Source organism: Pseudotabrizicola sp. L79, from assembly GCF_036553525.1.
In the GTDB taxonomy this organism is placed as follows: domain Bacteria; phylum Pseudomonadota; class Alphaproteobacteria; order Rhodobacterales; family Rhodobacteraceae; genus Pseudotabrizicola.
The window spans coordinates 1-115343 of record NZ_JAZHDA010000044.1 but is presented as its reverse complement, the minus strand read 5'-3'; the positions used below and the strand labels follow the sequence as shown (position 1 = coordinate 115343).

The following is a 115343-nucleotide window of genomic DNA, read 5'->3' as shown; positions in this document are numbered from 1 at the left end:
TGCCCCGGTGCCACCGGCCCGTCAAAGGGGCAATCGGTGACCACCGAGACATAGCCGCGCAAGGCCAGACCATCCTTCAGCGCAGCCTCAGCCACCGGGCGCAGGCGATCAAGGCTTTCGGCAATGCTGGCGTTCAGATTGGCGCGGGAAAAGCCCTCGCTGGCCGCCGCAAAGATCGCCACTTCATCGGCCCCTGCGTCCCGCGCGGCCTGATAGCCCTTGAGGTTCGGCACCAGCACCGCATAGCGCAGGCCCGGTCTGCGCGGCACGCCCGCCATCACCTGCGCCGCATCGGCCATCTGCGGCACCCATTTCGGGCTGACGAAACTGGTGGCCTCGATCCGGGCAAAGCCGCAATCGGCCAACATGTCGATCAGCCGCAGCTTATCGGCCACCGGGATCAGCCGCGCCTCATTCTGCAACCCGTCGCGGGGGCCAACCTCATAAATCTCGACCCGCTCAGTCATCGGGGGCCTCATAGAAATCGCGGGTATAGATCTGCGGCACGCCATCTTGGGCCAAGGCCGCCTGAAAGGCCGGGCGCGCGGTCAGGGCGGCCAGCCATTCCGTCAGTGCGGGGTCGGTATAGCGCAAGAACTTTTGCCCGATCACAAGGCCATAGCCAAGCGCCACATCCGCCGCCGAAAAGGCACCGCAGACGCCCTGGCCCCGCCGCGCCCGCGCCGCGGCCAGCAAGGATTTCTCCAGCCGCTTTGCCTCTAGCCGCATCACGGTGGGGCTGCGCATGTGGTCTTCGCGCAAGACGATGTGGTGCTTCGTCAGGATCGCCAGAGACACGGCTATGGTTTCGGCGAAATGCAGCCATTCCAGATAGGCGATGCGATCGGCCGTTCCCGGCGCGCGGTGGAACTGCGGCGCATGGGTTTCGGCCAGATAGTCAAGGATCGCCCCGCTTTCGAACATCACCTGCCCATCCACCTGCACCGCAGGCACCCGCCCCGCAGGCGACAAGGCCAGAAAATCCGGGCTGCGCAGGGATTTGTCGAAAAAGCTGTGGTGGATCACCTGACACGGCAGGCCTGCTTCGTGGCAGAACCACAGTACCCGAAAGCTGCGCGACTGGGCGACGTGATGCAAGGTGATCATGCCTCGGCCTCCAGCCGGATCAACGCGGCCCCGGCCTCGATCTGCTGACCGTTCTGCACCAGAACCTCGGCCACCACACCGTCACGCGCGGCACGCAAGGCATGTTCCATCTTCATTGCCTCAAGGATGCACAGGGCATCGCCCTGCGCCACCGCCTGCCCGGCAACCACCGCCACCGCCTTGACCAACCCCGGCATCGGCGCCAGCGTCACATCGCTGCCCGCGCCCGCCGCCGCATCGCGCGCCAGGGGATCATGGCGCTGCACCGTCAGGCTGCGGCCGGGGGCAAAAACGTGAATGCCGCCCGCCAGAACCACCGTAAACGGCGGCTGGCCCGCAACCGACCATCCGGCAGGGCCACGATGGGCCTGCACCGATGTGCCGCCAAGCGTCACCGTCGCCCGGTCGGCGGCGGTCAGCGTGATCTGCGCCGCGATCACGCCCTCAGGGCCTGTCACGGCAACGGTATGCGCCAAGCCCCCCCACAGCGCAAAGCCCGCAAGCGGCCCCTGCGGCAGATCAGCCGCCGCCAGCACCGCGGTCGCCTGCAAGGCCAGATCCATGTCCCCGGCCACGGGCACCGCCGTCAGCGCGGCCAGATCGCGCCCGATCAAGCCAGTATCCACCTGCCCCGCCGCAAAACCGGGGTGGCGCGCCAAAGCCGACAGAAACCCAAGATTGGTCACCGTGCCCGCCACATGGGTTTCGTCCAGCGCGCGTGCCAGTTGCGACAGCGCGATGGCCCGCGTTGGCCCATGGGTGATCACCTTGGCGATCATCGGATCATACCAGGGGCTGATCACATCGCCCGAGCGCACCCCGGTATCGGCCCGGCAGCCCGGTGGAAAGGCCAGATGCGCCAGGGTGCCCGTGGCGGGCAAAAACCCCGCCGCCACGTCTTCGGCGTAAAGCCGCGCCTCAAAGGCGTGGCCGGTCAGGGAAATCTGATCCTGTCGCAGCGGCAAAGGCTCGCCCGCCGCCACGCGCAACTGCCATTCGACCAGATCAAGGCCGGTGATCGCCTCGGTCACGGGATGTTCGACCTGCAGGCGGGTGTTCATCTCCATGAACCAGAACCGGTCTTCGCGCAGCCCGTCCGAGCCATCGACGATGAATTCGATCGTGCCCGCCCCGGCATAGCCAATCGCCTTGGCCGCACGCACCGCCGCCGCCCCCATGGCCGCCCGCATGCCATCGGTCATGCCGGGTGCCGGGGCCTCTTCGATCACCTTTTGGTGGCGCCGTTGCAGCGAACAGTCGCGTTCGAACAGATGCACGGCATCACGGCCATCGCCAAAGACCTGCATTTCGATATGGCGGGGCGACAGGATGTATTTCTCGATCAGGACCGCCTCATTGCCAAAGGCATTGGCGGCCTCGGCCCGCGCCGATGCCAGCGCCGTGGCGAAATCGGCTGGGGCATCGACCCGCCGCATCCCCTTGCCGCCGCCCCCCGCCACCGCCTTGATCAGCACCGGATAGCCAATCGCCTCGGCCGCGCCGGCCAGATGTTCGGGATCCTGGTTGGTGCCGTGATAGCCCGGCACCACCGGCACCCCGGCCTGTTCCATCAGCGCCTTGGCGGCATCCTTCAACCCCATGGCCCGGATCGCCTGCGCCGAAGGGCCGATGAACACCAGCCCCGCCGCCGTGACCTGATCGACGAAATCCGGGTTTTCCGACAAAAAGCCATAGCCGGGGTGGATGGCCTGCGCCCCGGTGGCCAAGGCTGCGGCAATGATCGCCTCGCCGCGCAGATAGCTGTCGCGGGGGGCTGGCCCGCCGATCGGCACCGCCTGATCGGCCATCTGCACATGGCGCGCCCGGGCATCGGCATCGGAATAGACGGCAACCGTTGCCACCCCCAGTTTGCGGGCGGTGTCGATGATGCGGCAGGCGATTTCGCCGCGATTGGCGATCAGGATCTTGTCAAACATCAGACGCTCTCCGGGCCGTGCCCGCGCACCGGGGGCTGCCTGCCCCCGGACCCCCGGGGATATTTAGGAACAGATGAAGATAGACAGAGGTCATGGCATCACATCCGGAACAGGCCAAAGCGCGTCTCCTCGATGGGGGCGTTCAGGCTGGCCATCAGCGACAGGGCCAGAACCTGCCGGGTGTGGCGCGGATCGATGACACCATCATCCCACAGCCGGGCACTGGCGTAGAGGGGGTGGCTTTGGGTTTCAAACATCTCGATTGTCGGGCGTTTGAAGGCGGCCTCGTCCTCAGCCGACCAGGTGCCGCCCTTGCGCTCGATCCCGTCGCGGCGAACCGTGGCCAGAACGCCTGCGGCCTGTTCCCCCCCCATCACAGAGATGCGCGAATTGGGCCAGGACCACAAAAAGCGCGGCGAAAAGGCCCGCCCTGCCATGCCGTAATTGCCCGCCCCAAAGCTGCCGCCCACCAGCAGGGTGATTTTCGGCACTTTGGTGGTGGCAACGGCGGTGACCATCTTGGCCCCATGGCGGGCGATGCCTTCGTTTTCGTATTTGCGGCCCACCATGAAGCCGGTGATGTTTTGCAAGAACACCAGCGGGATGCCACGCTGGCTGCACAATTCCACGAAATGCGCCCCTTTTTGCGCGCTTTCGCTGAACAGCACCCCATTATTGGCCACGATCCCCACCGGGCAGCCCATGACATGGGCAAAGCCGGTGACCAGTGTTTCGCCAAAACGGGCCTTGAATTCATCAAAGCGGCTGCCATCGACCACGCGGGCAATCACCTCGCGGATGTCATAGGGGGTGCGCAGATCGGCGGGCACCACGTCCAGCAACTCATCGGGATCATAGGCCGGGTCTTCGGGCGTTTGCCATTGCACCGTGCCGGGCCTGCCCCGGTTTAGATGCGACACCGCGCGGCGGGCCAATGCCAGGGCATGGGCATCATCTTCGGCCAGATAATCGGCCACACCCGACAGGCGGGTATGCACATCGCCGCCGCCCAGATCCTCGGCGCTGACCACCTCTCCGGTTGCGGCGCGCACCAAGGGCGGGCCCGCCAGAAAGATCGTGCCCTGATCGCGCACGATGATCGAGACATCGGACATGGCCGGAACGTAAGCCCCGCCCGCAGTGCAGGACCCCATGACCACAGCGATCTGGGGAATGCCCTTGGCGCTCATGGTGGCCTGATTGAAAAAGATGCGGCCAAAATGGTCGCGGTCGGGAAAGACCTCATCCTGATTGGGCAGGTTGGCACCGCCGCTGTCGACCAGATAGACGCAGGGCAAATGGCAGGCCTCGGCGATCTCTTGGGCGCGCAGGTGCTTTTTCACCGTCATCGGGTAATAGGTGCCGCCCTTGACGGTGGCATCATTGGCCACCACCATCACGTCCTGCCCATGCACACGGCCCACCCCGGCGATCACGCCTGCGCAAGGGGCATCGCCGTCATACATCCCATGCGCCGCCGTTGCGCCGATTTCCAGAAAGGGCGCGCCCGGATCAAGCAGGTTGGCCACCCGGTCGCGGGGGGGCAACTTGCCGCGGCCAACATGGCGGGCCAGCGCCCCCTCGCCGCCACCCGCCGCCGCAGTGCGGGCAGCAGTGGCCACCTGATCCAGCATCTTCAGATGCGCGGCCCTGTTCGCGCGCGCGGTTTCGGAATTGGGCAACAAGGCCGAGCGAAGTTTCATGCGTGGCTTCCCCCAAGACATTCCATCATCGCCCCGGCACAGCGCGCCCGTGCTGCCGCCACCCCGGAAATGCGATATTCTGGATTTAACTTTTCATTACAAATCAGCATGTTATGCGCCAGATTGCCACAGGGCGGCATCGCCCGGATTTGATTCAGGTCAAGGTGATTGGCCCGCATGTCAGCCCAAGGTCTGGCCGAAACCAACCTGAGAGAAGCGCCATGAAAACGATTGCCCTCGCCCTTGCTGCCACCGCTTGCCTTGCCACGCCATCCCTGGCCCAATCTGCGGGTGACATGACCATGGGTTTCGGGATCGGCTATGTCAGCCCGAAATCCAACAACGGTATTCTGGCCGGGGCCCAGACCGAAATCGACGGGAATGCCCGCCCGACCTTTACCTTTGAATATTTTGTCCGCGACAATATCGGGATCGAGGTTCTGGCCGCCCTGCCGTTCAAGCATGATATCAATCTGGGCGGCGCCAATATCGGCAGCACCAAACACCTGCCGCCGACCGTTTCCGTGAACTACCATTTTCCCACCGGGGGCAAGGTGACGCCGTTTGTCGGGGTTGGGGTCAACTATACCACATTCTTTGAAGATCGCTCGTCCCTTGGCGATCTGAAAATCGAAAACAGCTGGGGCCTTGCCGCCCATGTCGGCGCTGATTTCGCCATCACCGAAACGGCGGCCCTGCGCATGGATCTGCGCTATATCGACATCGCCTCGGACGTCTATCTGAACGGGGCCAATATCGGACGGGTCAAGGTCAACCCGGTGGTCGTTGGCGCGTCTTACATCGTCAAATTCTAAGGCCCCGCCAGATCGACCGGGGGACACGGGGTGTGGGCCTTGCCCACACCCTTTGGTCTGGGGGCCTGTCATCCTTGTGCCAGCACTTCGCGCCCGATCAGCATCCGGCGAATTTCACTGGTGCCTGCGCCGATCTCCATCAGCTTGGCGTCGCGGAACAGGCGGCTGACCACACTGTCGTTCAAGAACCCCGCTCCGCCCAGCGCCTGCACCGCCTGATGCGCCTGCACCATGGCCTGTTCACTGGCGTAAAGCACCGCCCCCGCCGCATCCTGTCGTGTCACCTCGCCCCGGTCGCAGGCCTTGGCCACCTCATAGACATAGGCCCGTGCGGTGTTCAGCGCGACATACATATCGGCCACCTTGCCCTGCATCAGCTGGAAGTTCCCGATCGGCTGACCAAATTGTTCGCGACTTTGCAGATAGGGGATCACCTCGTCCAGACAGGCCGCCATGATGCCAAGGCCGATGCCCGACAGCACCACGCGCTCATAATCCAGCCCCGACATCAGAACGCGTACGCCGCGCCCCTCTTGGCCCAGCACGTTTTCAAACGGCACTTCGACATCGTCAAAGATCAATTCCGCCGTGTTCGACCCGCGCATCCCCAGCTTGTCGAAATGCGGGCTGGTGGAAAAACCCTTCATCGTCTTTTCGACCAGAAAGGCGGTGATCCCCTTGCTGCCGGCCGTGGGGTCTGTTTTGGCATAGACCACCAGCGTATCGGCATCGGGGCCGTTGGTGATCCAGTATTTGTTGCCCTTCAGCACATAATAGCCGTTGCGCTTTTCGGCCCGCAGCTTCATCGACACCACATCCGACCCGGCACCCGGTTCTGACATGGCCAGCGCACCGACCTTGGTGCCGGCAATCAGGCCCGGCAGATATTTGCGTTTCTGGTCGTCAGTCCCATTCAGCTTGATCTGATTGACGCACAGGTTGGAATGCGCGCCATAAGACAGCGACACACTGGCCGAGGCGCGGGCGATTTCCTCGGTTGCCACGGTATGGGCCAGATAACCCATGCCCGCGCCGCCGAACGCCTCGGCCACGGTGATGCCCAGCAGGCCAAGACTGCCCATTTCCGCCCACAATTCATTGGGAAAGGCATTGCCCTGATCCACCGCCGCCGCCATCGGCTTGACGCGGGCCTGCGCCCAAGCGTGCACCATGTCGCGCAGCGCCGCGACATCCTCGCCCAAGTCGAATTTCATCGTTGCGTGAAACATGGCTGACCTCACTTTGGGGCCATGCGAAGGGCGCCATCCAGCCGGATGACCTCGCCGTTCAGCATGGGGTTTTCGATGATATGGCGCACCAGCGCCGCATATTCGGCAGGCTGACCCAGCCGCGGGGGAAAGGGCACCGTGCCGCCAAGGCTGTCTTGCACCTCTTGCGGCAGGCCCGCCATCATCGGCGTCTGGAACAGGCCGGGGGCAATGGTCATCACCCGGATGCCCAGCCGCGACAGATCGCGCGCCATGGGCAGCGTCATGCCCGCCACCCCGGCCTTGCTGGCGGCATAGGCCACCTGGCCCACCTGCCCGTCAAAGGCAGCAATGCTGGCGGTGTTGATGATCACGCCGCGCTCGCCCCCGGCATTGGGCGCCTGCGCGGCCATGGCCGCAGCGGCAAGGCGGGCCATGTTGAAACTGCCGATCAGGTTCACACGGATCGCGCGGGAAAAACTGTCCAGCCCATGCGGGCCATCGCGGCCCACCGTCTTTTCCCCCGGCGCGATCCCTGCGCAGTTGACCAGCCCGTGCAAACCGGCAAAGGCCGATTGCGCCAAACCAACCGCCGCCTGTGCAGCGCCCTCATCGGCCACATCGGTCTGGGCAAAGCGCGCCTGCGCGCCCAACGCCTTGGCCCGCGCCTCTCCCTCGCTTGCGCTGATATCGGCCAGCACCACCTGCGCGCCGCCCGCCACCAGCATCTCGGCCGTCGCCGCCCCAAGGCCCGAGGCCCCGCCGGTGACGATAAAGACCGCTCCTTTCAACTCCATCTTCCCCCCCTGACGGCCGCTTGGCCGCTGCGTTACGCCTTGCCTTCGGCCAACCGCTCGAACATGGCAGAAAAGTCGCGCCCCCCCTCTCCGGCCTGATCCATCGCGGCATAAAGCGCGGTGGCCGCCGCCCCCAGGGGCGTCTGCGCGCCAGCGCCATTGGCCGCATCCTGCGACAGCCGCAGGTCTTTCAGCATCAGCGCCGCCGCAAAGCCCGGCTTGTAGCCGTTATTGGCCGGCGAGGTCGGCACCGGCCCCGGCACCGGGCAATAGGTCGTCAGGCTCCAGCACTGGCCCGAGGATTTTGAGGCCACATCAAACAGCGCCTGCCGCGACAGGCCCAGCTTGTCGGCCAAGGCAAAGGCCTCGCCTACCGCGATCATGGAAATGCCAAGGATCATGTTATTGCAGATCTTGGCCGCCTGCCCGGCGCCCGCGTCGCCGCAATGCGTCAGGCTTTTGCCCATGGCGCTCAACAGGGGCGTGGCACGGTCAAAGGCCGCTTGCGAACCGCCTGCCATAAAGGTCAGCGTGGCGGCCACCGCACCGCCCACCCCGCCCGAAACCGGCGCATCCAGTGCCGCAAGGCCCCGCGCGGCCGCCAGATCATGCGCCTTGCGGCACGAGTCGATGTCGACAGTCGAGCAATCCATGATCAAGGCGCCATCCTTGATCGCCGGGATCACCTGTTGCCAGACGGTCAGCATGATCGGCCCCGACGGCAGCATGGTGATCACCGCATCGGCGCCCTGCACCGCCTGGGCCGCGGTGGCGGCCAGCACCACCCCACCGGCCTGCGCTGCTTCTTGTGCGGCTTTGACCGTGTCAAAACCCTGCACCCGATAACCGGCCTTGACCAGATTCAGCGCCATAGGCCCGCCCATATTGCCAAGGCCGATAAAGCCCACCGTCATGCTCATCTTGCTCTCTCCCTCAGACAGCCGGAAACACCCGGTCTGCTGTCACTTGCAATGCGTTTTCCACCCAGTCATCCGGCACATCCTCGGGCCTTGCGGGCATCCATTTCGGGGCGCGGTCCTTATCGATGATCGCGGCCCTGATCCCTTCATAGAAATCCGGCCCCACCACCAAGGCCCGACAGGCGGCATATTCCAGTTCCAACGCCGCCTCTAACGACGCCACCAAGCGCCCCTTGCGCGCCAGCCGCAACGCCAGTTTCAACGCCGTGGGTGATTTCGCGCGCAGATCAGCCAAGGTGCGGGCGGCAAATTCGCCCGGCTCATCCGCCAGCGCGGCAAGGATGTCTTCCAGCCGATCCGCGGCAAACACCCGGTCGATCATCGCGCGATGATCGGCCAAGGGCGCGGGGCCGGGATCGGTGGCATGCGCCGCCAGACAGGCCCGCACCCCGGCCAGCCCCGCATCTGGTGGCAAGGCGGCAAGGGCGGGCACCAAGGCGTCAAGTCCTGCCGCTGGCACATGCAGATCGGCAAAGCCCAGCAAAATGGCATCTGCCGCCCCAAGGCTGCGGCCTGTCATCCCCATCCACAGGCCCAACTGGCCCGGTGCGCGCGGCAACAGCCACGTCGCCCCGACATCGGGCACAAAGCCGATGGCACATTCGGGCAGCGCGATCTTAGACCGATCAGTGGCCACCCGCAGGGCCGCATGGGCCGAAATGCCAATGCCACCGCCCATCACAAAACCATCCATCAGCGCGACACAGGGCTTGGCCAGCCGGGCGATGCGGGCATTCAGCCGGTATTCATCGCGCCAAAAGATCATCGACGGGCCGTCGGCGATGCGCGGTGCCTCGTAAAGGCTGCGGATATCGCCGCCCGCGCACAGGCCCCGCGTGCCTTCGCCACTGATCACAATGGCCGCAACGCCCGGATCGTCCTGAAACCGGTCAAGCGCCGCGGTCATGTCATGCACCATGGCATGGGTCAGCGCATTCAGCGCCTCGGGCCGGTTCAGGCGCAAGCGGGCCAAGGCCCCGACCTGTTCAACGATCAGATCCGCCATCACGCCGCCCCAGAAATGACAGAGCGCGCGATGATCAGACGCATGATTTCATTCGTGCCTTCCAGAATCTGATGCACACGCAGGTCGCGCACGATCTTTTCCACCCCGTAGTCGGCCAGATAGCCATAACCGCCATGCAGTTGCAGGGCGCGGTTCGCAACCTCAAAGCCTGCGTCGGTCACATGCTTTTTCGCCATGGCACACAGCCGCGTGGCCTCGGGCAGTTTGGCATCCAGCGCCGCTGCCGCACGCCACAAAAAGGTGCGGCTGACCTCGATCTCGGTCGCCATTTCGGCCAAAGCGAATTGCAGCGCCTGAAATTCGGTCAGCTTTTGGCCAAAAGCCTTGCGGTCAGCCATATAGGCCAGGGCCTTGTCAAAGGCCGCCTGTGCGCCGCCCAGTGAACAGGCCGCAATCGAGGTGCGCCCGCCATCCAGCGCGGCCATCGCATAGCGAAAACCCGCGCCCTCATCGCCCAGCAGTGCCGTGTCGGGCAGTTCGACCCCATCAAAGGCCACCGTCCGCGTGGGCTGCGCATGCCAGCCCATCTTGCGCTCATTCGCGCCAAAGCTCAGGCCCTTGGTGCCCTTTTCAACCACAAAGGCCGACACGCCCTTGGGCCCCGGCCCACCGGTGCGCGCCATCACCACATAAAGATCAGTCTCACCCGCGCCCGAGATGAACATCTTTTGCCCATTCAGCACAAAGCCATTGGCCGTGCGCTCGGCCCGCGTGGTCAGCGCCGCCGCATCCGACCCCGATCCCGGCTCGGTCAGGCAATAGCTGGCCAGAATGTCGCCCCGGCACAGGCGCGGCAGATAGGCGGCCTTCATCGGCTGGGCCCCATAGCGGTCGATCATCTGGGCGACCATGTTGTGAATCGACAGATAGGCCGAAATCGCCGGACAGGCGCGGGCCAAGGCCTCATAGATCAGCACCGCATCGACCCGGCCAAGGTTTGATCCGCCATGGGCGTCAGACACCATGATGCCACCCAAGCCCAAGGCGCAGGCCTGCCGGATCACCTCCACCGGGAAATGGCGGTCGCGATCCCATTCCAGCGCATGGGGGGCGATTTCGGCGGCGGCAAAGCCTGCCGCCATGTCGCGGATGGCCATCTGGTCGTCAGAAAGCTGAAAGTCCATATCCTACCCCATCAGTTCCACGGCAACAGCCGTGCCTTCGCCGCCGCCGATGCACAGGCTGGCCACCCCACGCCGCGCCCCATTGGCCCGCAAAGCGGCCTGCAGTGTCACCAGAATGCGCGCGCCACTGGCCCCGATCGGATGGCCCAAGGCGCAGGCCCCACCATTCACATTCACCCGCTCGGCCCCCAGATCCAGATCGCGCATCGCGGCCATCGCCACCACGGCGAAGGCCTCGTTGATCTCAAACAGATCGACATCGCGCGCGGTCCAGCCCGTCTTGTCGAACAACCGCTTCATCGCGCCGATGGGGGCGGTGGGAAACAGGCGCGGCTCATCGGCAAAGCCCGCATGGCCCACGATCCGCGCCAGCGGCGTGGCGCCCAGAACTTCGGCCTCGGCCTCGGTCATCAGGATCAGCGCCGCCGCCCCATCCGAGATCGACGACGCATTGGCCGCCGTAACCGTGCCCCCTTGGCGAAACGCAGGTTTCAGATGCGGGATCTTGTCGGGCCGGGCCAATCCGGGCTGTTCATCCTGCGCCACAAGCGCTTCACCGGTCTTGGCCGCGACCGAAACCGGCACCACCTCGGCGGCAAAGCGGCCCTCGGCAATCGCGGCCTGCGCACGGGCCAGCGAGCGCAGAGCATATTCATCCTGCGCGTCACGGGTAAACTGATAGGCCTCGGCGCAGTCTTCGGCAAAGGTGCCCATCAGGCGGCCCCGGTCATAGGCATCTTCCAGACCATCGAGAAACATGTGGTCGATCACCCGCCCATGCCCCATGCGATAGCCGCCGCGCGCGCGGTCCAGCAGATAGGGGGCGTTCGACATGCTTTCCATCCCGCCCGCCACCATGATCCGGGCAGAACCGGCGCGAATGGCATCATGCGCCATCATCACCGTTTTCATGCCCGATCCGCACATCTTGTTCACCGTGCTGGCCGGAACCGAAACCGGCAGCCCCGCCCCCAGCGCCGCCTGCCGTGCCGGGGCCTGCCCCTGCCCTGCGGGCAGAACGCACCCCATCAGCACCTCATCCACCTCGGCCCCCTGCACGCCCGCACGCGTCAGCGCCGCCTGAATGGCAACCGCCCCAAGCTTGGCCGCCGTCTGGCCCGCAAGCGCCCCCTGAAAGCCGCCCATAGGCGTGCGCGCAGCCCCGACGATCACAATGCTGTCGCTCATCTGGTCCTCCGACAGGGGCAGTGCCCCCCGCTGTTCCTGGCGGCATGTTAGGTCAAAAATACTGACCTACAAGCCCCTGTTTCACCCTGCCCCCGCATCGCCCCCATAGCCGCCTTCGGCGCAACCTTGGGTCACAGGCAAAGATCACTCATAGCTGCGACGATCTTCGATCACCTTGCCATCATTGGGCAAGGCCCCCGGCGGCATCAACTCGACATGACCGCGCATCTTCAATGTGGCCACGATGCTGTCTTCATACAGCGCAGGGTTGGTCGCACGGGTTTCGATCTGCACCGTCATCACATCCATCTCGCCCTCGCGGCTGGCCACGACCCGCGCGCGGGCAATCTCGCCATGCCGCGCGACCAGTTGTTCCACCTGTTCGGGGCGCACGAACATGCCCTTGATCTTGGTGGTCTGATCGGCCCGCCCCATCCAGCCCTTGATGCGGCGATTGGTGCGGCCACAGGGGCTGACACCCGGCATCACCGCCGACAGATCGCCCGTGGCAAAGCGCATCAGCGGGTAATCGGGGTTCAGGCTGGTCACCACCACCTCACCCACCTCACCGTCAGGCACAGGCCGGTCAGAGCCGGGGCGCACGATCTCGACGATCACCCCTTCATCCAGGATCATCCCCTGCATCGCCGGGGATTCATAGGCGATATTGCCCAGATCCGCCGTGGCATAGGCCTGCAGGCAGGCAATGCCACGGTCGGCATAATACTGACGCAGGCTGGGAAACAGCGCCCCGCCCGAAACCGCAGCGCGGCTGATCTTCAACCGCTCGCCCATGGCATCGGCCTTTTCAAGGATCACCTTCAGGTAATCAGGCGTGCCCGCATAGGCGGTGGTGCCAATGTCGGCCGCGGCCCGCACCTGCAACTCGGTCTGGCCCGTGCCCGCAGGCAATACCGCAGCCCCCACGGCCCGCGCGCCATTTTCAAAGATCATGCCCGCAGGCGTCAGATGATAGCCAAAACAGTTGTGAACAATATCCCCCGCCCCCACGCCCAAAGCATGCAAGAACCGCCCCATGCGCCACCAGTCATGGCTGATGCCGCCCGGTTCATAAATCGGGCCGGGCGATTGAAAATAATGGACGATCTGCCCCACCGGCAACCCGCCAAACGGGGGCTTGGCCTTTTGCAGATCAGACAGCGCCGCCTTGCGCAACACCGGCAGGCCCGCCAAAGCCGCCAGATCAGGCAAAGCCGCACCGCCCTGCCGCGCCAAGATACCGTTCAAAGCGGCCAGTTGCGCCGCCTCGCGCGCATCCTGACTGCGGGTTTCCAACGCATCGAAATGGCCCATTGCCGCCCCCTTTGCCCCATCCGCCATCACGACAACCACCGCTTGCGGCGACGATAACTGCGCACATCGCGAAAGCTGTTGCGCCCTTCATCCGACATGCCCAGATAGAACTCTTTCACATCCGGGTTTTCCCGCAAATCGGCGGCCGGGCCATCCATCACCACGCGGCCCCCTTCCAGAATATAGCCGTAATGGGCATAGCGCAGCGCCACGTTGGTGTTCTGCTCGGCCAGCAGAAAGGTCACGCCCTCGGCCTCATTCACCGCTTTCACGATTTCGAAAATCTGTTCCACCAGTTGCGGCGCAAGCCCCATGCTCGGCTCATCCAGCAGCACCGTCTCGGGCCGGCTCATCAGCGCGCGGCCAATCGCCACCATCTGCTGCTCACCCCCCGAGGTATAGCCCGCCTGACTTTTGCGCCGCTCTTTCAGGCGTGGGAAATAGGTATAGACCATCTCAAGGTCGCGGGCGATGTCGGCCCGGCTGCCCCGCCGCGTATAAGCACCGGTCAGCAGATTGTCTTCTACCGTCAGATGCTCAAAGCAGTGACGCCCCTCCATCACCTGGATCACGCCCTTGCGCACCAGATCGGCGGGCGACAGATGCTGCACGCGCTCTCCTCGGTAGTGGATGCTGCCCTTGGTCACCTCGCCGCGCTCCGATTTCAGCAATTGCGAAATCGCTTTCAGCGTGGTGGTCTTGCCCGCCCCGTTGCCGCCCAACAGCGCAGTGATGCCCCCCTTGGGCACCGACAGGCTGACCCCTTTCAGCACCAGGATCACATGGTTGTAGATCACCTCGATATTGTTGACCTCAAGCAGCGCCTGATCCGTCTTGGTCGCGTCCAGCATGGCCTTGTCCTGACCTGAAATGGTGGGGGCCCCAACCCGCGCCGGGGCCCCCTTTTGGCTTAGTTGCAGCGCTCGGCGATGTTGTTCTCGGCGGCAAAGGCGGCCGAGTCTTCTTGCACCAGCGGCTCCAGCACCTCATCATCAGGGGCGATGAAATCGGTCACCAGCGACCACTTCTTGGCCGTGGCATCCCATTGCTGGATCAGCGCCGCCCCCGGCCCGCCATGATCTTCGCAGCTGGCCTTGAAGGGCTGACCAAAGTCAGGCAAGCCCAGTTCGGCCATCCGGGCCTCGGTGATTTCCAGTTGCTCAAACCCGTCGCGCAACTGGGCAGCCGTGATCGCCGCCGTGCCATGTATCTCCTGCGCCTTGCGGATCGCCTCGGCAATCACCATCGCCGCATACATGCCGCGCGAATACAGCACGCTGCCAACCTGATCACCGGCGCCAGCGGCCTTGCCCGCATCCTGCACATATTGCTTGAGATCGGCATAAACCGGATAGTCGCTGCCCGTGCCATGCATGGCCAGGCTCTTGTAGCCATTGGCCCCGTCGCCGGCGGGCAGCACGTCATTTTCCGACCCCGACCACCAGATGCCGATGAACTGATCCATCGGGTAGTTGATGTTCACCGCCTCTTGAATGGCCACGGCATTCATCACACCCCAGCCATACATGACCACATAATCCGGCTTGTCGCGGCGGATCTGCAACCATTGCGACTTCTGCTCTTGCCCCGGATGGTCCACCGGCACTTCGACCAGCGTAAAGCCATGCTTTTTAGACAATTCGGTCAGCGTGCGGATCGGTTCCTTGCCATAGGCCGAATTGTGATAGACCAGTGCAATCTTCTTGCCCTCAAGGCTGCCGCCATTCTGATCCAGCAGGTATTTCACCGCCACACTGGCCGCATCCCAATAGTTGGCCGGATAGTTGAACACCCATTCAAACACCTTGCCATTGGCCGCCGAGGTGCGGCCATAGCCGGGCGTGTACAGCGGAATGCCATCGGCGGTGACCTTGGGGATCAGCTGATAGGTGATGCCCGTGGACAGCGGGTTGTAAACCAGCGCCCCCTGGCCCTTGGTCGCCTCATAGCATTCCACACCTTTTTCGGTGTTATAGGCCGTCTCGCATTCGACGACATTCACCCGCTCGCCGCCGATGCCGCCATCGCGTTCGTTCAGCAAGGTGAAGTAATCGGCAAACCCGTCGGCATAGGGAATACCCCCCGGCGCATAGGGGCCGGTGCGGTAAGACAGGCTTGGCACCATCAGCTCGGCCATGGCCGGTGCGGCACTAGCGGCAATCGCGGCTGCCACCACGGCAGCAAGGGTCTTTCTCATCTTGGTCTCCTCCCAGATGTTGATGAAATGCCGGATCACCCGGTTCTTCTTGTCAGGCCCGCCCGCGCTAATGCGGAAAGGGCCAAAGGCGCAGCTTCTCTTTCGCCACCCGCCACAGCTGGTTCAGGCCATGCGGCTCGGCGATCAGAAAGACGATGATCAGCCCCCCCACGATCATCAACTCGATATGGGCGGCAAGATCGGTCGGCCAGCCCAGCTGACCCACCAGAATGTTCTTCAACAACACCGGCAACAGCACCAGAAAGGCCGCGCCCGCAAAACTGCCAAAGATCGACCCAAGGCCCCCGATGATGATCATGAACAGCACCAGAAAGGACTTCTGGATGCCAAAGGCCTCGCCCACTTCGACCGCCCCCAGATAGACGCTGAAGAACAAGGCCCCCGCCACCCCGATGAAAAACGATGAAACGGCAAAGGCAGACAGCTTGGCCGTCAGCGGGTTCACCCCGATTATCTCGGCGGCGATGTCCATATCGCGAATGGCCATCCACCTGCGCCCCACGGCACCCCGCGTCAGATTGCGCGCCACCCAGGCCAACAGCGTCAGAACCACCAGACAAAACAGATACTTGGCCCAGGCCGGCGTATTCGCCCCCGTCACCGCAATGCCCAGGATCGTGCGCTCGGGCGCGGTGATCTGGCCTGATGCCGAATAGTTGTAAAACCACGGCACCTTGTTGAACAGCCAAACCAGAAAGAACTGCGCCGCCAGCGTCGCCACCGCCAGATAAAACCCCTTGATCCGCAAGGACGGCAGGCCAAACAGCACCCCCACCAGCGCCGTCACCCCCCCGGCCAGCAGCACATGAAGAAAGATCGACACGTCGGGAAAAGCAGTCATCAGCTTGTAACAGGCATAGGCCCCCACCGCCATGAACCCGCCCGTGCCCAGGCTGACCTGCCCGCAATAGCCGGTCAGAATGTTCAGCCCGATGGCGGCAATGGCATAGATCAGAAAGGGCACCATCACCGCATTGGCCCAGTAATCATTGATCAAAAACGGCACCACGCCGAAGGCCACCGCCAACACCGCCCAATAGCGCAGCCGATCAAACCGGATCGGAAAGGTCTGCCCATCCGCCGCATAGCTTGTCTTGAAATCTCCCGCCTCACGATACAGCATCGGCCCGCCCTTCTCTCACATCCTGTCCCTGCCGCTTCATCTTGGCCCAAATACTCCCGCCGGAGGCACCCGCCCTGTCATCCCAAGCCATCGTCAGACCCTCTCGATGATGCGCTCGCCAAACAGGCCCTGCGGACGGAACACCAGGAACACCAGCGCCAGCACATAGGCGAACCAGTTTTCGGTGGCCCCGCCCACCATCGGCCCGATGAAGAACTCGAACAGCTTTTCGCCCATGCCGATGATCAACCCGCCCACGATGGCGCCGGGGATAGAGGTAAAGCCCCCCAGCATCAGCACCGGCAAGGCCTTCAGCGCGATCAGCGACAGGCTGAACTGCACCCCGGATTTCGATCCCCACATGATGCCCGCAACCAGGGCCACGATCCCGGCAATCGACCAGACCAGCACCCAGATAAAGCGCAGGGAAATGCCCACCGACAGCGCGGCCTGATGGTCATCGGCCACGGCGCGCAGCGCGCGGCCCTGTTTGGAATACTGGCTGAACAGGGTCAGCGACAAAACCAGCGCCGCCGCCACCACGGCAGCAACAATGTCCAGCGTGTCGATGAACAGCCCATAGCCAAACAGCTCATAGGTCGTGCTTTCGATCGCGTCGTTGATGCCCTGCGGCAGCCCGACATCCAGTTTCTTGATATCGGCCCCCCACATCACATCGCCCAGACCTTCCAGGAAATAGGCAAGACCGATGGTCGCCATGAACAGGATGATCGGTTCCTGATTGACCAGATGTTTCAGGATCAGTCGCTCGATCAGCACCGCCAGCAAGGTCATCACCCCCGCCGTCAGCAAAATCGCCACCAGCGCCGGCACCTTGAAGCCGAAGTGATGCACCGACGTGCCGAAGATCGCGTTGATCATATGGGCAAAGGGCACCTGCCCCTCCATGATCCCGACCAGCGTCAGGGCCGCAAACAGCGCCAGCACCCCTTGGGCATAGTTGAAAATGCCGCTGGCCTTGAAGATCAGCACAAAGCCCAGCGCCACCAGCGCATACATCACCCCGGCCATCAGGCCGTTCAGCGTGACTTCAAGCGCATACCAGAATGTCTCAGGCATGATCCACGTCCCCCTTGGTGAAACCCGCGTCAGTCATGGCTGACCCCCAGATAGGCGTCGATCACCGCCTGATTGCTGCGCACCTCATTGGGGGTGCCGTCGCCAATCTTCTTGCCGTAATCCATCACCACCACCCGGTCTGACAGATCCATGACCACGCCCATGTCATGCTCAATCAGCACGATGGTGGTGCCGAATTCGTCGTTCACATCCAGAACAAAGCGGCACATGTCCTCTTTTTCCTCGACATTCATGCCCGCCATCGGTTCGTCCAGCAGCAGGATCTTGGGTTCCGCCGCCAGCGCCCGCGCCAGTTCAACCCGCTTTTTCAACCCATAGGGCAGCCGCCCCACCGGGGTTTTGCGAATGGCCTGAATCTCCAGAAAATCGATGATCTTTTCCACTTTCTCGCGGTGCGCGGTTTCCTCTCGCTGCGCGGCCCCCCACCACAGGGCCTGCCGGAACAGCCCCGATTTCATCAGCGTCAGCCGCCCGGTCATGATGTTGTCCAGCACACTCATGCCATCGAACAGCGCAATGTTCTGAAAGGTGCGCGCAATGCCCATCTGCGCCACCTGATAGGGCTTCATCGGCGGGCGCTTTTGCCCGCGAAACCAGACCTCGCCTTCCTGCGGGGTGTAAAAGCCGGAAATCACGTTCAGCATCGACGATTTACCCGCGCCATTGGGCCCGATGATCGACCGAATTTCCCCCTCTCGCACATCAAAGCTGATGTCGGTGATCGCCTTGACGCCGCCAAAGCGCAGGGTGATGTTCTTCATCTCCATCACCACACCGCCAATCGGGCGCCCATCCGGGGTCGTCTCGGCAGCCGTAAGGCCGGGTGCCGCCGCCGTTGCGTTCAATGGCTGGCCTTTCATGCCGCGACCCTCCCTTCGGGCGGCAGATCAACCGCCGCATCGGCCAGCACTAGGGTGGCGCGGATATGCCCCTTGCGCCCATCCTCATAGGTGACTTCGGTTTCAGTCGAGACGGTCTTTGACCCGTCATACAAAGCGGCGATCAGATCGGCATATTTCTCCGAAATGATGTTGCGCCGCACCTTGCGGGTGCGTGTCAGCTCTCCGTCATCGGCATCCAGTTCCTTGTGCAGGATCAGGAACCGATGCACCTGACAGCCCGCCAGCATCGGATCGGCAGCCACTGACCGGTTGACCTCTTCGATATGCCCGCGGATCATCTCATAGACGCGCGGATGGCCTGCCAGTTCCTGATAGCTGGAATAGGCGATGTTGTTGCGCTCGGCCCAGTTGCCCACGGCATTCAGGTCAATGTTGACAAAGGCCGTGCAGCGGTCGCGCCCGGCGCCGAACACCACTGCCTCAAGGATGTTGGGATAGAATTTCAGCTTGTTTTCCACATATTTGGGCGCAAACAGACGGCCATCGGCCATTTTGCCCACATCCTTGGCCCGGTCGATGATGCGCAGATGGCCTGTGCCTTCCTCAAAGAATCCGGCATCGCCCGTGGCCACCCAGCCCTCGGCATCCTTGGTCTTGGCGGTGCTTTCGGGGTTCTTGTAATATTCCACAAAGGTGCCGGGGCTGCGGTAGAACACCTCGCCCGTCTCGGCGATCTTTACCTCAACCCCCGGCGAGGGCACGCCCACGGTATCCGACCGCACCTCGCCATCAGGCTGCTGGGTGATAAAGACCGAAGCCTCGGTCTGGCCGTAAAGCTGTTTCAGGTTGATCCCAAGGCTGCGGTAAAAGTCGAAAATCTCGGGCCCGATCGCCTCGCCCGCGGTGTAGCCGACGCGGATCCGCGAAAACCCAAGGGTGTTTTTCAGCGGACCATAGATCAGCAGATCACCCAGCCAGTATTTGAGCCGGTCAAAGGCGCTGACGGGCTTGCCGTCCAGAATATCCGGCCCAACCCGCCGCGCCACGGCCATACAGGTGTGGAACAGCCATTTCTTGAACCGCCCCGCATCTTCCATGCGGATCATGACACTGGTCAACTGGCCCTCAAACACCCGTGGAGGGGCGAAGAAATAGGTTGGCCCGATCTCGCGCAGATCGGTCATCATCGTTTCGGGGCTTTCGGGACAATTGACGCAAAAGCCCGCCCACATTGCCTGCCCCACCGAAAAGATGAAATCCCCCACCCAGGCCATCGGCAGATAGGCCAGTATTTCCTCTTGCGCGGTCAGATCGTCGAAAGCACAGGTGTTGCGACTGGTTTCCAGAATATTGCGGTTCGACAACAGCACGCCCTTGGGCTTGCCGGTCGTGCCGCTGGTATACAGCATCACACAAGGATCATCCGGCCCCAGTGCATCGATCCGGCCTTGCATCTCGGCCTCGAACCGGTGATGCCCGGCCCGCCCTTCGGCCACGACATCGGCCATGGCGTTCATGCGGCTGTGGTCATATTTGCGCATGCCGCGCTTGTCGACATAGATCACCTGCGCGATATGGGGCACGCGCTCTTGCAGGTCGATCACCTTGTCCACCTGCTCTTGATCGCCGCAGATCACGAACCGTGCGCCGCAATGATCCAGCACATAGGCCATCTCTTCGGCCACCGCGTCCTGATACAGCGGCACCGGCACCGCGCCACACATCTGCGCCGCCACCATCGCCCAATACAGCGACGGGCGGTTGCGGCCGACGATGGCGACGAAATCACCGCGCGCCAGCCCCAACGCCAGAAAACCCATGGCCATGGCACGGGTTTCGTCATGCGCCTCGGCCCATGTCCAGCTTTGCCAGATGCCGAATTCCTTTTCACGAAACGCCGGACGCGCGCCCAACTGTTGCGCATTGCGCGCCATCAGCGCGGGAACCGAGGCCAAAGCCCCCCTGTCGGCCAAGCCAGACTGGCGATCTGCCATCAAACTCCTCCCTTGCCCCTGTCGGGGCCGTGCCACCCGGTCTTGGTGCCGGTTGCCGTTGGGGGCAGACTTGCGGCAAACTATGTCGTCACTTTTGCGCAAACCTTTCGAATTGTTACACGCCCCGGTTGCCCCTTTCCCGCCCCGTCCCGCCAGTGATAGCGATAGGGTCAGGGGGGAATGATGCCGATCACCGACGAGGATATCACCAGCCTGACCCGCACGGGGCTGAACCTGATCTCACAGGCGCTTTCGATCTTTGACAGCGACCTGCGTCTGGCCGTCTGCAACCGCCGCTATCAAGAGATGTTCGACTTTCCCGCCGAATACATCACCCCCGGCGTCAGCTTTGAAGACACCATCCGACTTTTGGTCATGCGCGGCGAATACGGCCCGCAAGACGACCCGGACGAAGCCGTGCGCAGCCGCGTGCAAGCCGCCCTTGCCTTTGTGCCCCATTACCTTGAACGCATGCGCCCCAATGGCCGCTGGGTCAGCGTCGAGGGCTTTCCCCTGCCCCAAGGCGGCTGGGTCACGGTTTACACCGACATTACCGAAGTGCGGTATCAGCAGCAGATGCTGCGCGCGCGGTCGGCGGAATTGTCGGATCAGTTGTTGTCGAATGCCGAACGCCTGTCTGAAACCAACCGCGCCCTGTCGGCGGCCAATACCGCGCTTTCGGCGGCCAAGGCGCAACTGACGGAAATCGAGGCCCGAACCCGCCTGACCACCGAGATGATGCCGGCCCATATCGCCCATGTGGACCGCAATCTGCGCTATACCTATACCAACCGCCGCCTGTCGTCGGTTCTGCCGGGGCGGCCCCAGCAGATCATCGGCCTGACCGGGCGCGAGGCCCTGGGCCCGGAGAATTTCGTGCATATCGAGCCTTATCTGCACCGGGCCCTGGCGGGCGAGGCGTCGGTGTTCGAATTTACCGACCATGGGTCGGGCCGCCGCATCCGTGCGGCCTTTACCCCCGACCAGAACGATGATGGCCCGGTGAATGGCGTCTATATCCTGTCGATGGACATCACCGAGGAAAGTCAGGCCCGCGCTGCCGTGATGCAAACCCGCAAGCGGGAACTGGCGGCACAACTGACCTCGGGGCTTGCCCATGATTTCGCCAATCTGCTGACCGTGATCCTTGGCCTGCAATCGCGGCTTGACCGGTTGGACCTGCCCGCCGGGGCGCAATCGCTTGTCGGCGCCACCTTGGCCGCCGCCCGCCGCGGGGGCGCGTTGCTGGACCGCATCGCCTCGATCTCGGGTCGGCGCGAGATGCGGCCCGTGGCGCTGGACCTGCCCGGCTTTCTGGACGATCTGGCGCAACTGGCTGGCCCCACCTTGCCAGATGGCGTGAAGCTGACCCTGCACAGCCAAGGGCTGACCGGGCCGGTGATGCTGGATGCGGGCTTGCTGCAAGATTCGTTGTTGAACCTGATCTTGAACGCCAAGGATGCCATTGGCAGCCCTCCGGGCGACATCACCCTGTCGGTCCGGCCCGTGCATCACACCTGGATCGACTTTACGGTTTCAGACACCGGCCCCGGCTTTTCGGATCAGGCGCTGGACCATGCGCTAGAGCCGTTTTTTACCACCAAGGGGGCCGAAGGGTCGGGGCTGGGGCTGGCCATGGTCTATGACCAGACCACGCTGGCGGGGGGCATGGTGCGGCTGGAAAACCGCGCCACCGGCGGGGCCTGTGTGACCCTGCGCCTGCCCTATCGCCCTGCGCCGCAGGTTGTGGCCCCCGACGCGCCCCCCGGCATGGTGCTTTTGGTCGAGGACAATGACGACATCCGCGAAAGCCTGCGCGAAATGCTGCGCGGCCTTGGCCATGCGGTGATCGAGGCCACCACAGCGGATGAGGCCGAGGCTTTGGCCGATCTGCCGGGGATCGCACTTGTTCTAAGCGATCTGCATCTGCGCGGCAGCCGCAGCGGGCTTGATCTGGCCCGGTCACTGGCCCACAAAGGGCTGGGGCGCCTTGCCTTGATGACGTCGGCCCCCCCGTCCGATCCGTTGCGCGCCGCGGCTCAGGCCAGTTTTGCGCTGCTGCCCAAGCCCTTTGACGCCGCCACGCTTGCCCGCTTTTTGTCCACGGTGACCCGATGACCCAAGCCCTTGTCGCAATTCTGGATGACGAGGCCGAAATCCGCCGCCTGCTGTCGGATGCGCTGACCGAAGCCGGGTTTCGCACCATCAGCTTTGGCCGCGCCACCGAATTCGAGGCCGCGCTAAAGCGCCAGTCGCCCGATGTCTGCCTGGTCGATCTGGGCCTGCCGGACCGCGACGGGCTGGTTCTGGTGCATCGTCTGGCGCTGGAATCGGGGGCCGCGATCATCATCATCTCGGGCCGCAGCCAGGTGCAGGATCGGGTGATGGGGCTGGAATTGGGGGCCGATGACTACATCATCAAACCCTTTGATCCCGCTGAAATCGTTGCCCGTGTCCGGGCCCGCCTGCGCAAGACCCGCGCCCCCAGTGACCGCAGCAGCCAGATTGCGCGGTTCAACGGCTGGACGGCGCTGTTCGACAGCTACACCCTTGTATCCGCCACGGGCGAACAGATCCCGTTTTCCAATGCCGAGGGTCAGGTCTTGCGCCTGTTTCTGGAAAGCCCGCGCCGGCTGATCAGCCGGGCACAGATGCAAGAAAGCCTTGGCGGGGCCGCGGGCGAAAGTTTTGACCGCGCCATGGATGTGCGCATTTCACGCCTGCGCACCAAACTGGGCGAAGATCCGAAAAATCCCAGCCTGATCAAGACGATCTACGGCGCGGGCTATATCTTTCTGGGCGATGTCAGCTGGGAATGACGCAGCCGCGCGTCACCCCTGCCTTGCCAACGCGGCCTTGCGCATTTCGGTCAGGCTTTGGCGCGGGGTCAGCGCCTCGGGCGAGATGTTCAGATCCAGCACCGCCCCGGTCGGGCTGGCCAGGGCACGGTCAAAGGCGGCCGGAAAATCGGCCGTCGTTTCAACCCGTTCGCCATGAAAGCCATAGGCCTTTGCGATCATCGTGAAATCGGGGCTGACCATATCGGTGCCCGACACCCGCGCCGGGTAGTGGCGTTCCTGATGGGCGCGGATCGTGCCGTAAATCCCGTTGTTCAGGATCAGGATGATCGGCGCCGCGTTATATTGAGAAGCGGTTGCAAGCTCTTGAAAATTCATCTGAAAATCGCCATCGCCGGCAAAGCACACCACCCGGCGGCCCGGATGGGCCACCTTGGCCGCGATTGCCGCCGGCACGCCATAGCCCATGGCCCCCGACTGCGGTGCAAGCAAACGCGCATTCTTGCCGTATTTCATGGCCTTGTTCGGCCAATAGGCAAAATTCCCGGCACCATTCGTGACGATCACATCGTCGGGCAAGATCGCCCGCAAATGCGCCGTCACCACCCCCATATCCACCGGTGACGGCTGCGGCGGCAGATCAAAGGTCGCCTCATAGCCCGCCCGCGCCGCCCGCACCCATTCCCCCCAGGCCCCGGACACAGGATGAAGAACGCCCGCCAAGGCATTGGGGCCACACACGATTCCGATCTCTGGCCGATAGATTTTGCCGATCTCGAGTGCGCTGGGGTGGCAATGGATCAGCCGCTGTTGCGGATCAGGCACCGACAACAGGGTATACCCGTCGGTCGTCATCTCGCCAAAGCGGACATTCACCGCCAGAATGCAATCTGCCTGCGTAATCAAGGATTTGACATGTGCAGGCATGCCGACACCGGCCTCGCCCGAATAGACAGGCGAATGATTGTCGAACATATCCTGATAGCGAAAGGCCGCGACCACGGGGATATTGGACGCCTCGGCAAAGCCTTGCATCGCCGCTTTGCCCGCCGCGGTCCAGTTACATCCACCCAACAAAATCAATGGCTTGCTGGACAAAGCCAAGATCCCCATCGCCTCTGCCAGCGCCGCCGCATCCGGGGCGGGTTCGGCCATCCGAACAGGCCCGGCCAGCGATGGCGCCTCACAGGCGGCAGACAGCATATCTTCGGGCAAGGCCACCACAACAGGCCCAGGCCGCCCTGACAAGGACATCGTCCAAGCCCTTGACAGAATTTCAGGAATCCGCTCGACACGGTCAATCTCGACCGCCCATTTCGCCATCGTGCCAAAGACCGCGCGATAGTCGATTTCCTGAAACGCCTCGCGCCCCTTCATATCGGTCCCCACCTGCCCGACAAAGCAGATCATCGGCGCGCTGTCCTGCATCGCGGTGTGAATGCCGATCGACGCATTGGTCACCCCCGGCCCCCGCGTCACCATGCAGATGCCGGGGCTGCCCGTCAGCTTGCCCCAGGCCGCCGCCATAAAGGCAGCGCCACCCTCATTGCGGCAATTGACGAAATCAAACGCGCCTTGCGTGTCATGCAGCGCATCCAGAACCGCAAGATAGCTTTCCCCCGGAACCCCAAAGGCGCGCGTGGCGCCCAAGGCCACCAGACTCTCTACCAGAACACGGCCGCCGTGACGCATCGCAAGATCCTTTCCTGTCGTCCCCCAGCGATACCCAAGGACGACCGAAACGCAAAGCCCCGAGCGGCATTTTGCAGCAAAATGACGCTGCAATCAGGCGAAACCGGGAATTGCCCGCTTGACCACGCGCGGCGGCAATGCAACTTGGCCCAAAGCTGTTGCCCAATGCTGTTGCCCGGAGGAAACCATGCCCGTTTATCGTTCCCGCACGACCACCCATGGCCGCAACATGGCCGGCGCCCGTGGCCTTTGGCGCGCCACCGGCATGAAAGATGGTGATTTCGGCAAACCGATCATCGCCATTGTGAACAGCTTTACCCAGTTCGTGCCGGGCCATGTGCATCTGAAAGACCTTGGCCAGCTTGTCGCGCGTGAGGTTGAGGCCGCAGGTGGCGTCGCCAAGGAATTCAACACCATCGCCGTTGATGACGGGATCGCCATGGGCCATGACGGCATGCTGTATTCGCTGCCCAGCCGTGAGATCATCGCCGACAGCGTGGAATACATGGTCAACGCCCATTGCGCCGATGCCATGGTCTGCATCTCGAACTGCGACAAGATCACCCCCGGCATGCTGATGGCGGCGATGCGGCTGAACATCCCGGCCGTTTTCGTCTCGGGCGGGCCGATGGAGGCCGGGAAGGCCGTGATCAAGGGCCGCGAGCTGGCGCTGGATCTGGTTGACGCCATGGTTGTGGCCGCCGATGACAGCTATACCGACGAAGAGGTCGATGAGATCGAAAAGGCCGCCTGCCCCACCTGCGGGTCGTGCAGCGGCATGTTCACCGCCAATTCGATGAACTGCCTGACCGAGGCCTTGGGCCTGTCGCTGCCCGGCAATGGCAGCACCCTGGCCACCCATGCCGACCGCAAGCGCCTGTTTGTCGAGGCCGGGCATCTGATCGTCGATATCACCAAACGCTATTATGAACAGGATGATGCCAGCGTTCTGCCGCGCAATGTGGCGAACAAGCAGGCGTTTGAAAACGCCATGGCGCTGGACATTGCCATGGGCGGTTCCACCAACACCATCCTGCACATTCTGGCCGCCGCGCATGAAGGCGGGATCGACTTTGATCAGGACGATATCGACCAGTTGTCACGCAAGGTGCCCTGCCTGTGCAAGGTGGCCCCGGCCAAGCAAGACGTGCATATGGAAGACGTCCACCGCGCCGGGGGGATCATGGCGATCCTCGGGCAGTTGGATAATGCAGGCCTGTTGCACCGCGATTGCGTGACCGTGCATTCGCCCACCATGGGCGCGGCACTGGATCATTGGGACATCAGCCGCACCAACCATGACTCGGTGCGCGATTTCTTCAAGGCTGCCCCCGGCAACGTGCGGTCGGCCACGGCGTTCAGCCAGTCGAAACGCTATGCCGAACTGGATCTTGACCGCGAAACCGGCGTGATCCGCTCGGCCGAACATGCCTTTACCAAAGAGGGCGGTCTGGCCGTGCTGAAGGGCAATATCGCGCTGGATGGCTGTATCGTCAAAACCGCAGGCGTGGACGAGTCGATCTTTGTCTTCTCGGGCCCTGCCAAAGTGTATGAAAGCCAGAATGACGCGGTGGCCGGCATTCTGAACAACGAGGTGAAGGCGGGCGACGTGGTCGTCATCCGCTATGAAGGGCCAAAGGGTGGGCCGGGGATGCAGGAAATGCTGTATCCGACCAGCTATCTGAAGTCGAAGGGCCTGGGCAAGGTCTGCGCCTTGCTGACCGACGGGCGCTTTTCGGGCGGCACTTCGGGCCTGTCGATCGGCCATGCCTCCCCCGAGGCGGCCTCGGGCGGGGCGATTGGTCTGGTGCGCGATGGCGACATGATCGACATCAACATTCCCGCGCGCAGCATCAACCTGCGGATTGCCGAAGAGGAACTGGCCAAGCGCCGCGCCGAGCAGGATGCCAAAGGCTGGAAACCCGCCAAGCAGCGTCCGCGCAAGGTGACGCCTGCACTCAAGGCCTATGCCATGCTGGCGGCTTCGGCCGACAAAGGCGCGGTGCGGGTGCTGCCCGAGACTGAATGATCGGCCAGACACAGTGGCTGAAACACCAAAAAAGGCACCCCTCGGGGTGCCTTTTTCCGGTCTGGCGACGGATCAGACGTTCTTGATCCAGTCATCCACATCCTTTTCGGCCTCTTCCTTGGCCTTGCCATAGCGTTCCTGCACAAGGCCCACGATCTCATCCCGGCGACCTTCGATCTTGTCCCAGTCATCGCCGGTAATGTCGCCCCATTTCTGCTTGGCCGACCCCTTGACTTGCTTCCACTTTCCTTCGATCTGATCCCAGTTCATCTGACAATCCTTTCTTTCAACGCGGCATCTGCCGCTGTTACACATAAGAAACGCCCCAGCGGCCAACAGGTTCCCTGCCAAGGGCAAAGTATTGATTTTTCAAATAAAAAGGCCGGGCACCCAAAGGGCAGCCCGGCCAGACAGGCCGCAACCAAACGGGGGAGTGCGTCGCGACCCAAAGGGCGCCAGTCAGGGAACAAACGGCGCGTCTTGCCCGGTCAACACGCCAGACCGCACTTGGTTCCCTTCCTGCGGACCATATTTTCGCACCAAGGCCGAAGTTTGCCGATGACGTAAGGTCTGCCGTGGCGGGGGGCGAAAATGAATTTGCATGTTGATGAAGGTCACGGCAAAGTTGCAGCCTGCATATTGGATAAGCCAATGTTGAAAAGGTATTCACTTGCAACGATTGCGCAGCCTTGCCACCGCGCGCCGCAGCGCAACCTATGAATGGGGCTTTACCGCCATTGCCTTTCTGGCCGCCTTTGGCAGCCGCTATTGGCTGGAAGGCGCCCTGCCCCCCGGCTTTCCTTATCTGACGTTTTTTCCCGCCGTCATCCTGACCGGCTTTTTTGCAGGCACGCGCGCGGGAACTGTGGTCGCGGTGCTATGCGGTCTGTCTGCCTGGTATTTTTTCCTTGCGCCGCAGGGGTCTTGGGGGCTGACCGGGTCCAGCGTGCTGGCGCTGGTGTTTTATGTCTTTATCGTCGCCACCGATCTGGTCTTGCTGCATCTGATGCGGCTGGCGCTGGTCAAGCTGGATGACGAACGCAAGACCTCGGACCGGCTGGCCGCGCAGAACAAGACGATGTTTCACGAATTGCAGCACCGGGTGTCGAACAACCTGCAGGTCATTGCCTCGCTGTTGAAAATGCAACAGCGCAATCTGGCCGATGGCGCGGCGCGACAAGCACTGGAAACGGCCTCGGCACGGCTGAAGGTGGTGGCGTCGATCCAGCGCCAGTTGCACAACCCCAAACGCCAGAACATCGACATCGCCCAATTGCTGAAAGCGGTTCTGCCCGAGGTTCTGGCCTCGGCCGATGTGGGTGACAGGGTGGTTCTTGATTTCCAGATGCAGCCCTTGATCGCCACCGGCGATCAGGCCACACCCGTGGCGCTGGTCGCCGTGGAACTGACATCCAATGCCCTGGAACATGCGCTGTCCGAAGACCGGGTGACGCGGATCACGATTTCCACCGGCACGGAAAACGGCGAAGGCTTTGTGCGGATTGCCGATGATGGCAAGGGCCTGCCAGAGGATTTTCAGCCTGAAAAATCACGCAGCCTTGGCCTGCGCGTGGCCTTTCAATTCGCCGATCAGCTTGACGGCAAGCTGGGCTTTCAATCCGGCCCCGGCACCGTGGCAACACTGACCTTCCCCGCAACGGCCATCGAACCTGCCGAGGCGTGACAAGCAAAAGGGCCACCCAAGCGGGCGGCCCTTTGCCATATCCTCGTCAGGGGCGGTCAGACCGGCGGGCGGCCTTTGATCGCGCGGGCGATCATCGCCACGACGAACAGGATGATGAAGATAAAGAACAGCACCTGTGCGATCGAGGCCGAGGCCCCCGCGATACCCCCAAACCCAAGCGCCGCCGCAATCAGCGCCACCACCAGAAATGTAAGTGCCCAACCAAGCATGGTCTTTCTCCTTTGTTCATATTGCGCTGCTGCGCTGATATGAACCAAACGCGGGGCACGGCATCGGGTTCCCTTTGCCAAGAAAAACCCCGCATCAAAGGGGGTCAGACGCGCGCTGCCTCTGTTCGGCCTGTTGCAGCGGGCTGGGCTGAAAGACCACTGTCAGATGATACTCGTCACCCTGCCGACCACGGTCGATCTTGCCGTCCAGTTGCGACGAAAACGCCTCAAGCAGCTTGCTGCCAAAGCCATCCGACACCGGCTCCAGCGCCTCCAGCCCTGCGGCATCGCCGGGGTCGCGCGGCATCAGCGAATTGATGATCCGCAATTCCGCCGTGCCATCGGGCTGGCGCAACAGGCCGACATGCACCTTGGCAGGCCCCTTTTGCCCGCGCCAGGTGTGGTTCAGCACATTGGTCATGCCTTCGGTCAGGAACAGGCCCAAGGGCACCGCCTGATCGGGCGTCAGGCGAATATCGTCAATGCGGATATCCAGATCAAAGGGCCGCTCGGGCGCGGCACCGATCTTCATGATATGATGCACGATCCGCGGCAGCAATTCATCCGCACGAATATCGGTCAGGCCCGAGGTCTGATACAGCTCGCGGTGAATCGTCGCCAGACTGACCACCCGTTCCTGCACCGATTTCATCGCCATCCGCGCCTCGGCCGTGCGGGTGGTGCGCAACTGCATGTTCAGGATCGAGGCGATCAGTTGCAGGTTGTTCTTTACCCGGTGATGCACTTCGCGCAGCAACACTTCCTTTTGGTGGATCGTGTTTTCCAGCTGCGCCTCGTCTTGCAAGATCGCTTCGGTCATCCGCTCATAGGCATCGCCCACCTCGCGCAACTCCAGCGCTGCATGGTCATTGCGCAGGGGTTTGACCTTGCGATCCCCCCCCGCAAAGGCGGTGATGCTGGCCCGCAAGCTGCGCACATGGCGCAAAACCTGGCTTTCCGCCGCCAGCCACGCCACCATCAGGCTGGCCGCCCACATCAGCAAGGGAAAGGTCACCGTCGGCAGATCACTTGCAAATCCGCCTGCATCCAGCCGGTCCGCAGGCCAGGACCCCAACAGATAAAGATTGCCCTTCGACAACGGCACAACGGCAAAGGCGCGGCGTTGCCCTGTGGGTGTCACATCCAGAAAGCTGGTGCCGGGCTGGCCCACGAAATCGGCCAGCCGATATGACGTTGGCAAAAACTGCGCGACACCATCCATCCCCCCAGATGAGGTCAGGACCTCGCCTTCCTGATCAAAGGTCATCATCGACAGCGGCTGGTCCTCATCGCCCGGCGGCTGGCCCGTGCCCTGCGCTTCGATCGCGGAATGCGTCATCGACACCGACGCAAAGCCCAGCAAGCGTTGATCTGGCCCATAGACAGGGGTTGACAGGTTCAGGATCGAGGTGCCCGAAATCGGGGCGCGGCGATTGACCGTCAGGCGCGTCTGCGGATTGGCCAGCATTTCGGCCAGCCACGGGCTTTGCGACGTGTCAAAGGGCTGATCCGCCGAGGTGCAGGTGATCATCCCGGACGGCGGGATGAAACCAACAAAGGAATAGCGGCCCTCAGAGTGGGTGGCGATGCGGCGCACGAACCTTTTGCAGGCCTCGGAGTCGCCCACCAGTTGCGGCAAGGTGGCGGCAAGGGTTGCCGCAGTGCCCTGCGCGCGCATCAGAATATCCACCTGCGGCCCCGCCGCCAGCAGGGTATCGCCCAGAATGGCGGCCCTTGCCCGACTGTCTGAAACGGCTTCGGTCTCCAGCGTCTGCACATAGCTAAGCATGGCAAGGGGCAGCAAAGCCGCCCCCATCAAGGTCATCAGCCGCAGCCCCAGACCGCCTATCCGAAATCGTCGCAGCCCAGCCTTGATCATGCCGCCTGTGGCCCCGAACGCCCCAGAACAGCCAGGGTGGCCCCGGTTTCCTCGCCCAGGATATCTTCGCCCTCTTCCATGCCCAACAGATCGCACAGCCGCGCCCGCGCCCGATTGGCCCGGCTTTTGGCAGTGCCCACCGCAACGCCCATCATGCCTGCCGCTTCCTCATAGGAATAGCCATTGGCGCCCACAAGGATCAGCACTTCACGGTGCTCGGCGCTTAGCTGGTCAAAGGCGCGCTGAAAATCGGCAAAGGCCAGACGGCCATCATGGGCGGGCTTTTCCGACAGACTGCCCGCGTGAATGCCCTCGGGGTCGGCCACCTCGCGCTTCGTCTTGCGTTTGGATGAAAAGAAAGTGTTGCGCAGAATGGTGAACAGCCAGGCGCGCAGATCGGTGCCCACCGTGAACTTTTCGATATTGGACCACGCCTTCAGAATCGTCTCTTGCACCAGATCATCGGCCTCGGACACATTGCGCGTCAGCGAAATGGCAAAGGCCCGCAAGGCCGGAATATGGCCGGCAAGTTCGTCACGCGGATCGGCCAAGGTGGTCATTTGCGTGCCTCCTTGGCCTTCAACTGTTCCAGCAATTGTTTGAAACGATCGGGCACTTCGGTGTCCAAGGCGTCCTCAAACACCCGCTTCAGGTTTTCGTCGATATCGCGCCGCAACCGCGGCTTGGGCTTTTCCTCGGCCATTTCTTCCTTCATGCTCATCCTGCCATGTCCCGCAATTATTCACGGAACCAAACGCAAGGCTACAGCGTTTGGTTCCCAGAAAACTTCGACTGGGAGAAAATAATGACGACCTCAGAGACCATCGACCTGTCACAGGCCGTTGCGCGCGAGCTGCCCTACCTGCGCCGCTATGCGCGGGCGCTGACAGGCAGTCAAAGCAGTGGTGACCGTTATGCCGCCGCCACGCTGGAAAGCCTGCTTGTCGATCCGTCGGTCATTTCTGCGGCGGCTTCGGCAAAGGTGGGGCTGTTTCACACCTTTCACCTGGTCTGGGCCAGCGCCGGTGCCCCCACGGCCGAGGCCGAAGACCGGATGACCGCCGGGGCCATGGCCCATATGGCGGCGCTGACCCCGAATTCGCGCGAGGCCCTGTTGCTGCATGCGATCGAAGGGTTCGACCATGACGAAATCGCCGCCATCATGCAGACCGATCCCGAAGACGTGGCGCAGCTGATTGCCACCGCAAACCGCGAGATGGAGGCATCGGTGACCGGCAAGGTGATGGTGATCGAGGATGAGGCGATCATCGCGATGGATATCGTCGATATCGTCACCAGCATCGGCCATTCGGTCACGGGCGTGGCCCGCACCCGCGACGGTGCCTTGGCCTTGGCCGACAAGACCCTGCCCGATCTGATCCTGTCTGACATCCAGTTGGCCGACAATTCCTCGGGCGTCGATGCGGTGAATGACATTCTGGCCCGTCATGGCGATATTCCGGTGATTTTCATCACCGCCTTCCCCGAACGGCTGCTGACGGGCGACAAGCCCGAACCCGCCTTCCTGATCACCAAACCCTTCACCGAAGAGCAAGTGCGCTCGGCGGTCAGTCAGGCCATGTTCTTTGCCTCGACCGAGACGCTGCACGGCTGAAGCCGCCCACCGGATACACCGGTCAAACCCGCCGCATCCCGGCGGGTTTTTCTTTGGAACCATTTGTTTTCTTGGGGGTTTTCCTTTCACAATCGGCGCAGACCGCGCCCCTTTTCAGGAAAGGACGACCCCATGTTGCGCAACGCTTTGCTGGCCGGAACGGCCCTGGTGTTCACCTCGGCAGCCTATGCCCAGACCATGGTCAAAGACATCGAAGTGACCACCGATCTGACCGCCATCGAAAACACCAAAGCCGCGGCCTATTGGGCCAATGTCTCGGATGATCTGGAAGCTGCCATTGCGGCCCGTCTGGTTGACCGGCTGGCCGATGACGGCGCCGACATCAAGGTTGATGTGAATGAGCTTTCGCTGTCGAATTCGTTTCAATCGGCCTTGGGGCTGGAAGATGCGGTTCTGGTGGGTCAGGTGAACATCACCCATGACAGCGACAATGCCAAATTCGACGCCTATGAGCTGACGATCAGCGCCAAAGCCGCCCAGGCCTATGGCGAAAACGGGATGGTGCTGGAAGGTGCCTTTACCGACACGCCCGAATATTACGCAGCCCTTGTGCAGGCCTTTGCCGATGGCGTCGTCACCCGGTTGAAGTAAAACCGCTAACATCACCACCAAAAGCCCCGGGAAACGCCCGGGGCTTTTTTTGCATTCCGCGCACCGCAGCGCCCATAAAAAAGGGCCCCCGAAGGGGCCCTGGCGTTTATCGGAGCGCAGAAGATCACTTGGCGGTCGCGCGCAGCATCCACGCCGCCTTTTCGTGAAAGGCACAACGCGCGGTCAGCAGATCCGCCGTCACCGGATCGCCCCCGTCTTCGGCCGCCTCGATCGCCTTGTGCATGCGCTTGGCCACGGCCTCATGGTCACTGGCCAGATCTTCCACCATCTGTTGCGCAGATGGCAATTTGGCCTTGTCCTTGACACACGACCCGGCCGTGATCTCTGCCAGTTGCGACGGCGCAAGCTGGCCCAAAGCGCGAATACGTTCGGCCAGTTCATCGGCTGCGGCGAACAGATTGGTGTAGTGGCTTTCGGTCAGCACATGGATGGAATGGAACAGGGGTCCTTCGACATTCCAGTGATAGGCATGGCTTTTGAACACCAGACAATAGGTATCGGCAAGCGCCGCATTCAGGCCCTTGACGATCGCCGAGACCTTTTCAACCCCGGTATCAATGCTGTCGGCCTTTGGCACGGCTTTCAATGCGTCTGACATGGCTTTTCCTTTCGGTTGGCAATTCGGTTTCGGCCCATGGGGCCGCTGCCAAGACAACGCCAGACCGGGCCATTGGTTCCCGTGAACACAGCCTTGAGCCAAAGCCGGGCTTCAGCCAAAGCCGGGCTTGCCAGACGGGCCAAAGCATCGCTAAGGTTTGATCAAAAGTCGCCCAGCGGAGAATGCCCATGCTGACCGCCTACGACTGCGTCGATGCCACCGCCCTTGCGGCACGCGTTGCCGCGCGCCAGGTTTCGCCGACCGAGTTGCTGGACCATGCCTTGGGCAAGGTCGCGGCGTTGAACCCCAGACTGAACGCCGTTGTTCTGATGCAAGAACAGGTCGCCCGTCAGGCCATCGCCACGGGCCTGCCGCGCGGGCCGTTTCAGGGTGTGCCCTTCTTGCTTAAGGATCTGGGCTGCGAGGCGGTGGATTTTCCGTCCCACAACGGCTCGCGGCTGCTGGCCAATACGCGCTATGGCAAGGATTCCGCGATCTTTGCCCGTATCCGCCAGACTGGCGTCGTTACCTTTGGCCGCACCACCAGCCCCGAGGGCGGTATCGGGGCGGCCACCGAGGCCGCGGTTTACGGCGGCCCCACGCGCAACCCGTGGAACCTTGATCATACCCCCGGCGGATCGTCCGGCGGGGCGGGGGCTGCGGTGGCGGCGGGGATCGTGCCCTTTGCCCATGGCTCTGACGGTGGCGGTTCGGTGCGCATTCCGGCCTCTGGCTGCGGATTGTTCGGCATGAAACCCACCCGCGCCCGCCTGCCCGATGGCCCCTATGCGGGCGAAGGCTGGGCGGGCATGGCGATTGACGGGTTTCTGACATGGTCGGTGCGCGATACCGCCGCCCTGCTGGATGCCTGCCAAGGCGCCGATCCGGGCGCGCCCTATCACGCGCCGCCCTTGCAGGCCGGGCATATGCAGGCCATCAGCCGCCCCCCGCGGCGCCTGCGGGTGATGCTGTGCGACACCAGCTTTACCGGCCAGCCGATCCACCCCGATTGCGCCGCTGCGGTGCATCAGACGGCACAGCTGCTGGCAAGCCTGGGCCATCATGTCGAACCCGGTCTGCCACAGGCTGACATCCCCATGATGATGCGGGCCTGGACCAATATCGTCGCCTGTGGCACCGCACTTGGCATCCGCAAGGCCCTTGCCGCCAAGGGGCGGGCGCTGCAGCCCGATGATATCGAAGGTGTCAGCCGCGGGGCCATGGCCTTGGCCGCCACCTTGTCGGGGGCCGATTATCTTGATGCCGTTGGGCAAATTCATGCCTTTGGCCGGCAGATGGCCGCGGTGTTCGACCCAGAAACAGGCCCGAAACCGGGCCCCGACATCATCTTGTCCGCCACCTTGGCCGAGCCCCCGGCGCGGATTGGCCGCTTTGCCCATAGCACCGATGATTACCTGCATTACCGCATCGGACCCGGGATGATCTTTGACTATTCGCCCTTTTGCGCCGTGTTCAATGCCAGTGGCCAACCCGCCGCCTCGCTGCCCTTGGGGCAGTCCGCTGATGGCCTGCCCATCGGGATCCATCTGGCCGCACGTTTCGGAAATGATGAAGAATTAATCGCCCTGTGCGCAGAGCTTGAGCGCGCGCAGCCATGGGCGTCGAAACGGCCTGAATTGGGCTGAAAGGTCAGGTTAGGGTTGCTATCCGGGCCTCGCCCCGTAGAATATGATCAAAATAATGCCCAACAGGGGGGCGAATTATCGTGAGCGATCGAGACGCAGTTACCGCGCAGAATGTGGTCAAGGCCTTTGGTCAGGGCAAAGCCTCGGTCCGGGCGCTGGACGATGTGTCCCTGACCATCCGCAAGGGCGAATTCTTCACGCTTCTCGGCCCGTCGGGCTGTGGCAAGACCACGCTTTTGCGGCTGATCGCAGGGTTTGAAATGCCCACATCGGGCACGATCTTGCTGGATGGTCAGGATGTAACCGACCTGCCGCCAAACCGCCGCCCGGTGAACACGGTGTTTCAATCCTATGCCCTGTTTCCGCATCTGACCGTGCGCGAAAACGTGGGTTTCGCGTTGAAAATGCAGGGCCGCAAGGCCGCCGAGATTGACGACCGCACCAATCAGATGCTGGCGCTGGTCAAGCTGGAGACTTTGGCCGAGCGCAAGACGGCACAGCTTTCGGGGGGGCAGCAACAGCGCGTTGCCCTGGCCCGCGCGCTGGCCCCGCAGCCCAAGGTGTTGCTGCTGGACGAACCGCTGTCGGCGCTGGATCTGAAGTTGCGCAAGGAAATGCAGACCGAACTGAAGCGGCTGCAAAAGGAAACCGGCATCACCTTTGTCTTCGTCACCCATGATCAGGAAGAGGCGCTGACCATGTCAGACCGCGTCGCGGTGATGAGTGCGGGCAAACTGCAACAAGTGGCCCCACCGCGCGACATCTATACCGCCCCGGTCAACCGCTTTGTGGCCGATTTCATTGGCGAGACGAATTTTCTGGCGGCAAGCCCGGTGCCGGGCGGTATGCGCCTTGGCTGCGGGGCGATCATTGCGGCCACGGGCGATGGCCCGGTGCTGACCATTCGGCCCGAACAGGTGCAGATCGTGCCCGCCGAAACGCCGGGCGCGATCCCCGCCACGGTGGATGGGCTGGTCTATCTGGGCACCGACATGCATGCCCATCTGCGCCTGAGCGACGGCGAGGCGCTGACCGCCCGCCTGCCCCTGCCCCCCGGCGGCGATGCAGGGCTGGCCGTTGGCGACCGCGCAGCCGTGACCTTTGCCCCCGGCGCCGCGCGCCTGATCCGGGATTGATGCCATGAGCCGCGCCGAAGACAAACAAGCCCGCGACTCGGCCCGCAACGGATGGCTGCTGTCCGCCCCGGCCCTGACCTTGCTGACCTTTGCCGCCGCAGGGCCCTTGCTGATCGTGCTGGTCTATTCGTTCCTGCAAAAGGGCGATTATGGCAATGTGATCTGGGAGTTCAGCCTTGATGGCTGGGTCGGCATCCTGTTTTCCCGCGATATTTTCGACGGCACCCTTGGCCTTGCCGATGCGCATCTGACCATCTTCTGGCGCAGTGTAAAGCTTTCGCTGCTGACCACGCTGATCACCTTTGCGCTTGGCTTTCCCACCGCATGGTTCATCGCCACCCGCCCCCCGACCGAACGGGCGGGATGGCTGTTTCTGATCACCATTCCCTTCTGGACCAACCTGCTGATCCGCACCTTTGCGATTGGCGAAATCCTGCGCTCAGAGGGTTTGGTCAACAGCGCGCTGATGGCCCTTGGCGTGATCGAAACGCCCATTCAGATGCTTTACACCGATGGTGCGGTGCTGGTGGGCATGGCGTATGTCTATCTGCCACTGATGGTGCTGCCGCTTTATGCCGCGATCGAGCGGTTTGACATGCGCCTGCTGGAAGCGGGCTATGATCTTTATGCCAGCCGCACGCAGGTGCTGCGCAATGTCATCTTGCCCATCGTGCGGCCGGGCATCGTGGCCGGGTCGATCCTTGTCTTCGTGCCCTCACTGGGGGCCTATGTCACGCCGCGGGTTCTGGGCGGTGGCAAGAACATGATGATCGGCAATTTCATCGAGTTGCAATTCGGTCAGGGCCGCAACTGGCCGCTGGGGGCGGCGCTGTCGATGACGCTTTTGGTGATCGTGACGGTGGCGCTGCTGTTTTATGTGCGCGCCGTCAACCGGGGTGCATCAGGGGGTGGCCATGGCTAACCACAGCTTTTCCGTCGCGCGCCTGCCGGGCTTTGCCACTGTGGCTTTGGCGGTGTTTGCCTGCCTTTACCTGCCGATCATCACGCTGGTGATCTATTCCTTTAACGACGGGCCTTCGATTGCCATCTGGCAGGGCTTTTCCCTGCGCTGGTATCAGGTGGCGTGGAACAACGATGCCGTGCAAGGGGCCACCATCCGGTCGCTGATCATTGCGGCCTCGGCCAGTGCAATTGCGACCACACTGGCCACCATGGCCGCGCTTGGCACCACCCGCCGCCGCGCGTTCAAGGGCCAGACCTTTATCTATGTCATGATCAACCAACCGCTGATGGTGCCCGAAATCGTCACCGCCGTGGCCCTGCTGATCTTTTTTGCCGCCATCAAGGTGGCCACCGGCTATCAGGGCCTTGGCTATCTGATCGCCGCCCATGCCGCCTTTTGCATTCCCTTTGCCTATCTGCCGATCCGTGCGCGGCTGGAAGGCATGGATATGGCGCTGGAAACCGCGGCATCCGATCTTTACGCCAGCCCCTGGCAAACCTTTCGCCATGTCACCCTGCCCCTGCTGGCACCCGGCATTGCGGCGGGGGCGATGCTGGCCTTTGTCATCAGCCTTGATGATGTGGTGATCACCGAATTTGTAAAATCAGGCGGGCAGGATACACTGCCCACCTATATGCTGGGCCAGTTACGCCGCGCCGTAACGCCCGAGGTCAACGCCATCTCAACCGTGCTGCTGGCGCTGACGGTGCTGCTGCTGACCGCCTTTTTCCTACTGACGCGCAAAAAAAACTAACCAACCGGGAGACTGCAATGAAAAAGACAATTGCCACATTGGCCGCCCTTCTGGCGACCACCAGCCTTGCCCATGCCGAGGGCACGCTGAACCTGTTCAACTGGGGCAACTATACCAGCCCCGAGCTTTTGACCAAATTTGAGGCTGAAACCGGCATCAAGGTCACGGTCACCGATTACGACAGCAACGACGCCGCCCTGGCCAAGGTCGAGGCCGGTGGCCATGGTTTTGATCTGGTGGTGCCATCGGCAAACTATGTGCCGATCTGGCGCGAAAAGGGGCTGATTGCGCCCCTGGATATGACAAAGCTGGCCAATCACGGCAACATCGCCCCCGAATGGAAAGACGTGCCGTGGGATCCGGGCCGCGCCTATTCGGTGCCGTGGCAGTGGGGGTCAACCGGGGTTGCGGTCAACACCTCGGTTTATTCGGGCGATATCAACACTTCGGCCATCTTCCTTGATGTGCCAGAGGAGTTGAAGGGCAAGATCAACGTCGTGCCCGAGATGAATGATGTGGTCAACCTTGCCATCTTTTACGTCGGCGGCGAGGCCTGCACCGAAGACACCGAAGTGCTGAAAAAGGCCCGCGACGTGCTGATCGCCGCCAAGCCTGACTGGATTTCGATGGATTACGGCGCCACCGAAAAGCTGTCGAACAACGATTGGGCCGCTTCGGTGAACTGGAACGGGTCCACCATGCGCGCGCGTCTGGCCAACCCCTCGGTCGCCTATGGCTATCCGAAGGAAGGCTATCCGCTGTTCATGGATTCGGTCGCGCTGTTGGCAGATGCCCAGAATGTCGACAATGCCTATAAGTTCCTTGATTTCATCATGGTGCCGGAAAATGCCGCGATGATCTCGGCCTTTGCCCGCTATGCCAATGGCATCGCCGGGTCGGATGAATTCATGCCCGAGGATATGAAAAACGCACCCGAAGTGGTGACCCCCGAAGAGTTCAAGGCTGCGGGCCGGTTCCTGCCCACCTGCTCGCCCAAGGCGTCAGAATATCTGGCCGCAATCTGGACCGAGTTGCAGAAATAAGCCCCTTGGGGCGGCCGTCACAGGCCGCCCCATCCTATGCCCGAGGCCGAAATGACCCCCGACATCATTGTGACCAATGCCCGCGTCCTGACGATGGATGCGACCGTCCCGCGTGCCCAGGCTGTTGCCCTGACCGGCGACCGGATCACCGCCGTCGGCGACCGTGCCACGGTCGAAGCCCTGGTAGGCCCCGCCACGCAGATCATTGATGCGCGGGGGCGCACAGTGCTGCCCGGATTTGTCGAAAGCCATCTGCACCTTGTTTTGGGCGGGGCGGAACTGGCGCATTTGCAAGTGGGGGGCCTGCATGGCCTTGATGCCCTGCAAAACGCCTTTCGCCGCTTTGCCGCCCGCCATCCCGACCGCCCGCTGCTGATGGCCCAAGGTGCCGATTACGGCATGCTGGATCATCCGATGACGCGCGCCGATCTGGATGCCATCCTCCCCGACCGCCCGATTGCCATCACCGCCGCCGACCATCACACCGTCTGGGCAAACACCGCGGCGCTGCGGGCTGCGGGCCTTTTGCACGGCCTTGCCACCCCGCATGGGCACGAGGTGGTGATGGGCGCCGATGGTACGGCCACGGGTGAGTTGCGCGAATTTGAGGCCTTTGCCCCCGTTATCGCCCTTGGCGGCGAGGCGCGGCTGAACCTTGGCATTGCCACCGGCGAAGAGCCCTCTCCCTGGCCCGATGCCGCCGAACGGGCCATCGACGGCGCCAAGGTGCTGGACGGCTTTCGCCATTGTGCCGCCCATGGCATCACCAGCATGGTGAACATGGATGGCAACCGCTATACGCTTGAATTGCTGCGCGAGATGCAGGCCGAGGGCACCTTGCTGGCCCGCGTCAAGGTGCCCTTTCATTTCAAGCCGCATATGGATCTGCCTGATCTGGACCGGGCCGAGGCGATGACCCGTGACTTTGCCGATGACTGGCTGTGCTGCGGCTTTGTCAAGATGTTCATGGACGGGGTGATGGACAGCGGCACCGCCTTTATGCTGCACGATTATCCCGACACGCCGGGGCATCGGTCAGAACCCCTGTTCCCCGCCGACCGGTTCAACCAGATCGCCACCGAGATCGACCGTCGCGGCCTGCAGATTGCGGTTCACGCGATTGGCGATGGCGCGGTGCGGCAAACGATTGACGGCTATGAGGCGGCCCAAAAGGCCAATGGCCGCCGCGACAGCCGCCACCGGATTGAACATATCGAACTGATCGACCCGGCCGATATTCCCCGCCTTGGCGCGCTTGGCATCACCGCCAGCCTGCAACCGCCGCACCCGCCGGGGGCGATGGATTTTCCGGTGCTGCCCACGATGACCAAGATTGCCCGCCATCGTTGGCGCGATGCCTATCTGTGGAAAACACTGGCCGATGCGGGCGCGCCAATTGCCTATGCCAGCGATTGGCCGGTAACGGATGTGTCGGTGATGCGGGGGATCAAGGCTGCGCTGACCCGCGCGCCCTATGACGGCGCGGCCGATGAACGGCTGGCGCTGATGGACACGCTGCGCGCCTATACCGCCGGGGGCGCATGGGCCGCGCATATGGACCATCTGACCGGCACCCTGCGGGTCGGCATGGCCGCCGATCTGGTGATGCTGGGCTGCGATGTCGAAACCACCGCGCCTCAGGATCTGGACCGCCACCCTGTCGCCCTGACCATCGCGGGCGGGCGCATCACCCATCAGGCCCAGCCCCTTTAGGCCCCCTTGGCGCGCAGCCAGTCGTCAATGATCTGGCGGTGCCGTTCCCCCGAATAGCTGGGGAAATGCCCCGCATGCACCATGCGCACCGGCAGGTCACGCAACCGCCGCATCGAGGCGACATACTGGCGCTGCTCCAAATCGCTGGTGCCTTCGATCAGCTCGCCATCATAGACGATATCGCCCGCGATCAGAATGCCGGTTGCCGACTCCCACAGGGCGATGCCGCCGGGCGAATGGCCGGGGGTGTGGATCACCTCGAACCGTCGGTCGCCCAGGTCGATCCGATCGCCATCCCACAACAGCCGCGTGGCCGGGGCCGCAGGCACGGTATAGCTGTCCGACCGATAGGGCGCAGGCGGCAGAGTGGTGAAGATGTCATCGGTCACATATTTGTCGGCGAAAGTATTTTCGCGCGTCGGCGCACGCATCAGATGCGCCTCGGCCCCATGGCACAGGCGGCAGGGAAATTCGTCATGGCACCCGATATGGTCGAAATGCGTGTGGCTGGCCACGGCCTGCAACGGGCGTTCTGTCACCAGGGGCACCCATTGGCGCAGGCTGACAACGCCCATGCCGCTGTCCACCAGCATGTCGCCATCGCTGCCCCGCACATGCCAGACATTGCAGCGGTAAAACGGCTGGATATGCGGCTCGTCGATCAGGGTGACTCCGTCCGACAGCGGGGTGATCCGCCACCAGTCCTGGGGTTTTGCGCGGTTGGTCATAGCAGCACCGGATTATTGGCAAAAAGATTGGTCATCATGCCGGGGCGGGCCTCGGCCCCTTGCGGCAGATGCACCATCAACGGCAAGTCAGGTGCCGCCTGCGGCGCAAATCGCGCCCGGATATGGGTGCCGAAGAACGCCACCTCCTCTAACCGCGCAGGCCCCAGCGGCAACTCGCCCTGATCGCCGATCGCCTCGGGGCGCAGGCACAGGGTGCCGGTGCCGGGCATCAGCGGGCCCAAGGGCGATTGGCCATTGGTTACAGGGATCTTGTTGACTTCCCCCATGAACCCCGCCGAAAACAGGCTGCGCGGCCGCAGATAGACACGCGACGGCGGGCCGTCATCCTCGATCCGGCCTGCGTTCATCACCACGATGCGGTCGGCAATCGCCATCGCCTCTTCCTGATCATGGGTCACATGCACAAAGGTGGTGCCCACCCGGCGCTGGATCGCCTTTAACTCGTCCTGCATCTGGCGGCGCAATTTCAGATCCAGCGCCCCCAGCGGTTCATCCAGCAGCAGCACATCGGGTTCCACCGCCAAGGCCCGCGCCAGGGCCACCCGCTGGCGCTGCCCGCCCGACAACTCATGCGGGCGCACGCCAGACCGGCCCTCCAGCCCCACCAGCGCCAGCATCTCGGCGGCCCGCGCCTGCCGCGCTGCCCGCGCGACGCCGCGCATCTTCAGCCCAAAGCCCACATTCTGGCCCAAGGTCATATGCGGAAACAGCGCGTAATCCTGAAACACCGTTGTCGTGGGCCGCGCCCTTGGCCCGATCCCGGCCATATCGCGCCCGCCGATCAGTACCCGGCCCGAACTGGGTTCGGCAAAGCCGCCGATCAGGTTCAGCAACGTCGTCTTGCCACAGCCCGATGGCCCCAACAGCACCACGAATTCCCCCGCCGCAATCGACAGCGACACATCCTCCAACGCCTTGGCCCTGCCGTAATGCTGGCTGACCCGCTCGATTTCCACCCCTGCTGTCATCCGCGCCTCCGCACCACCAGAATTTCGGCCAGCACCACCGCGATGACCGAGATCAGAAACACCAAAGACCCCACCGCATTGGTGGCCGGCGACAGGCCCGATTTCAGCATCGACCAGATTTCCACCGGCAAGGTCACATCAAACCGCGTCAAGAGGAAAGCGATGATGAACTCATCCCAACTGAAGGTGACCGACAGAAAGAACGCCGCCGCCAGCGCCGGGGCCAGCATCGGGGCCGACACCTGCACCAGCACCTGCCATTCCGCCGCCCCCAGATCGCGCGCCGCCCGTTCCGCCGATTTCTGCTGATCGCCCATCGCGGCAAAGCAGATGGCAAAGCACAAAGGCAGGTTGATGACGACATGGCCGATCCCGGCGGTGACCAGCGACGGGCGCACACCCACCTGGTTGAACACCTGCAACAACCCCAGCGCGATGATCAGATAGCTGACCGTCATCGGCGCGATCAGCACCAGCCGCATCAGCCCCGACCCCGGCAGCCGCACCCGCGCAAGGCCATGGGCCGCCAGAAACCCTAACACCAGTGCCAGAGCCGAGGTGAGAACCGCCAGCAGAATGGAATTCCCCATCGCCGCCACCAGATCACGGTCGGACAGGATCTTGCCATACCATTCCAGCGTCACCCCCTTGAATGGCGGCACCGGCAGGCGGCCATCCTGAAAGGAATAGACCACCAGAACCACGACAGGCAAAAAGATGAAGGCATAGGCCAGCGCCAGATACAGCCAGCCAAGGGGGCGCAGCGCCTTCATATCCGGTCCAGCCTGACCCAGCGCGCCATCACCAGATAGGCCAGCGTGACAATCGCCATCAAGACCACAGACAGCGCCGAGGCAAAGGGAAAATTCCCGCTGCGCCCCAGTTGCAGCATGATCAGCTGCGGCAGCGTCAGTTCCGCATTGCCCCCCAGAATTTGCGGCGTGATGTAATCGCCAATGCACAGAACAAAGGTCAGAAAGGCACCCGTCATCACACCGGGCAATGTCAGCGGCAGGATGACATGGGCAAAGGTGGCCCAAGGCCCCGCCCCCAGATCCGCCGCCGCACGGGCATAATTCTGCGGCAGTTGGATCAGGTTGGCATAGATCGTCAGGGTCAGCAGCATGATGAAGAAATGCACAAAGCCGATCACCGTGGCCGCGCGGGTGGCCGCAATCTCAAGCGGCGCGAAACCGACACCAGCCAGCATCTGGTTCAGCACCCCGTTCTGCCCCAACACCAACAGCCAAGCATAAGATCGCACGACATACGACGTCCAGAATGGCAGTATGGCCAGCAGCAGGGCCAGCCGTTGCCATTTCGGCGGCACGCGAAAGGCGATCATCGCGGCCAGCGGATAGGCCAGCACCACCGAAATCACCGTCACCAGCGCCGTGATTTCAAGGCTGTTGGTCAGCGCCCGCAGCATCGCGGGTTCGGTGAACAGTTTGACGTAATTGCCGGGGTCAAAGGCGGGCACGATGGCCCGCCCCTCCATCCGGGCGAAAGACATGGCCACCATCGCGGCAAAGGGCAACAGGAAAAAGCCTGCCGTCCACAGCAAGGCCGGGGCGACAAGGCCCCAGCCCAACCGGATGTCGCTTTGGCGGATGGTCATGGCCGCAGGGTCATTGGTTCAGCATTTGCGTCCACAGATCCTGCATCGCCATGTCAAGATCGGCGTCAGGAATGGGGTAAAGCTGCGCCCGCGCCAGAAAATCAGCCTGCTGATCCCAGCGCAGAACCGCCTTTTGATCCGCCGTCAGCGCATCGCCCGCCTTGGCATTGGCAGGCATCCCCCAATAGCAGGATGAGGTCGCCAGACGGGCCTGCCCCTCGGGCGAGGTGATGTATTTCACGAATTCCAGCGCCAGATCAGGCTGTTCGCTGCCCGCAACCACACCAATCGACTGCGCCCAGCGCAGGCCGCCCTGCGTTGGGATCGTCCAATCCAGATTGGCGTTTTCTGCCGTCAGCACAGCCGTCAGCCATTCACCGCCGCCCACGACAATATCGACATCCCCCGTCGCCAGCGCCGTTTGCGCCGAGACGACATCCGACACCTGCTTTGACGCCTTGCGCAGCGCCAGAAGCGGGTCTTTCAAACCGGCCAAGGCCTCGGCGGTAATGTCCGCCGTGGCGACCCCCTGCCCCAGCGCGACAAGGCCGATAACCGGCAGGTAATAGTCATAGATCGCAATCCGGCCATCGTATTTGCCGCTGGTCAGGCTGGCCATATCCTCCATATCGGCCGGATCGACCTTGGATTTGTCAAACGCCACGGTGTTGTAGCCAAACTTTTCCGTCACCGCATAGGTCTTGCCGCCGATCACATTGTTTTCGGCCATCACCACTTCGGGAAAGAAATCACCCGTTGGCAGTTGGTCGGCGGGCAGTTCGGCCAGAAAGCCGCCCTCAACCGCGCGGCCCACATCCACCGCATCAATCACCAGCACATCCCAGTCACCGGGGCGCGATTGCTCTAGCAAGGTCAGACCGGCTGCCGTGCCTTCGTATTCCTTGACGTTCACCTTGACGCCATATTGTTCCTCGAACGGTTGCAGCAGGGCAGGATCGGTGTGGTCGCACCACACCAATGCGTTCAATTCCTGTGCAGATGCCGGCATCGCAAGCGCCAGCAACGCCCCCGCCGACAAGGGTAGAACAAACCTCCGGTCCTTGGTCATTGCATCTCTCCTGTTGGGTCGGGCACTCTTTTCGGCACCCCATGAAGAAAAGGATTGAGGAGGAACAATTTCCAAGTCAATGTAATTTTGTAGTCCACTTCAAATTTTCAGACTCAGATCGCCCATGTCAGGATTGCGTGCCCAAAACAAAGCCGATCGCAGCCGCCGCATTCTGGAAAGTGCGTCGCGCCTGTTTCAGCAGGCGGGCTATGACGCCGTGCGCATCGAAGATATCGCAGCCGAGGCGCAGATGTCGCCGGGCACCGTTTACAACTACTTTACCACCAAGGGCGATGTTCTGCTGGCCATCGTCGCGATGGAGGTGGAGGAGGTTCTGGTGGCCGGCGAAGGGCTGGTCGATGCGCCCAAGGGCGATTTTGCCGCCACCATGACGGCCCTGATCGGCGGCTATTACGACCATTCGCTGATGTATCTGTCAAAGGCGATGTGGCGCACGGCCATGGCGCAATCCATCGCAGCCCCCGAGGCCGCCTTTTCGCGCCATTACACCAGCCTTGATGCCCGCCTGACCGACCAGATCTGCGCCGCGATTGCCCGGTTGCAGGCCATGGGCAAGCTGCGGGCCGATCTTGACCCAAAGGTTCTGGGCGCGATCATCTTTAACGATATCAACATGATGTTTGTCGATTTCGTCAAAAACGAAAAGGCCACCCTGCCCCAGTTGCAAAAGGCGCTGAAGGCGCATCTGCATCTGCTGGCGGGCCTGCTGTGCCCCCCGCCCCCGAATTCGGCCCCCAAGGAGATGACGCCGTGACCAGCCCCTATAACCAACCTCTTGGCGGCAATACGATGCCGCGCTTTGGCGGCCCGGCCACGATGATGCGCCTGCCCGCACAAGACACGGCAGCGGGGCTTGATGCCTGTTTCATCGGCATTCCGATGGATATCGGCACCTCGAACCGCCCCGGCACCCGGCTTGGGCCGCGCCAGATCCGTGATGAAAGCCGGATGATGCGGCCCTATAACATGGCCACTGGTGCCCGGCCCTTTGACGAGATGCAGGTGGCCGATATCGGCGATGTGCCGATCAACACCTTTGATCTGAAGAAATCCTGCGCCATCATCACCGACCATTACCGTCAGGTGCTGTCGCATGGCGTGATCCCGCTGACGCTTGGCGGCGACCACACGCTGACCTGGCCGGTGCTGCGCGCCATCAAGGAACGGCATGGGCCGGTGGCACTGATCCATGTCGATGCCCATTCCGACACCAATGAACACATGTTTGGCGAGCGTGAGGCCCATGGCTGCCCGTTTCGCCGCGCCTGGGAAGATGGCTGCCTGATCAATGACAAGGTGTTCCAGATCGGGTTGCGTGGCACCGGCTATTCCCCCGAGGATTTCGACTGGGGCCGCAAGCAGGGCTGGACAGTCACCCCGGCCGAGGCCTGCTGGCATAAATCGCTGACCCCGCTGATGGCCGAGATCCGCGCCAAGATCGGGGATGCGCCGGTTTACCTGAGTTATGACATCGACAGCCTTGATCCGGCCTTTGCGCCCGGCACCGGCACGGTCGAGGTGGGGGGCCTGACCACCATTCAAGGGCTTGAGATCATTCGCGGTTGCGCGGGCCTGAACCTTGTCGGCTGCGATCTGGTCGAGGTGTCGCCGCCCTATGACATGTCGGGCAATACCGCCATGATCGCCGCGAACTACCTGTATGAAATGCTGTGCGTGCTGCCCCGCCCCCGGCGATAGCGGTCAGCGCAAGCTGTCGTCTGACCGGTCGATCTTGTCTCGCAGGCGGATCATCGCGGCCCAGAACAGCCTGAACTGACGCCAGATCAGAAAACCGTAAAAGGCCGCGATCCCCAAAATGATCGCGGCCAGCGCCCCAAGGGTGATCAGATCGTCAAGCGAGGTCATGGCGCGGTCCGGGGTGGCGGATATGTTGATGCCGATTCAGCCTAAATCACCGAACTGCACCTGCAAAGCCCCTGCTTTCTGCCCGTTTTTCAGGCAGGTCTGCAAAGTCTGCGCCAAAATGCAACACAACAGACCCAAGGCCCGCGAATTGTCACGCCAACACGCCAAGGCTTTCTTTCCATCCCAAGGGCGCGTTACTGTAGCGCAAACATGAAAGCGGGGCGAACCATGGCGATTTATGCCAGCATCCACCATCTGACGCATTATCGCTATGACCGGCCCGTGACCCTTGGCCCCCAGATCATCCGCCTGCGCCCGGCCCCACAATCGCGCACCAAGGTCATCTCGCACAGCCTGCGCGTCTCGCCGGGCGGGCATTTCGTGAACCACCAGCAAGACCCCTATGGCAACTGGCTGGCGCGCTTTGTCTTTCCCGAACCGGTGATGGAATTCAAGATCGAGGTCGATCTGGTGGCCGACATGTCGGTCTATAACCCGTTCGATTTCTTTATCGAAGACAGTGCCGAGCATTGGCCCTTTGATTACCCGCGCGATCTGGCCGACGATCTGGTGATCTACCGCGCGCCCGAACCGGCAGGGCCGCTGCTGCAAGCCTTTCTGGATGCCACCCCCAAAGACCGGGTTCGCACCATCGACTTTCTGGTGGCAATGAATGCTCGGGTGCAGCAGGCGGTCAACTATACGATCCGAATGGAGCCGGGCGTTCAACAGCCCGAAGAGACACTGCATCTGAAATCGGGGTCATGCCGCGATTCCAGTTGGCTTTTGGTGCAGGCGTTGCGCCATTTCGGTTTTGCCGCGCGCTTTGTCTCGGGCTATCTGATCCAGCTTGCCCCCGATGTGAAATCTCTGGATGGCCCGTCGGGCACCGAGGTCGATTTCACCGATCTGCACGCTTGGGTCGAGGCCTATCTGCCCGGCGCGGGCTGGATCGGGCTTGATCCGACCAGCGGCCTTTTGACGGGCGAAAGCCATATTCCGCTGGCCGCCACACCGCATTATCGCAACGCAGCCCCGATTTCGGGCGGCTATACGGCGGCGGGCACACCGCAGACAGAATTTGCCTTTGACATGCAGGTGCGCCGGGTATCGGAACATCCGCGCATCACCAAGCCCTTCAGCGACGATGCCTGGCAGGCGCTGAACAGCATGGGCCGCAAGGTTGACAGCGTGCTGCAAGAGCAGGATCTGCGGCTGACCATGGGCGGCGAGCCGACCTTTGTGTCAATCGACGATTTTGAAGGCGAAGAGTGGAACACCGCCGCCGTTGGCCCGGCCAAGCGCGACCTGGCCGACCAGTTGATCCGCCGCTTGCAGGCCCGGTTCGCGCCGGGTGGGTTTTTGCACTATGGACAGGGCAAATGGTATCCCGGCGAAAGCCTGCCGCGCTGGACCTTTTCGCTGTTCTGGCGGCGCGATGGGCAGCCGGTCTGGAAGAACCCCGATCTGATCGCCAAAGAGGCGCAGGATTACAAGGTGGGCACCGATCAGGCACGGGTGTTCATGGAAGGCTTTGCCGAACGGCTTGGCATCACCGCCAACCATGCGCAGCCCGCCTTTGAAGACCCGGCGGAATGGATTTTGAAAGAGGCCAATCTGCCACCCAACGTATCGCCGCAGAATTCCAAACTGAAAGACCCCGAGGAACGGTCGCGCTTTGCCCGCGTGTTTGACCGCGGCCTGACCGAACCGTCGGGCTATATTCTGCCGATCCAGCGCTGGCAATCCAAGGCCAGCAGCATGCCTCGCTGGCGGTCGGAATTGTGGAAACCCCGGCGCGGGCATCTGTTTCTGGTGCCCGGCGACAGCCCCGTGGGCTTTCGTTTGCCGCTGGCGGGGCTGCCTTATGTCTCGCCCGCGCAATACCCCTATACCTATCCAACCGATCCTGCCGCCCCCCGTGCGCCCTTGCCCGATTTTCACGCAGGCATCGACAGCCGCCGCGCCGCCCTGCGCGATGCGGTGCAGGCCGAGCTTGACCGCCTGGCCGAGGAAGAAGCCCAGATTGCGGCGATGACGCCGGAAACCAGTGCCGAGCGCACGCAGGCGGGCGAAACCAAAGCGGCCAAGGGCAGCCAGCAAAAGGTTGTGGGCCAGGAAGCATCTGATGCCGGCGACGGCGTCGTGCGCACGGCCATTGCGATAGAACCGCGCGACGGGCGGCTGTGCCTGTTCATGCCCCCGGTCGAGGCACTGGAAGATTACCTTGACCTGATCGCCACCGCCGAGGCGACAGCAGCCGAACTGGGCCTTCCGATCCATATCGAGGGCTATGCCCCGCCCAATGATCCGCGCCTGAATGTCATCCGCGTGGCCCCCGACCCCGGCGTGATCGAGGTGAACATTCACCCTGCCCACAGCTGGGACGATTGCGTGGCCACCACCGAAGCGATCTATGACGAGGCGCGCCAATGCCGCCTTGGTGCCGACAAGTTCATGATCGACGGCCGCCACACCGGCACCGGCGGCGGCAACCATGTGGTTGTCGGCGGGGCCACGATGGATGACAGCCCGTTTCTGCGCCGCCCTGATCTGCTGAAATCGCTGATCCTGATGTGGCAGCGCCACCCGTCGCTGTCCTATCTGTTCTCGGGCCTGTTCATCGGCCCCACCTCGCAGGCCCCCCGGATCGACGAGGCCCGCCATGACAGCCTGTATGAGCTGGAAATCGCCCTGTCGCAGATTGGTGATCCGGTCGATGGCGGCCCGCTGCCCCCGCCTTGGCTGGTGGACCGGTTACTGCGCAATATCCTGATCGATGTCACCGGCAACACCCACCGGGCCGAGATCTGCATCGACAAGCTGTATTCCCCCGACGGCCCCACCGGGCGGCTGGGGTTGGTCGAGTTCCGCGGCTTTGAAATGCCCCCGCATCCGCGGATGAATCTGGCCCAGCAACTGCTGATCCGCGCCATCATCGCGCGCTGCGCCAAGTCGCCGCTGAAGTCGCGCCCCGTGCGGTGGGGCACGGTGCTGCACGACCGGCTGATGCTGCCGCATTTCATCTGGTCCGATTTCTTGTCATTGCTGGACGATCTGGGCCAGCACGGCTTTAAGCTGGACCCGGTCTGGTATCGCGCCCAAGAGGAATTCCGCTTCCCCTTCTGCGGTCAGATCGCGGTGGAAACCGAATTCGGCGGCGTGCATCTGGAATTGAAACAGGCGCTGGAGCCTTGGCATGTGCTGGGCGAAACCGGGGCCATCGGCGGCACGGTGCGCTATACCGACAGCTCGGTCGAACGCCTGCAGGTCAAGATGACCACGCAGACCCAAGACCGCTATCGCATCATGTGCAACCGCCGCCCCGTGCCTTTGGTGGCAACCGGCACCAGCGGGGTCAGTGTTGGCGGCGTGCGCTACAAGGCCTGGCAACCGGCGGCGGCCCTGCATCCGGTTCTGCCGGTGAATGCGCCGCTGACCTTTGACATCTTTGACGACTGGTCAGGCCGCGCGATCGGTGGCTGCGTTTACCATGTGGCCCATCCGGGCGGGCGCAATTACGACACCTTCCCCGTCAACGGCTATGAGGCCGAGGCCCGCCGTCTGGCGCGGTTCGAGGCGCATGGCCATCAGCCGGGCAGCTATACCCCCGCCACCGAAGTGCCGCACCCCGAGTTTCCGACAACGCTTGATCTGCGGCGGGCCCCGTGGATCTGACACGCTGATGACCCTGAGTGTGGCTGCCCTTGATCTTCCCGGCATTCTTGCCGGCTACACCCCGCTTCCCGGTGTTGCGGATGAATTGTTCCAAAGCAACGGCCAGATGCGGCCGGTCTGGGCCAGTTTCATTCAGGCACTGGCCGCCTTGCCGCCCGAGGATCTGGCCGCCCGCTTTGCCCGGGGCGAGCAATATCTGCGCGATGCGGGGGTGTATTTCCGGCTGTATTCGGGCGGGCCGGTGCAAGATCGCGAATGGCCGCTTAGCCATGTGCCGGTGCTGATGTCGGAAACCGATTGGGCCACCATCTGCGATGGGCTGACGCAACGGGCAGATCTGCTGGAACAGGTGATGGCCGATCTCTATGGCCCGGCCACCCTGGTGCGTGACGGCCATCTGCCAGCCGAACTGGTGGCGCAAAACCCGCAATGGCTGCGCCCGATGGTTGGGGTCAAGCCGCGCTCGGGCCATTATCTGCACCATCTGGCCTTTGAAATCGGGCGCTCTCCTGATGGGTCATTTCTGGTGCTGGCGGACCGCACGCAGGCACCATCCGGGTCAGGCTTTGCGCTGGAAAACCGCATGGCCACCAGCCGCATCTTTTCAGATCCGTTCCCGCGCAGCCATGTGCGCCGTCTGGCCGGTTTTTTCCGCACCTTCCGCGACACGATGGAGGGTTTGTCGGGCGAAGGGCGGCGGATGGCGATCCTGACGCCGGGGCCGAACAATGACGCCTATTACGAGCACACCTATATCGCGCGCTATCTGGGCCTGACCTTGCTGGAGGGCGAAGATCTGATCGTCGAAAACGGTCAGACCATGGTGCGCACGGTGCAGGGGTTGGAACCCGTGGGCCTGTTGTGGCGGCGCATCGACAGCGATTTCGCCGACCCGCTTGAGTTGAACGAGGTGTCGCAGATCGGCACGCCCGGCCTGATGGGCGCCCTGCGCGACGGCAATCTGTCGCTGATCAACGCCCTGGGCGCAGGGGTGCTGGAGGCGCGGGCCTTCATGGCCTTTTTGCCGCGCCTGTGCCGCGTCTTGACCGGCGGCCCGGTCAAACTGCCCAATATCGCCACATGGTGGTGCGGACAGCCCGCCGAACGCGCGCATGTGCAGCAGAATGCCGCCCGGATGATGATTGCCGGGGCGATGGATACCACGCTGCCCTTTGCTGCCGGGTCTGATCCGGTGGGCGGGGCGCAGAACGACCTGGGGCTGACACTGGCCGACTGGCTGGCGCGCGATGGCGCGATGCTGGTGGGGCAAGAGGCTGTCACCCTCTCGACCACCCCGGTCTTCAGCGAGGGCCGCATGGTGCCCCGCCCGATGACGATCCGCGTCTTTGCCACGCGCACCGAAACCGGCTGGGCCTTCATGCCCGGCGGCTATGCCCGTATCGGCAAGGCCGAGGCCGCCACGGCCCTTGCCATGCAGGCCGGTGGGTCGGTCGCGGATGTCTGGGTGATGGCCGACAGGCCGGTGCCGCCTGAAACGCTGGTGTCGCGCGCGGCCTTTGAACGCTCGCCCCCCGGCATTTTGCCGTCACGCGCGGCGGACAATCTGTATTGGCTGGGTCGCTATGTCGAACGCACCGAAGGCGCCATTCGCCTGCTGCGCGCCTATCACCTGCGGCTGGCCGAAACGGGCGATCCGTCAGACAGCCTGCTGCAGGAACTGGCGCTGTTTCTGAAAAAGCTGGGCCTTGGGCCGGATGTGCCGATCCCCGATACGCTGAACGATCTGGTCAGCGCCGCCCGCAATGCCGCCGCCAAGGTGCGCGACCGCTTTTCCCCCGATGGCTGGCATGCGCTGAATGATCTGGCCAAGACCGCCCGGATGTTGGCCGAAAAGGTCACCGCTGGCGATGATGCGGCCATGGCGATGTCGGTGCTGTTGCGCAAGATCTCGGCCTTTTCGGGCCTTGTGCATGAAAACATGTACCATTTCGCGGGCTGGCGCTTCCTGTCGCTGGGGCGGGCGCAAGAACGGGCCGACGGGATGCTGACCATGGTGCAGGCCTTTGCCGACCCCGAAGCTTCGGCGGGGGCCTATGAAATCGCCATCGAGGTTGGCGACAGCGTGATGACCCACCAGCGCCGCTATCGCTTTGGCCCCTCACGCGAGACGGTAATGGACCTGCTGGTGCAAGATGCGCAGAACCCGCGTTCGGTTCTGTATCAGATCAGCCAGATGCGCGACCTGGTGGCCGCACTGCCCCGCAGCGGGCCTTCGGGGCAACTGGGCGCGCTGGAACGGGCGCTGCTGACACTGGACACCGATCTGCGGGTGGCCGAGGCCGCAGATCTGACCGCGCCTCGCGTCACTGATCTGCGCAATCGTCTGGCGCAGGTCTTTGACTTGCTCTCTCGCCAATATTTCCGGTGACCCATGCGCTATGATATCCGGCTGACCATTGATTACGACTATGCCGCGCCGTCTGATCATGCGCGAAACATCTTGCGGCTGCTGCCCTCGGACGGGCCGCGCCAAAGGGTGGTCAGCCGGATGCTGACGATCAGCCCGCTGCCCGATGACCGCCGCGATGGGGTTGATTTCTTTGGCAATGCCACCAGCAGCGTGGGCTGGCACCAGCCGATCAAACGCGCAAGGTTTCAGGTGCAGGCAAGGGCCGAGCGTCTGGCCGAGGCCGAGCTTGACCTGTCGCCCCCCTTGGCCGATCTGGGGGCGGCGCTCGCGGCAACCGGGCTTGGGCCGACCTCGCCCCAGCATTTTCGCGCGCCCTCGCCGCGTATTCCCGGCATCGAGGCCATCACGGCCTTTGCCCGCGCCGCCCTGCCCCCGGCCCCCACGGCCCGGCAGGCCGTTCAGGCGGTGGGGCAGGCCCTGCATGGCGCGATGACCTTTGATGCCACCGCCACCGATGTGGCCACCCCCCCCGATCAGGCCTTTGCGGCCCGCCGGGGTGTCTGTCAGGATTTCGCCCAGATCATGATCGCAGGCCTGCGCGCGATCGGCCTGCCTGCGGGCTATGTTTCAGGCTTTTTGCGCACCAACCCGCCCCCCGGCCAACCCCGGCTGGAAGGGGTGGATGCGATGCATGCTTGGGTCAGCGCCTGGTGCGGGCCGGATCAGGGCTGGGTGGAATATGACCCAACCAATGCGCAATGGGCGGGCCAGGATTACATCACCGTGGCCATGGGCCGCGATTATGGCGATGTGGCCCCGGTGCGCGGCGCGATCCGCACGGCAGGCGGGCATGACAGCCGCCATTCGGTTGATGTGCTGCCCATTGGCGATGCGCCCTGACCTGTGCCGCCTTGCGCCCAAAGGGGGTGGACAAATCCGCCCGCCTTGCCTTTGACTGCCCATTAGCGGCAAAGGTGCAGCCGAAGACGAGGGAACCATGCACAGCATTGATCTGAATTCTGATCTGGGCGAAGCCTTTGGCCCCTGGACGATGGGCGAGGATGCGCAGATGCTGTCGGTCGTCACCAGCGCCAATATTGCCTGTGGGGGCCATGCAGGCGACCCCGAGACGATGTTTGCCACCCTGTCTGACGCCGCCGCCCGGGGCGTCATCGTCGGTGCCCATCCCGGCTATGAGGATCGCTTGGGCTTTGGCCGCCGGGTCATTCCCATGCGCCCGGATGAAATCGCCCGCATGGTGGCGGCCCAGATCGGCGCGCTGGCCGGTGTGGCGGCGCTGGCGGGGGCACGGCTGCGCTATGTCAAGCCGCATGGCGCCCTGGCCAATCTGGCTGCCGATGATGCCGGTGTGGCCAAGGCCATTCTGGCCGCGATCATGGCCCAGCCCGGCCGCTTGGCGGTGCTGGCAATCTCGGGCACGGCGCTGGAACAGGCCGCCGTGGCCGCAGACTATCCGGTGTTTTCCGAGATCTTTGCCGACCGCGCCTATCTGCCGAACGGGCGGCTGGTGCCACGCAGCCAGCCGGGTGCCGTGCTGCATGATCCGCAACAGGCCGCAGAGCGGCTGCTGGGCTTTCTGGACACTGGCCTGATGCCAGTGGTCGGCGGCCCCCCCATCCGGTTGGCGGCACAGTCGATCTGCGTGCATGGCGACAGCCCCGGCGCGCTGGGCATGGCACAGGGCCTGCGCCGCGCCCTGCAAGCGGCGGGCGTGACCATTGCCCCCTTTGTGCCCGCATGACGCTGCCCCCCCCGCCCAAGCCCGACCAGCCGCGCTTTGTGCCGATTGCCGACCATGCCGTTCTGGTCGAATTCGGTGAAACGATCAGCGACGCCGCCCATGCCGCCGTGCTGGCGCTGGATCAGGCCATTGCCGCGGCCCCGCCCGTGGGGCTGCGCGAAACCGTGCCGGCCTATGTCAATCTGCTGGTCGATTTCGACCCGTGCCAGACCGACCATGCCGAAATCATCGCGGCCCTGCGCCGTCAGATCGGCCCCGCCACCGCCCGGCGGCAAAGCCGTCAGCAGCATAAGGTTGCCGTCTGCTATGACCCGCCCTTTGCCCCCGATCTGGCGCAGGTGGCCCAGCACACCGGCCTGTCGCCCGAGGCGGTGATCGCCGCCCATCTGTCGGGCCGCTATCATGTGGTGATGTATGGCTTTGCCCCCGGCTATGCCTATCTGGCGGGCCTGCCCCCTGCCCTGCGGCTGGATCGCAAGCCAACCCCTGTGCCCAATGTGCCTGCCGGATCGGTGATCATCGCCGGGGCACAGGCGCTGGTCACCACGCTGACCATGCCCACCGGATGGTGGATCATCGGGCGCAGCGCCACGCCGATCCTGACCGGCGATCCCGACAGGCCGTTTTTGTTCGATGTGGGCGACAGCGTCGGGTTTTGCCGTATTGGGGCGGGTGACATGCCGGGGGCGGCGCAGAATGGCTGAGGCGCGGCTGAGCGTGGCCTTTGCCGGGCCGCATGTAACGGTGCAAGATCAGGGCCGGCCCGGCCAGATGCGCTTTGGCGTGCCCTGCTCGGGCCCGATGGACCGCGCCTCGGCCGCCATCGCGCAGGCCGCCCTTGGCACCCCCGCCACGGCCCCGCTGATCGAGGTGTCGATGGGTGGGCTGACGCTGCGGTGCGACGCCGGGCCGATCAGCCTTGCCATTGCGGGGGCCGGGTTCATTGTCGAAGCGCGGGAAAAGCTGGGGTCATGGGTGGTGCTGACCCTGCACGCCGGTGATCGGCTGGTCATTCGCCCCGGCCCTTGGGGACGCTGGACCTATGTCGCCTTTGCGGGTGACTTGCAGGTGCCGCATTGGCTGAACAGTGCCGCAACCCATGCCATTTCGGGCTTTGGCGGCGGGCGGATCAGCACGGGCCAAAGCCTGACACTGACCGCGCCGCGCGTGGTCACGCACATGCCGCGCCCCATTCCCTGCCCGGTCTGGGCCCGGCCAAGGGGCCGCGCCCCCGTGGTGATCGGCCCGCAAGACCGCCATTTCACCGATCAGGCGCTGGCCGATTTTGTCTCGGGCCCGTTTCGGATGACGAACGCTTTTGACCGGATGGGCCTGCGTCTGGCCGGGCCGCGCCTTGCGCTGAAGGGGGCGCTGTCGATCCCGTCCGAGCCGATCTTGCGCGGGTCGGTTCAGGTGTCGGGCGACGGGGTGGCGACGGTTCTGATGGCCGATCACCAGACCACCGGCGGCTATCCCAAGATTGCCACCGTGCTGGACTGTGACACCGACGCCCTCAGCCAGTTGCGCCCGCAAGACCCGTTTCACTTTGTGCCCGTCAGCCCCGACACGGCAGTCGCCCGGGCCCGCATGGCCCACCGCGCAAGGGCCGCGTTTCTGGCCCGTCTGCGGCACCAAACCGGGGCCAGCCCGACACCGGGCTGACCCAAGGTCAGGTCAGACACCATCATCAAACGGCGCAAAACTGGCCGAGGACGAGCGCCGCCAGCGTTTCAGATAGCCATAGCGATCGTCATCTTCGCGCAGCAAAAAGCCAACGGGCATATAGGGATAGACATCCTCACCCGTCACCATGTCACGGTCGTTTTCGCGCATCATCAGGTGATGGGGCAAAAACTTGATCGGATGATCAAGCCCCGCCGCCCCCGACATATCGCCCAGGGCTTTCAGCGTGTTACGGTGGAAATTGGCCACCCGTTGCGCCTTGTCAGGCACATTGATCGCGCGTTGCCGCAGCGGGTCTTGGGTGGCCACCCCCGTGGGGCAATGGTTGGTGTGGCAGGCCTGGGCCTGGATGCAGCCAACCGCGAACATGAAGCCACGGGCCGAATTGGCCCAATCGGCCCCCAGCGCCAGCGCCTTGGCGATGTCAAAGGCATGGATCAGCTTGCCCGAGGCCCCGATGCGAATGCGATCACGCAGCCCCGCGCCACGCAGGGTGTTATGGGCAAAGGTCAGCCCTTCGACCAGTGGCATGCCCATGTGATTGGCAAATTCCAGCGGGGCCGCGCCGGTGCCGCCCTCTTTGCCATCGATCACGATGAAATCCGGCGTGATCCCGGTTTCCAGCATGGCGCGCACGATGCACATGAATTCGCGCCGATGGCCGATGCACAGTTTGAACCCAATCGGCTTGCCCGCCGACAGGTCGCGCAACTGGGCGATGAATTCCATCATCTGGATCGGGGTTTGAAAGGCCGAATGGCTGGCGGGCGACACACAATCGACCCCCATGGGCACGCCACGCGCCTCGGCAATCTCGGGCGTGATCTTGGCGGCGGGCAGAACGCCGCCCTGCCCCGGCTTGGCCCCCTGGCTCAGCTTGATCTCGATCATCTTGATCTGCGGATCGGCGGCCACTTCGCGGAACTTGTCGGGGTCAAAGCCACCTTCGGCGGTGCGACAGCCAAAGTAGCCGGTGCCGATTTCCCAGATCAGATCGCCGCCGCCGTCGCGGTGATAGCGGCTGATCCCGCCTTCGCCCGTGTCATGGGCAAACCCACCCATCTTGGCGCCCCGGTTCAGGGCCGAAATCGCATTGGCCGACAAGGCCCCAAAGCTCATGGCCGAGATGTTGTAGATGGACGCCTCGTAGGGTTGCTTGCACTCGGGCCCGCCGATGGTGATGCGAAAATTGGTATCGGCGATCTTCTTGGGCTGGATCGAGTGGGTCAGCCACTGATAGCCGCCGGAATAAACCTTCATCTTGGTGCCAAAGGGGCGCTTGTCTTCGACGTTTTTGGCGCGCTGATAGACGATGGCGCGCGCTTCGCGTGAAAACGGCACCTCTTCATCATCGGATTCAATCAGATACTGCCGGATTTCGGGGCGGATCATTTCAAAGAAATAGCGCACATGGCCCAGCACCGGATAATTGCGCAAAACCGCGTGTTTGGTCTGCGACATGTCACGCAAACCAACCAGCACAAGCCCGCCAAAAACCGCAATCAAGAACCAGTGCCAGCCGCCCGGCATTGGGGCGATCACAGCAATCAGCAAACCCAGAACAGCGGCCGCAAACGGCAAATAGCGCAGCAGGGGAAAAGACATCATCAACAGGCACCCTTGGGTTAAGTCGTCAGATTTGCCCATGTTTACACGAAAAAACCCCAAAGAGCAGCCTTGGGGGGCCGATATCGCACAAAGATGATGCAAAGACCTTACGAAAGGCTTGCCAGTTTCTGAAAACGCCCGCTCAGGCCCGGCCAGATGACCCAAGGCCCGCCAGCACAGACCGCGCACAGGCCACCAGCGGATCATGGGTCGCGCGCAGAATGGCGATGCGGTCAAATTCCTGCGGATGGGTGGCAAGTGTCTGGCGCAGGGCCGCGCCAAAGGCCTGACGCAATTCGGTGCCGATGTTGAATTTGCAGATCGGGCTTTGGCGTGCCAGTCGCAAACGCTGATCCATGGGCACGCCAGAACCGCCGTGAATGACCAGCGGCACCCGCCCGCCCGTGGCCGCCGCAATCGCCGCCACCGCCGACTCGTCCAGCCCCGCGCTGGCCTGCTGTTGCAAATGCACATTGCCAACAGCCACCGCCATGGCATCAACCCCAGTTTCGGCGGCAAAGCGCGCGGCATCCTGGGGATCGGTCAGGTCAGAGACCGCACCGCCGTCATAGCCAACGAACCCGATCTCGCCCTCACAAGACACCCCCGCCGCATGGGCAAGCCGCACAATCCGGGCGGTCTGGGCAATGTTGTCTTGCAGCGGCAGCGCCGACCCGTCGAACATGACCGAGGTGAACCCCTCGGCAATGGCGGCCTCGGCCTCGGCGACCGTGCGGCCATGATCCAGATGCAGCACCACCGGCACCTGTGCGGCATCGGCAAGATAGCGAAACATCGCCCCCAGAACAGGCAGCGGCGTATGCGCCCGGCAGCCCGGCCCGGCCTGCAAGATCACCGGGGCCCGCTCGGCCTCGGCCGCGGCCACAAAGGCGCGCGCATCTTCCCAGCCAAGGCAGACCAGCCCCGCCACCGCATAGCCATCGCGCAGGGCGGGGCCCAGAACCTCGGTCAAACTGGCACGGGTCATTTGAACTTGGCCACCATATCCATGATGCCGGGAATGGTGTGCAGCTGATCGGCATGGGTGGGTTGGAAATACTGCTTCAGACTGCGCTGCGACAACCCGCCAAGGATGGTGAAGTAATACATCTCATAGCCCGGCAAGACGCAGCAGGGGTGATAGCCCTTGTCGATCAGCACCGTGGAATTGTTCATGATGTGATAGGCATCACCGGGTTCATTGTCTTCGCGTTGCAGCATCTGCAGGCCCGACCCGTGGTCAGGGCGGAAGCGGAAGTTATAGGTTTCGTCATGGCGCGACTCGATCATCGCCCCCGTGGCATCATGGCGATCGGTGTCATGCTTGTGGCTGGGAAAGCCCGACCAGCCCCCGGCCCCCACGGTGTAAAGCTCGCTTACCAGCAGGCGGCCGACACGGTCGTGGTATTTGGTGCCAAGGATATGCTTGATCTTGCGATGGGTCTTGGTGTCATCCGAGCCATATTGCACCACATCCAGATCGGCAGCGCGCACGGCAAAGGGTTCAAGCACCTTGTCGAATTTTGCCCCGGCAATGAACACCTCGGCGCTGTCTGACTGGCAGGTGATGCGCGCAGGCATGCCGGTCGGCACATAAACGCCCTCAGGCTCGCCATCCCAGACATCCACGCCGCGCCCGCCCAGATCGTCATGGGTTTGCCCGCCAACCTGCACCTGAACGGTGCCCGTGGCCGGAACGATGCAGGTTTCATATCCCGGCACGGCATGGTCAAAGACCTGCCCTTTGGTCAGCCGGACGATGTTGAAATAATTCAGCGGCACCAAGGGGTGATCGGCCCCGACGATGGGCTGATTCTGGTTGTCATGGGGGGCGATATGCATGGTGACCTCTCTCAGATCGGTTCGGGACGGGCCGCCAGAAAGGCGTCCAATTCGGGAATGGTGGGGCATGCCGGGGCGCAGCCCACGCGGGAAACGACAAGTGCCGCCGCTGCTGATCCGCGCAAAACCGCCGCGCGCAAGGCATCGCCCCGCGCCAGTGACGCAAGAAACCCACCCATGAACGCATCACCCGCACCCGTCGGCTTCAGCGCCTGTGTGCGATAGATGCCGGTGGTGAATTCCTGCGATTTGGAAACGGTTACGGCCCCTTTCTCACCCATTTTGTAAACTGCGATACTGGCTGATCGCGCCACCAGATCGCGCGCCACACCAAGGCCCTTGGCCATATCCCCCGCAAGCAGGCCGAATTCGACATCATTGCCCACAACAATGTCACACGCCTGCGCTGCGGCCAGATTGGCGGCCTGTGCCTCGGTGCTGCTGGCCCAGGAATAGGGGCGATAATCCACATCCATCACACAGACGGCACCCGCCGCCCGCGCCTCGGCAAGCGCCGCCATCGTGGCCTGGCGCGACCCGGCATCGGCCAAGGCGGTTCCGGTGATGACCAGTGCCGCGCAGCCTGCGAAATCGACAGCGGCCACATCGTCACAGGTCAGCGCAAAGTCGGCGGCCCCGTTGCGATAGATCACCGACTGGCAATCTTCGGCCCGCGTTTCAACCACGGCAAGCGAGGTGCGCAGGCCCTGCCCGATGGTGCCAACATGGCGCCCGTCAATGCCATAGCGCCCCAATTCGGCCAGAACAAAGCGCCCCACCGCATCATCCGACACCCGCGTCAGCAACGCCGCCTGCATCCCCTGCCGGGTCAGCGCGGCCGCAATATTGCCAGCCGAACCACCCAGATGCGCCTCAAACCGTCGCGCATCCTCCATCCGGGTGCCGGGCGGGTCGGCGTAAAGATCCATCCCCGCGCGCCCCAGCACCACAAACGGCCCGGCCGCCAGCCTTGGCCCCAGCCCCATTTCCCCCTGATCCGCGCCTTGGGTCATTCTGCCCTGCCCTGATGAATTTCGATTGCAGCCGATTTGGAAAGATTATATGTCTTTTGCAACCGGTTGCAACAGTCGATTGCAACAGGCCTGTGTGTCACTTGGGAGGGGGCAGCAATGACCGAGATCGGGATCGGGCTGGTGGGCGGCGGATATATGGGCAAGGCCCATGCCGTGGCCTTTTCCGCGGTGGGCGCCATCTTCAACACCGCCTTGCGCCCCCGGCTTGAAATGGTGGCGGCGGGCAGCCTTGCCTCGGCTCAGGCCTATGCCGCCAGCTATGGCGTGGCCCGCGCCGCGCGCGATTGGCAAGAGTTGGTGGCCGACCCCAAGGTGCAGGCCGTGGTCATCGCCAGCCCGCAATCCACCCACCGCGCCATTGCCGAAGCCGCCTTTGCCCTTGGCAAACCGGTGTTCTGCGAAAAGCCACTGGGGGCGTCGCTGGAAGATGCCAGGGCCATGGTGGCCGCTGCCGAAGCCTCGGGTCTGCCAAATATGGTGGGGTTCAACTATGTGCGTACCCCGGCCACGCAATTTGCCCGCCAATTGATTGCCGACGGCGCGATTGGCGACGTGACCTGGTTTCGTGGCGAACATACCGAGGATTTTCTGGCCGATCCGTCCCTGCCCGCAACCTGGCGCACCCAGGGGGTGGCCAATGGCACGATGGGCGACCTGTCCCCCCATATGATCAACTGCGCGCTGGCCCTGCTGGGGCCGATCACCCAACTGTCGGCGATGGTTGAAACCGTGCATGCCACCCGCCCCGGCCCCCAGGGCCCCGAGGCGGTGACGAATGATGACCATGCCCAGATCATGTGCCGCTTTGCGCGCGGGGCCATGGGGCATCTGTATTTCAGCCGCACCGCGACAGGCCGCAAGATGGGCTATGCCTATGAGGTGCATGGCAGCAAGGGCGCGATCCGCTTTGATCAGGAAGATCAGAATGCCATCTGGCTGTATCGTGCCGAAGGGCCCGAGGCGACACGCGGGTTCACCAAGATCCTGACAGGCCCGGCCCATCCCGATTATCTGCCCTTTTGCCAGGGCCCCGGCCATGGCACCGGCTATCAAGACCAGATCATCATCGAAGCGCGCGACTTCTTGCAGGCCATCCACACCGGCCAGCCGGTCTGGCCCACCTTTGCCGATGGCCTTGCCGTCTGGCAGGTGGTTGATGCCGCCCTGCAATCGGCCCCCCAAGGCCGCTGGATTGACATCCCATCACAAGTCTGAGGACCACACAAATGCCCATCCGCATCGGAAATGCCCCCTGTTCCTGGGGGGTCGAGTTCGCCCAAGATCCGCGCAACCCGGCATGGGAAACCGTGCTGCAAGAATGCGCAGGCGCGGGCTACAAGGGGATCGAGCTTGGCCCCATCGGCTTTATGCCCGAAGATCCGAACCAACTGGCCGATGCGCTGGCCAAACATGACCTGACGCTGATTGGTGGCGTGGTTTTTCGCCCCTTTCACGACCCCGACGCCTGGGCCGAGGTGATGGATGCCGCGATGCGCACCTGCAAATCGCTGGTGTCGCATCAGGCCAAGCATCTGGTGCTGATCGATTCCATCTCGCCGCGCCGTGCGCCAACCGCAGGCCGCGTGGCCGAGGCCGAGCAGATGGACCCCGCCGAGTGGGACGCGTTTCGCAACCGCATCGCCACCGTCGCCAAGATGGGCACCGAGGTTTATGGCCTGACCGTCAGCATCCACGCCCATGCCGCGGGCTTTATCGACTTTGAGCCCGAGCTGGAGCGCCTGCTGGACGAGGTTGATCCGCAGATCCTGAAGATCTGTTTCGACACGGGCCATCATTCCTACGCCGGGTTCGACCCGGTGGCCTTCATGCGCCGCCATATCGACCGCATCGCCTATATGCATTTCAAGGACATCGACCCCGCCGTCAAGGCCAGCGCCATTGCCAACCGCACCGGGTTCTATGATGCCTGCGGTCAGGGCATCTTCTGCAATCTGGGCAAGGGCGATGTCGATTTCCCGGCGGTGCGCCAAGTGCTGCTGGATGCGGGCTTTGACGGCTGGTGCACGGTCGAGCAGGATTGCGACCCGACTTTGGATGTGCGCCCGGCCGATGATGCCCGCGCCAATCGTGAATATCTGGAATCCATCGGTTTCAAATAAGGAACAGACCATGGCAAAACTGAATTGGGGCATGATCGGGGGCGGCGACGGCAGCCAGATTGGCCCGGCGCATCGCTTGGGCGCCCTGGCCGACGGCCATTTCAACCTTGTGGCCGGCGCCTTTGACCACCGCCCCGCCGAGGGCCGCGCCTTTGCCCAGCGTCTGGGTGTGGCCGATGATCGCGCCTATGGCGATTGGAGAGAAATGCTGGCGGGCGAAAAGAACCGCGCCGATCGGGTCGATCTGGTGACGGTGGCCACGCCCAACAGCACGCATTACGAAATTTCCAAGGCCTTTCTTGAGGCTGGCTTTAACGTCTTGTGCGAAAAGCCGATGACCGTCACGGTTGAGGAAGGCGAAGAGTTGGTGCGCATCGCAGCCAAGATGGGCAAGGTCTGCGCGGTGAATTACTGCTATTCCGCCTATCCGATGATCCGGCAGGCCCGCGCCATGGTGCGCGCCGGCGACATCGGCCGCGTGCGGCTGGTGGTGACCAACTTCAGCCACGGCCATCACGGCGACGCCACCGATGCCGAAAACCCGCGTGTGCGCTGGCGCTATGATCCGGCGATGGCCGGGGTTTCGGGTCAGTTTGCCGATTGCGGCATCCATGCCCTGCACATGGCCAGCTTTGTCTGTGATGATGAGGTCGAAAAGCTGTCGGCCGATTTCGCCTCGACCATTTCCAGCCGGGTGCTGGAAGATGATGCGATGGTCAATTTCCGCATGACGGGCGGCACCGTCGGGCGGCTGTGGACATCATCTGTCGCCATCGGGCGCCAGCATGGCTTTGACATCCAGATCTTTGGAGAAACCGGCGGGCTGCGGTGGGCCTCGGAACAGCCCAACCAGTTGATCTACACCCCCGTGGGCGGGCGGACGCAGATCATGGAAAAGGGCGAATTCGGGCTTTATGACGATGCCAAACGGCTAAGCCGGGTGGCCATCGCCCATCCCGAAGGCTTCCCCCTTGCCGTCGCCAATATCTATTGCGATCTGGCCGATACCATCCGCGGAACCGCGCGTGATGGCCTGCCGCTGGCATCGGCTGGGGTGCGGTCCATCGCGGCGGTGCATGCGGCGGTGGCCTCGGCCAAGGCGGGCGGCACCTGGGTCGAGGCCCGGCCGCCCATGTTCCGCTAAACCTTGGGCGCGGGGCGTAAAGTCCCGCGCTCGACCACCCGGCAGTCAAACAACTGCGCGGTCTTGGGCTGGTCAGGCTCGGCCAGCAATGCCTCGATCTGGTCGATACTGGCCGCGATGATCTGATCGACCGGTTGGTGAATGGTGGTCAGGTTGATATTGGCCCAGCCCGCCATTTCCATATCGTTGAACCCCAGAATCCCCACATCGCCCGGCACCGTCAGGCCCGCATCGTGCAAGGCGCTGATCGCCCCGATCGACAGCACGTCATCGCCGACGAAATAGGCCTGTGCCAAGGGCCCCGCCGCGATCAGCCTTTGCATTTCCTGGCGTCCCGCCTCAAAGGAATAGCCCGCGGCAAAGCTGCGCGACAGCGTCACGCCCGACTGGCCCGCCAGACCTTCGGCCAGACCAGCCAGACGATCCTCGGTCGAGGTGGCGGTTTCCGGCCCGCCCAGGAACCCGATGCGCTGATAGCCGCGCGACAGCAGCGTCTCGGCCGCCATCCGCCCACAGGCGCGGTTATCAACCCCCACCAGATGCACCTGCGGCTGTGGCTGATACCGCCCAAAGCAATGCACCACCGGCAGGCCCGCCGCCTTGAACGCCAACGGAAAATCGGCGGGCAGCGTGGAACTTGCCAGAATGACACCATCCACCGAATATTGGCGCAGCAGCGAAACCGCGCTCTCCAGCGTCATGTCGCCCGACAGGTTGACCAGCAAGGGCCGCAGCGCGCGGTCTTGCAGGCCACGGGTAAAACGGTCAAAAACCTCAAGGAAAACGGGGTTGTGAAAATTGGCCGAAACCAGACCAATCAGCTTGGTGCGCCCGGTGGACAAAGCCGAGGCCAGCACCGAGGGCCGGTAGCCCAATTCCCCCGCCGCCTGTTCCACCCGCGCGCGTGTCTTGGCTGAAACCGAGGCCCCCGGCGTAAAGGCCCGCGACACCGCCGAAGGCGACACCCCCGCCCGCAAGGCCACCTCGCGCAGTGTCACGGCCATCGTATCATCGTCCTGTCGTTGCCCATCTGCTTGGATTAGGCACGAAGCGCGCAGGCGTAAATGAAAAACTGCACACCGCCCCACCGTAAGGCCGCAACTGATGCAGGCTGGCCCGCAAGGTTCGCCCAAAGGGGGGAGTTGACAATGGCCGGGCGCGGCGTAACGGATTGCGTGCAGGCAGGAAAAGGGGCGGCAGGCCATGAAGGCGTCTTATGATGTGGTGATCGTGGGCGGGGCCGTGATCGGCTCTGCGGTGGCCTATTTTCTGATGTCCAACCCCGATTTCACCGGGTCGGTTCTGGTGGTCGAACGCGACCCCAGTTTCGCGCAATCCTCAACGGCGCTGTCGGCGGCCTCGATCCGCACCCAGTTTTCCAACCCGATCAATGTAAAGATCAGCCAGTTCGGGCTAGAGGTGATCCGCGACTTTGGCACCTTGATGCAAGTCGATGGCCAGCCAAAGCCCGATCTGAATTTTCACGAGGCAGGCTATCTGTTTCTGGCCAACACCCCGTCGCAGGTGCAGATCTTGCGCGAAAACCATGCGGTGCAGCGGGCCTGCGGGGCCGATGTGGTGCTGTGGGACCGGGATGAATTGGCCCATGCATTTCCGCATTTGCGTGTCGATGATGTGCTGTTGGCCAGCTATGGCCAAAGCAATGAGGGCTGGTTCAACAACACAGGGCTGATGAATGGCTTTCGCGCCAAGGCCCGGTCGCTGGGCGCCGAGGTGGTGACGGATGAGGTGGTGGCGATCGACCGGCACGGGGGCCGGGTGACAGGCATCACGCTGAAATCGGGCGCCAAGGTGCAGGCGGGCACCGTGGTCAATGCCAGCGGCCCGCGCGCGGCCCAGACGGCACGGATGGCGGGTCTGGATGTGCCGGTCGAGCCGCGCAAGCGCACCCTGTTCGTGCTTGATTGCGCCACATCGCCCGAAGGTACGGCGCGGGTAGCGGGGGGGCGCTTGCCGTTGATGGTGGATACGACGGGGCTGTTCATCCGGCCCGAAGGCCGGTTTTTCCTGACCGGCTGCCCACCGGTAGAGGACCCCGGCGTGGATTGGGATGACTTCAACCCGCGTCATGAAGAATTCGAAGACATCATCTGGCCCGCCCTTGCCGAACGCTCGGCCGCCTTTGAGGCGGTCAAGGTGGTGAACATGTGGGCCGGCCACTATGACTTTAACACGCTGGATCATAACCTGATCGTCGGGCGCCATCCCGAGGTGACAAATTTCATTTTTGCCAACGGGTTTTCCGGCCACGGGCTGCAACAGGGCCCCGCCGCCGGGCGGGCCGTGGCCGAGTTGATCATTTATGGCGTCTATCGCAGCCTTGACATGTCGCAGGTCGGCTATGAACGGATCATCGAGGGCCGCCCGTTTTTGGAAAAAGCGGTGATCTGACGCGGGCCGATCAGGCCAGCACGGGCATTTCAGCGGGCGCGCGGCGCGACAGCAGTTCGGGGCCATCGGCGCGCAGGACGATGTTTTCCTCATGCACCAGAATGCGGCCCGGGGCGACGATGGCGCCGGGTTCCAGCGTCAGCACCATGCCCTCGACCAGTTCGGTTTGATCCAGCGGGGTGAAACTTGGCCATTCGGTCAGCGTCACGCCCAACCCATGGCCAAGGCGCCCCCCGGCCTGTTCAACGCCGTGGCGGGCAAGGGTGCTGACCAGAATCCGATGCGCATCGCAGGCCCGCAATCCGGGCCGCAACTGATGCAGCGCGGCATCTGTGGCGGCATGCAGGGCGGCATGAACGCGGGCTGTGGCCGGGGCCACCGGGCCAACGGCATAGTTGCGGTCGAAATCGCAGAAATACCCGTCCCGCACGGCCCCTGTATCCAGCATCAGCACATCCCCCCGCATCAGCGGCTGCGGCCCGGCCGGAGAGATCACATCGCCATACCCACCCTGCCCGGCCCCACCCGCAACATAGCTGACCCAATCGGCCCCCTCTTGCAAAAGGGCGATCTGGAAATCGCGAAAGATCTGGTCCAGCGGGCGGCCTTGGGCTGCAAATTCCGGCACCCGATCAAAGGCGCGGTCGGCAATGGCACAACTGGCGCGGATGCGGGCGATCTCGGCCTCGGATTTCACCTCGCGCACGCGGTGGATCGTGGCGGTGCCATCGACCATATCCCGGGGGGCCAGACGGCGGGCCAGGTTGGCATAATCAGCCAGCGGCATCCGCAGATGCGTTTCCAGCCCCATCGGCAGGGCAATACAGCCCTGGGCAGGCACCAGGCCGGCCAGCGTGTCGGCCAGCAGGCTGATGCCATCATCGCGCGGGTCAGGGGCGGGCCAGGTGCGGATATCCTTGATCCAGCAGCGGCCCATCAGTTCGGCCCCGATGGCCGGGATCACCGCCACGGGCGCGCCCTGAACGGGCACCACGATGAACCATGGCCGGGCCGGGCTTTCCCAGAACCGGGTCAGAAAGCCACTGACATAAAAGATATCGGCAGGCGCCGTCAGCAACAGCGCATCTTGCCCGCGTGCCGCCATTTGCGCCTGCAACCGCGCAACCCGCCCCTGAAACTCGGCTGCTGGAAAGATCAGACTGTTGTCAGCCACGCTCTGGCCCCTCGCTGACATAGGCCAGCACCCGCGCATCAGGGCCAAGGCCAAGGCCCGTCACCACCGCCGCCACGCCTGCCGCCCCCGATGGCGTTGTCGCCATACCGTGTTCGGCCAACAGCGCAACCGCGCGCGCCGCTTCGGATTCGGTGATGGTGACAAACAGATCGGCATCCCGCGCAAGGCCGTTCAGCGCAATCATCGAGGGCGTCTTGCAATCCAGCCGCCCCATGGCCGAAACCGGCCCTTCCGCCGTGACCAGATGGCCTGCGCGGATGCTCTCGAACAAGGCCGGGGCCGCAGCGGGTTCGACCACGATGATCTGCGGCGCATCGCCCCAATGGGCACGGGCCTGCGCAGCAACTGCCGCCGCAAGGCCGCCAACACCGGCCTGAAGCAGGATATGGCTGGGCGGGGCGTCGCATTTCTGGCCCCATTGGGCCGCAGCCTCGGCGGCCAGTTGCAGATAGCCCTCCATCACCCGCAACGGCAGGTCGATATAGCCGGGCCAGGAACTGTCTGACAGCAGCGTCCAGCCATTGTCGCGCGCGGCGGCCTCGGCGGCCTCCATGCTGGCCTCATAGGTGGCCCCCGCCCGCACCACCCGCGCGCCCTTGGCCCGCAGCCGTTCGGCAAAGGCTTCGGGCACGGTCTGTGCCAGATAGATCACCGCTTCGGCCCCGAACAGCCTTGCCCCAGCCGCCACCGACAGGCCATGATTGCCCGCGCTGGCCGTCACATAAACCCGGCCCCGCAAGGCATGGGTCCAGTCATCGCCTTGCCGGGCGGCCGAGGCCTCACGCGCGATGGCATGGGCCGCGCCAAGCGCCTTGAAGCTGCCAAGCCCCATGCGCGCGCGCTCATCCTTGATCAACAGCCGCGCCACCCCGGCATGCGCGGCAAGCTGTGGCATATCGGTCAGCGGTGTTTCGGCATGGGCCGGGCAATGCTGCAACAGGCCCGCCACGCTATCGGCCTGGTCAATCGGCATCGGCGCGTCAAGCCCCAGCCCCTGCCCGCGAAACGGATTGCCAAGTGAAATGGGCATACTTCCCCCCCGATCCTTATGGTCTGGGGCCAGACTAGCCCCCTTGTCGGCGGCGCATACCCCAATTCCGACCAAAGGTGACGTTTATGCCCTTCTTTTGGGCCAGCGCAGCAAAAAGCCCGCCCGCCGCCGCACCCTTTGGGAAAAACGGCTGCGCAAAATAGGGCTGAAATCACCGCTTCAAGGCATCTGCGGCATATCGCCTGTGCAATATCTGTCGGAATGCACAAAAACAGGGTGGAAAACAAAGTGGCTGCGTTGCAGAAAGGCGCGAACTGGCCACATCATAACAGGACGGATACCCGACATGACCGAGCGTACCATTCCCGACATCATCTACACCACCGTAGATGAGGCCCCCCAACTTGCCGCAGGGTCGCTTTTGCCGATCGTCCGCGCCTTTGCCGCCCCCGCAGGTATCAGCATTGGCACCCGCGACATCTCGCTGGCCGGCCGCATCATCGCCGCCTTCCCCGAGCACCTGACCGAAGCCCAGCGCCAGCCCGATGATCTGGCCGAACTGGGCGAACTGGTGAAAACCCCCACCGCCAACGTGGTCAAGCTGCCCAATATCTCGGCTTCGGTGCCGCAACTGGTGGCCGCGATCAAGGAATTGCAAGGCCAGGGCTATGCGCTGCCCGACTATCCCGAAGACCCGCAAACAGATACCGAAAAAGAGGCACGCCGCCGCTATGACGCCATCAAGGGTTCGGCCGTGAACCCGGTGCTGCGCGAAGGCAACTCTGACCGCCGCGCCGCTGTGGCCGTCAAGAAATACGCCCAATCCAACCCGCATCGCATGGGCGACTGGTCAGCCGACAGCAAGACCCGCGTCGCCTCGATGCCGGGCAATGATTTCTTCTCGAACGAGAAATCGGCTGTTGTGCCCAATGCCAGCACCGCCAAGATCGTGCTGGAAACCGCCAAGGGCGAGGTGGTGCTGAAAGAGGGCGTGAAATACCCCGCTGGCACCGTGGTCGATGCCACCTTCCTGTCGGCTGCCGCGCTCAGCAGCTTTATCGCGGAAGAAATCGCCCGCACCAAAGCCGAAGGCACGCTGTTTTCGCTGCACCTGAAAGCCACGATGATGAAGGTTTCGGACCCGATCATCTTTGGCCATGCCGTCCGCGCCTGGCTGGCCCCGGTGTTTGAAAAATTTGGCGACCGTTTGGCCGCGCTGGATGTGAACCCGAATTCGGGCCTGGGCGACCTACTGGCCCGCGTCAAGGATGATGCCGAGATCATGGCCGCGATCGACGCTGTCACCGCCGAACGCCCCCCGCTATATATGGTGAATTCCGACAAGGGCATCACCAACCTGCATGTCCCGTCGGATGTGATCATCGACGCCTCGATGCCCGCCCTGATCCGCGCGGGCGGCAAGGGTTGGGGGCCGGATGGGGCCGAGCATGACTGCGCCTGCGTGATCCCCGATAATTCCTATGCGCCGGTCTATGATGAGGCGATCAATTTCTTCAAGGCCAACGGCAAGCTGAACCCCGCCACCGCAGGCACGGTGCAGAACATCGGTCTGATGGCGCAAAAAGCCGAAGAATACGGCAGCCACCCCACCACCTTTGAACTGCCTGAGGCCGGTGTGGTGAAACTGGTGCTGGATGATGGCACCGTGCTGCACCAGCACAAGGCCGACAAGGGCGACATCTGGCGCTCGGCCAGCACCCGCAAGGCCCCGATCGAAGACTGGGTGAACCTGGCCATCGAGCGGCAAAAACTGACAGGCTATCGGTCGATCTTCTGGCTGGATGAAAACCGCGCCCATGACGCACAGCTGATCGCGATGGTCAAACCGATCCTTGCGGCCAAAGGCGTGGCAGACAAGTTCGAGATCATGGCCCCGCGCGACGCCACCCGCGCCAGCCTTGAGACGATCACCAAGGGCGAAAACTGCATCGCCATCAGCGGCAACGTGCTGCGCGACTATCTGACCGACCTGTTCCCCATTCTGGAACTGGCGACCTCGGCCAAGATGCTGTCGATCGTCAAACTGATGCAGGGCGGTGGGCTGTTCGAAACCGGCGCCGGCGGCTCGGCCCCCAAACATGTGCAGCAGCTGGTCGAAGAAAACCACCTGCGGTGGGACAGCTTGGGCGAATTCTGCGCCTTGGGCGAAAGCTTCATGTTCCAGTCGCAGATTTCGGGCAATGCCAAGGCCGCCGTTCTGGGCCGGGCCGTCAATGCCGCCACGCAAGCGATCCTCGACAACGACCGCTCGCCGCGCCCCAAGGCCGGTCAGGCCGACAACCGCGACAGCCATTACTACTTTGCGCTGTATTGGGCCCAGGCCTTGGCCAGCCAGACCGAGGATGCAGGCCTTGCCGCCACATTTGCCCCCGTCGCCAAGGCGCTGGAGGCCGAGCAAGCCACGATCCTGGCCGAACTGGCCGCCGTGCAGGGCAAACCCGCTGATCTGGGGGGCTATTACCACACCGATGCGGCCAAGACCGCAGCGGTGATGCGCCCCTCGGCCACGCTGAACCGCATCATCGACGCTCTGGCCGCCGCCTGATTGGTCGACCCGTCACGGCAAAGGGCCGGTGCAGATGCACCGGCCCTTTGTTTTGTCCATCGGTGCTGCCGAGAGGCAATTTTCTTCGAAGAAAATTGTCAAAATCCTTCAAAGGATTTTGCCCCTCGCCGCGGCCTCAGGCCGTCGCTTCCGCTGTCACGCGGACCGCTGCAAATTTGAACTCGGGGATCTTGCCGAACGGATCAAGCGCCGGGTTGGTCAGGATATTCGCCGCCGCCTCGACATAGGCAAAGGGCACGAAGACCATGTTTTCCGCCACTGCCCGATCTGCCCGCGCCAGCAACGTCACCGCACCACGGCGCGATTCCAGCGTAACCCGGCCACCGGGTTCAACCCCCAGCCGCCGCAGGGTGGCAGGGTGAAGCGAGCAGTTGGCCTCGGGCTCTACCGCATCCAGCACGTGGCTGCGCCGCGTCATCGAGCCGGTGTGCCAATGTTCCAACTGCCGTCCGGTCGTCATGACGAACGGGTAATCGGCATCGGGCAATTCGGCGGGCTGAATCACGCTGGCCGGGGTGAATTTGGCCCGACCATTCGCCCGCGGGAAACCATCGCCAAAGACGATCGGCTGGCCTGGGTCTTGCGGCGACAGGCTGGGATAGGTCACGGCCCCTTCGCTCTCCAACCTCTCCCAGGTGATGTTTTTCAGCGACTTCATCCCCAAAGCCATCTCGGCGAACACCTGAGACGGGTGGGTATAGTCCCAGCCCAAGCCCAGCCGTTTGGCCAATTCGACTGTAATCGCCCAATCCTCGCGCGCCTCACCCGGGGGCAGCACCGCCGGACGGCCGATCTGCACCTGACGGTTGGTGTTGGTCACGGTGCCCGCCTTTTCATAGAAGGCCGCCGCCGGCAGAATGACATCGGCATAGTTCGCGGTTTCGGTCAGGAAGATATCCTGCACCACCAGATGTTCGAGATGGGCCAGCGCATCACGGGCATGGGTCACATCCGGGTCAGACATCGCCGGGTTTTCGCCCAGGATATACATGCCCTTGATCTTGCCCTCATGCACCGCATCCAAAATTTCGGTGACCGTCAGCCCCTTTTGGTTCGAGAAATCGCCCGAACCCCAGATCTCGGCAAAGGCCGACCGCACGCCATCGTCTGTCACGCTTTGATAATCGGGCAGGAACATCGGGATCAGGCCCGCATCCGACGCGCCCTGCACGTTGTTCTGCCCCCGCAACGGGTGCAGGCCCGCGCCCGGTTTGCCGACATTGCCGGTCATCAAGGCCAGCGAAATCAGGCAGCGCGAATTGTCGGTGCCGTGGATGTGTTGCGACACACCCATGCCCCAGAAGATCATCCCCGCCTTGGCCCCGGCAAAGTCACGCGCCACAGCGCGCAGGGTTTCGGCCGGAATGCCGCAAATCGGGGCCATCGCCTCGGGGCTGAAGGCCCTAAGGTGTTCCTTCTCGGCCTCCCAGTTCTCGGTGAATTTTTCGATATAGGCCGGGTCATACAGGCCCTCTTCCACGATCACATGCATGATCGCATTCAGCATCGACACATCGGCGCCGGGCTTGAATTGCAGCATATGGGCCGCGTGGCGCTTCATCGCCGTGCCGCGCGGGTCCATGATGATCAGCTTGCCGCCGCGCTTGGCGAACTGCTTGAAATAGGTGGCGGCGACGGGGTGGTTTTCGGTTGGGTTGGCCCCGATCACAATCGCCACATCGGCATGTTCGATCTGGTTGAACGTGGCTGTCACCGCGCCCGACCCCACGTTTTCCATCAGTGCAGCCACCGAGGACGCATGGCACAGGCGGGTGCAGTGATCGACGTTGTTATGGCCAAAGCCCTGACGGATCAGCTTTTGGAACAGATAGGCTTCTTCATTCGTGCATTTGGCCGAACCGAAACCGGCAACCGATGGCCCCCCATGCGCGGCCTTCAGGTCCAGCATCCCTTTGGCGGCAAAATCCAGCGCCTCATCCCATGTTGCCTCGCGGAAATGGGTAAAGGGGTTGGCCGGATCGACATTCAGCCCCTTGGGCGCACCGGGTTTGCGGATCAGCGGCTTGGTCAGGCGGTGGGGGTGGTGGATATAGTCAAAGCCAAAGCGGCCCTTGACGCACAGACGCCCCTCATTGGCAGGGCCGTTGATGCCCTCGACATATTTCACGCGGCCATCCTTGACCTTGAGACTGACCTGACAGCCCACGCCGCAGAACGGGCAGATGCTGGTCGTTTCGCTGTCAAAATCGGCGCGGTCGCCGCGCTGATCGGCATCCAGCACCGTGGCGGGCATCAGCGCCCCCGTCGGGCAGGCCTGCACACATTCACCACAGGCCACACAGGTGCTGTCGCCCATCGGATCGCCGAAATCAAAGGTCGGATAGGTGCCATGGCCCCGGCCCGACATGCCGATCACGTCATTGACCTGCACTTCGCGGCAGGCACGCACGCACAGCCCGCATTGAATGCAGGCATCAAGGTTCACGCGCATTGCCACATGGCTGTCATCCAGCAGGGGGATGTGCTCTTTCTCCAGCGCCGGAAAGCGACTGTCAGACACGCCATTGGCGGCCGCCATATCCCACAGCGGCGCACTGGCATCATGGGCCTGCGCCTGATCGGGCTGGTCGGCCAGCAGCAATTCCATCACCATGGCGCGGGCCTTGGTCGCGCGTTCGCTGGCGGTTTTCACCACCATCCCCTTGGAGGGGTTGCGGCAGCAGGATGCGGCCAGCGTGCGCTCGCCATCCACCTCGACCACGCAGGCACGGCAATTGCCATCGGGGCGATAGCCGGTCTGATCCTTGTGGCACAGATGCGGAATCTCGGTGCCATGGCGCTTTGCCACCTCCCAGATCGTTTCGCCGGCCTGTGCCTGAACGTCGCGGCCGTCAAGAGAGAACGTGATCGTATTGGTCATGGCTCAGACCTCATCCGCAAAATGTTTCATGACCAGCTTGATCGGGTTCGGGGCGGCCTGCCCCAGACCGCAGATCGAGGCATCGGCCATCACGCCGCACAGATCGTTCAGCAGATCCTTGTCCCATTTCGGGGCCTGCATCAGCTTGACGGCCTTTTCGCAGCCCACCCGGCAGGGGGTGCATTGGCCGCAGCTTTCGGATTCAAAGAAACGCAGCATGTTCAGCGCCGCGCCCCGTGCGCTGTCCTTGTCCGACAAAACCACAACGGCGGCCGATCCGATAAAGGTGCCATGCGGTTGCAGCGTGTCGAAATCCAGCGGGATGTCATGCATGGATGCAGGCAGCAGGCCAGAGGATGGCCCCCCCGGCTGATAGGCCTTGAACGAATGGCCCTCGGCCATGCCACCACAGGCGGCGATCACATCGGTGATGGTGGACCCGGCGGGCAGCAGATAGACTCCCGGCCGCGCCACCCGGCCCGACACCGAATAAGACCGCAACCCCTTGCGCCCATTATGTTCGGTATCACTCAGAACCGAGGCCCCCTCGCGGCAGATACGGGCCACCCATTTCAGGGTTTCGACATTATGCACCAGCGTCGGGCGATCAAAGACGCCGACCTGGGCCACGAAGGGCGGGCGCAGGCGGGGGATGCCGCGCTTGCCTTCGATCGACTCGATCATCGCGCTTTCTTCGCCGCAGATATAGGCCCCCGCCCCACGGCGCAGATCAATATATCCGGGCGCCACAAGGCCCGCGCGCTCCAACTCGGCGATTTCCTCTTTCAGCAGCTTCAGCACCGCCGGGTATTCATCGCGCATGTAGATAAAGCATTTCTCCGCCTCGACCGCCCAGGCGGCGATCAGCATGCCTTCCAGAAACAGATGCGGGGTGCGTTCCAGATAGTGACGATCCTTGAACGTGCCGGGCTCGCCCTCATCCCCGTTCACCGCCAGATAGCGCGGGCCGGGATTGGCGCGCACAAAGCCCCATTTCTTGCCCGAAGGAAACCCGGCCCCGCCCAGCCCGCGCAGGCCCGACGACAGAACTTCGTCCTGCACCTTTTCCCAATCGCCATGCGCGCGCAGATCCAGCAGCTTGTCGTAGCCCCCCGTGGCGCGATATTCGGCAAAGGCCTGATAATCCGGCACTTCGGGGTGAAAATCGCCCGAGGCCACGATGGCATTCACCAGATCAGGCGTGGCAGCATCAATATGGCGGTGCCCCACCTCGGCCACAGGTGCAGTGTCGCAACGCCCCATGCAGGGCGCCCGCAGCACCCGCACGGCGGCGGGGTCGTGCCCGGCCAGCAACGCATCATACAGCGCCTCGGACCCGGCCAGTTCGCAAGACAGCGAGTCGCAGACGCGAATGGTGATGGCGGGTGGCGGGGCCTCACCTTCCCGGCGGGGGTCGAAATGGGCGTAGAACGTCGCCACTTCCCAAACCTCGGCCATCGACAGCCGCATCTCCTCGGCCAAGGCGCGCAGATGGCGGGCCGCCAGATGGCCGTATTCATCCTGAATCAGATGCAAGAATTCGATCAGCAGATCGCGCCTGCGCGGGGCATCGCCCAAAAGCGCCTGCACCTCGGCCAAGGCGGCATCGTCATATTGCCGGCCCTTGGGCGTGCGCCGCCCCTTGCCACGGCCCGATTTCCAGATGCCGTTCTGATCTGCTGTCATCGTCTCATCCCTGCCCTTCAGCCCCCGCGCGCCCGGCATATACGCCGGGCTTGCGGACCGATCCTGTCATGCCCGCCACTTCGGTGGTGGACAGTTCGCGACCTAACACTTACATCTTGCGCCATGAATGACACCATACCCTGGGATATCGAAATCGACGCGCGCGGGCTGCTTTGCCCGCTGCCTGTGTTGAAGGCGAGGAAACGTTTGTCCACTATGGGAAACGGCGCCGTGCTGCGGCTGGTGGCCACAGACCCCGCAGCCGTGATCGACGTGCCGCATTACTGCCGCGAATCCGGCAATGAGTTGATCGGGTCGGTGCCCCTTGGGTCTGCGCCCGATGGCACCGCGACCGCCTATCTGATCCGCCGGATCAAGACCTAAAAGCCAAAGGGCAAAAAGCGCACCGCACTGCCGGGGGTAATCTCGGCGGCCCCGTCGGGCAATTCCACCAGCCCTTCGGCCCAGGACAGCCCCGAAATCCGGCCCGAACCTTCCGAGGCAAAGACCTCGGCCTGCCCCATGGTATTGATCCGGGCGCGCAGATATTCGCGCCGCCCAGCCTTTTTGCGCTTGGCAAAGGCGGCAGGCACCGTAAAGGCCGCGGGCTGCGGCCAATCGGCCCCGGCCATCAGCGCCAAGGCCGGGCGGCCAAAAATCAGCGCACAGACCAGTGCCGCCACCGGATTGCCCGGCAACCCCAGAACCGGCACCCCCCGCCACAGCGCCAGGGCCAGTGGGCGGCCCGGCTTCATCGCGATGCGCCAACTCGACAGGCTGCCTCTGGTGCGCAAAAGATGGCTGACGTGATCCTCATCCCCAGCCGATGCCCCGCCCGAGGTCAGCATCACATCGGCCAGCCGCGCGCCTTTGTCCAGCCGTGCGGCGATCTTGCGCGGATCATCGGCCACATGGCCCAGATCCACCGGGTCAAAGCCCCAACGCCGGATCAACTCCAGCAGCATCGGGCGGTTGGCATCATGAATCTGATGCGGCAGCGCCGGGTCGCCGGGGGTGGCGATGATCTCATCCCCGGTCGAAAGCACCCCCACCCGCAACGGCGCATGCACCTGCACCTGCGCCAGCCCCAGCGCTGAAAGCAGCGCAAGATCGGGCGGCGTCAGCACCCGCCCCTTGCGCAGGGCCACCTGCCCCTCGGCCACGTCTTCGCCAGCGCGACGGGTGTTGATACCGGGCTTGACCGGGCCGTCAAAGGCAACTCGGGCAGCATCGGTGGCGCAGTCTTCCTCCAGCACCACAGTATCCACGCCCTGCGGCAGGATGGCCCCCGTCAGAATGCGGATCGCCTGGCCCGCGGGCACGGCCCCGTCAAACGGTTGCCCCGCCGCCGCCCGCCCCGGCACCAATGGCAGGGTCCACGGCCCCTCGCCCGTCAGCGCATGCCGGGCAAAGCCATAGCCATCCACCGCCGCATTGGCGCGCGGCGGGTTTGACCGCAGCGCCACGGCATCCGCCGCCAGCACCCGCCCGCCCGCCTGTGCCACGGGCAGCGTTTCCGTGCGCGCAAGCGGCACCAAGACACTGCGCAGCCGGGCCAAGGCCTCATCCACCGGCACCCAATCCACGCCCTGCGGCATGGCAAAGCAATCGTTGCGCAGACGCGGCGGTGTCAGCGCGGGCAGATCGCCCGCCAGCCCGGCCCGCAAAGCATCAGCCTTGCCTGCGCCCAGGATCCAGCCTTCCTCGGCCAGCACCCCCGCTGCGGCATCGGGGGCCATCAGCCCCGCCAGATCACCCGGCGCCATCCCGGCCAATGCCTTGGCCAGCAGATCAACCTGCGCCGCATCCTTGCACGGATACAGCCCCTCGGCCGCCGCCACCTGTTCTGCCAGCAGCGAGGGCCAGACCTCGGCCAGAACCACCCCCGCCGCGCCACTCGGCTCAAAGGGCCAAACCGCGCAATCGGCCCCCAGATCGGCCCGCAGCCGCGCCAGATGCGCAATCCCAAGCAGCGCCTGCGATCCGACCGATCCTGTGGTGAACAGCTTCCACACCGGCTGCGCCTTTGGCTCTTGCGCCTCAACCACCCGGCGCTCGGCAAAGGGCATGTCTGCGCGCAAACTGCCCTTTTCGGGCAGATCAGGCAGATCAAGCCCGGAAGGCCGCCCCCAAAACGGCCCGACCCCCGGCAGCTGCGCATTGATGCGGGCGGCCAGATCAAAGCGGTTGTTGGCATTGTCCGGCGCATCCTGCACCTGCCCCATCAGCCAGCCCCACAGCGCCAAAGCCCTGTCCTGCCCGGTCAGCGCTGCGGCAAAGCCCTGCGGATAGCCAAAGGGGAAATCCGCCCCCACCAGCACCCGCAACCCCTTGGCGCGGGCGGCAGCGATGCGCCCCCGCAACAGCGCCATGGCCTCGGCCCGCGTGGCGGGGTTCACCGGTGCCGCAGCCCCGGCCCCGGCCTGCCCGATCCAGATCGAATCCTTGCCCCGCGTCGGTTTGGCCGCAGCCGACCAGTCAAGGATGATGACGCTGTCAAAGTTCACGGGCAAACCTCACGGGAAAGCTCACAGGCCCACCTCGGCCAGAATGAACCCGGCGATGGCGGCCGTGTCATCCAGATCAAACAGCGGCAGCGCCAGCCCCGGATGGGCGCTGTCGCTGGCCACCGCGCGGATGCTGGCATTTTCCGGCGCCAACAGCCCCCGCCCCGCCGCCGCGCGATGGCATTCGATCTTGGGGTGTGGCGCGGATTTATAGCCCTCGATCAGCACCAGATCGACCGGCGACAGCCGCGCCAGCAGCGCCGTTAGCCCCGGTTCTTCGGCCCCGCGCAGTTCATGCATCACCGCCCAGCGCAGCGGCGAGGCCACGATCACCTCGGTCGCGCCCGCCTGCCGGTGGCGAAAGCTGTCGCGGCCCGGATGGTCGATGTCTGTCGCGTGATGGGCATGCTTGACGGTCGAGACGCGCAGGCCGCGCCCGGTGATCTCGGTCACCAGACGCTCCATCAACCCGGTTTTGCCGGTGTTCTTCCAGCCGGTCACCCCGTAAATCTTCATGCCAGCCTCTCTGCAATCTCGGTGGCCCGCGCCAGATCTTCGGGGGTGTTGACGTTGAAAAACGGGTCCGCCGCCCCGGCAAAGACCGCCTGCCCCGCACCATGGCTGTCGGTCCACAGCACCACCTTGCGCAACCCGCCTGTCAGCGCGCGGCGCAGATCATGGCGCAGCGCCACGGGCCACAGGCCAAAGGTGGGCTGGCGCTGAATGCGGCCCGTGTCATCCGGGCTGGCCGCCAGACACAGCCCCGCAGGCCCGGCCGAGGCTTGCAATCCGCGCACAAGATCGCGCGGGAAAAACGGGGTATCGGCGGCCACGGAAACAACGGCCGCAAAGCCGTTTTCCGCCGCCCAATCCATACCCGCCAGAACCCCCGCCAAGGGGCCGGGATATTCGGGCAGGCTGTCGGCCAGCACCGGCAGGCCAAATTCGGCCCAGCGTGCCGGATCGCCATTGGCATTGATCGCCATGGCCTGCACCTGCGGCGACAGCCGGTCGATCACATGGTCGATCAGACGCCGCCCCGCAACCGCCTTCAGCCCCTTGTCGCTGCCGCCCATCCGCGTGGCACGGCCCCCGGCCAGGATCACCCCGGCAATCTGGCCCTGTTCAGTCATCCTGCGCCCCTTTGCGGCGATGGCGCTTGTCTTCATCCTCGCCCGACAGCGCGGCATCGCGGATCAGGCGCTGTTCGCCCGCAAGACAGACAAACCGCTGCCCCCGCATCCGGCCAATCAGCGTCAGATCCACCTGATTAGCGATTTCCACCCCCCAAGCGGTAAAGCCCGACCGGCTGGCCAGCATCGGAATGCCCATCAGCGCCGCCTTGATCACCATCTCTGATGTCAGCCGCCCGGTGGTATAAAGCAGCTTGTCTTCCCCGCTGACACCATGGCGGAACATCCAGCCCGCAATCTTGTCAACGGCGTTGTGGCGGCCTACATCCTCCATATAGACCAGCACGCGCCCGCCTTGGCACAGAACCGAGCCATGGATGGCCCCTGCCTCCAGATACAGCGAGGGCAGCGTGTTGATCTCTTTGGCCAGCGCGTAAAGATCGCTGGTGCGCAGGGTCGCTTGCGGCAGGGTCAGGCCCTCCAGCCCCTCCATCATATCGCCAAAGACCGTGCCCACCGCACAGCCCGAGGTGCGGGTCTTTTTCTTGACCTTCTCTTCATAGCTGGTCTGGCGCGTGGTGCGCACCACAACCACTTGCAGATCATCATCGTAATCGACCTGCGTGATCACATCATCCGGGCGCAACATGCCCTGATTGCGCAGAAATCCGATCGCCAGATATTCGGGGTAATCGCCAATCGTCATCGCCGTGACGATTTCCTGCGCATTCAGATAGATGGTCAGGGGCCGCTCTTCCACCACCGAGATTTCGACCATGGCCCCGGTCTGGTCACGCCCGGCAATGGGGCGGGTCAGGCCGGGGGCCTTCGGGTTGGGCAACAGCGGCAGGTTGGGGGCCTTAGGGGCGCCAGTCATGCGTGATCTTTCATCATTTTCCCTATTGTGGGATAAGCCCGCAGGGCAGACAAGGGGGCGCGGGCGGCAAAGCGCAGGCCCGCTGCCCGAAACGGAAAAAGGCCATGGGTTCATGCTGGGCTATCTGATTGTCGAGGGCCGCGGCGCGGCAGATCGCTTGCTGTTTTCGGTGGCCGAGCAGTTGCAGGCCAAGGGCTGGGCCTTGGCAGGCGCCGTGCAGGTGAATGATGAACGTGACCCACAGGCGCGCTGCGACATGGATCTGCATGTGCTGGCCCGCGACCGCGTGGTGCGCATCAGCCAGAATCTGGGCGCCCTGTCACGCGGCTGCCGGCTTGACCCGGCCGCACTGGCCAGCGCGGTCGGTCTGGCCGAGGCCGCACTGGCCAGCAGCCCGCGCCTGTGCATCGTCAACAAATTCGGCAAGGCCGAGGTCGATGGCGCGGGCTTTCGTCCGCTGATCGGGGCGGCAATGGCACAGGGCATTCCAGTGCTGACCTCCGTCAGCCGGAGCAATCTAGAGGCGTTTCTGCGCTTTGCCGAAGGTCTGGGCGAAGAAATCGACCCCAACCCGACCGCCGTTCTGGACTGGTGCCACCGCCACTGCGGATAAGGCTTGGACAAAATGTCCATCACCTGTCGGCACCAACCCCCAGAATGTCCGTTTTCGTGCGGGCTGACCGATGTTAGGGCAGCTATCAACAACAAGGCCAGCGCAAGGGTCGGCACAACGGACGGGTCACGATGAACACCTTATGGGAGGGACTGGAGCAAGCGGCCATGCTGCTGTGGGCGCTGGACCCTGATCTGCTTGAAATCACCCTGCTTTCCCTGCGCGTCACCGTCACCGCCACGCTGATTGCCGCCGCCATCGGCCTGCCCCTGGGGGCCTGGCTTGCGGTCAACCGCTTTCGCCTGCGCCGTCATGTGATCGCGCTGCTGAATGCGCTGATGGGCCTGCCGCCTGTGGTGGTGGGGCTGTTCGTCTATGTGATGCTGTCGCGGTCGGGGCCTTTGGGGGTGCTGGGCCTGCTGTTCACCCCCACGGCCATGGTGATCGCCCAAGTCATCATCATCACACCGATCATCGTCTCGATCTCGCATCAGGCGATCCGAGAGCTTTGGGCCGATTACCACGATCTGCTGATCTCGCTGAACGCAACCCGCCGCCAGCGCATCGCCACCCTGTTGTTCGATGGCCGCCGCGCGCTGCTGACGGCGGCGCTGGCGGGCTTTGGCCGCGCCATTGGCGAAGTTGGCGCGATCATGATTGTCGGCGGCAATATCGACCATGCGACGCGGGTGCTGACCACCGCGATTGCCCTTGAAACCGGCAAGGGTGATTTCGGCATGGCGCTGGCCTTGGGGTTCATCCTGATCGGCCTTGCCATCGCGGTGAACTTTACCGTGCACGCCCTGTCGCGCACCGAAAGGGGCAGCCGATGGTAAACCGCCTGCTGCCCCTGTCGATCGAGGCGCTGACCATCCGCCGCGGCGGGCGGGTCATCCTTGGCCCGCTCTCCACCCGGCTAGAGGGCGACGGGATCACCGTGCTGATGGGGCCGAACGGCTCGGGCAAGACCACCCTGCTTAAGGCCATGCACGGGCTGGAATGGCCCAGTTCCGGCCAGATCCGCTGGGCCTTACCGGGCGATGCCGCGCGTCTGGCACAGGCCTTCGTGTTCCAATCCCCCACCATTTTGCGCCGCAGCGTGCTGGGCAACATCGCCTATCCCTTGCTGCTGCGGGGCCAGTCCAGGGCACAGGCCCATGACACCGCCAGCCAAATGGCCGCACAGGTTGGGCTGGCAAACGTGCTGGATCAGCCCGGCATGGTGCTGTCCGGGGGCGAAAAGCAAAAGCTGGCGCTGGCCCGCGCGCTGATCCTGTCGCCCGAAGTGCTGTTTCTGGATGAACCTTGCGCCAATCTTGACGGCCGCGCCACCCGCGACATCGAAGCCATCCTGACCGAGGCCCGAGCCCGTGGCACCCGCATCGTGATGTCGACCCATGATCTGGGGCAGGCCCGGCGTCTGGCCGATGACATCTGGTTCCTGACCGCCGGGCACCTGACCGAAACCACCGAAAAAACCGCCTTTTTCACCGCGCCCCGATCCCCGGAAGCGCAGGCATATCTAAGAGGAGATCTGCTCACATGACATTCAAGACCCTGCTTTTGTCCGCGGCCCTGATCGGTGCAACCGCCATGGCCCATGCCGAAGAGCTCAAGCTTTCGGTCACCACCTCTTTCGCCAATTCCGGGCTGGCCGAAATCCTGCTGCCCGAGATCGAGAAAGACACCGGCATCACTGTCCAACTCTTGATCGTTGGCACCGGTCAGGCGCTGGCCTTGGGCGCTGCGGGCGATGTGGATGCGGTTCTGGTGCATTCGCGCCCGGCCGAAGACAAATGGCTGGCCGAAGGCAATGGCACCCACCGCCGCGAGATCATGTATAACGATTTCGTCGTGGTCGGCCCCGCCGCAGATCCGGCTGGCACCAAAGACAGCGGCTCGGCCGTTGCGGCGTTCAAGGCGATTGAAACCGCACAAAGCACCTTTGTCAGCCGTGGCGATGACAGTGGCACGCACAAGATGGAACTGGCGCTGTGGGATCAGGCCGGCGTGACAGCCGGCGGCGACTGGTACAAGGCCGTGGGTCAGGGCATGGGGGCCGCGCTGAACACGGCGGCGGGCATGAATGCCTATATTCTGGCAGATCGTGCCAGCTGGCTGAACTTTGCCAACAAGGCCGATCTGGCCATCACCTACGAAGGCGACCCGGCCCTGTTCAACCAATATGCCTATTTGCCGGTGAACCCGGCCAAGCACCCCCATGTCAAAGCCGAAGCTGCCGCGCAGTTGGAAGACTGGCTGACCTCGGACCGCGCCAAGGCGCTGATCGAAGGCTATCAGATCGCCGGGCAGCAATTGTTCGTCTTCAACGCGCAACCCAAGTAAGTCTGCGCCACGAAAGCCGGGGGGCGCCTTGCGCCCCCCGGTCCATAACGGCCCAAGGGGGCGACCTTTGCCCCCGTCTTCCCGCCCCGGCTACTCTTCTGGAATGGCGTGGATGGCAAATTGCTCAAGCCCGGCATCCGAGGGCTGGATAAAGCGGTATTGCTCTCGCACTCCGGCCTCGGTCAAGTCGCGCAGCACGGTCAGCACGGTGTTGGGCGCGTGATCGGCGCAAAGCTCGGCCATCTGGGCCAGTTCCTCCAGCGCCACGGGGCGTGCCGCCTGCACCGAGGGCGCGCCATAGACGGCCACGAAATGCTGGGCCAGATGATCGGCCAAGGCCTCGTATTCCGCGGGTTCAATCCGGGTGACGGCCACAAAGGTGACGCGGCCAAAGGTTTCCACCCCCAGCCAGCCATTGGCAAAGGCCTGACGCGCCTTGCCCACCAGATCGCCCTCGCCCCAGTTTGAAAACTCAAACCCCCCGGAAATCGCCCATTCCCCAGTGCGGGCCGGGTTGTGAAACACATTCATGTCGCTTTCATCAAAATGAATGGCACGGGCCAAAAGCATGTCAGTCCCTTTCCAGCAAAGCCGTCAGCGGCAACAGGCGCGGTCCCATCGCGGTTTTCAGGATCATGCCAAAGTTCTCATCCACCCCCAGAAAGGTGCCTGTCAGGCTTTCGCCCTGCAACGGCAAAGAGATCTCTTTGCCAAGGTTCCAGACCAGCCCCTTCCATTCGCGATACAGCGACTGACGGCCCTGCGGCTCGTCCAGACCATTCAGCCACAACAGCGAATGCCGTGCCCAGGCCTCCAGCAAGGTGATGGACTCGATCTCGCCGCAGCCTTCTTGATCCAGCGCGGTCCAGTTCGGGGTCTGGCCCGGCTCTAGCCGATCCGGCAGGCGCAGCGTCAGATCCACCGCCACCACCATCCAGTCTGGAATCCAATCGGCCATCTGGCCCGCCGGAACCCTTGGGCAGATCGCGCGCAGGCCGCCCACATGCGCCCCGTTCAGCCGCAGATCGCCCGTCCAGTCGATATGCACCGCCGTTTCCGGGGGGGCCAGCGCCCCCAGCGCGTTCTGCATGCCCACGGCACAGGCGATCAGCCCGGCCATGGCCGGCTCCAGCGGCGTATCGGGCGCCAGCACCAGCGCCGCGCGCAGCCGTTCCTCGGTCTGCGACCAGACCAGCAGACCGGCATCCACCCCGCGCTCGGCCTGCGCAATGGCAATCGGCACCGGGTTGGCAGGCCCGGCCGCCATGCCTTTCAACAGCGGCGGAAAGACCGGCGCCAGCGTCATGCCGCCCCCGAGGCGATCAACTGCCGGGCCAGATCCCGAAACGCCTGCGCCTGCGGGCTGGCAGGTTTTGACACCGTCACCGGCGCGCCGCCATCGGCCGCGGTGCGGATATCCAGATGCAGCGGAATTTCGGCCAAAAGCGGCACACCCAGCTTTTCCGCCTCTCGCGCGACGCCGCCATGGCCAAAGATATGCTCTTCATGCCCGCAGTTGGAACAGACATGGGTGGACATGTTTTCAATCAGCCCCAGGATCGGCGTGCCCAGTTTCTGGAACATATCAATGCCCTTGCGCGCATCCAGCAGGGCAATGTCCTGCGGGGTCGAGACAACAATGGCGCCATCTACCGCAGCCTTTTGGCACAGGGTCATCTGCACATCACCCGTGCCCGGCGGCAGATCGACGATCAACACATCCAGCGCGCCCCATTGCACCTGAAACAGCATCTGTTGCAGCGCCCCCATCAGCATCGGGCCACGCCAGACCACGGCCTCGTCTTCCTGCGTCATCAGACCCAGCGACATCAGGGTGACGCCGTGGTTGCGCAGCGGCAGAATGGTCTTGCCATCGGGGCTGGCAGGCCGACCCGACACCCCCAGCATGCGCGGCTGCGACGGGCCATAGACATCGGCATCCAGCAGGCCCACGCGCCGCCCTTCGGCCGCCAGGGCTACCGCAAGATTGGCCGAAACGGTGGATTTGCCCACCCCGCCCTTGCCCGAGGCAATCGCGATGATCTTTGCCACCCCTGCAATCTTTTCCGGCCCTTGCGCCTTGGCTGGACCGTGGGCATGGCCATGCCCCCCGCCTTTCAGGCTGGGGGGCGGCGGGGCGGCGGCATGGGCCGTCATCACCACCGATACAGCCCCCACCCCCGGCAGCGCCTTCAGCGCCGCTTCGGCCTCGGCGCGCACCGGCTCCATCACCTTGGCGCGGGCGGGGTCGATCTCCAGCACAAAGCGCACGGCACCGGCATCAACATTCAGCGCCCGCACCATGCCTGCCGTGACAATATCCTTGCCCCCCAAAGGGTCGGCCACGCGCTTAAGCACGTCCAGCACGGCCTCACGCGTCAGGCTCATGCCTGAGGCCCCTTGATCGTGCCCTCAACCACATGGGTCAACGCAACCCCGTCAATCGTCAGCACCACGCGCGCCGACAAATCCTTGCCCGCCACCGCAGGCCCGGCTGCGCGCACGGCCTCTTCGATGGCCTGTTGCGAGGTGACGCCCACCTGTTTCAGAAACTTGCGCAGCGACATGTTGAAGTCGTCTTCCATCAGCTTTGTCCTTTGTTAAGCCCGCCCCATCCGGGCATCAGTGATCCTTGCGCTTTGACAGATAGTCATCGGTCGTGCGCGGCACAGGGCGCTCGCCCAGCCCAAAGGGATTGCCCTTGGCATGCGACTGCGCCTTGATCCGGCAATCATCGCACATCTGGATCAGGCGTCCCGCCCCTTCGTTCAGAAACATCGAATGCTTGCCCGCCAGCTTTTCCATGATCTTCTCGATGGTCGATTTCACACCAAAGGCCGCACCGCATTCGACACAGCAGAACGGCTCTTCTTCGTTCAGCACCCGTTGTTTCAGCGCCGCATCGGTCGGGTCGAACTGCGGCACCAGCGTGATGGCCTTTTCGGGGCAGGCATGGGCGCAGACCCCGCATTGCAGACAGGCATCTTCCTGAAAGCGCAACTCGGGCCGGTCGGGGTTGTCCAGCAACGCCCCTGATGGGCACAACGACACACAAGACAGGCACAGCGTGCAGGCATCGGTATCGACCACCACCGCGCCATAGGGCGCACCCGCAGGCAGGGCCACCGGCGCCTCGGCCCCCGGCAGCAGCGCCTTGGCCGCCAGCCGCGCCACCTGCCGCCGCCCGCCCATGGCCAGCACCGGCTGGGCCACAGGCGCAGGCACTGCCGCCCCGTAAAGCGCCTCCGACACCTGATCAGGATCAGCCAGATCCAACAGCCGCACCCGCCCCTCGGCCCCCATCGCACGGGCCAGGGCCGCCTCGCGCTCGACCGGGTCTCGCTCGGTCTGGGGGGCCAGCAGCAGATCAACCGCGGCAAAGCCCATGCCAAGGGCGGCCAGCATCTCGGCATGACCAAAGCCCGCCAAGGCCGCCACCGCCAGCGGGATCACATCGCCAGGCAGCCCCCGGCCAAAGCGCGCAGCCAGCGAGATCATCTGCCCGCCATGGTCGGCATCATGCACCAGCAGCCGCGGGGCATCCCCACCGGCACGGGCATAGGTTTCGGCCAGAACCCGCAGCCGCATCAGCGTGTTATCCACCGGCGGCGCATCATACAGGATCGCCCCCGAAGGGCACAAAGCCGCACAGGCCCCGCAGCCCGCACAGACCAGCGGATCGACCGCCACATGATCGCCATCAGGTGTGATCGCCCCGGTCGGGCAAATATCCAGACAGCGGGTGCAGCCCGTCTTGCCCGCCCGCGAATGGGCGCACAAATGGCTTTCCAGCCGCAGATACAGCGGTTTTTCAAAGGTGCCCACATGCTGGGCCGCCTGCATCAGCACCTCGGCCACCGCCGTGGGGCTGCCCGGATCGGCGCGCAAATAGCCATCCCGTTTGTGCGGGGCCGAAAACAGCGGCGTGCCCCCGGTCAGATCCAGGATCACATCACATTCGGTGCGCGCCCCATCGCGCAGCGGCGTCAGCCCAAAGGCCCCGCGCCCCCCCGGCTGCACCATCTGCAAGCCGTCAATCAGCACCGAAAACGCCCCCAACGTGCCCTCGGCCCGCTTCAATCGGCCCTGCACCACCTCAAACCGGCGCGTCAACGGCAGATCAGCCGCGCGGTCCAACAGCACCGTGACCGACAGCGTATCGGCCAGCCGCTCGGCCGCCGCCAGCGCCACATCTGGCGCGCCCAGAACAAGGCAGCGGCCTTCGGAGGTGACATCCAGCGCCTTGACCATGGGCTGCGGCAACAGGCTTTCGGCCAGCAGGGCCGCCATCTTGGGCGCCGTTTGCAGATCGTCAGACCAGCCCGCCCGGTCGCGGATATCGACACAAACCGGGGCCTCGGCCCCGATCTCTTCGGCCAGTTCGGCAAAGCGGTCGGCCTCTTGCGCGCAGGCAATCACGACATCGCCCCCCGCCAGCGCCTCGGCGGCCTTGTCGATTTCTGCGGTGCAGAGAGAGCGATGAACCCGAGAACATTTCAGCCCCGTGGCCTGCCCGATGGCCGTGGCGTCGATCGGCTGACTTTCCAGACAATTACACAAAATCAGGTGCTTAGACATTGATCGCGGCTCCCCCCTCTGGCTGTGTCTGCCGTTGTTTCCGGCAGATTGGCGGCAAGCTAGGCATGAAATGCCACGGCCCGTAAAGGCCCCCATCACCCGAATTCAGGTGATTCGGGCTGATTCACGGCAGAAAGAATCCCAACAAAAACAGTCATAAAAACGGGCTGGGACATTGTGTCCGCGCCCAAAACCACCCCGGCAATGGAACTGGACAAAATGTCCACATCGGCCGGACTGGATCAGTTTTCTGACCGATTCGTGCAATTTTGCTTTGCGGCATCGGCAAGGTTTGACCCATGACTGACGTCAACAGGGGGCACATCCTGAGGGGAGGATACGTCAACACATGCCACTTACCCGCGCATCCATGCCGGTCGGAATCGTAGTGCGCCGCACACCGGGGGTCACCCGGTGGGCGAAATGGGCGTGGAAAGTGGTGGCGGTTCTGCCGGGCGCTGGCCCTGCCAACTGGCGCGAATTGCGCCGCGAAGGGGATGCGGTCGAATACCATGCCGCAACCCTGACCCTTGATCTGTGGTCGACCGATACCGAAGCCTATCAGGTCGCTCTGGCCTCCAAGGTGCCGGGGGTTGTGGTGGTGTTGCAGCATGATGCCGCTTTGGGCAGCGATCTGCCGTGGAAGGCCACGCATATCACCGCCTCGCCCTATGAAGGGCAAGATTACATGGACAGCGGCGAAGGCCTGATCGAACAGGTGCCGATGCCCCTGATGCTGATGAAATGGGTGCATGATTTCGTGCAGGAACATCATCACGACGAACCCTTCATCAAGCGCAAGCGCGATAAAAAGCGGGTCGATCTGGTTGAGGATGGCAAGGGCGATGCCCGCATTCGACAGATGGCCGATGTGTTTCGCGCGCCGGGCACCATGCGGCCCGGAGAGACATCAAGGGGAGAGGGATCATGACCGCCGCCCCATCAAATACCGCTGCGTCAAACTTCTGGTCGCGTCGGCGCGCTGCGGTGCAGGCCGAAGAGGCCGCCCTGGCCGCCGCCCGTGATGCAGACCTGTGCGAACAGGATGCGCCCGCCCCCGCCCCGCAGCAAGACGAACGCCCCGACGCGGTGATCTTGGCCGAACTGGGCCTGAAAGACCCCGATCTGATGCGGATGGGCGATGATTTTTCGGCCTTCTTGCAAAAAACCGTGCCCGAGCATCTGCGCCGCCGCGCCTTGCGTCGGCTGTGGCGATCAAACCCGGTGCTGGCCAATCTGGACGGGCTGGTGGATTTCAACGAGGATTACACCGACGCGGCCACTGTCGTGCCGGATCTGAAAACCAGCTATCAGGTGGGCAAGGGCCTGATGCAGCATGTTCTGGCCATGGCCGAAAAGGCCGAGGCCAATACGGCCAAAGCCGCCCTGCCGCCAGAGCCAGAAGCCCAGCCAGAGCCAGAGACGGGGCCAGAAACGGGGCCAGAGACGGGGCCAGACGCCGAACCTGCACCGCAGATGGGGCAGGCCAGCCCCGCACAAGACACGCCCCACGCGGCCCCCGAGCAGGATGCGCCAGCCCTGCCCCGCCGCCATATGCGCTTTTCCTTTGAGACATGAGGACCGGATGACCCAAGCCGCCCCAACCCTTGAACCGGCAGACCGGGCCCTTGCCGCAGAAGACCGCCTGCGCGCCGAAGTCTATGATCTTCTGGCGGCGCTGCTGGCCGACCCGCCCACCAAAGAACGCCTGCGCGCCCTTGGCGGGCTGACGGGCGACGCAACACCCATGGGCCGCGCGGTCGAGACTTTGGCCAAGCTGGCCCGCAACACCAGCGCCCCATCGGTCGAGCGTGAATTCACCGAATTGTTCATCGGCATCGGCCGCGGCGAATTGCTGCCCTTTGCCAGCTATTACCTGACCGGGTTTCTGAACGAAAAGCCACTGGCCACCCTGCGCAAGGATATGGCCAGCCTTCAGATCAGCCGCGCGCCCAATGTCTATGAACCCGAAGACAACATCGCCTCGCTGATGGAGATGATGGCCGGGCTGATCGACGGCCGCTTTGGCAGCCCCGCCCCGATCGAGCGTCAGCGCGAGTTTTTCAACCGCCATATCGCCCCTTGGGCCGCGCATTTCTTCAGCGATCTGGAACAGGCCAAAGGGTCGGTCTTTTACCTGCCCGTCGGCACGCTGGGCCGGATCTTCATTGATATCGAACGCGAGGCCTTCCGGCTTGGGAATGGCTGACAGACCAAGACGGGCAGCAGGCCCGTTCCCCATCAGGGTGGCCCCGGCCCCCACAGACGACGCACCACAGGAGGCGTGAATGAAAAGATCGAAGGACACAACCAGCGCAAAGGATGCCGTCGGGCGGCGTGATTTTCTGAAACTGGCCAGCACCGCAGCCCCGGCAGCCATCGTGGCGGCCACAGCCGGAACGGGGGCCGAAGCCGCCCAGACCGCGGCCACCCCCGACGGGCTGCAAGATAACGCCCATACCCGCACCTATTACCAATTGGCGCGGTTCTGACCGCCCATCCCCACCAAGACCCAAGCCCGGCCCAGCCGGGGTGCAAGGGAGAGCACGATGCTGAAAAGAAAAACCAGCGGAGTGGTTCGCGCGGCGAGCCGGACACCGCTTCTGACCACTGTCGCGGAAAAGTCGGTTGACCGGCGCGCCTTCTTGCGGGGCTCGGGCCTGGCGATTGGCGGGCTTGCAGCCCTTGGCATGACCGGCGGCACCGTCACCCGCGCCAATGCGCAAGAGGCCGTGGCCCGCGCGGTCGATACGGTGAAAACCGTCTGCACCCATTGTTCGGTCGGCTGCACTGTGGTGGCCGAGGTCGATAATGGCGTCTGGATCGGGCAGGAACCGGGCTATGACAGCCCGTTCAACCTGGGCGCCCATTGCGCCAAGGGGGCGGCGGTGCGCGAACACGCCCATGGCGAGCGCCGGCTGAAATACCCGATGAAGAAAGAAGGCGGCGTCTGGAAGCGCATCTCGTGGGATCAGGCGATCACCGAGATCGGCGACAAGATGCTTGATGTGCGCGAAAAGAATGGCCCCGACTCGGTCTATTGGCTGGGGTCTGCCAAGCATAACAACGAACAGGCCTATCTGTTCCGCAAGTTTGCCGCCTATTGGGGCACCAACAACGTCGATCACCAGGCCCGGATTTGCCACTCGACCACTGTGTCGGGTGTGGCAAACACCTGGGGCTATGGCGCGATGACCAACAGCTATAACGACATCCACAAATCCAAGGCGATCTTCCTGATCGGCGGCAACCCGGCCGAGGCGCATCCCGTCTCGCTGCTGCACATGCTGAAGGCCAAGGAAGAAAACAACGCCCCCCTGATCGTCTGCGACCCGCGCTTTACCCGCACGGCGGCCCATGCCGACGAATATGTGCGCTTTCGTCCGGGCAGCGATGTGGCCCTGATCTGGGGCCTGCTGTGGCACATCTTTGAAAACGGTTGGGAAGACAAGGAATACATCCGCACCCGCGTCTGGGGCATGGACCAGATCAAGGACGAGGTGAAGAAGTGGACGCCCGAGGAAACCGAGCGTGTCACCGGTGTTCCCGGCGCACAGCTAGAGCGCGTGGCGCGCACGCTGGTCAACAACCGCCCCGGCACCCTGATCTGGTGCATGGGCGGCACCCAGCACACCAACGGCAACAACAACACCCGCGCCTATTGCATCTTGCAACTGGCCTTGGGCAACATGGGTGTGGCCGGTGGCGGCACCAACATCTTCCGCGGCCATGACAACGTGCAGGGCGCGACCGACCTTGGCGTTCTGTCGCATGACCTGCCCGGTTATTACGGCCTTGTGCCGGGGGCCTGGGCGCATTGGGCCAAGGTCTGGGGCGAGGATCTGGACTGGCTGAAGGGTCGCTTTGCCATGCTGAATGGCCCCGACGGCCAGCCCGCCGTCGATGCCGATGGCAACCCGCGCAGCCTGATGAACGAAAACGGCATCCCCGTTTCGCGCTGGATCGACGGCGTGCTGGAAGACCCGGCCAATATCGACCAGAACGATACGATCAAGGTCATGGTGCTGTGGGGCCACGCGCCCAACAGCCAGACCCGGATGACCGAAATGAAAACGGCGATGGAAAAGCTAGATACGCTGGTCGTGATCGATCCTTTCCCCACCGTTTCTGCCGTGCTGCATGACCGCACCGATGGCGTCTATCTGCTGCCCGCAACCACCCAGTTCGAAACCCGTGGCTCGGTCACGGCATCGAACCGGTCGCTGCAATGGCGCGATCAGGTGATGGCGCCCCTGTTCGAGTCGAAAACCGATCACGAGATCATCACCCTGTTCGCCAAAAAGTTCGGCTTTGCCGACCGCCTGCTGCGCAATATCGGCATGGAAAGCGAAAACGTGCCGATGATCGAAGACCTGACCCGCGAATTCAACCGCGGCATGTGGACGGTCGGCTATACCGGGCAGTCGCCCGAGCGCATCAAGCTGCACATGGCCAATCAGCACACCTTTGACAAAACCACCCTGCGCGCCGATGGCGGGCCGTGTGATGGCGACTACTACGGCCTGCCGTGGCCGTGCTGGGGCACGCCCGAGATGAAGCATCCGGGCACGCCGAACCTGTATGACATGTCGCAATCGGTGGCGAATGGCGGCCTGCCGTTCCGCGCCCGGTTCGGGGTGGAACGCGATGGTGAAAACCTGCTGGCCGAAGGGGTATACACCGTCGGGTCCGAGATTCAGGACGGCTATCCTGAATTCACCTATCAAATGCTGCGCGATCTGGGCTGGCACACCGATCTGACCCCCCGCGAAAAGGCAATCATCGCCCGTGTGGCCGCGATTGACGGCTTTGATGTCTCGGATGAAGAAATCGGCGAGGCCGAAGGCATGGCCTTCCCCAGCGACTATGATGACCGGGTTTCGGCGATCAACTGGAAGACCGACCTTTCGGGCGGCATCCAGCGGGTGGCGATCAAACACGGCTGCGCGCCCTATGGCAATGCCAAGGCCCGCTGCGTGGTCTGGACGTTCCCCGACCCGGTGCCCTTGCACCGCGAACCGCTGTATAGCAACCGGCGCGATCTGGTGGCCGATTATCCCACCTATGAAGACCGCAAGTTCTATCGCCTGCCCACGCTTTACGCCTCGATCCAGTCCAAGGACTTCAGCCAGGATTACCCGATCATCCTGACCTCGGGCCGTCTGGTCGAATACGAAGGCGGTGGCGATGAAACCCGCTCGAACCCCTGGCTTGCCGAATTGCAGCAAGACATGTTCGTGGAAATCAACCCACGCGACGCCAACAATCTGGGCATCCGCGACGGGTCGATGGTCTGGGTCGAAGGGCCCGAGGGCGGCAAGGTGCGGGTCAAGGCCATGCTGACGCAACGCGTCGGCGCGGGTGTGGCCTTCATGCCGTTCCACTTTGGCGGCCATTTCCAGGGCGAAGACCTTCGCAGCAAATACCCCGAGGGCGCAGACCCCTATGTTCTGGGGGAATCCACCAACACCGCGCAGACCTATGGCTACGACTCCGTGACGCAAATGCAGGAGACAAAGGCCACACTCTGCAAGATCACCGCAGCCTGAGGAGACGACAGATATGGCACGCGCAAAATTTCTCTGCGACGCCGAGCGCTGCATCGAATGCAATGCCTGCGTCACCGCCTGCAAGAACGAGCATGAGGTTCCCTGGGGCATCAACCGCCGCCGGGTCGTGACGATCAATGATGGCTCACCGGGCGAACGCTCGATCTCGGTGGCCTGCATGCATTGCTCGGATGCGCCCTGCATGGCGGTCTGCCCGACCGACTGCTTTTACCAGACTGCCGATGGCATCGTGCTGCACTCGAAAGACCTGTGCATCGGCTGCGGCTATTGCTTTTACGCCTGCCCCTTTGGCGCCCCGCAATATCCGCAGGCGGGCAACTTTGGCAGCCGTGGCAAGATGGACAAATGCACCTTCTGCGCCGGTGGCCCGGAAGAAACGCATTCCACCGCCGAATTCGCCAAATACGGGCGCAACCGGATTGCCGAAGGCAAATTGCCGATCTGCGCCGAGATGTGTTCCACCAAGGCCCTGCTGGCGGGCGATGGCGATATGGTGTCGGCCATCTACCGCGAACGCGTCGTGGCCCGCGGCTTTGGCGCTGGCGCCTGGGGCTGGGGCACGGCCTACAACCAAAAGGCGAACTAAGCCGATCCGGCCCGGCCACGCGCCGGGCCGCCTTTTCACATCGCCCCGTGGCACCGCAAGGGGCCATGGGCTGCTTTGCACCTTGCACGACACATGACGGGATGATCCGGTGAACACCATGCCCCCAAGACTGCTGGCCCTGCTCTTTGCGCTGCTGACGGCTTTGGCCCTGACCGCGGCCCCAAGCCCGGCGCAAGAGGCCCCCACCCCCGAAGCCCCGTCCTCCGACCGCAGTGCCACGGGCGGCGCGCAGACGCTGCAAGATATTCTGGCCCGTCAGGCCCAGCAAAAGATCGACGACAGTTTTCGCAGCGACGCCTTGGGCAACCCCGATGCCGCCGCCCCGATCACCGATCCCCTGGGCACGCTTGGCGGCGTATCAGATGCCGAATTGTGGCGCGCCCTGCGCTATGACAGGGCCGACATCACCACCCAGGCCCGTGGCCCCGCAGCCCAGGTGCTGATGCAGGATGGCGGCATGACATGGCTGAACGTGCGCGCCCAGGATCTGCGCTTTTACGGCGGCTGGCTGCTGGTGGGCATGCTGGGCATTCTGGCCCTGTTCTACCTGCTGCGGGGCCGCATCATGATTGACGGCCCCAAAACCGGCCAGACGATCCTGCGCTTTTCCGCCATCGAACGCTTTGCCCACTGGATGCTGGGCGGGTCGTTCATCGTGCTGGCCATCACCGGCCTTGCGCTGTTGTTCGGGCGCGTGGCCCTGATCCCCCTGATCGGGCACGAGGCCTTTGCCCCCATCGCCATCGCAGGCAAATGGGCGCATAACAACCTTGCCTGGCCCTTCATGCTGGCGCTGATCATGGTCACCGTGTTCTGGATCGCCCATAACATCCCCAACAAGCACGATCTGAAATGGATCGCCGTGGGCGGCGGGCTGTTTTCCAAGGGCGTTCACCCCCCGGCCAAGAAATTCAACGCAGGCCAAAAGCTGATCTTCTGGTCGGTCGTGGTCTTGGGCGTCTCGATCAGCGTTTCGGGCGTGGCGCTGCTGTTCCCGTTTGAATTGCACCTCTTTGCCCCCACCTTTGCCAAGCTGAATGCCCTTGGCCTGCCACAGGCCCTTGGGTTTGATCCCCTGCCCACGGTTCTGGCCCCGCATGAAGAAATGCAGCTTTCGCAGCTGTGGCATGCGATCATTGCCTTTGTCTTCATGGCCGTCATCATCGGCCATATCTACATCGGCTCAGTCGGGATGGAGGGTGCCTTTGATGCCATGGGATCGGGTCAGGTCGAGGTGCAATGGGCCAAGGAACACCACGGTCTGTGGTATGAAGAGGTGACGGGCCAGAAAGCCCATGGCGATCGTAACGGAACCCCCGCCGAATGACCACCGCCCTCCAGATCGGCCCCCCAGATCAGACAACCACCCAAGACCCACTGGCCCAACAATCGAGAACGCCCCGATGAAAAGCATGTTCATGGCCTTTCTGGCCACCATCGTCCTCGCCGTCGTTGCCGACTTTGGCCTTGACCAGATCGGCTTCTCGGCGGCAGAACGGACAATCAGCCCCGAAAACGTCCGCCTCGACGAGTGAAAGGCCATAGCCGACCATGACTGCCGCCGCCCCATCGCCCGCTGGCCCCGCGCCCAGCGATATTGATGCCGTGCTGCAGCATGTCTCGCTTTTGGTGGTGGATGATGAACCGGGCATCCGCAATTTTCTGGTGCGCACGCTTGCCCCGCGCTGCAAACGGGTGGAAGAGGCCGCCGATGCGGCCGAAGCCTCGCGCCTGCTGGATCAGCGCAATTTCGATCTGGTGCTGCTGGACAATGTCATGCCCGGCCAGTCGGGCCTGGACTGGCTGGCCGAACAGCGCCGCGTCGGGTTCTTTGCCGAAGCCATCCTGATGACAGCCTATGCCGATCTGGATACCGCCATTCATGCCATGCGGCTGGGGGCGGCGGATTTCGTGCTGAAACCGTTCCGGTCGAACCAGATCCTGAATGCCATCTCGCGCTGCATGGATCAGCGCTATCTGCGGCGCGAGAACTTTTTGCTGAAATACGAATTGCGGGCCGAGGTGCACAGCCCAAGGGGCCGGCTGATGGGCCATTCCCCCGCCATTGCCGCCATTCGCAAATCGCTGGAGCGCGTGGCCCCAACCCCGGCCCCGGTGCTGATCACCGGCGAAAGTGGCACCGGCAAAGAGGTGGCCGCGCGCACCCTTCATGCCCTGTCAGACCGTGCCGACAAACCCTTTGTGCCCATCAACTGCGCCGCCATCTCGCCCGACCGCATCTCGGCCGATCTGTTCGGCGAACTGGGGTCGGGGCGCGATGGCCTGCTGGTGCAGGCGTCGGGCGGGACGCTGTTTCTGGATGAAATCAGCGAATTGCCGTTGCCGGTGCAGGCCACGCTGTTGCGGGTGATCGAAGACAGCCGCATTCGCCCTGCCGGGGCCGAACGGGAATTGCCGCTGAACCTGCGCTTTGTCTTTGCCACCAACGGCAACCTTGAACAGGCCGTGGCCAGCGGGCGCTTCCGTCAGGATCTTTATCACCGCATCAACGTGGTGCATCTGCGCATGCCGCTGCTGCGCGAACGCGTGCCCGATATTGCCGAGCTGGCCGAAACCTTCATGGGCCAGTTCGCCCGCCAACTGGGCGTGCCGCCCCTGCCCCTGACCGAAGGCGTGCTGCTGGCGCTTGCGGGCTATCACTGGCCGGGCAATGTGCGCGAATTGCGCAATCTGATCGAGCGGTCGTTGATCCTTGGCGAATTCCCCCCCGAATTTGCCGCCGACCCGCAAGACGACCCGGCCGAGGCGTCGGACTCGCTGCAAGCGGTTGAACGCCGCCACATCCTGTCGATCCTTGAGGCCTGCGGCGGCAACCGGGCCGAGGCTGCGCGTCGTCTGGGCATTTCGCGCAAGACGATTGATCGCAAATGCGCCGTGTGGAATGTCTGACCCCCAGCCCTTGTCTGACCCCACGCCCCCGCCCCTGCGCGCCTCGGTGCGCGGGCGTCTGTTGCTGCTGACGCTGCTGCCGCTGCTGATCCTGCTGCCGCTGCTGTTGCTGACCTCGGTCAAAAGCCTGTCTGACCGGCTGGATGAGGTGCTGATCGCCAAGGTGGACAGCGAATTGACCATCGCCCGCCAGCACCTGCGCGGGTTGATGGAAAGCCGCGGGGCCGCGGTCGAGGCCTTGGGCCAATCTGCGGCCCTGATGGCTGCGCTGCGCCTGTCAGAAACCGGGGCCGAGGATCTGGCCGCGTTTCTGGAAGGCCAGCGCCTGCGCCAGGGCCTTGATTTTCTGTATTACGTCGATGCCGCTGGCGTGCCCGTGGTCGCCGCCTCGCTGAACAGCGCCCCAAATCCTTTGGACTGGCCCATCGTGCAACAGGCCATGGCCGGGCGCAGTGTCACCGCCCTTGATGTGCTGCAAGCGGCGCAGTTGCAGGCCCTGTCCCCCGCCCTGGCCCAGCGCGCGCGCATCCCCTTGGTGCCCACCACCGCCGCCCAGCCCACCGACCGGCTGGTCGAGGATCAGGGCATGGTCATCCATGCCGCCGCCCATGCCCCCGGCGGGGCCATCGTGGGGGGGCTGTTGCTGAACCGCAATCTGGGGTTCATCGACGACATCAACGCGCTGGTCTATCCCGAAGGCAGCCTGACCGGCGCAGGCCAGGGCACGGCCACGCTGTTTCTGGGCGATGTCCGCATTTCCACCAATGTGCGCCTGTTCGAGGATGTCCGCGCCCTTGGCACCCGTGTTTCGGTCAGCGTGCGCAACCGCGTGCTGGCCCAGGGCAAGACATGGCTGGACCGCGCCTTTGTGGTGAATGACTGGTATGTGTCGGGCTATCACCCGCTGACCGACAGCTTTGGCCAAATCGTCGGTATGCTTTACGTCGGCTTTCTGGAACGCGATTTCGCCGCCGCACAGGCCCGCACCCTGTGGCAGATCGCGCTGATCTTTCTGGTGGTCGTGCTGATCTCTGTCCCGGTCATGCTGTTGTGGGCGCGCAGCATCTTTCGCCCGCTGGAAAAAATGAATGCCGTCATCGGCCAGGTTGAGGCCGGGCAATTCGGCGCCCGCGTCGGCCGCGTAGCAGTGGATGACGAGATCGCGCGCGTCGCCCATCACCTTGACAGCCTGCTTGATCAGCTGCAACAGCGCGACCGCAGCCTGCGCGACTGGGCCGATGCGCTAGAGCACCGGGTGGCCGAACGCACCGCCGAATTGCAGGCCGCCAACACCCGGCTTGATCTGACCACCCGGCAATTGATCGTGTCGGAAAAGCTGGCCGCGATCGGCGAAATCACCGCCGGTGTGGCCCATGAAATCAACAATCCGCTGGCGGTGATCCAGGGCAATCTGGATGTGATCCAGTCTGATCTTGGCCCCGCCGCCGCCCCCCTGAAAACCGAATTCGCGCTGATCCAGGATCGGATTCAGGCCATTCATGTGCTGATCGGCAAACTGCTGCGCTTTGCCCGGCCCGAAGAATTCGCCGCCCCCGATCACGGCATCGATGTGGCGCAAACCATCCGCGACACCCTGCCCCTGCTGCAACATCTGCTGGTCAAGGGCGGGATCACGCTGGATCTGGCGCTGACCGAAACCCCGCAAATTCTGATGAACAAGACCGAGTTGCAGCAGGTTCTGGTCAATCTGTGCATCAACGCCATTCAGGCCATGCCATCGGGCGGGCGGCTGACACTGGGCTGCCAGACGCTGCCACAGGCCCCCGCACCCAATACCCCCGCGCCCAACACCCCCCAACCCGACACCCCGCCACAGGTTGAACTGACTGTCGCCGACACCGGCCCCGGCATCCCCGACCCCATCGCTGCCCGGATTTTCGACCCGTTCTTCACCACCAAGGGGCGCGACGGCACCGGCCTTGGCCTGTCGATCACCCGCGACATCGTGCAAAAAGCCGGTGGCAGCATCAGCCTGCGCACCACCCCCGGCACGGGCACCCGCTTTGCCATCCGCTTGCCCGCCATGGCCCCGCCGGCCAGCCAAAGCTGACAGTCCCCCAGCGTTGTCTTTCGGCCAAGACCACCCATATATGGCCTACCCCCGATGATCGGAGACACCGCATGACCTATCGCAAGACCGACGATGCCCTGGCCCGCCTGACGCCCGAACAATTCCGCGTCACCCAGCAAAACGGCACCGAACGCCCCTTTACCGGCGAATATGACCACCATTTCGAACCCGGCATCTATGTCGATATCGTCTCGGGCGAACCGTTGTTCGCCTCGGCCGATAAATTCGATTCAGGCTGTGGCTGGCCCGCCTTTGCCAAACCCATCGACGCCAGCATGGTCAGCGAACATGCCGACACCAGCCATGGCATGCGCCGGGTCGAGGTGCGCTCGGCCCATGGCGACAGCCATCTGGGCCATGTCTTTCCCGATGGCCCGCCCAGCATGGGTGGCTTGCGCTATTGCATCAATTCAGCCAGCCTGCGCTTTATTCCGAAAGACCAGATGCAGGCCCAGGGCTATGGCGCCTGGCTGGCCCAAGTAGAGGAAAAGCAATGACCGAACGCGCAGTATTGGCGGGGGGCTGTTTCTGGGGCATGCAGGATCTGATCCGCCGCCTGCCCGGGGTTCAGTCCACCCGCGTGGGCTATACCGGCGGCGATGTGCCCAATGCCACCTATCGCAACCACGGCACCCATGCCGAAGGCATCGAGATCCTGTTTGATCCGACCCAGATCAGCTATCGACAGCTGCTGGAATTCTTTTTCCAGATCCACGACCCCACCACGCTGAACCGGCAGGGCAATGATCTGGGCATGTCCTACCGCTCGGCCATCTATTACACCTCGGAAAGCCAGCATCAGGTGGCACTTGATACGATTGCCGATGTCAATGCCTCGGGCCTGTGGCCGGGGCCTGTCGTCACCGAAGTGGCCCCGGTGGGCGATTTCTGGCAGGCAGAGCCGGAACATCAGGATTATCTCGAACGTATCCCCAACGGCTATACCTGCCACTTTGCCCGCCCCGGTTGGGTGCTGCCAAAGCGTCAGGCCGCCGAATAAGGCGGGCCCATCCCCGCCTCGGCGCGCAGCCAATCAACCAGCAGGCCCACATCCGGATGCGGGTCTGCCAGCTTTGGCTCCAGCAGCCAGAACGCTTCTTCAATCGGGACGGTCAGATCAAACGGCGCGATCAGCCGTCCCGATGCCAGATACCCCTGCACCAGCGAAGACCGGCCCAAGGCCACGCCGCCGCCCTGCGCGGCCAGTTCCATCGCGGTCAGCGATGTGTCCAGTTGCAGCCCCTGCCCCGGATCAACCCGCCGCGCCCCGGCCGCATTCAGCCAGATGCCCCAGCCCTGCTGATAGCCCAAGACATGCAACAACCGATGCCCGGCCAGATCATCGGGCTGTGCCAGCGCCAGCCGCGCGGGCAGATCGGGCGCGCACAGCGGGGTAATCCGCTCCCATGTCAGGCGGTGGCTGGCAAAGCCGGGCCAGGTGCCCGTGCCGTATTGGATATCCAGATCAAACAGATCCTTGTCAAAGCTTTCATTCCAGACACTGGAAATGACCCGCAGCGACAGATCAGGGTGCCGGTCCAGAAAGGCAGGCAGACGCGGCGTCAGCCAGTTCACCGCGAAAGACACCGCACAGCGCAGGGTCAGCGCGCGGTTCTTGCGCCGCCCGAACACCTCTCGGGTGCCAATGGCCAGGCGGTCCAGCGCATCCTGCACCTTGGGCAGATAGGCCGCGCCCAGCTTGGTCAGTTCCAGACTGCGCGGCCTGCGCACGAACAACGGCTGCTGCAAATGCAATTCCAGCGACCGCACATGTTTGGAAATCGCCGCCTGCGTCACATGCAATTCAGCGGCGGCCTGGGTGAAACTCAGCGTGCGGGCCGCGGCCTCAAAGGCGCGCAGCCAGGTCAGCGGCGGTAACTCGGTCTGTGCCATGGCCACTCCCAACGCAGGCATAACTTTTTATAGGGGCATTGGCCCTGAATACGTCGTTTGACGCCGCCCCGCCAGATGGATCATCTCTGCCCCAAAGGGGAGATCCACATGTTCAACGTATTCCCGACGGCCCGCCTGCGCCCGTCGCCATTCTACGAATCCGCCGTGGCCGAAGGCATGACCGCGGCCAGCATCTACAACCGCATGATCATGCCCACCTCTTACGGCAACCGCGAGGCGGAATACTGGCGCCTGATCAACGGCGTATCGCAATGGGATGTGGGGGTGGAACGCCAGGTTCAGATCAAGGGCCCCGACGCAGGCAAGCTGGCGCAGATCATGTCGCCGCGCGACCTGTCGAAATGCAAGGTCGGTCAGGGTAAATATGTGCCCCTGTGCAACCATCGCGGCACCATTATCAACGACCCGATCCTGCTGAAACTGGATGAAGACCTGTATTGGTTCTCGATCGCCGACAGCGACATCTGGTTCTGGGCCAGCGCCCTGGCTGCCGAACGCGGCCTGGATGTCGAGGTCAGCGAACCCGACGTGTCGCCCATGGCGCTGCAAGGCCCCAAGGCCGAAGATGTGGTGGCCCATGTGATGGGCGATTGGGTGCGCGAACTCAAATACTTCTGGTTCAAAGAAACCGAAATCGATGGCATCCCCGTCGCCGTGCAACGCTCGGGCTGGTCAAAACAGGGCGGGTTTGAAATCTACTTGCGCGACGGCACCAAGGGCACCCAGCTTTGGAACATCTTCAAAGAGGCGGGCCAGCCCTGGGGCATCGGCCCCGGATCGCCCGCCACGGCCGAACGCACCGAAAGCGGGCTGGTGTCAGTCGGTGGCGATACCGACGATCAGACCAACCCGTTCGAGGTGCGCCTCGGCAAATATGTCGATCTGGGCGTGCCCGATGATGTGGTGGGCATCAAGGCCCTGCGCCGCATCCATGACGAAGGCCCCAAACGCCACCAGCTTGGCCTGATCCTTGACGGCGGCATCCCCGCCCCCCTTGGGTTCCGGCGCGAAGATATCCGGCTGGATGGCATCATCGTCGGCATGATGACAAACTGCGTCTGGTCGCCCCGGATGATGGCCAATATCGGCTATGCGCTGATCGCCTCTGATGTCAAACCCGGCGCCACGGTCGAGGTGATGCGCGACAGCGGCCCGGTTTCGGCCCGTCTGGTGGAATTGCCCTTCCTCTGATCGGCCACAAACCCGGCCCCTTGGGACTTGGAAAATCAGCCCTGCCACGGCAGGCTGCACATCACAGAGGGCGGCCACAGCCAGGGCCGCCCCACGCCGGATCAGGGGGGAGAGACTGACCCATGCATGCCCATTACACCGCCGCGGCCCCGGTTGCGGCCAATCATGTGCCCTTGTCGCCCCTGTCCTTTCTGGAACGGGCCGAGGTGGTCTATGCCACCCACCCCGCCACCACCTATGGCGACATCACACAGACTTGGGCCCAGGTCGGCCAGCGGGTGCGCGCGGTCGCCGCAGGCCTTGCCGCGCGCGGCATCGGCCTTGGCGATACCGTCTCGGTCTTGTCACCCAACCGGCCTGAACTGTTTGAACTGCACTATGCCGTGCCACTGGTCGGCGCCGTGCTGAACACGATCAACACCCGGCTGGAAACCGAAACCGTCGCCTATATCCTTGACCACTCGGATTGCAAACTGGTGCTGGCCGACACGTCGCTGACGCAACTGTTGCGCGATGCCTTTGCCCTGAACGGCAAGGCGATTGACGTGATCGACATCGGCACCGGCGGCTTTGGCGATGCGAATTACGATCAGCTTGCCGCCAGCCCCCCGATGCCATGGCACCTGCCGCAAGATGAATGGCAGGCCTTGGCGCTGAATTACACATCCGGCACCTCGGGCCGGCCCAAAGGCGTGATCTATCACCACCGTGGGGCCTATCTGATGGCCTTGGGCACCACCGCCGGCTGGGCGCTGCCCCAGAACCCGGTCTATATGTCGGTCGTGCCCATGTTTCATTGCAACGGCTGGAACCACCCTTGGGCCATGGCGATCGTCGGCGCGCATCTGATCTTCCCGACCGACCCGTCGCCCAAAGGGCTGATGGCCACCATCCGCGCCCATGGCGTCACCCATTTCGGCGCGGCCCCGGTGATCTTGCAAATGCTGTGTGACAGCCCCGATGCCAGGCCCTTTGATCCACAGGTCAAGGCGCTGACCGCAGGGGCACCGCCCCCGCCCGCCGTGCTGGAAAAGGCGGCCCGTCTGGGGCTGCAAGTCATGCAGGTTTACGGGCTGACCGAAACCTATGGCCATATCTCGCAATGCCTGTGGCAAGACGACTGGTCGGCCCTGACCCAGGCCGAACAGGCCGAAAAACAGGCGATGCAGGGCGTGACCTTTCCCATGGTGCAGGGCATCCGCGTCGTCAACCGCGACACCGGGGCCGATGTGCCCGCCGATGGGGTCACCCAGGGCGAAATCGCCATTCGCGGCAATACGGTGATGAAGGGCTATTACAAAGACCGCCCCGCCACGGATGAGGCGTTTCAGGGCGGCTGGTTCTGGTCGGGCGATGCCGCGGTGATGCACCCCGACGGCTATCTGCAGATCCGCGACCGTCTGAAAGATGTCATCATCTCGGGGGGCGAAAACGTCTCGTCGGTCGAGGTCGAGGCCGTGCTTTACCGCCACCCCGCCGTGCAGGCCGCCGCCGTTGTCGCCCGGCCCCATCCGCTGTGGGGCGAGGCGCCTTGCGCCTTTGTCGAATTGCGCGACGGCCATCACGCCACCGAAGCCGAGATCATCGCCCATTGCCGCAGCCATCTGGCCGGGTTCAAGACGCCCAAATGGGTGCGGATGCAAGACCTGCCCAAAACCGCCACCGGCAAGATCCAGAAATTCATTCTGCGCAATGCCGCCAAGGCGCTTGCGCCCGACGCCTGACCAGACCAAACCGAACCGAACCCGAACTGTTGCCCGACCGATCCACGACCACCAAGGAACCCCGCATGAAAGCCCTTCCCACCCTGTCCAACCTGACGCTGGATCTTCATGACGACGGCGTTCTGATCGCCACCCTGAACCGCCCGGCCAAGCGCAATGCGCTGAATGCGGAAACCATCGAAGAACTGATCACCCTGTTCACGACGCTGCCGCAAACCGGCGTCAAGGCTGTGGTTCTGGCCGCCCAAGGCGACCATTTCTGCGCGGGCCTTGATCTGGTCGAACATCACAAGGAAGACCGCACCCCTGCCGAATTCTGGCAATTGTGCCTGCGCTGGCACGAGGCCTTCAACAAGATGGAATATGGTGGCGTGCCGATCATCGCGGCGCTGAAAGGCGCGGTTGTGGGCGGCGGGCTGGAACTGGCCTCGTCGGCCCATATCCGCGTGGCCGATGCCAGCACCTATTTCGCCCTGCCCGAAGGCACACGCGGCCTGTTCACCGGTGGCGGCGCCACCATCCGCGTGGCCGATCTGGTCGGCAAGGCCCGGATGATCGACATGATGCTGACAGGCCGGGTTTACAAGGCGCAAGAGGCCGTGGATGTGGGCCTTGCGCAATACCTTGTCGAAGGCTCCAGCTTTGACGCGGCCTTGGCCCTTGCACAGCGCGCGGCCCAGAACCTGCCGCTGACCAATTTCGCCATCTGCTCGGCGATCAGCCACATGAACAACATGTCAGCCCTTGATGCCGCCTATGCCGAGGCCTGTGTGGCCGGCGTCGTCAACACCCAGGCTGCCGCCCGCGAACGGCTGGATGCCTTTGCCAAAGGCACCGGCCCCCGCATCCGGCCAAATTCCTAAGCCCGGCCATGGGGGCCCGCTGCGGCCCCCAGCGGTTAAAATCGGATAAGGTTTGGTGCGCAAGTCATTGATTTTGCTTGCGCGCCTTGGTATCGTTGCCAGAGACACCCTAACCCCAATCCAGCACCACCTTGCCCGACTGCCCCGAGCGCATGGCCGCAAAGCCTGCCTCGAACTGATCGACGGCCAAGCGATGCGTGATCACGCCCCGCACATCCAGCCCGTTCTCGATCATCGCGATCATCTTGTACCAGGTCTCAAAGATCTCGCGGCCATAGACGCCCTTGATCGTCAGCGCCTTGAACACGATCCGGCTCCAGTCCACCGGGCTTTTGCCGGGCGGAATGCCCAGCATCGCAATGCGCCCCCCCATCGTCATCGCCTCGACCATCTGATCGAAGGCCGCCTGACTGCCGCTCATCTCCATCCCGACATCAAAGCCTTGGGTCATCTTCAGGCCGGGAAACAGGCTGCGCAACTCGGTGGTCGCCACATTCACCGGCACCACATCGGCCACCCGCCCCGCCAGATCCAGCCGGGCCGGGTTCACATCGGTGATCACCACATGCCGTGCCCCCACATGCCGGGCCACGGCGGCGGCCATGATGCCAATCGGTCCCGCCCCGGTGATCAGCACATCCTCGCCCACCAGATCGAAACTCAGCGCCGTATGCACCGCATTGCCCAACGGATCGAGGATCGCCCCGATTTCGTCATCAACCGCATCCGGCAAGGGCACCACGTTGAAGGCCGGCAGGCGCAGATATTCGGCAAAGGCCCCCGGTTCGTTGACCCCGATCCCCCGCGTGGCCGGATCAAGGTGAAACTTGCCCGCCCGCGCCTGACGGCTGGTCTTGCCGATCAGATGCCCCTCGCCCGACACCCGCTGCCCCAAGCTCAGGTCGCGCACATCGCGGCCCAGTTCGACAATCTCGCCCGCGAATTCATGGCCCGTGATCAGCCCCACCGGCACCGTCTTGCGCGCCCAGTCATCCCAGTTCCAGATATGCACATCGGTGCCGCAAATCCCGGTCTTGCGGATGCGGATCAGAACATCCTCGGGCCCGATCTCGGGCACGGGGCGATCCTCCATCCACAGCCCTTCGGCATCGCGCGATTTCACAAGGCATTTCATGCGATCACCCCCAGCTTGCGCCCCGCCTTGGCAAAGGCATCCAAGGCGACATCAAGATCGGCCCGGGTCAGCCTTGCATTCATCTGGGTGCGGATGCGCGCCCGCCCCTTGGGCACCACGGGAAAGAAGAACCCGGCCACATGCACCCCCAACCGGCCCAGTTCTGCCGCCATGTCTTGCGCCAGCCGCGCCTCGCCCAGCATCACCGGCACGATCGGATGCGCGCCGGGCAACAGATCAAAGCCAAGATCGGCAAGGCCCGCCCGCCAATAGGCGGCGTTGTCAAAAAGCTGCGTCCGCAGATCGTCGGCGGCCTCGACGATTTCCAGCGCGGCAAGCCCGGCCCCCACCACCGCAGGCGGCAGGGCGTTGGAAAACAGATAGGGCCGCGCGCGTTGGCGCAACAGATCAATCACCGCCTGCGGCCCGGCCACATAGCCGCCCAAAGCGCCGCCAAGGGCCTTGCCCAAGGTGCCGGTCAGAATATCGACCGACAGCCCGAAATGCGCGGGCGTTCCGCGCCCCTGCGGCCCCATGAAACCGGTGGCATGGCAATCATCCACCATGACCATCGCGCCATAGCGATCAGCCAAAGCCTTGATTTCCGGCAGTTTCGCCAGATACCCGTCCATCGAGAACACGCCATCCGTTGCGATCAGGATGAACCGCGCGCCCCCATCGCGGGCGGCCTGCAACTGCGCCTCCAGATCCGCCATATCGGCATTGGCATAGCGATAGCGCCGCGCCTTGCACAGGCGGATGCCGTCGATGATGCTGGCATGGTTCAGGCTGTCGGAAATCACCGCATCCTCGGGCCCCAGCAGCGGCTCGAACAGCCCGCCATTGGCGTCGAAACAGGCGGCGAACAGAATGGCATCCTTGGCCCCCAGAAACGCCGCCAGCCGCGATTCCAGCGCGCGATGCGCATCGGCCGTGCCGCAGATAAAGCGCACCGACGCCATGCCATAGCCGCCCGCATCCATCGCCGCCTTGGCCGCCGCCACCAGACGCGGATCATCGGCCAACCCCAGATAATTGTTGGCGCAGAGGTTCAGCATCTGCTGCCCTTGCATCGTGACATGGGCCCCCTGCGCGCCGTGGATCAGCCGTTCACGCTTGAACAGGCCTTCGGCCTCGATCCCGGCCAGCACTGTGCCCAGATGGTCCAGAAATGCCGCTTTATCCGCCATACCAGAAATCCTCCGCTTTACCGGATCAAGCCACAGCCATGCCAATCTGTCAAGATAGCGGATTTTATCCGTAATGACGGAATATCAGCTACCTTGCACGATCAGAATGGCGCGTGCAGGCCCGCCATCGGCCACGATCTGATGCCTTCGGTCGGCGGGATAGCGCGCCACATCGCCCGGCCCCAACCGTTCCTCTGCCTCGCCTGCCGTCACCCGCAAGCGCCCCGACAACACGGTCAGATGCTCTCGGCAGCCCTGACGATGCGGGTCGCTGATCAGCGCGGCCCCGGCCTGAAAGCTCAGCTCATAGACTTCATGCTCGCCCACCGACTCAGGCGGCGACAGGATGCGGATTTTCACCCCCTCGGCGCGCTGCATCACGGGGGCAGCGGCAGAGCGAACCACCTCGATCACCGGGGCGGGCTTTGGCTCGATCAGCCCGGCGAAATCCACCTGCAAGGCCTGCGTCAGGTTCCACAGCGTGGCAACCGTGGGGCTGCTTTCGCCCCGTTCGATCTGGCTGACCATGCTGCGGCTGACGCCCGACAATTTGGCCACGGCATCAAGGCTAAGGCCACGGGCGCGGCGCGCCTCTCGCAACGCGGTGGCCAGCCGGTCGTGGATGTCTGATCTGGGATTCATGCGCCAAACTTTGCCCTGCGCATATGCGGGCGTCAATCAGGTGCCGCAAAAGGTGACATAATCGCCAAAGCCCGCAGGGGCCGGCAGGGCATAGGCTTCGCGCCCCGGACCATCGCGGAAAGGGTCTGTCACCTGTGCCAGCAGGGCGTGGAACGGGGCCAGATCGCCGGTATCGGCGGCTTGCAGGGCCTCTTCCACCTTGTGATTGCGCGGGATGATCAGCGGATTGACCGCCCGCATCGCCGCCGCCGCATCGGGGGCCAGACGGGCCCGCCAGCGGGGCAGCCACGCCTCCATCCGCGCGAAATCGTCGAACAGCGGGCGCAGGCTGGCCTCGGTGCCCCGCGCCGCATCGGCCAGACGGCGCAGCGTCAGAGTCCAGTCGGCGCCGACCATCGCGGCCAGCAGATCGTCGATCAGCGCGGCATCATCGGGCTGGGCCCCGGCCAGCCCCAGCTTGGCCCGCATCACCGATACCCACGCCGCCTGATACTGGCCGGCAATGGCGCCAAGACGGTCGTTCAGCCGTTCCACAGTCGCCTCGGCCTCGCCCGGGATCAGCGGCACCAAAGCCTCGGCCAGTCGCGCCATGTTCCAGCCCAGGATCAGCGGCTGATTGCCCAAGGCATAGCGCCCCTGCCGATCAATCGACGAAAACACCGCGCCCGGCGCATACGCCTCGACAAAGGCGCAGGGGCCATAGTCGATCGTTTCCCCCGAGATGGTGACATTGTCGGTGTTCATCACGCCATGGACAAAGCCAAGGCCCATCCATTGCGCAACCAAGGCGCATTGCCGCGACACCACCCGGTCGAAAAACGCCAGAACGCGATCATCGCGGCCCAGAAGATCGGGGTCGTGGCGCGCAATGGCGTAATCGGCAAGGGCACCAAGCTGGGCCAGATCGCCCCGCGCCGACCAGAACTGAAAGCTGCCCACCCGCAGATGGCTGGATGCCACGCGGCACACCACGGCACCGGGCAAACGGCCAGATTCGCGCCGCACCTCTTCGCCCGTCAGGGCCACGGCCAGCGAACGGGTGGTCGGCACACCAAGTGCGGCCATCGCCTCGGAGATCAGATATTCACGCAGCATCGGCCCCAAGGCGGCCTTGCCATCGCCCCCGCGCGAAAACGGCGTGCGGCCCGAACCTTTCAGCTGAATATCCCAGCGGCGCCCATCGGGGGCGATATGTTCGCCCAGCAAATGCGCGCGGCCATCCCCCAGTTGCGGCGAAAAGCCCCCGAACTGATGGCCCGCATAGGCCAAGGCCACCGGAGCCGCCCCCGGCGGCTGCGCGCCCCCGGCAAACCAGCCCGGATTGGCGGACAAAAGCTGCGGGTCCACCCCCAGATCGCGGGCCAGATCGGTGTTCAGGCACACCAGTTGCGGATCAGGCGCGGCATCAGGGGCCTGGGCCACATAGCTGCCGGGCAGATCGCGCACCCATGAATTGTCAAAACAGAACGATCCGCCGACCGCTGCGCCTGCTGCATTGCGTTGTTCTGTCATCACGCCCCCATCTTTTTGTCACCCCAACATGGGCCCTTGTCGCGGCAAAGCAAGGCTGAACCAAGCGGGCACCTCTCCTGCACAAGGGTTCCGTCCCCTCTCGGGATATTGGCAGACTGGATGGCAGCATCGCTGTAAAATTGCTGGCGACCTTGCTTGCCGGTCGGCTTCACTGCTCAATCCATATCAGGATCGAACCAGATCGATAGCGGTCCGCGCCGCGTGGCAAGGTCAGGGCTGGTCGATCAGCGCGGTCAGCCCATTGATCAACGTCCGCCATCCTGCTGATTTCATCAGAAAACCCAGCACACCGCTTTTGCAACCGGGCCAGGCATCCCCGAAAAGACCGCCACAGCCCCGTCCCGTCAGAGGGGGCCGTCGCCATCGTCAGGATTTTACAGATTGACAAAAGACGGCAATTTGTAAATCACGGCGCGACCAGATGCATGGGCGATTCCGATGGGCAATTTGCAAACAGAGATCCTTGATGCGGCCATGCGGATTTTTGCCCGCTATGGCGTGAAACGCACCAGCATGAGCGATCTGTGCGAAGAGGTCGGCGTGTCGCGCCAAAGCCTTTACAATCGCTTTCGCAACAAGGACGACATCCTGCGCGGCCTGATCGAGCGATACACCGATCAGGCGATCCTTGAGATCACGCAGGAATTGCAGGGGCTGAACCGGCTGGACCAGCAGCTTGACGTGATCTTTCAGCACATGGTGGTCACCGGCTTTGACATCGTCCGCGCCATGCCCAATGCGCAGGAATTCTTTGATGGCGTCAATGCCGTCAGCCAAGAGGCGCTGGAACAATCGGCAGAGCGGTTCCGCGCCGTCATCGCCAAAGTCCTGGCCCCGCACGAAGCAGCCCTGACCCGCGCGGGCCTGAGCGTTGCCGGGCTTGCCGATTTCATCCAAAGGGCTGCCAAAGCTGCGGGCACACGGATTCAGGACCGCGACCAGTTCATCAGCCAGCTGCGCACGTTGCGGCAGCTTTGCCTTGCTGCGGCAGCGGCAGACCTGCCCGCCCCCCCACAAACCAAGGAGACAAGCCATGGCCAAGGCGCATAAGCCCACCACAGAAAACCGCGCCGCGCCGCGCCATCGGGGGCTTGTCCCTGCCCTCGCCGCCGCGCTGGCGCTTGGCTTGGCCGCGCCGATGGCCCAGGCCGACGAACCGCTTGTCAAGCTGACGCAGGTCAACTCGGGCGCGGCACAGGTGCAGCGGGTGTTTTTCGGCAAGGCCGTTGCCCGCGAAACCGTTGATCTTGCCTTTCAGGTCAGCGGCCAGATCGTTGACCTTGACCTGACCGAAGGCGCACAGCTTGCCAACGGATCGGTCGTGGCCCAGATGGATCTGGAACCCTTTGAGCTGGCGCTGGAACAGGCGCAGGTCAATGCGGCGCAGGCGCTGCGCCTTGTCCAGCGTTACGAACAACTGGCCGGGTCTTCGGTGGCCGAAACCAATCTGGAAGATGCCCGCACCGCCCTGCAACTGGCGGATGTCGCCGTGCGCAGCGCCACGCGTGATCTCGAGCATGCCACATTGCATGCGCCCTTTGATGCCATCGTCGCCACCCGTCTGGTGCCCAATTTCTCGACCGTCATGGCGGGCACACCCGTTGTTCGCCTGCATGACATGTCTGAATTGCGGATCGAAATCGACGTGCCGGAAACGGTGTTTCAGCGCGCCGGGCGCGACCCTGACGTGACGCTAGAGGCCAAGTTCCCGGCAAGCGATCAGCTTTATCCGCTGGTGATCCGGGAGTTCAACGCCGAAACAGCGGATATCGGGCAGACCTACAGCATCACGCTTGGCATGCCTTTGCCCAAGGAATTCGTCGTTCTGCCCGGATCATCGGCGCAGGTGACCGCAACGCTGAAAACCGATGGCCACAGCATCGAAGTGCCGAAATCCGCCATTGTCATCGGCAATGACAACCAGCCGCATGTGATGGTTTTTGATCCGCCCGGCGCTGCGCAAGGCACCGTCACGCGCCGGCCAGTGGAGATCACCCCGACAGATCGCGGCACGGTTCAGATCGTCAGCGGCCTGAGCGATGGCGAAGAAATCGTGGTCAGTGGCGCGGGCCAGCTTGACGATGGCGCAGCCGTGCGCCGCTTTGCAGGCTTTGGAAACTGATCCCATGGATATCGCACGCTTTTCCATCGACCGACCGATCTATACCTGGATCATCATGCTGATCTGCCTTTTGGGCGGCATCTGGGGCTTTGGCACGCTGGGGCGGCTGGAAGATCCAGCTTTTACCATCAAGACGGCTGTCATCGTCACGCAATATCCCGGCGCTTCGGCGCAAGAGGTGGCGGTAGAGGTGACAGAACCGCTGGAATCCCAGATCCAGAAGATGGGCGAGGTCAAGGATATCGAATCCATGAACCAACCCGGTCTGTCATGGATCACCGTGAACATGCAGGATACCTTTGACGGGTCGGAACTGCCGCAGATCTGGACAAAGCTGCGCGCCAAGGTGGCCGAGGCCGCCTTGCCCAATGGGGCAAGCCAGCCCTTTGTCAACGACGGTTTCGGCGATGTTTACGGGCTGTATTACGCGGTCACCGCCGAAGGCTTTTCCGATGCCGAAATCAATGAGCTTTCCACCTATCTGCGGCGCGAGCTTTTGCTGGTTTCGGGTGTGTCGGATGTGGCGCTGTCTGCCGTTCCGAACGAGGTCATCTATGTCGAGCCTGACCCGGCCCTGACCACCACGCTGGGCATTCCACCGGCCGCAATCATCGGGGCGGTGGCCAGTTCGAACGAGGTCGTCGATGGCGGTGCCTTGCAAAGCGACAGCGGGCGCACCCTGCTGCAACGACCCAAGGGGTCAGACAGCGTGTCGGAAGTCGCGGCCCTGTCGATCGGCGTCGGCGGCCAGGTCATCAACCTTGCCGACTTTACCAATATCTACCGCGGGCGCGAGGCCGACCCCGGCCTGATCGTGCGTCATAACGGGGTCGAGGCCTTTACGCTGGGCGTCGCCGGGATTGCCACGGAAAACATCGTCGAGGTCGGCAAGCGCGTTGACACCCGGCTGGACGAGTTGCGCAAGACCCTGCCGCTGGGGATCGAAATCCAGTCGATCTATCGCCAGCACACGGTCGTCGAAGAGGCATCGAACGCCTTTCTGGTCAATCTGGCCATGTCGGTCATCATCGTTGTTGTGGTGCTGGCGGTGTTCATGGGCTGGCGCGCGGCGGTGGTCGTTGGCGCGACGCTTTTGCTGACCGTGGTCGGCACGCTGTTCTTCATGGCCCTTGGCGCGATCGAAATGGAGCGGATCTCGCTTGGCGCCCTGATCATCGCCATGGGGATGCTGGTCGATAATGCCATCGTCGTCGCCGAGGGGATGCAGATCTCGATGCGCCACGGCAAATCTTCCCGCGAGGCCGCAACCGATGCGGCAAGCCGCACGCAGATACCGCTTTTGGGGGCGACCGTGATCGGGATCATGGCCTTTGCCGGTATCGGCCTAAGCCCCGATGCAACGGGGGAATTCCTGTTCTCGCTGTTCGCCGTGATCGCCATTTCGCTTTTGCTGTCTTGGGTGCTGGCCATCACGGCCACCCCGTTGCTGGGCCATTACTTCTTTCAACGCGGCAAAGACGGTGCGTCAGACGGCTATGACGGCGCCCTGTTCCGCGCCTATGCCAATGTCTTGCACGGCTCGCTGCGGATGCGGTGGCTGGTGATTGGCGCTTTGATCGCGGGCACGGCGGTGTGCTATGCGATGTTTGGCCAGATCAAGCAGCAGTTCTTTCCCGACAGCAACACCCCGCTTTACTTTGTCCATTACAAGCTGCCGCAGGGGTCTTCGATCCACCAAACCTCGGCCGATATTGCGGTGCTGGAAGACTGGCTTGTGGCGCGCGACAATGTCGAGGCCGTCACCGCCTTTGCCGGACAGGGTGCCGCGCGTTTCATGTTGACCTATCAGGCCGAAGACCCGAACCCCAGCTATGGCCATCTGATCGTCCGCGTCACCTCGCTTGAGGTGATCGAAGATGAAATGAACCAGTTGGAGGCCTTTGCCACCACGGCCCTGCCACAGGGGGAATTCCGGGTCAAACGGCTGGCCTTTGGTCCGGGGGGCGGCGCGCCCATCGAAGTGCGCTTTTCGGGCCGCGACCCGAATGTTCTGCGCGATCTGGCGGATGAGGCGATAGACAGGATGCAGGCGGCCTCGGCCAACATCATCACCCCGCGTCAAGACTGGCGCGAGCGTGAACTGGTGCTGCGCCCGCTGTATGCCGAAGAACGGGCACAGGATGCCGGGATCTCGCGCACCGATATCACCATGGTCTTGCAATATGCCTCAGACGGGGCAACCGGCGGCACCTTCCGCGAGCGTGATCGCCAGATCCCCATTGTCGTGCGGGTGCCAAGGGACAGCGACCTGGCCCTGACCGACCATCTGGTCTATTCGGAAAGCGGCAACACGCTGATCTCGCTGGGTCAGGTGATCGACGGCTTTACCTTTGAACCGCAAGACACGCTGGTTTATCGCCGCAACCGTTCAGAGGTGATCACCGTCGGCGCCGACATCCCCCGAGACGCCACAGCTGCGCAGGTTCAGGTCGAAATTCAGGCCACCATCGAAGAGATGGCCCTGCCCGATGGCTACAAGATGGAATGGGGGGGCGAGCTTGAAAGCTCGACCGAGGCGCAGGCCGCGCTTGGGGCACAATTGCCGGTCAGCCTGATCATCATGGTTCTGATCTCGGTGCTTTTGTTCAACGCCCTGCGTCAGCCCGTCATCATCTGGCTTCTGGTGCCGATGGCGGTCAACGGCGTCAGCCTGGCCCTTTTGGGCGCCGGGATGCCCTTTACCTTTACCGCGCTTCTGGGGCTTTTGTCGCTGTCGGGGATGCTGATCAAGAACGGCATCGTTCTGGTCGAGGAGATCGACCTGACACGAGAGGCCGATCCGTCCATGCCCTTGGAACAGGCCATCGTCTCGGCCTCTGTGTCACGCTTGCGCCCGGTCTTTCTGGCCGCCGCGACGACGATCCTTGGCATGTTGCCGCTGTTGACAGATGCCTTCTTCAAGTCGATGGCCGCAACGATCATGGGCGGCCTGGCCTTTGCCTCGGTCCTGACGCTGATTGCAGCACCTGTGCTGTATTACATCATGTTCAAGGGCAAGGCCGCAGCCCCAAGCGCCAGCTAACCCGCCCCCCCCCCGGCCCATCGTCGGGGGGGCGACCCGCCATGACAAAGTTACGCGCGATCCGGCCAAGGACGGCCGGACGCCATTCACAGGCCGCGCCCGGATGGAATTCGGCAGAAGGCCTGCGCTTTCAACGCCCTGCCCTTGCGTCGGCGGACGGGTAAGCCGCGAGATGATCCTTTCGTCAAACACCAAAGACTGACTGAGAAGCGTAGACTAATTTTTTCTTTATTTTCAGTTCATTAAAGAACATGCGATTTTGCCGCAGAACCGTCTCAGCGCCGCAAATCTGACTTTCGTCATCAGAAAACTGACCTGAATTGGTCTTGGCAGACGATCGGACACTCAACAATGCGGGCCTTCAGAGATATCTAAAGCCAACGAAGGCTCGCATTGTTACACCATCCGACAAACGCACCCGGCCCAAAGCTGCTGTTCCTAACGTGTTTGCGCTGCGGGTTGTAGAAAAACTCGATGTAGTCGAACACGTCTTGGCGCGCTTCTTCGCGGGTTTTGTATTTCCTGCGACGGATGCGTTCGCGTTTGAGCAGGTTGAAGAAGCTCTCTACGACAGCA

The 115343-nt window shown here is 63.5% G+C and carries 103 protein-coding genes (1 of these 103 running past the window's edge); 49 read left to right on the top strand and 54 right to left on the bottom strand.

The window, feature by feature from the left end:
• The 4 genes from V3C85_RS04990 to V3C85_RS04975 form a co-directional block, all read right to left on the bottom strand.
• A protein-coding gene (locus V3C85_RS04990) for a hydroxymethylglutaryl-CoA lyase (protein ID WP_331793985.1) crosses the window boundary here: on the bottom strand, positions 1–467 show its 5' portion. The gene continues 385 nt to the left of window position 1, outside the view; 467 of the gene's 852 nt are visible here — the first part of the coding sequence; its start codon is at positions 465–467; its stop codon lies beyond the left edge, outside the window.
• Positions 460–1107, bottom strand: coding sequence for a glutathione S-transferase family protein (locus V3C85_RS04985; protein WP_331793984.1), 648 nt, complete (start codon positions 1105–1107; stop codon positions 460–462). The genes V3C85_RS04990 and V3C85_RS04985 overlap by 8 nt, the downstream gene beginning before the upstream one ends.
• The gene (locus V3C85_RS04980) at positions 1104–3044 is read right to left on the bottom strand and encodes an ATP-binding protein (RefSeq protein ID WP_331793983.1); all 1941 of its coding nucleotides are present in this window, start codon (positions 3042–3044) and stop codon (positions 1104–1106) included. Before V3C85_RS04980 ends, V3C85_RS04985 begins: the two co-directional genes overlap by 4 nt.
• 98 nt (positions 3045–3142) lie before the next feature.
• Positions 3143–4747, bottom strand: coding sequence for a carboxyl transferase domain-containing protein (locus tag V3C85_RS04975; RefSeq protein ID WP_331793982.1), 1605 nt, complete (start codon positions 4745–4747; stop codon positions 3143–3145).
• Between the two features lie 221 nt (positions 4748–4968).
• Between V3C85_RS04975 and V3C85_RS04970 the strand changes: the two genes are divergently transcribed.
• Positions 4969–5562, top strand: coding sequence for an OmpW/AlkL family protein (locus V3C85_RS04970; RefSeq protein WP_331793981.1), 594 nt, complete (start codon positions 4969–4971; stop codon positions 5560–5562).
• A 68-nt stretch (positions 5563–5630) separates the two neighbouring features.
• On the opposite strand, the gene V3C85_RS04965 is transcribed toward V3C85_RS04970, so the two are convergent.
• From V3C85_RS04965 to V3C85_RS04905, 13 genes are all read right to left on the bottom strand, one after another.
• Positions 5631–6791 (bottom strand): acyl-CoA dehydrogenase family protein, encoded by a 1161-nt coding sequence (locus V3C85_RS04965; protein ID WP_331793980.1) that lies wholly within the window; start codon positions 6789–6791, stop codon positions 5631–5633.
• 8 nt (positions 6792–6799) lie between these two features.
• Positions 6800–7567, bottom strand: a complete 768-nt coding sequence (locus V3C85_RS04960; RefSeq protein ID WP_331793979.1) for a 3-hydroxyacyl-CoA dehydrogenase — start codon at positions 7565–7567, stop codon at positions 6800–6802.
• Positions 7568–7599: 32 nt separating this feature from the next.
• A complete protein-coding gene (mmsB, locus tag V3C85_RS04955) occupies positions 7600–8481 on the bottom strand; it encodes a 3-hydroxyisobutyrate dehydrogenase (protein WP_331794158.1) in 882 nt (293 codons plus the stop codon).
• Between the two features lie 19 nt (positions 8482–8500).
• Entirely contained in the window at positions 8501–9553 is a 1053-nt protein-coding gene (locus V3C85_RS04950) for an enoyl-CoA hydratase/isomerase family protein (protein WP_331793978.1), read from the bottom strand.
• Entirely contained in the window at positions 9553–10698 is a 1146-nt protein-coding gene (locus tag V3C85_RS04945; protein ID WP_331793977.1) for an acyl-CoA dehydrogenase family protein, read from the bottom strand. The genes V3C85_RS04950 and V3C85_RS04945 overlap by 1 nt, the downstream gene beginning before the upstream one ends.
• Positions 10699–10701: 3 nt before the next feature.
• Positions 10702–11886: an acetyl-CoA C-acyltransferase gene (locus tag V3C85_RS04940; protein WP_331793976.1), complete on the bottom strand. Its 1185-nt coding sequence runs from the start codon at positions 11884–11886 to the stop codon at positions 10702–10704.
• A 144-nt stretch (positions 11887–12030) separates the two neighbouring features.
• On the bottom strand, positions 12031–13200 hold the full coding sequence (locus V3C85_RS04935) for a phenylacetate--CoA ligase family protein (RefSeq protein WP_331793975.1): 1170 nt from the start codon (positions 13198–13200) through the stop codon (positions 12031–12033).
• A 26-nt stretch (positions 13201–13226) separates the two neighbouring features.
• The gene (locus V3C85_RS04930; protein WP_331793974.1) at positions 13227–14051 is read right to left on the bottom strand and encodes an ABC transporter ATP-binding protein; all 825 of its coding nucleotides are present in this window, start codon (positions 14049–14051) and stop codon (positions 13227–13229) included.
• Positions 14052–14110: 59 nt separating this feature from the next.
• On the bottom strand, positions 14111–15397 hold the full coding sequence (locus V3C85_RS04925; RefSeq protein ID WP_331793973.1) for an ABC transporter substrate-binding protein: 1287 nt from the start codon (positions 15395–15397) through the stop codon (positions 14111–14113).
• A gap of 67 nt (positions 15398–15464) precedes the next feature.
• Complete coding sequence (locus V3C85_RS04920; RefSeq protein WP_331793972.1) at positions 15465–16541, bottom strand: branched-chain amino acid ABC transporter permease; 1077 nt, start codon at positions 16539–16541, stop codon at positions 15465–15467.
• Between the two features lie 93 nt (positions 16542–16634).
• Positions 16635–17621, bottom strand: coding sequence for a branched-chain amino acid ABC transporter permease (locus tag V3C85_RS04915; protein ID WP_331793971.1), 987 nt, complete (start codon positions 17619–17621; stop codon positions 16635–16637).
• 29 nt (positions 17622–17650) lie between these two features.
• Complete coding sequence (locus V3C85_RS04910) at positions 17651–18409, bottom strand: ABC transporter ATP-binding protein (protein ID WP_331794157.1); 759 nt, start codon at positions 18407–18409, stop codon at positions 17651–17653.
• Between the two features lie 89 nt (positions 18410–18498).
• Positions 18499–20478, bottom strand: coding sequence for a long-chain fatty acid--CoA ligase (locus V3C85_RS04905; RefSeq protein WP_331793970.1), 1980 nt, complete (start codon positions 20476–20478; stop codon positions 18499–18501).
• Positions 20479–20661: 183 nt separating this feature from the next.
• Here V3C85_RS04905 and V3C85_RS04900 point away from each other — a divergent pair, with 183 nt between their 5' ends.
• Positions 20662–22596 carry a hybrid sensor histidine kinase/response regulator gene (locus V3C85_RS04900; RefSeq protein ID WP_331793969.1) on the top strand — a complete coding sequence of 645 codons (1935 nt, stop codon included), beginning with the start codon at positions 20662–20664 and terminating at the stop codon, positions 22594–22596.
• The gene (locus V3C85_RS04895) at positions 22593–23297 is read left to right on the top strand and encodes a response regulator transcription factor (protein ID WP_331793968.1); all 705 of its coding nucleotides are present in this window, start codon (positions 22593–22595) and stop codon (positions 23295–23297) included. Before V3C85_RS04900 ends, V3C85_RS04895 begins: the two co-directional genes overlap by 4 nt.
• A 12-nt stretch (positions 23298–23309) precedes the next feature.
• On the opposite strand, the gene V3C85_RS04890 is transcribed toward V3C85_RS04895, so the two are convergent.
• Positions 23310–24968, bottom strand: coding sequence for a thiamine pyrophosphate-dependent enzyme (locus V3C85_RS04890; protein WP_331793967.1), 1659 nt, complete (start codon positions 24966–24968; stop codon positions 23310–23312).
• A 187-nt stretch (positions 24969–25155) separates the two neighbouring features.
• Between V3C85_RS04890 and ilvD the strand changes: the two genes are divergently transcribed.
• On the top strand, positions 25156–26997 hold the full coding sequence (gene ilvD, locus V3C85_RS04885; protein WP_331793966.1) for a dihydroxy-acid dehydratase: 1842 nt from the start codon (positions 25156–25158) through the stop codon (positions 26995–26997).
• A gap of 72 nt (positions 26998–27069) precedes the next feature.
• Here the strand turns inward: ilvD and V3C85_RS04880 are convergent, their stop codons facing one another.
• Positions 27070–27267: a CsbD family protein gene (locus tag V3C85_RS04880; RefSeq protein WP_331793965.1), complete on the bottom strand. Its 198-nt coding sequence runs from the start codon at positions 27265–27267 to the stop codon at positions 27070–27072.
• 400 nt (positions 27268–27667) lie between these two features.
• Between V3C85_RS04880 and V3C85_RS04875 the strand changes: the two genes are divergently transcribed.
• Positions 27668–28681 carry a sensor histidine kinase gene (locus V3C85_RS04875; protein ID WP_331793964.1) on the top strand — a complete coding sequence of 338 codons (1014 nt, stop codon included), beginning with the start codon at positions 27668–27670 and terminating at the stop codon, positions 28679–28681.
• Between the two features lie 56 nt (positions 28682–28737).
• Here the strand turns inward: V3C85_RS04875 and V3C85_RS04870 are convergent, their stop codons facing one another.
• From V3C85_RS04870 to V3C85_RS04855, 4 genes are all read right to left on the bottom strand, one after another.
• Positions 28738–28911: a DUF1328 domain-containing protein gene (locus V3C85_RS04870; RefSeq protein ID WP_331793963.1), complete on the bottom strand. Its 174-nt coding sequence runs from the start codon at positions 28909–28911 to the stop codon at positions 28738–28740.
• A gap of 94 nt (positions 28912–29005) precedes the next feature.
• Positions 29006–30736, bottom strand: a complete 1731-nt coding sequence (locus V3C85_RS04865) for a sensor histidine kinase (protein ID WP_331793962.1) — start codon at positions 30734–30736, stop codon at positions 29006–29008.
• 50 nt (positions 30737–30786) lie between these two features.
• A complete protein-coding gene (locus tag V3C85_RS04860) occupies positions 30787–31350 on the bottom strand; it encodes an RNA polymerase sigma factor (protein WP_331793961.1) in 564 nt (187 codons plus the stop codon).
• Complete coding sequence (locus tag V3C85_RS04855; protein WP_331793960.1) at positions 31347–31511, bottom strand: NepR family anti-sigma factor; 165 nt, start codon at positions 31509–31511, stop codon at positions 31347–31349. The genes V3C85_RS04860 and V3C85_RS04855 overlap by 4 nt, the downstream gene beginning before the upstream one ends.
• A gap of 84 nt (positions 31512–31595) precedes the next feature.
• Here V3C85_RS04855 and V3C85_RS04850 point away from each other — a divergent pair, with 84 nt between their 5' ends.
• Both V3C85_RS04850 and V3C85_RS04845 read left to right on the top strand, forming a co-directional pair.
• On the top strand, positions 31596–32405 hold the full coding sequence (locus V3C85_RS04850) for a response regulator (RefSeq protein ID WP_331793959.1): 810 nt from the start codon (positions 31596–31598) through the stop codon (positions 32403–32405).
• Positions 32406–32537: 132 nt separating this feature from the next.
• Complete coding sequence (locus V3C85_RS04845) at positions 32538–33017, top strand: hypothetical protein (RefSeq protein ID WP_331793958.1); 480 nt, start codon at positions 32538–32540, stop codon at positions 33015–33017.
• A 124-nt stretch (positions 33018–33141) separates the two neighbouring features.
• On the opposite strand, the gene V3C85_RS04840 is transcribed toward V3C85_RS04845, so the two are convergent.
• Positions 33142–33636 carry a Dps family protein gene (locus V3C85_RS04840; protein WP_331793957.1) on the bottom strand — a complete coding sequence of 165 codons (495 nt, stop codon included), beginning with the start codon at positions 33634–33636 and terminating at the stop codon, positions 33142–33144.
• 188 nt (positions 33637–33824) lie between these two features.
• On the opposite strand from V3C85_RS04840, the gene V3C85_RS04835 reads away from it, so the two are divergent.
• The 6 genes from V3C85_RS04835 (at position 33825) to V3C85_RS04810 (ending at position 40892) form a co-directional block, all read left to right on the top strand.
• Positions 33825–35282: an amidase gene (locus V3C85_RS04835; protein ID WP_331793956.1), complete on the top strand. Its 1458-nt coding sequence runs from the start codon at positions 33825–33827 to the stop codon at positions 35280–35282.
• An 80-nt stretch (positions 35283–35362) separates the two neighbouring features.
• Positions 35363–36418 (top strand): ABC transporter ATP-binding protein, encoded by a 1056-nt coding sequence (locus V3C85_RS04830; protein ID WP_331793955.1) that lies wholly within the window; start codon positions 35363–35365, stop codon positions 36416–36418.
• Positions 36419–36422: 4 nt separating this feature from the next.
• Positions 36423–37340, top strand: a complete 918-nt coding sequence (locus V3C85_RS04825; protein ID WP_331793954.1) for an ABC transporter permease — start codon at positions 36423–36425, stop codon at positions 37338–37340.
• Positions 37333–38136, top strand: a complete 804-nt coding sequence (locus tag V3C85_RS04820) for an ABC transporter permease (RefSeq protein WP_331793953.1) — start codon at positions 37333–37335, stop codon at positions 38134–38136. The genes V3C85_RS04825 and V3C85_RS04820 overlap by 8 nt, the downstream gene beginning before the upstream one ends.
• 17 nt (positions 38137–38153) lie before the next feature.
• Complete coding sequence (locus V3C85_RS04815; protein ID WP_331793952.1) at positions 38154–39179, top strand: ABC transporter substrate-binding protein; 1026 nt, start codon at positions 38154–38156, stop codon at positions 39177–39179.
• Positions 39180–39230: 51 nt separating this feature from the next.
• A complete protein-coding gene (locus V3C85_RS04810) occupies positions 39231–40892 on the top strand; it encodes an amidohydrolase (protein ID WP_331793951.1) in 1662 nt (553 codons plus the stop codon).
• On the opposite strand, the gene V3C85_RS04805 is transcribed toward V3C85_RS04810, so the two are convergent.
• From V3C85_RS04805 to V3C85_RS04785, 5 genes are read right to left on the bottom strand one after another with little or no spacing between them, the layout of a single operon-like run.
• Positions 40889–41620 carry an MBL fold metallo-hydrolase gene (locus V3C85_RS04805; RefSeq protein ID WP_331793950.1) on the bottom strand — a complete coding sequence of 244 codons (732 nt, stop codon included), beginning with the start codon at positions 41618–41620 and terminating at the stop codon, positions 40889–40891. The genes V3C85_RS04810 and V3C85_RS04805 overlap by 4 nt on opposite strands.
• Complete coding sequence (locus tag V3C85_RS19440; protein WP_445941979.1) at positions 41617–42609, bottom strand: ABC transporter ATP-binding protein; 993 nt, start codon at positions 42607–42609, stop codon at positions 41617–41619. The genes V3C85_RS04805 and V3C85_RS19440 overlap by 4 nt, the downstream gene beginning before the upstream one ends.
• Positions 42606–43382 carry an ABC transporter permease gene (locus tag V3C85_RS04795; protein WP_331793949.1) on the bottom strand — a complete coding sequence of 259 codons (777 nt, stop codon included), beginning with the start codon at positions 43380–43382 and terminating at the stop codon, positions 42606–42608. Before V3C85_RS04795 ends, V3C85_RS19440 begins: the two co-directional genes overlap by 4 nt.
• Positions 43379–44227 carry an ABC transporter permease gene (locus tag V3C85_RS04790; RefSeq protein WP_331793948.1) on the bottom strand — a complete coding sequence of 283 codons (849 nt, stop codon included), beginning with the start codon at positions 44225–44227 and terminating at the stop codon, positions 43379–43381. The genes V3C85_RS04795 and V3C85_RS04790 overlap by 4 nt, the downstream gene beginning before the upstream one ends.
• Positions 44228–44237: 10 nt before the next feature.
• The gene (locus V3C85_RS04785) at positions 44238–45296 is read right to left on the bottom strand and encodes an extracellular solute-binding protein (protein WP_331793947.1); all 1059 of its coding nucleotides are present in this window, start codon (positions 45294–45296) and stop codon (positions 44238–44240) included.
• A 124-nt stretch (positions 45297–45420) separates the two neighbouring features.
• Between V3C85_RS04785 and V3C85_RS04780 the strand changes: the two genes are divergently transcribed.
• The gene (locus V3C85_RS04780; RefSeq protein ID WP_331793946.1) at positions 45421–46071 is read left to right on the top strand and encodes a TetR/AcrR family transcriptional regulator; all 651 of its coding nucleotides are present in this window, start codon (positions 45421–45423) and stop codon (positions 46069–46071) included.
• Between the two features lie 35 nt (positions 46072–46106).
• Positions 46107–47015 carry an agmatinase gene (gene speB, locus V3C85_RS04775; protein ID WP_331794156.1) on the top strand — a complete coding sequence of 303 codons (909 nt, stop codon included), beginning with the start codon at positions 46107–46109 and terminating at the stop codon, positions 47013–47015.
• Between the two features lie 3 nt (positions 47016–47018).
• On the opposite strand, the gene V3C85_RS04770 is transcribed toward speB, so the two are convergent.
• Positions 47019–47183 (bottom strand): hypothetical protein, encoded by a 165-nt coding sequence (locus V3C85_RS04770; protein ID WP_331793945.1) that lies wholly within the window; start codon positions 47181–47183, stop codon positions 47019–47021.
• Between the two features lie 228 nt (positions 47184–47411).
• Between V3C85_RS04770 and V3C85_RS04765 the strand changes: the two genes are divergently transcribed.
• The 6 genes from V3C85_RS04765 (at position 47412) to V3C85_RS04740 (ending at position 56656) form a co-directional block, all read left to right on the top strand.
• On the top strand, positions 47412–50861 hold the full coding sequence (locus tag V3C85_RS04765; protein WP_331794155.1) for a transglutaminase family protein: 3450 nt from the start codon (positions 47412–47414) through the stop codon (positions 50859–50861).
• A 7-nt stretch (positions 50862–50868) separates the two neighbouring features.
• Positions 50869–53250 carry a circularly permuted type 2 ATP-grasp protein gene (locus V3C85_RS04760; protein WP_331793944.1) on the top strand — a complete coding sequence of 794 codons (2382 nt, stop codon included), beginning with the start codon at positions 50869–50871 and terminating at the stop codon, positions 53248–53250.
• A gap of 3 nt (positions 53251–53253) precedes the next feature.
• Positions 53254–54132 carry a transglutaminase family protein gene (locus V3C85_RS04755; protein ID WP_331793943.1) on the top strand — a complete coding sequence of 293 codons (879 nt, stop codon included), beginning with the start codon at positions 53254–53256 and terminating at the stop codon, positions 54130–54132.
• A gap of 97 nt (positions 54133–54229) precedes the next feature.
• Positions 54230–54994 (top strand): LamB/YcsF family protein, encoded by a 765-nt coding sequence (locus V3C85_RS04750; protein ID WP_331793942.1) that lies wholly within the window; start codon positions 54230–54232, stop codon positions 54992–54994.
• Positions 54991–55698 (top strand): 5-oxoprolinase subunit B family protein, encoded by a 708-nt coding sequence (locus tag V3C85_RS04745; RefSeq protein WP_331793941.1) that lies wholly within the window; start codon positions 54991–54993, stop codon positions 55696–55698. Before V3C85_RS04750 ends, V3C85_RS04745 begins: the two co-directional genes overlap by 4 nt.
• Positions 55691–56656, top strand: a complete 966-nt coding sequence (locus V3C85_RS04740; protein ID WP_331793940.1) for a 5-oxoprolinase subunit C family protein — start codon at positions 55691–55693, stop codon at positions 56654–56656. The genes V3C85_RS04745 and V3C85_RS04740 overlap by 8 nt, the downstream gene beginning before the upstream one ends.
• 12 nt (positions 56657–56668) lie before the next feature.
• Here V3C85_RS04740 and V3C85_RS04735 read toward each other — a convergent pair whose 3' ends face one another.
• The 4 genes from V3C85_RS04735 to iolC form a co-directional block, all read right to left on the bottom strand.
• On the bottom strand, positions 56669–58285 hold the full coding sequence (locus V3C85_RS04735; protein WP_331793939.1) for an FMN-binding glutamate synthase family protein: 1617 nt from the start codon (positions 58283–58285) through the stop codon (positions 56669–56671).
• 142 nt (positions 58286–58427) lie between these two features.
• Positions 58428–59273 (bottom strand): class II fructose-bisphosphate aldolase, encoded by an 846-nt coding sequence (locus V3C85_RS04730; protein WP_331793938.1) that lies wholly within the window; start codon positions 59271–59273, stop codon positions 58428–58430.
• Entirely contained in the window at positions 59270–60127 is an 858-nt protein-coding gene (locus V3C85_RS04725; protein WP_331793937.1) for a 5-deoxy-glucuronate isomerase, read from the bottom strand. Before V3C85_RS04725 ends, V3C85_RS04730 begins: the two co-directional genes overlap by 4 nt.
• An 11-nt stretch (positions 60128–60138) precedes the next feature.
• Entirely contained in the window at positions 60139–61140 is a 1002-nt protein-coding gene (gene iolC / locus V3C85_RS04720; RefSeq protein ID WP_331793936.1) for a 5-dehydro-2-deoxygluconokinase, read from the bottom strand.
• A 117-nt stretch (positions 61141–61257) separates the two neighbouring features.
• Between iolC and V3C85_RS04715 the strand changes: the two genes are divergently transcribed.
• Genes V3C85_RS04715 through V3C85_RS04705 form a run of 3 tightly spaced genes read left to right on the top strand, consistent with a single transcriptional unit; the run spans position 61258 to position 64425 of the window.
• Entirely contained in the window at positions 61258–62376 is a 1119-nt protein-coding gene (locus tag V3C85_RS04715; protein WP_331793935.1) for a Gfo/Idh/MocA family protein, read from the top strand.
• An 11-nt stretch (positions 62377–62387) separates the two neighbouring features.
• Complete coding sequence (locus V3C85_RS04710; RefSeq protein WP_331793934.1) at positions 62388–63281, top strand: sugar phosphate isomerase/epimerase family protein; 894 nt, start codon at positions 62388–62390, stop codon at positions 63279–63281.
• 10 nt (positions 63282–63291) lie between these two features.
• Positions 63292–64425, top strand: a complete 1134-nt coding sequence (locus tag V3C85_RS04705; RefSeq protein WP_331793933.1) for a Gfo/Idh/MocA family protein — start codon at positions 63292–63294, stop codon at positions 64423–64425.
• Here the strand turns inward: V3C85_RS04705 and V3C85_RS04700 are convergent.
• Positions 64422–65429 (bottom strand): LacI family DNA-binding transcriptional regulator, encoded by a 1008-nt coding sequence (locus V3C85_RS04700; RefSeq protein WP_331793932.1) that lies wholly within the window; start codon positions 65427–65429, stop codon positions 64422–64424. The genes V3C85_RS04705 and V3C85_RS04700 overlap by 4 nt on opposite strands.
• A gap of 199 nt (positions 65430–65628) precedes the next feature.
• On the opposite strand from V3C85_RS04700, the gene V3C85_RS04695 reads away from it, so the two are divergent.
• Positions 65629–66837, top strand: coding sequence for an NAD(P)/FAD-dependent oxidoreductase (locus V3C85_RS04695; protein ID WP_331793931.1), 1209 nt, complete (start codon positions 65629–65631; stop codon positions 66835–66837).
• A 10-nt stretch (positions 66838–66847) separates the two neighbouring features.
• On the opposite strand, the gene V3C85_RS04690 is transcribed toward V3C85_RS04695, so the two are convergent.
• Positions 66848–68011 carry a M24 family metallopeptidase gene (locus V3C85_RS04690; RefSeq protein WP_331793930.1) on the bottom strand — a complete coding sequence of 388 codons (1164 nt, stop codon included), beginning with the start codon at positions 68009–68011 and terminating at the stop codon, positions 66848–66850.
• On the bottom strand, positions 68004–69062 hold the full coding sequence (locus V3C85_RS04685; RefSeq protein WP_331793929.1) for a pyridoxal-phosphate dependent enzyme: 1059 nt from the start codon (positions 69060–69062) through the stop codon (positions 68004–68006). The genes V3C85_RS04690 and V3C85_RS04685 overlap by 8 nt, the downstream gene beginning before the upstream one ends.
• 307 nt (positions 69063–69369) lie before the next feature.
• On the opposite strand from V3C85_RS04685, the gene V3C85_RS04680 reads away from it, so the two are divergent.
• Positions 69370–71589 carry an NADP-dependent isocitrate dehydrogenase gene (locus V3C85_RS04680; protein ID WP_331793928.1) on the top strand — a complete coding sequence of 740 codons (2220 nt, stop codon included), beginning with the start codon at positions 69370–69372 and terminating at the stop codon, positions 71587–71589.
• A gap of 136 nt (positions 71590–71725) precedes the next feature.
• Here the strand turns inward: V3C85_RS04680 and fdhF are convergent, their stop codons facing one another.
• Positions 71726–74491, bottom strand: a complete 2766-nt coding sequence (gene fdhF / locus V3C85_RS04675; RefSeq protein WP_331793927.1) for a formate dehydrogenase subunit alpha — start codon at positions 74489–74491, stop codon at positions 71726–71728.
• Between the two features lie 3 nt (positions 74492–74494).
• Positions 74495–76177: an NAD(P)H-dependent oxidoreductase subunit E gene (locus V3C85_RS04670; RefSeq protein WP_331793926.1), complete on the bottom strand. Its 1683-nt coding sequence runs from the start codon at positions 76175–76177 to the stop codon at positions 74495–74497.
• Positions 76178–76300: 123 nt separating this feature from the next.
• Between V3C85_RS04670 and V3C85_RS04665 the strand changes: the two genes are divergently transcribed.
• On the top strand, positions 76301–76561 hold the full coding sequence (locus V3C85_RS04665) for a sulfurtransferase TusA family protein (RefSeq protein WP_331793925.1): 261 nt from the start codon (positions 76301–76303) through the stop codon (positions 76559–76561).
• Here the strand turns inward: V3C85_RS04665 and V3C85_RS04660 are convergent.
• Genes V3C85_RS04660 through V3C85_RS04645 form a run of 4 tightly spaced genes read right to left on the bottom strand, consistent with a single transcriptional unit; the run spans position 76558 to position 80694 of the window.
• Entirely contained in the window at positions 76558–78684 is a 2127-nt protein-coding gene (locus V3C85_RS04660; RefSeq protein WP_331793924.1) for a molybdopterin-binding protein, read from the bottom strand. The two genes, V3C85_RS04665 and V3C85_RS04660, sit on opposite strands and share 4 nt — an antisense overlap.
• Before the next feature lie 21 nt (positions 78685–78705).
• Entirely contained in the window at positions 78706–79200 is a 495-nt protein-coding gene (gene mobB, locus V3C85_RS04655; RefSeq protein ID WP_331793923.1) for a molybdopterin-guanine dinucleotide biosynthesis protein B, read from the bottom strand.
• A complete protein-coding gene (gene mobA, locus V3C85_RS04650; protein WP_331793922.1) occupies positions 79197–79817 on the bottom strand; it encodes a molybdenum cofactor guanylyltransferase MobA in 621 nt (206 codons plus the stop codon). Before mobA ends, mobB begins: the two co-directional genes overlap by 4 nt.
• Positions 79810–80694, bottom strand: a complete 885-nt coding sequence (locus V3C85_RS04645; RefSeq protein ID WP_331793921.1) for a formate dehydrogenase accessory sulfurtransferase FdhD — start codon at positions 80692–80694, stop codon at positions 79810–79812. Before V3C85_RS04645 ends, mobA begins: the two co-directional genes overlap by 8 nt.
• On the opposite strand from V3C85_RS04645, the gene V3C85_RS04640 reads away from it, so the two are divergent.
• From V3C85_RS04640 to V3C85_RS04625, 4 genes are all read left to right on the top strand, one after another.
• Positions 80693–81307 (top strand): DUF2478 domain-containing protein, encoded by a 615-nt coding sequence (locus V3C85_RS04640; protein WP_331793920.1) that lies wholly within the window; start codon positions 80693–80695, stop codon positions 81305–81307. The two genes, V3C85_RS04645 and V3C85_RS04640, sit on opposite strands and share 2 nt — an antisense overlap.
• Before the next feature lie 131 nt (positions 81308–81438).
• On the top strand, positions 81439–82143 hold the full coding sequence (locus V3C85_RS04635) for an ABC transporter permease (protein WP_331793919.1): 705 nt from the start codon (positions 81439–81441) through the stop codon (positions 82141–82143).
• Positions 82137–82853 (top strand): ATP-binding cassette domain-containing protein, encoded by a 717-nt coding sequence (locus V3C85_RS04630; RefSeq protein ID WP_331793918.1) that lies wholly within the window; start codon positions 82137–82139, stop codon positions 82851–82853. Before V3C85_RS04635 ends, V3C85_RS04630 begins: the two co-directional genes overlap by 7 nt.
• Entirely contained in the window at positions 82850–83653 is an 804-nt protein-coding gene (locus V3C85_RS04625; protein WP_331793917.1) for a substrate-binding domain-containing protein, read from the top strand. The genes V3C85_RS04630 and V3C85_RS04625 overlap by 4 nt, the downstream gene beginning before the upstream one ends.
• A gap of 90 nt (positions 83654–83743) precedes the next feature.
• Here the strand turns inward: V3C85_RS04625 and V3C85_RS04620 are convergent, their stop codons facing one another.
• From V3C85_RS04620 to V3C85_RS04600, 5 genes are read right to left on the bottom strand one after another with little or no spacing between them, the layout of a single operon-like run.
• Entirely contained in the window at positions 83744–84223 is a 480-nt protein-coding gene (locus V3C85_RS04620; protein ID WP_331793916.1) for a DUF6505 family protein, read from the bottom strand.
• Between the two features lies 1 nt (position 84224).
• Positions 84225–84959, bottom strand: coding sequence for a biotin/lipoate--protein ligase family protein (locus V3C85_RS04615; protein ID WP_331793915.1), 735 nt, complete (start codon positions 84957–84959; stop codon positions 84225–84227).
• Complete coding sequence (locus V3C85_RS04610; protein ID WP_331793914.1) at positions 84956–86041, bottom strand: Mrp/NBP35 family ATP-binding protein; 1086 nt, start codon at positions 86039–86041, stop codon at positions 84956–84958. The genes V3C85_RS04615 and V3C85_RS04610 overlap by 4 nt, the downstream gene beginning before the upstream one ends.
• On the bottom strand, positions 86038–86238 hold the full coding sequence (locus V3C85_RS04605; RefSeq protein ID WP_331793913.1) for a DUF6494 family protein: 201 nt from the start codon (positions 86236–86238) through the stop codon (positions 86038–86040). Before V3C85_RS04605 ends, V3C85_RS04610 begins: the two co-directional genes overlap by 4 nt.
• 37 nt (positions 86239–86275) lie before the next feature.
• Complete coding sequence (locus V3C85_RS04600) at positions 86276–88231, bottom strand: 4Fe-4S binding protein (RefSeq protein ID WP_331793912.1); 1956 nt, start codon at positions 88229–88231, stop codon at positions 86276–86278.
• 370 nt (positions 88232–88601) lie between these two features.
• Between V3C85_RS04600 and V3C85_RS04595 the strand changes: the two genes are divergently transcribed.
• The 12 genes from V3C85_RS04595 (at position 88602) to msrA (ending at position 100410) form a co-directional block, all read left to right on the top strand.
• The gene (locus V3C85_RS04595) at positions 88602–89162 is read left to right on the top strand and encodes a DUF3305 domain-containing protein (protein WP_331793911.1); all 561 of its coding nucleotides are present in this window, start codon (positions 88602–88604) and stop codon (positions 89160–89162) included.
• Positions 89159–89809 (top strand): DUF3306 domain-containing protein, encoded by a 651-nt coding sequence (locus V3C85_RS04590; protein ID WP_331793910.1) that lies wholly within the window; start codon positions 89159–89161, stop codon positions 89807–89809. The genes V3C85_RS04595 and V3C85_RS04590 overlap by 4 nt, the downstream gene beginning before the upstream one ends.
• 7 nt (positions 89810–89816) lie before the next feature.
• Positions 89817–90440 carry a TorD/DmsD family molecular chaperone gene (locus tag V3C85_RS04585; RefSeq protein WP_331793909.1) on the top strand — a complete coding sequence of 208 codons (624 nt, stop codon included), beginning with the start codon at positions 89817–89819 and terminating at the stop codon, positions 90438–90440.
• Positions 90441–90519: 79 nt separating this feature from the next.
• On the top strand, positions 90520–90723 hold the full coding sequence (locus V3C85_RS04580) for a twin-arginine translocation pathway signal protein (protein ID WP_331793908.1): 204 nt from the start codon (positions 90520–90522) through the stop codon (positions 90721–90723).
• A 57-nt stretch (positions 90724–90780) separates the two neighbouring features.
• On the top strand, positions 90781–93780 hold the full coding sequence (locus V3C85_RS04575) for a formate dehydrogenase subunit alpha (protein WP_331793907.1): 3000 nt from the start codon (positions 90781–90783) through the stop codon (positions 93778–93780).
• Between the two features lie 13 nt (positions 93781–93793).
• Positions 93794–94387, top strand: coding sequence for a formate dehydrogenase FDH3 subunit beta (fdh3B, locus tag V3C85_RS04570; protein ID WP_331793906.1), 594 nt, complete (start codon positions 93794–93796; stop codon positions 94385–94387).
• Positions 94388–94505: 118 nt separating this feature from the next.
• Complete coding sequence (locus V3C85_RS04565; protein ID WP_331793905.1) at positions 94506–95735, top strand: formate dehydrogenase subunit gamma; 1230 nt, start codon at positions 94506–94508, stop codon at positions 95733–95735.
• 76 nt (positions 95736–95811) lie between these two features.
• The gene (locus tag V3C85_RS04560) at positions 95812–95943 is read left to right on the top strand and encodes a hypothetical protein (RefSeq protein WP_331793904.1); all 132 of its coding nucleotides are present in this window, start codon (positions 95812–95814) and stop codon (positions 95941–95943) included.
• Positions 95944–95959: 16 nt separating this feature from the next.
• Positions 95960–97318: a sigma-54-dependent transcriptional regulator gene (locus V3C85_RS04555; protein ID WP_331793903.1), complete on the top strand. Its 1359-nt coding sequence runs from the start codon at positions 95960–95962 to the stop codon at positions 97316–97318.
• Positions 97311–99389, top strand: coding sequence for a sensor histidine kinase (locus V3C85_RS04550; protein ID WP_331793902.1), 2079 nt, complete (start codon positions 97311–97313; stop codon positions 99387–99389). Before V3C85_RS04555 ends, V3C85_RS04550 begins: the two co-directional genes overlap by 8 nt.
• A 71-nt stretch (positions 99390–99460) precedes the next feature.
• Positions 99461–99907, top strand: coding sequence for a peptide-methionine (R)-S-oxide reductase MsrB (msrB, locus tag V3C85_RS04545; RefSeq protein ID WP_331793901.1), 447 nt, complete (start codon positions 99461–99463; stop codon positions 99905–99907).
• The gene (gene msrA, locus V3C85_RS04540; RefSeq protein WP_331793900.1) at positions 99904–100410 is read left to right on the top strand and encodes a peptide-methionine (S)-S-oxide reductase MsrA; all 507 of its coding nucleotides are present in this window, start codon (positions 99904–99906) and stop codon (positions 100408–100410) included. The genes msrB and msrA overlap by 4 nt, the downstream gene beginning before the upstream one ends.
• On the opposite strand, the gene V3C85_RS04535 is transcribed toward msrA, so the two are convergent.
• Positions 100395–101303, bottom strand: coding sequence for a LysR substrate-binding domain-containing protein (locus V3C85_RS04535; RefSeq protein WP_331793899.1), 909 nt, complete (start codon positions 101301–101303; stop codon positions 100395–100397). The two genes, msrA and V3C85_RS04535, sit on opposite strands and share 16 nt — an antisense overlap.
• Before the next feature lie 108 nt (positions 101304–101411).
• On the opposite strand from V3C85_RS04535, the gene V3C85_RS04530 reads away from it, so the two are divergent.
• From V3C85_RS04530 to V3C85_RS04520, 3 genes are all read left to right on the top strand, one after another.
• Positions 101412–102515: a glycine cleavage T C-terminal barrel domain-containing protein gene (locus V3C85_RS04530; protein ID WP_331793898.1), complete on the top strand. Its 1104-nt coding sequence runs from the start codon at positions 101412–101414 to the stop codon at positions 102513–102515.
• Positions 102516–102637: 122 nt separating this feature from the next.
• Complete coding sequence (locus tag V3C85_RS04525) at positions 102638–104239, top strand: AMP-binding protein (RefSeq protein ID WP_331793897.1); 1602 nt, start codon at positions 102638–102640, stop codon at positions 104237–104239.
• A 65-nt stretch (positions 104240–104304) separates the two neighbouring features.
• Positions 104305–105102 (top strand): crotonase/enoyl-CoA hydratase family protein, encoded by a 798-nt coding sequence (locus V3C85_RS04520; RefSeq protein ID WP_331793896.1) that lies wholly within the window; start codon positions 104305–104307, stop codon positions 105100–105102.
• Positions 105103–105211: 109 nt separating this feature from the next.
• On the opposite strand, the gene tdh is transcribed toward V3C85_RS04520, so the two are convergent.
• The 4 genes from tdh to V3C85_RS04500 all read right to left on the bottom strand — a co-directional run bounded on the left by tdh (position 105212) and on the right by V3C85_RS04500 (position 109581).
• Positions 105212–106237, bottom strand: coding sequence for an L-threonine 3-dehydrogenase (tdh, locus tag V3C85_RS04515; protein ID WP_331793895.1), 1026 nt, complete (start codon positions 106235–106237; stop codon positions 105212–105214).
• Positions 106234–107427, bottom strand: a complete 1194-nt coding sequence (locus tag V3C85_RS04510) for a glycine C-acetyltransferase (RefSeq protein ID WP_331793894.1) — start codon at positions 107425–107427, stop codon at positions 106234–106236. Before V3C85_RS04510 ends, tdh begins: the two co-directional genes overlap by 4 nt.
• Before the next feature lie 84 nt (positions 107428–107511).
• On the bottom strand, positions 107512–108069 hold the full coding sequence (locus tag V3C85_RS04505) for a helix-turn-helix domain-containing protein (protein ID WP_331793893.1): 558 nt from the start codon (positions 108067–108069) through the stop codon (positions 107512–107514).
• 36 nt (positions 108070–108105) lie between these two features.
• On the bottom strand, positions 108106–109581 hold the full coding sequence (locus V3C85_RS04500; protein ID WP_331793892.1) for a protein adenylyltransferase SelO: 1476 nt from the start codon (positions 109579–109581) through the stop codon (positions 108106–108108).
• A 459-nt stretch (positions 109582–110040) separates the two neighbouring features.
• Here V3C85_RS04500 and V3C85_RS04495 point away from each other — a divergent pair, with 459 nt between their 5' ends.
• The 3 genes from V3C85_RS04495 to V3C85_RS04485 are packed head-to-tail and all read left to right on the top strand — an operon-like array spanning position 110041 to position 114767.
• Positions 110041–110652 carry a TetR/AcrR family transcriptional regulator gene (locus V3C85_RS04495; RefSeq protein ID WP_331793891.1) on the top strand — a complete coding sequence of 204 codons (612 nt, stop codon included), beginning with the start codon at positions 110041–110043 and terminating at the stop codon, positions 110650–110652.
• On the top strand, positions 110636–111724 hold the full coding sequence (locus tag V3C85_RS04490) for an efflux RND transporter periplasmic adaptor subunit (RefSeq protein WP_331793890.1): 1089 nt from the start codon (positions 110636–110638) through the stop codon (positions 111722–111724). Before V3C85_RS04495 ends, V3C85_RS04490 begins: the two co-directional genes overlap by 17 nt.
• Positions 111725–111728: 4 nt before the next feature.
• Positions 111729–114767 carry an efflux RND transporter permease subunit gene (locus tag V3C85_RS04485; protein ID WP_331794154.1) on the top strand — a complete coding sequence of 1013 codons (3039 nt, stop codon included), beginning with the start codon at positions 111729–111731 and terminating at the stop codon, positions 114765–114767.
• A gap of 371 nt (positions 114768–115138) precedes the next feature.
• Here the strand turns inward: V3C85_RS04485 and V3C85_RS04480 are convergent.
• The coding region (locus tag V3C85_RS04480) for an IS3 family transposase (protein ID WP_331793889.1) at positions 115139–115343 on the bottom strand (205 nt) is incomplete at its 5' end.

Excerpts from the sequence above, each read along its gene's own strand:
- V3C85_RS04985 (WP_331793984.1), bottom strand. The coding sequence starts at position 1,107 with ATGATCACCTTGCATCACGTCGCCCAGTCGCGCAGCTTTCGGGTACTG.
- V3C85_RS04980 (WP_331793983.1), bottom strand. The coding sequence starts at position 3,044 with ATGTTTGACAAGATCCTGATCGCCAATCGCGGCGAAATCGCCTGCCGC.
- V3C85_RS04975 (WP_331793982.1), bottom strand. The coding sequence starts at position 4,747 with ATGAAACTTCGCTCGGCCTTGTTGCCCAATTCCGAAACCGCGCGCGCG.
- V3C85_RS04970 (WP_331793981.1), top strand. The coding sequence starts at position 4,969 with ATGAAAACGATTGCCCTCGCCCTTGCTGCCACCGCTTGCCTTGCCACG.
- V3C85_RS04965 (WP_331793980.1), bottom strand. The coding sequence starts at position 6,791 with ATGTTTCACGCAACGATGAAATTCGACTTGGGCGAGGATGTCGCGGCG.
- V3C85_RS04960 (WP_331793979.1), bottom strand. The coding sequence starts at position 7,567 with ATGGAGTTGAAAGGAGCGGTCTTTATCGTCACCGGCGGGGCCTCGGGC.
- mmsB (WP_331794158.1), bottom strand. The coding sequence starts at position 8,481 with ATGACGGTGGGCTTTATCGGCCTTGGCAATATGGGCGGGCCTATGGCG.
- V3C85_RS04950 (WP_331793978.1), bottom strand. The coding sequence starts at position 9,553 with ATGGCGGATCTGATCGTTGAACAGGTCGGGGCCTTGGCCCGCTTGCGC.
- V3C85_RS04945 (WP_331793977.1), bottom strand. The coding sequence starts at position 10,698 with ATGGACTTTCAGCTTTCTGACGACCAGATGGCCATCCGCGACATGGCG.
- V3C85_RS04940 (WP_331793976.1), bottom strand. The coding sequence starts at position 11,886 with ATGAGCGACAGCATTGTGATCGTCGGGGCTGCGCGCACGCCTATGGGC.
- V3C85_RS04935 (WP_331793975.1), bottom strand. The coding sequence starts at position 13,200 with ATGGGCCATTTCGATGCGTTGGAAACCCGCAGTCAGGATGCGCGCGAG.
- V3C85_RS04930 (WP_331793974.1), bottom strand. The coding sequence starts at position 14,051 with ATGCTGGACGCGACCAAGACGGATCAGGCGCTGCTTGAGGTCAACAAT.
- V3C85_RS04925 (WP_331793973.1), bottom strand. The coding sequence starts at position 15,397 with ATGAGAAAGACCCTTGCTGCCGTGGTGGCAGCCGCGATTGCCGCTAGT.
- V3C85_RS04920 (WP_331793972.1), bottom strand. The coding sequence starts at position 16,541 with ATGCTGTATCGTGAGGCGGGAGATTTCAAGACAAGCTATGCGGCGGAT.
- V3C85_RS04915 (WP_331793971.1), bottom strand. The coding sequence starts at position 17,621 with ATGCCTGAGACATTCTGGTATGCGCTTGAAGTCACGCTGAACGGCCTG.
- V3C85_RS04910 (WP_331794157.1), bottom strand. The coding sequence starts at position 18,409 with ATGGAGATGAAGAACATCACCCTGCGCTTTGGCGGCGTCAAGGCGATC.
- V3C85_RS04905 (WP_331793970.1), bottom strand. The coding sequence starts at position 20,478 with ATGGCAGATCGCCAGTCTGGCTTGGCCGACAGGGGGGCTTTGGCCTCG.
- V3C85_RS04900 (WP_331793969.1), top strand. The coding sequence starts at position 20,662 with ATGCCGATCACCGACGAGGATATCACCAGCCTGACCCGCACGGGGCTG.
- V3C85_RS04895 (WP_331793968.1), top strand. The coding sequence starts at position 22,593 with ATGACCCAAGCCCTTGTCGCAATTCTGGATGACGAGGCCGAAATCCGC.
- V3C85_RS04890 (WP_331793967.1), bottom strand. The coding sequence starts at position 24,968 with ATGCGTCACGGCGGCCGTGTTCTGGTAGAGAGTCTGGTGGCCTTGGGC.
- ilvD (WP_331793966.1), top strand. The coding sequence starts at position 25,156 with ATGCCCGTTTATCGTTCCCGCACGACCACCCATGGCCGCAACATGGCC.
- V3C85_RS04880 (WP_331793965.1), bottom strand. The coding sequence starts at position 27,267 with ATGAACTGGGATCAGATCGAAGGAAAGTGGAAGCAAGTCAAGGGGTCG.
- V3C85_RS04870 (WP_331793963.1), bottom strand. The coding sequence starts at position 28,911 with ATGCTTGGTTGGGCACTTACATTTCTGGTGGTGGCGCTGATTGCGGCG.
- V3C85_RS04865 (WP_331793962.1), bottom strand. The coding sequence starts at position 30,736 with ATGACCTTGATGGGGGCGGCTTTGCTGCCCCTTGCCATGCTTAGCTAT.
- V3C85_RS04860 (WP_331793961.1), bottom strand. The coding sequence starts at position 31,350 with ATGACCACCTTGGCCGATCCGCGTGACGAACTTGCCGGCCATATTCCG.
- V3C85_RS04855 (WP_331793960.1), bottom strand. The coding sequence starts at position 31,511 with ATGAGCATGAAGGAAGAAATGGCCGAGGAAAAGCCCAAGCCGCGGTTG.
- V3C85_RS04850 (WP_331793959.1), top strand. The coding sequence starts at position 31,596 with ATGACGACCTCAGAGACCATCGACCTGTCACAGGCCGTTGCGCGCGAG.
- V3C85_RS04845 (WP_331793958.1), top strand. The coding sequence starts at position 32,538 with ATGTTGCGCAACGCTTTGCTGGCCGGAACGGCCCTGGTGTTCACCTCG.
- V3C85_RS04840 (WP_331793957.1), bottom strand. The coding sequence starts at position 33,636 with ATGTCAGACGCATTGAAAGCCGTGCCAAAGGCCGACAGCATTGATACC.
- V3C85_RS04835 (WP_331793956.1), top strand. The coding sequence starts at position 33,825 with ATGCTGACCGCCTACGACTGCGTCGATGCCACCGCCCTTGCGGCACGC.
- V3C85_RS04825 (WP_331793954.1), top strand. The coding sequence starts at position 36,423 with ATGAGCCGCGCCGAAGACAAACAAGCCCGCGACTCGGCCCGCAACGGA.
- V3C85_RS04820 (WP_331793953.1), top strand. The coding sequence starts at position 37,333 with ATGGCTAACCACAGCTTTTCCGTCGCGCGCCTGCCGGGCTTTGCCACT.
- V3C85_RS04815 (WP_331793952.1), top strand. The coding sequence starts at position 38,154 with ATGAAAAAGACAATTGCCACATTGGCCGCCCTTCTGGCGACCACCAGC.
- V3C85_RS04810 (WP_331793951.1), top strand. The coding sequence starts at position 39,231 with ATGACCCCCGACATCATTGTGACCAATGCCCGCGTCCTGACGATGGAT.
- V3C85_RS04805 (WP_331793950.1), bottom strand. The coding sequence starts at position 41,620 with ATGACCAACCGCGCAAAACCCCAGGACTGGTGGCGGATCACCCCGCTG.
- V3C85_RS19440 (WP_445941979.1), bottom strand. The coding sequence starts at position 42,609 with ATGACAGCAGGGGTGGAAATCGAGCGGGTCAGCCAGCATTACGGCAGG.
- V3C85_RS04795 (WP_331793949.1), bottom strand. The coding sequence starts at position 43,382 with ATGAAGGCGCTGCGCCCCCTTGGCTGGCTGTATCTGGCGCTGGCCTAT.
- V3C85_RS04790 (WP_331793948.1), bottom strand. The coding sequence starts at position 44,227 with ATGACCATCCGCCAAAGCGACATCCGGTTGGGCTGGGGCCTTGTCGCC.
- V3C85_RS04785 (WP_331793947.1), bottom strand. The coding sequence starts at position 45,296 with ATGACCAAGGACCGGAGGTTTGTTCTACCCTTGTCGGCGGGGGCGTTG.
- V3C85_RS04780 (WP_331793946.1), top strand. The coding sequence starts at position 45,421 with ATGTCAGGATTGCGTGCCCAAAACAAAGCCGATCGCAGCCGCCGCATT.
- speB (WP_331794156.1), top strand. The coding sequence starts at position 46,107 with ATGCCGCGCTTTGGCGGCCCGGCCACGATGATGCGCCTGCCCGCACAA.
- V3C85_RS04770 (WP_331793945.1), bottom strand. The coding sequence starts at position 47,183 with ATGACCTCGCTTGACGATCTGATCACCCTTGGGGCGCTGGCCGCGATC.
- V3C85_RS04765 (WP_331794155.1), top strand. The coding sequence starts at position 47,412 with ATGGCGATTTATGCCAGCATCCACCATCTGACGCATTATCGCTATGAC.
- V3C85_RS04760 (WP_331793944.1), top strand. The coding sequence starts at position 50,869 with ATGACCCTGAGTGTGGCTGCCCTTGATCTTCCCGGCATTCTTGCCGGC.
- V3C85_RS04755 (WP_331793943.1), top strand. The coding sequence starts at position 53,254 with ATGCGCTATGATATCCGGCTGACCATTGATTACGACTATGCCGCGCCG.
- V3C85_RS04750 (WP_331793942.1), top strand. The coding sequence starts at position 54,230 with ATGCACAGCATTGATCTGAATTCTGATCTGGGCGAAGCCTTTGGCCCC.
- V3C85_RS04745 (WP_331793941.1), top strand. The coding sequence starts at position 54,991 with ATGACGCTGCCCCCCCCGCCCAAGCCCGACCAGCCGCGCTTTGTGCCG.
- V3C85_RS04740 (WP_331793940.1), top strand. The coding sequence starts at position 55,691 with ATGGCTGAGGCGCGGCTGAGCGTGGCCTTTGCCGGGCCGCATGTAACG.
- V3C85_RS04735 (WP_331793939.1), bottom strand. The coding sequence starts at position 58,285 with ATGATGTCTTTTCCCCTGCTGCGCTATTTGCCGTTTGCGGCCGCTGTT.
- V3C85_RS04730 (WP_331793938.1), bottom strand. The coding sequence starts at position 59,273 with ATGACCCGTGCCAGTTTGACCGAGGTTCTGGGCCCCGCCCTGCGCGAT.
- V3C85_RS04725 (WP_331793937.1), bottom strand. The coding sequence starts at position 60,127 with ATGCATATCGCCCCCCATGACAACCAGAATCAGCCCATCGTCGGGGCC.
- iolC (WP_331793936.1), bottom strand. The coding sequence starts at position 61,140 with ATGACCCAAGGCGCGGATCAGGGGGAAATGGGGCTGGGGCCAAGGCTG.
- V3C85_RS04715 (WP_331793935.1), top strand. The coding sequence starts at position 61,258 with ATGACCGAGATCGGGATCGGGCTGGTGGGCGGCGGATATATGGGCAAG.
- V3C85_RS04710 (WP_331793934.1), top strand. The coding sequence starts at position 62,388 with ATGCCCATCCGCATCGGAAATGCCCCCTGTTCCTGGGGGGTCGAGTTC.
- V3C85_RS04705 (WP_331793933.1), top strand. The coding sequence starts at position 63,292 with ATGGCAAAACTGAATTGGGGCATGATCGGGGGCGGCGACGGCAGCCAG.
- V3C85_RS04700 (WP_331793932.1), bottom strand. The coding sequence starts at position 65,429 with ATGGCCGTGACACTGCGCGAGGTGGCCTTGCGGGCGGGGGTGTCGCCT.
- V3C85_RS04695 (WP_331793931.1), top strand. The coding sequence starts at position 65,629 with ATGAAGGCGTCTTATGATGTGGTGATCGTGGGCGGGGCCGTGATCGGC.
- V3C85_RS04685 (WP_331793929.1), bottom strand. The coding sequence starts at position 69,062 with ATGCCCATTTCACTTGGCAATCCGTTTCGCGGGCAGGGGCTGGGGCTT.
- V3C85_RS04680 (WP_331793928.1), top strand. The coding sequence starts at position 69,370 with ATGACCGAGCGTACCATTCCCGACATCATCTACACCACCGTAGATGAG.
- fdhF (WP_331793927.1), bottom strand. The coding sequence starts at position 74,491 with ATGACCAATACGATCACGTTCTCTCTTGACGGCCGCGACGTTCAGGCA.
- V3C85_RS04670 (WP_331793926.1), bottom strand. The coding sequence starts at position 76,177 with ATGACAGCAGATCAGAACGGCATCTGGAAATCGGGCCGTGGCAAGGGG.
- V3C85_RS04665 (WP_331793925.1), top strand. The coding sequence starts at position 76,301 with ATGAATGACACCATACCCTGGGATATCGAAATCGACGCGCGCGGGCTG.
- mobB (WP_331793923.1), bottom strand. The coding sequence starts at position 79,200 with ATGAAGATTTACGGGGTGACCGGCTGGAAGAACACCGGCAAAACCGGG.
- mobA (WP_331793922.1), bottom strand. The coding sequence starts at position 79,817 with ATGACTGAACAGGGCCAGATTGCCGGGGTGATCCTGGCCGGGGGCCGT.
- V3C85_RS04640 (WP_331793920.1), top strand. The coding sequence starts at position 80,693 with ATGCGTGATCTTTCATCATTTTCCCTATTGTGGGATAAGCCCGCAGGG.
- V3C85_RS04645 (WP_331793921.1), bottom strand. The coding sequence starts at position 80,694 with ATGACTGGCGCCCCTAAGGCCCCCAACCTGCCGCTGTTGCCCAACCCG.
- V3C85_RS04635 (WP_331793919.1), top strand. The coding sequence starts at position 81,439 with ATGAACACCTTATGGGAGGGACTGGAGCAAGCGGCCATGCTGCTGTGG.
- V3C85_RS04630 (WP_331793918.1), top strand. The coding sequence starts at position 82,137 with ATGGTAAACCGCCTGCTGCCCCTGTCGATCGAGGCGCTGACCATCCGC.
- V3C85_RS04625 (WP_331793917.1), top strand. The coding sequence starts at position 82,850 with ATGACATTCAAGACCCTGCTTTTGTCCGCGGCCCTGATCGGTGCAACC.
- V3C85_RS04620 (WP_331793916.1), bottom strand. The coding sequence starts at position 84,223 with ATGCTTTTGGCCCGTGCCATTCATTTTGATGAAAGCGACATGAATGTG.
- V3C85_RS04615 (WP_331793915.1), bottom strand. The coding sequence starts at position 84,959 with ATGACGCTGGCGCCGGTCTTTCCGCCGCTGTTGAAAGGCATGGCGGCC.
- V3C85_RS04610 (WP_331793914.1), bottom strand. The coding sequence starts at position 86,041 with ATGAGCCTGACGCGTGAGGCCGTGCTGGACGTGCTTAAGCGCGTGGCC.
- V3C85_RS04605 (WP_331793913.1), bottom strand. The coding sequence starts at position 86,238 with ATGGAAGACGACTTCAACATGTCGCTGCGCAAGTTTCTGAAACAGGTG.
- V3C85_RS04600 (WP_331793912.1), bottom strand. The coding sequence starts at position 88,231 with ATGTCTAAGCACCTGATTTTGTGTAATTGTCTGGAAAGTCAGCCGATC.
- V3C85_RS04595 (WP_331793911.1), top strand. The coding sequence starts at position 88,602 with ATGCCGGTCGGAATCGTAGTGCGCCGCACACCGGGGGTCACCCGGTGG.
- V3C85_RS04590 (WP_331793910.1), top strand. The coding sequence starts at position 89,159 with ATGACCGCCGCCCCATCAAATACCGCTGCGTCAAACTTCTGGTCGCGT.
- V3C85_RS04585 (WP_331793909.1), top strand. The coding sequence starts at position 89,817 with ATGACCCAAGCCGCCCCAACCCTTGAACCGGCAGACCGGGCCCTTGCC.
- V3C85_RS04580 (WP_331793908.1), top strand. The coding sequence starts at position 90,520 with ATGAAAAGATCGAAGGACACAACCAGCGCAAAGGATGCCGTCGGGCGG.
- V3C85_RS04575 (WP_331793907.1), top strand. The coding sequence starts at position 90,781 with ATGCTGAAAAGAAAAACCAGCGGAGTGGTTCGCGCGGCGAGCCGGACA.
- fdh3B (WP_331793906.1), top strand. The coding sequence starts at position 93,794 with ATGGCACGCGCAAAATTTCTCTGCGACGCCGAGCGCTGCATCGAATGC.
- V3C85_RS04565 (WP_331793905.1), top strand. The coding sequence starts at position 94,506 with ATGCCCCCAAGACTGCTGGCCCTGCTCTTTGCGCTGCTGACGGCTTTG.
- V3C85_RS04560 (WP_331793904.1), top strand. The coding sequence starts at position 95,812 with ATGAAAAGCATGTTCATGGCCTTTCTGGCCACCATCGTCCTCGCCGTC.
- V3C85_RS04555 (WP_331793903.1), top strand. The coding sequence starts at position 95,960 with ATGACTGCCGCCGCCCCATCGCCCGCTGGCCCCGCGCCCAGCGATATT.
- V3C85_RS04550 (WP_331793902.1), top strand. The coding sequence starts at position 97,311 with ATGTCTGACCCCCAGCCCTTGTCTGACCCCACGCCCCCGCCCCTGCGC.
- msrB (WP_331793901.1), top strand. The coding sequence starts at position 99,461 with ATGACCTATCGCAAGACCGACGATGCCCTGGCCCGCCTGACGCCCGAA.
- msrA (WP_331793900.1), top strand. The coding sequence starts at position 99,904 with ATGACCGAACGCGCAGTATTGGCGGGGGGCTGTTTCTGGGGCATGCAG.
- V3C85_RS04535 (WP_331793899.1), bottom strand. The coding sequence starts at position 101,303 with ATGGCACAGACCGAGTTACCGCCGCTGACCTGGCTGCGCGCCTTTGAG.
- V3C85_RS04530 (WP_331793898.1), top strand. The coding sequence starts at position 101,412 with ATGTTCAACGTATTCCCGACGGCCCGCCTGCGCCCGTCGCCATTCTAC.
- V3C85_RS04525 (WP_331793897.1), top strand. The coding sequence starts at position 102,638 with ATGCATGCCCATTACACCGCCGCGGCCCCGGTTGCGGCCAATCATGTG.
- V3C85_RS04520 (WP_331793896.1), top strand. The coding sequence starts at position 104,305 with ATGAAAGCCCTTCCCACCCTGTCCAACCTGACGCTGGATCTTCATGAC.
- tdh (WP_331793895.1), bottom strand. The coding sequence starts at position 106,237 with ATGAAATGCCTTGTGAAATCGCGCGATGCCGAAGGGCTGTGGATGGAG.
- V3C85_RS04510 (WP_331793894.1), bottom strand. The coding sequence starts at position 107,427 with ATGGCGGATAAAGCGGCATTTCTGGACCATCTGGGCACAGTGCTGGCC.
- V3C85_RS04505 (WP_331793893.1), bottom strand. The coding sequence starts at position 108,069 with ATGAATCCCAGATCAGACATCCACGACCGGCTGGCCACCGCGTTGCGA.
- V3C85_RS04500 (WP_331793892.1), bottom strand. The coding sequence starts at position 109,581 with ATGACAGAACAACGCAATGCAGCAGGCGCAGCGGTCGGCGGATCGTTC.
- V3C85_RS04495 (WP_331793891.1), top strand. The coding sequence starts at position 110,041 with ATGGGCAATTTGCAAACAGAGATCCTTGATGCGGCCATGCGGATTTTT.
- V3C85_RS04490 (WP_331793890.1), top strand. The coding sequence starts at position 110,636 with ATGGCCAAGGCGCATAAGCCCACCACAGAAAACCGCGCCGCGCCGCGC.
- V3C85_RS04485 (WP_331794154.1), top strand. The coding sequence starts at position 111,729 with ATGGATATCGCACGCTTTTCCATCGACCGACCGATCTATACCTGGATC.